Genomic DNA, 115,343 nt, shown 5'->3' on the forward strand with positions numbered 1-115,343 from the left:
GGTTCATCCGAATCCACCAAACCTGCATCGCGCATCAGCTTATGGAAGAAGCGGAAGTACATCAAATGCATGATGGCGTGTTCGATGCCGCCCACATACTGATCGACCGGCAGCCAGTAGTTAGCCGCAGCCGGGTCCAGCATGCCGTCATCATATTGCGGGCAAGTGTAACGCGCGTAGTACCAGGATGATTCCATAAAGGTATCAAAAGTATCGGTTTCACGCAGACCCGGCAATCCGTTAACAGTGGTTTTTGCCCACTCGGCGTCGGCTTTGATTGGGCTGGTAATGCCGTCCATAACCACGTCTTCAGGCAGGATCACCGGCAGTTGATCTTCTGGTGTTGGAACCACGGTACCGTCTTCCAGCGTGATCATCGGGATTGGCGCGCCCCAATAGCGTTGACGGGAGACACCCCAGTCACGCAGGCGGTAGTTCACTTTGCGTTGACCCACGCCAAGCGCGACCAGTTTATCGGCGATAGCATCGAAAGCAGCTTGATAATCCAGACCGTCGAATTCCCCTGAATTGAACAAAGTGCCTTTTTCGGGCAGTGGCGCAGCGCTCAAATCAGGCGCGGTGCCTTCGGCGGTCAGAATTACCGGCTGAATTGGCAGGTTGTATTTGGTCGCAAACTCCCAGTCGCGCTGATCGTGACCCGGAACGGCCATCACTGCGCCAGTGCCGTAATCCATCAATACAAAGTTAGCGACCCAGATCGCCACTTCTTCGCCAGTCAACGGATGGATAGCAGACAGGCCGGTGGCCATGCCTTTTTTCTCCATGGTTGCCATTTCGGCTTCGGCCACTTTGGTGTTACGGCATTCGTCAACGAACTCGGCCAGCGCCGGGTTGGTTTTGGCTGCTTCTAGCGCCAGCGGGTGACCGGCAGCAACGGCAACGTAGGTGACGCCAAAGAAGGTATCCGGGCGGGTGGTGTAAACAGTCAGTTTTTCCGCACTGTTAGCCACGTCAAAGGTGATTTCCACCCCTTCAGAACGGCCAATCCAGTTGCGCTGCATGGTTTTCACCTGCTCTGGCCAGCTTTCCAGCTTGTCCAGATCGTTCAGCAACTGATCGGCATAATCGGTGATTTTGATAAACCACTGCGGAATTTCTTTACGTTCGACTTTGGTATCGCAACGCCAGCAGCAGCCGTCGATAACCTGTTCGTTAGCCAGAACCGTCAGATCGTGAGGACACCAGTTCACCGCGGAGGTCTTTTTGTAGACCATGCCTTTTTCATACAGCTTGGTGAAGAACCACTGTTCCCAACGGTAATAGTCAGGTTTACAGGTGGCGATTTCGCGATCCCAGTCATAGCCGAAGCCCAGCAGTTTCAACTGGTTCTTCATATATTCGATATTGTCGTAAGTCCACGGAGCTGGCGCGGTGTTGTTTTTAACCGCTGCGCCTTCAGCTGGCAGACCAAATGCATCCCAGCCGATAGGCTGCAGGACGTTTTTACCCAGCATACGCTGGTAGCGCGAAATCACGTCACCAATGGTGTAGTTACGAACGTGACCCATATGTAGGCGGCCAGACGGATATGGCAGCATAGAGAGACAATAGTATTTCTCTTTGCTCGCGTCTTCAGTCACTTTGAAAGTTTGCTTCTTTTGCCAATGAAGCTGAACGTGCGATTCGATATCTTCCGGGCGGTATTGCTCTTGCATGGCAGCCAATGGTCCTATAGTGAAAACAGCTACACCTGTAGCATCATCTGTTTAATATCATAAAGTGAGATCCGCATAGCATAGCTGATAAGCGGCAGCCGCAACAACACTCTACGGGTCACTGTCGCGTTTTTCTGCGCGACCTATAGCATTTACGGGCAGAGTGAGGACGGTCACACCCTAATGATCGCGTGACATCAGGTATTTACGGCTAAAATAAATAGAGATACCTTTAATTATCAGGCGAAAGATAAGCTTTATCACAGGTTACTCGAGGAGACTGTATGAACAAGGTGGCTCAATATTACCGTGAATTAGTGGCATCGCTGACCGAGCGCTTGAAAAATGGAGAACGGGATATCGATCAACTGGTCGCCAGTGCGGAACAGCGGCTGAACACGGTAGAAGATTTAACGCGCAGCGAAGTCGATCAGATTACTCAGGCCGTTCGTCGGGATCTGGAGGAGTTTGCTCGTAGTTACGAAGAAAGTAAGGAAGAGTTTACCGATAGCGTTTTCATGCGGGTTATCAAAGAGAGTCTGTGGCAAGAATTAGCCGATATTACCGATAAAACCCAGCTTGAATGGCGCGAAGTGTTTAAGGATGTCAGCCACCACGGGGTTTATCACAGTGGGGAAGTGGTCGGGTTAGGTAATCTGGTTTGCGAAAAATGCCACCACCACTTAGCGTTCTATACTCCGGAAGTATTACCTCTTTGCCCAAAATGCGGTCACGATCAGTTCCACCGTCGCCCATTCCAGCCATAACCTTCACTTCTAGACACTCCGCCTGCGCGGAGTGTCATAAAACCATTATTTTCCGTAGCGAGACACGCGCTCAACCAGTAAATCAATAAAACCCTGCCGATCAATATCCATCAATATTTGCGTATTGGCCGGTTTTCCCGTCAATTGATAGAAATCCGTTACCGTCATGCCTTGCGTGTATTTGCCCTGAGTCTCTATTCCAACCCAACGGTCAACGCTTTGGAACAGCTCGGGAGCCAAGAGCCAGGCAATGGTGCAAGGATCGTGCAGTGGCGCACCTTTAAAGCCCCAGCGTTCCTGGCGATGATAAAGCATAAAGAAATCTAATAGACCGGCAACCACGTCGGCCACCGGATTGCCAAGCTGACGGAAACGTTCAATATCCTCGCTCATTACCTGCGCTTTATGGGTGACATCCAACCCGGCCATGGTCAGAGGAATGCCGGATTGGAATACCCGTTCGGCGGCCTCCGGGTCGACATAAATATTAAACTCTGCCGCTGGCGTCCAATTGCCCAACATCACCGAGCCGCCCATGATCACGATGCGTTCGATTTTTGGCGTCAGTTCGGTGTGACTGGCGAGGAATAAAGCGATATTGGTCAAAGGACCCGTGGCTACCAGCGTGACGGGACGCGGGCTGGCGCGCAGAACTCTGGCTATCAGTTCCACCGCATTTTCCGCTTGCGGCGCAAAATCTGGCTCAGGCAAAACCGGGCCATCCAGCCCACTTTCTCCGTGTACGTTATCGGCGATGATAAGTTCGCGAAGCAAAGGTTTTTGCGCCCCACCGGCCACGGGAATATCTCGACGTTTCAGCAAAGTCAAAATGCGCAGTGCATTACGCAGCGTTTTTTCCGGTGTTTGATTACCGGCGCTGGTGGTCACAGCTGCGATTTTCAGTTCGGGGGAGGCGAGAGCCAGAATCAGTGCCATGGCATCGTCATGGCCGGGATCACAATCGATAATAATAGAGCGGGACATAGGGTTTCCTCTTGTTGTTTCTATTTGTTGTCGACAATGGACAAAATAGTCAAAAGAGGCAATAAACGGCACTGAAAAACAAGAGGGGATATCCGAATCCTCCCCCGAAAGGGAGGATAATTATTGGCTAGGCCTTAGTGCAGAATCTTGGCGAGGAAGTCTTTCGCTCGCTCAGATTTAGGATTGTTGAAGAAATCGTCCTTATTACTGTCTTCGACAATTTTCCCTTCATCCATAAAGATCACCCGATGCGCCACTTTACGGGCAAAGCCCATTTCGTGAGTGACTACCATCATCGTCATGCCTTCGTGAGCCAGTTTGACCATGACGTCCAACACTTCATTGATCATTTCCGGATCGAGCGCCGAGGTCGGTTCGTCAAACAGCATGGCGATAGGGTCCATGCACAGCGCACGGGCGATGGCGACGCGTTGTTGCTGACCGCCGGAAAGTTGAGATGGGAATTTGTCGGCGTGAGTCGTTAACCCGACACGTTCCAGCAGTTTTAGCCCTTTTTCCCGCGAGGCGGCTTTATCGCGTTTCAATACTTTTACCTGCGCCAGCGTCAGGTTTTCGATGATCGATAAATGAGGAAACAGTTCGAAATGTTGGAAAACCATGCCGACTTTGGAACGCAGCTGAGCCAGATTGGTGCCTTTATCATTCACGGCGATACCGTTAACTAAAATATTGCCTTGCTGAATAGGTTCCAGCCCGTTGACGGTTTTAATCAGGGTGGACTTGCCTGAGCCTGAAGGACCGCAGACTACCACGACCTCACCTTTTTTAACTTCGGTGGAGCAGTCGCTCAAAACCTGAAAGTGACCATACCACTTAGAAACATTTTTCAGGGAAATCATCAAACAGTCCTTTTCTTCAAATAGTTAACCAGCATCGACGCCGCAATACTGATAACAAAATAAACCAAACCGGCGAACAGAACCATTTCGACCTGAGTACCGTCACGCTCACCGATGGTGGTCGCGGTGCGGAAGAAATCGGCCAGACTAAGCACATACACCAGCGATGTATCCTGGAATAGCACGATGCCCTGAGTGAGCAAGAGCGGAACCATCGCCCTAAATGCCTGAGGTAAAATAACCAGACGCATCGATTGGCCTTGGGTCATCCCTAAAGCCAGGGCGGCGGATGATTGTCCGCGGGAAATGCTTTGAATTCCCGCTCGGATAATTTCCGAGTAATACGCCGCTTCAAACAGGGAAAAGGCTACCATGGCTGAGATCAGCCGAATATCGGTTTTTGGCGATAGCCCAAGCACATTTTGTAATAAGCTTGGAACCACTAGATAGAACCACAGCAATACCATGACTAAAGGCACTGAACGGAATAGATTGACGTAAAGGGTGGCAAACCAGCTGATCGCTTTGATCGACGACAAACGCATCACCGCCAGTATGGTGCCCCACAGAATGCCGAAAACGATAGCAATAACGGTAATTTTGGCCGTAACGGCCAGCCCTTGTAGCAAATAAGGCATGCTGGGCGCGATGGAACTCCAGTCAAATTCGTACATTATTTACTCCCCAAATTGCCGGGTAACTGCACTTTCTTTTCCACCAATCGCATAATCAGCATGATAACGGCGTTAATTAAGACATAAGCCAACGTGATAGCCGTGAAGGATTCATAGGCATGCGCGGAATAATCCAGCAGTTTACCGGCCTGCGCCGCCATATCCACCAGACCTATAGTTGATGCAATCGCCGAGTTTTTTACCAGATTCAGCATTTCGGAAGTCATCGGCGGAATGATGACGCGATAGGCATTGGGCAATAATACATAGCGATAGGTTTGCGGCAGAGTCAGGCCCATCGCCAGCCCGGCGGCCTTTTGGCCTCGCGGCAGGGATTGAATACCGGCTCTAACCTGCTCACAGACGCGAGCCGCGGTGAACAGCCCAAGGCATAGCATGGAAGAAAGGAAAAACTGTATATTCGGGTCTAGCTCAGTTTTAAACCACATGCCGATATGGGTCGGCAGCAGTTCGGGAACCACCAGATACCAGGTAAAGAATTGCACAATGAGCGGGACGTTACGGAATAACTCCACGTAACAGGTACCGATTGATGACAGAAGCCGATTGGGGACGGTTCGTAAAATACCGAACAGGGAACCGACGAAAAAGGCAATAACCCATGCGCTCAACGACAGCGCAACCGTGACCTGAAAACCAGACCAGATCCAGCCTAGGTAGGTGGTGTTACCGAATGGGGCGGGTTGAAGGAAAATCCCCCAATTCCAGTCTATAGACATAGCTAACTCCCTTAAAAGGGTGGAGAAACCACCCTGAAGACTGATGATGAATAGCCGCACCGCGCTGACCAAAAGGAAACAAAAAAATGCGGAGTGGGGAACGGCCACCCCGCATCCTGTCTACCAAGCGGTCATCATCAATCACCAGGACAGCGTACTGCCCCGGATATTATTTTTAGTTCAATGCCTTGTCGTTAGGTTCTTTGAACAGCTTTTTCATGTCATCAGACAGAGAGAAATTCAGGTTCAGATTTTTCGGCGGGATAGGCTGCGTGAACCAGCGCTCAAAGGATTTGGTTGCTACGCCAGAAGTTTGCGCGTTGGCAATGGTTTCATCCATTAACGCTTTAAACTGCGGGTCATCTTTACGCAACATACACCCGTAGGCTTCCTGAGATTGCGGTGTACCTACAATCTCCCAATCCCCTGATTTCTTGGCTTTGGCGCGTTCACCGGCCAGCAGAGCGTCATCCATCATAAAGGCGACGGCGCGGCCGCTTTCCAGCGTACGGAAGGAATCACCGTGATCTTTGGCGCTGATAATGCGCATGTTCATTTTGTTTTCTTCGTTTAATTTGTTCAGCAGCACTTCAGAAGTGGTACCGGAAGTCACTACCACGGCTTTACCAGCCAAGTCTTTGAAATCTTTAACACCAGAGTCTTTTTTGGTCAGCAAACGGGTGCCAACCACGAAGATGGTATTGGAGAATGCGGCCTGTTTCTGGCGCTCGACATTATTGGTGGTGGAACCACACTCAAAATCAAAGGTGCCATTTTGCAGCAATGGAATACGATTTTGTGACGTCACGGGAATCAGCTTGACCTGTAAATCCGGCAGATTCAGTTTTTTCTTCACCGCATCGACGATCAGGTTGGAGTAGTCCTGTGAATAACCGACCACTTTCTGCTGATTATCGTAATAAGAGAAGGGAACGGAAGACTCACGATGGCCAACGACGATCACGCCGTTATCTTTGATTTTCTTCAGCGTGCCAGCCAGTTCTTCCGCATGGGCTACGCTACTTGCCATTCCAACTAACAGTAGCGATAACGCCAGTTTACGCATTTGCATGGTCCAACTCCTGTGATGTTATGGTGCTGCTTGATGTTGTGATGCTGAAATCGTCTTATCTGAATTGGGTATATGACGAAAAAATCATTACCGCTTTATTAACGAGCGATCTCTTCACTTACTTGTAACAGATTATCGCGATAAAAACGTATCTTGTTATATAAATGATATTAAAATGTTTGCTTTTTGAGACGGAAATCGCACCAAATAAAGGCAATTAAACAAAGATGCACCAAGTTCGTGCTGTAAATGCGCTAAATTTGTGCAATAAAACGGCCAGCCTTGGCTGAGAATAAGAAAACCGAGGAATAACGACCAGAATCACAAGGAATATTGCAAGGCGTGTGCCAATTGTGGCTCTCCCGCGGGAAACGGGAGAGAAAATGCGGGAAAAGGCGACTATTCGGTTGGAGTGATCTGTTGGGTAATAGCTAAATGGGCTTTAAACACCTCCAGCGCCGATGGAAGCTGTTCTTTTTTGAGCTGTTTTTCCGGGTTCCACAGCTCGGCAAAAGTAATGGCTCGGCCACAGTGAATAAAGACTTCGGTAACCTCGATCACCAGAACGCTGCGCGCGGGCTGCCCATTTTGTGCAAAGCGGTTGCACAGTTCTGGATCAACGCTGATCTTAGCGCGGCCATTTACTCGAAAACCTTCATTCCAGCCGGGAATCAGGAACAAAATACCGAGGAATGGGTTTTGCAGCAGATTACGGATGCCGTCCAGACGGTTATTTCCTGGGCGGTCCGGAAATAATAAGGTTTTATCGTCTTCAACATGCATAAAACCGGGTTCTCCTCCCTTAGGTGAACAGTCAACGCCGTTGGCACCAAAGGTACCTAAAATGGCGAAGGGAGAAGCAGCGATCAGCTTTCGGGCATAGCTATCGAGATGATCAATCTGCTTTTGCACCACGTTTTTATTAGGCGACGCATAGTGCTGACTCAACTGATCTTCAGTTGTCAGGATAAATTCTGGATTCAGTTGCATACAGTCTCAGTTAATGATTATGCTAATTATTCGTATTGATGAGAACGATAACAGCCGCCATGCCAATGCGCAATATTAACGCAATACGGGTAATAAGGCCGCAATCCGCTTAAACAGCGCTATTTTGATACAAATTTAGCAAACATCTCGTGCCGTAATGGCGTTAGCTTGATGAAATTTTTGATGTTTGACGGGGAAATGAATCGCCGCAACGCAGAGATGCTGCGGCGATTTTTTACGTTGAATGAACCAAGGATGCGTTCGGATCGATTAATTCTTACCTGAACGCGCGACGAAACCCAGTGTGATCACACCGAAAATCAGCGTAATCACCCAGAGTGGCCAGCCGCCAAAACGGGCATAAGGCGTCAGACCGGTGGTTGGTGTCACTTTCACTTCCAGCACCTCGCGCGTGAACTGCGGGATCTGAGCCAATACGTTACCGTCAGCTCCCACCGCAGCGGTGACGCCGTTGTTGGTGCTACGCAGCAGAGGACGACCCAGCTCCAGCGCTCTCATGCGCGCCATCTGGAAATGCTGCCATGGGCCGATGGAATGGCCAAACCAGGCGTCATTGGAAATGGTTAGCAGGAAATCCGAATTCGCTTTGAAATTATCTCTCACCTGTTGGCCCAGAATAATTTCGTAACAAATCGCCGCCGTCATATCAAAACCGGCTACGGTGACCTGTGGTTGCACATAGCTACCGCGGCTAAATGAAGACATTGGCAGGTTGAATAAGGGTGCCAGTGGCCGCAGCAGGGCTTCCAGCGGGACATATTCACCGAAAGGCACCAGATGATGTTTGCTGTAGCGATTTAGCGTCGGATATTGGTAGGGCTCTTTATCGCCGAGCACAATCAGGCTGTTAAAGAAACGGTAGCCATCCGGCGTATTGCGAGCGTCAACAATACCGGTAATCAGGCTACTGTGATTGGCGCGCATCAAGCTGTCCATCATGGTCAGGAAGGCAGTTTGATCGGTTTCAATATCGGGAATAGCGGATTCAGGCCAGATAATAATCGGCGCTTTGCCCATATAAGGTTGGCTGGCATTCAAATACACTTGCAGGGTATCGATCAGTGCCTTCGGGTCCCACTTTAACGATTGAGCAATATTACCTTGCACCATCGCCACATTCACAGCGCGTTCCGGCTGAGGGGTAAACCAGTGCCATTGGCGCAGCGGCCAGGGCAGCAGCAGTAATGCCGTAGCAATAACCGCTGGCAGCCAGCGTCGCTGGTGGATCGCATAAGCCAGTAATCCACTGATGGCGACCAGAATAAAGGTAACGCCATCGACGCCTAAAATCGGCGCAATGCCCTTCAGCGGCCCGTTAATCTGGGTATAACCGAACTGTAGCCAAGGGAAACCGGTCAGCACCCAGCCGCGTAAAAACTCGCTCAGTTGCCATAAGACAGGCGCGGCAATGGCTAAGCGCCACCAGGTAGGTTTCGGGCACAGGCGGGTTAGCGCACCGGCAAACAGCATGGTGTAGAGCGACAAATAGGCCGCCAGTAACACTACCAGGAATAGGTTGACCATCGTCGGCATACCGCCAAATTCGGCGATAGTGACATAAACCCAGTTTACGCCAGTGCCAAATAGCCCCATTCCCCAGATAAAACCGATAAAGGCAGACTGTCGAGTACTGCGATTTAAAGTCAGACTGAGTAAACCAAACAGGGATACCAGCGAGGCTGGCCAGAAATCGAAGGGGGAAAATGCCAGCGTACCGCTGGCACCAAAAAACAGCGCCAGTAGGGCGCGAACCCACTGGCGATTGAATAACGAAGCGTTAGCCATCGAGAATTTATTCTTCCAATTTCGGTTGTGGTGCATCATCCGGGATTTTAACGTGAACCTGAATAATACGTCGGCTATCAGCCATGGCAACTTTGAATAAATAACCTTCAATTTCAATGGTTTCACCGCGCGCAGGCAGATGACCAAAGGCTTGCATGACTAAACCACCGATCGTGTCCACTTCATCATCGTTAAAATGGGTATTGAACACTTCGTTAAAATCTTCGATTTGAGTCAATGCCCTGATGGTGTAGGTATGACGACTGAGCTGACGAACGTCGCGATCTTCTTCGTCATCGTACTCATCTTCAATTTCGCCAACGATCAGTTCCAGAATGTCTTCAATGGTAACCAGCCCAGAAACACCGCCAAACTCATCAATGACAATCGCCATATGATAACGTTGGGAGCGGAATTCCTTTAGCATCCGGTCGACACGCTTGCTCTCCGGCACGACAACTGCCGTCCGTAACACTTTGTCGATGCTGAACGGTTCGGAATCTGTGCGCATAAACGGCAGCAAATCCTTGGCCATCAGGATGCCTTCAATGTGATCTTTATCTTCACTGATCACCGGGAAGCGGGAGTGGGCGGATTCAATAATCACATCCAGGCACTCATCCAGCGTTTGGTTACGCTTGAGTGTGACCATTTGAGAGCGAGGGATCATAATATCCCGCACGCGCTGCTCGGCAATGTCCATGACGCCTTCCAGCATGTCACGGGTATCGGGATCGATCAGATCGTTCTGTTCTGAGTCACGGATAAGCTCGACCAGATCGCCACGGTTTTTAGGTTCGCCGTGGAACAATTGGTTAAGGATAAGAGTAAAGAACCCTTTCTTGGGACTGGGGCTATCATTGTTTTGTGAATGGTCGTCGCTCATGGCGTTTTAGTTAAGTTTACTCATGTTAAGTATTGTCATTATCAGCAGCGTAAATAGCACGCTGCCAACGCATTATTCGGGGTCTTTTTCTGAAAGATACGGGTCCGGATAACCCAGACTTTGCATGATTTCAGTTTCAATCGACTCCATTTCTTCGGCTTCGTCATCGACGATGTGGTCATACCCTAGCAGATGAAGACTGCCGTGAACAACCATATGCGCCCAATGGGCCAATACGGCTTTATTCTGTTCAACGGCTTCCTGTTCAACCACTTGGCGGCAAATGATCAAATCGCCCAACAGCGGCAATTCTATTTCAGGCGGTGCTTCGAAGGGAAAGGATAGTACGTTGGTTGACTTATCTTTACCACGATAGGTCAAATTCAGTTCATGACTTTCCGCATCGTCAACCACTCGAATAGTGACTTCAGACTCTTCCTGAAACTGAGGCAATACGGCTTCCAGCCAGCGTTGGAAGTCGGCTTCAGTTGGCAAACCCTGACTGTTTTCACAGGCAATCTGTAAATCTAATATAACCTGGCTCACTGAGCCTCCTGCTCTGACGGGGTGTGGTTTTCACGCTTGCGTTGCTCGGCGCTGGCGTCTTTACGTTTTTGTTCTGCTGCTTCCCAGGCTTCATAGGCGATAACTACCCGAGCCACCACAGGATGCCGCACTACGTCTTCACTGTGGAAGAAGTTGAAGCTGAGTTCCTCTACGTCCGACAGTACTTCTATGGCATGGCGCAAACCCGATTTCTGATGGCGAGGTAAATCGATTTGGGTGATATCGCCAGTGATGACCGCTTTGGAGTTAAAACCTATTCGGGTGAGAAACATCTTCATCTGTTCGATAGTGGTGTTCTGGCTTTCATCCAGAATGATAAACGCATCATTGAGCGTTCGGCCGCGCATATAGGCCAGCGGCGCAACTTCAATCACATTGCGTTCAATCAGTTTTTCTACGCGCTCGAAACCCAGCATTTCAAACAGGGCGTCGTAAAGCGGCCGCAGATAGGGATCGACTTTCTGGCTGAGATCGCCGGGCAGAAAGCCCAGTTTTTCTCCGGCCTCAACCGCCGGACGAGTCAGCAGAATACGGCGCACGTTCTGTCGTTCCAGCGCATCTACCGCCGCCGCAACCGCCAAATAGGTTTTACCCGTACCGGCAGGGCCGATACCGAAAGTAATATCGTGGTCGAGAATATTGGCAATGTATTGCGCCTGATTTGGTGTACGAGGCTTCACCATGCCGCGCTTGGTGCGGATATTTACCGCTTTACCGTAATCGGGGACGCTTTCTGCCGTTTGCTCCAGCACCCGGCTTTCTTTCACTGCCAGGTGGATGTGTTCTGGATCGATATCAGGAACGACGCCGCGAATCGGTGCGGTGTCTACGTAGAGGTGGCGCAGGATTTCTGCTGCCGCATTGACGCAGATGTTCTTACCGACCAGCTTAAAACGGTTATCGCGGCGATTGATTTCAATGCCCAACCGGCGTTCAAGCTGTTTGATGTTGTCATCAAAAGGGCCGCACAGGCTCAGCAAACGCTGATTGTCGGTGGGCTCAAGCAGGATTTCTTGTGTCGTTACGTGCAAATTGTTTCTCTGAGTCACTGAGTTTCTCTAGGTCACGTCGGGCCGGTTGATATTGATTCACATAAGGCGAGTATTTCTTTTCCGTTATGCCTGATATCAATAATACATGTCATTCCGGAATTATTCATGGTGAGCGCAGTGGACGCAAGCCCACTGCTTGTCTATCTGTGCGATGGTGCGCAAAAATCACGCGTCCCACGGGCTGATGGCCTTCAATGATTCAGTTTGTGAATTTTTGAAAGAAAATCATCAAAAGTCATTGGGTCAGACTAAGGGTGGTATTGCACTACGCCAAGGTCATTTTCCTTGCGGGTACGGGCAATCACCGACTGCGGCGATTCTACGCTGCGTAAATCCATTTGATCTTCGGTCCGTACCACCACGCCGCGCAGAGAGTTGGTGTAGACATCAACAATGTCGACATCGACGAATTTACCGATCATCTCCGGCGAGCCTGCGAAATTCACAATGCGGTTATTCTCAGTGCGGCCAGCCAGTTCCATTACGTCTTTGCGTGAGGTGCCTTCCACCAATACCCGCTGGACGGTGCCAATCATCGCCTGGCTGAAATTCATAGCCTGCTGAGTAATACGATCTTGCAAAATATGCAGCCGCTGCTTTTTCTCTTCGTCGGAAACATCATCCGGCAAATCTGCCGCCGGCGTTCCGGGACGTGAAGAGTAGATAAAGCTGTAGCTCATATCAAAATTCACTTCCGCAACCAGCTTCATGGTTTGCTCAAAATCGGCCTGAGTTTCACCGGGGAAACCCACGATAAAATCGGAGCTGATATGAATATCCGGGCGAGCCTTGCGTAATTTCCGAATGATAGATTTGTATTCCAACGCGGTATGGGCGCGTTTCATCATGGTTAGAATACGATCCGAACCGCTTTGTACCGGCAAATGCAGGAAGCTAACCAATTCAGGCGTATCTTCATACACTGCGATAATATCATCGGTAAATTCGATAGGATGGCTGGTGGTGAAACGAATGCGATCTATACCATCAATCGCAGCTACCAGACGTAACAGTTCGGCAAAACTACAGATATTGCCGTCATAGGTAGCCCCGCGGTAGGCATTAACGTTCTGACCGAGCAGATTGACTTCCCGCACGCCTTGAGCCGCTAACTGAGCGATTTCAAACAGCACGTCATCACTTGGCCGGCTGACCTCTTCCCCTCGGGTGTAAGGTACTACGCAGAAGGTGCAGTACTTATTGCAGCCTTCCATGATGGAAACAAAGGCGGTAGGACCTTCGGCGCGAGGTTCCGGTAAACGGTCAAATTTTTCTATTTCAGGGAAACTGATATCAACAATCGGACTTCGGGTTCCCTGAACGTGGTTGAGCATTTCCGGCAGGCGATGCAAAGTTTGCGGCCCGAAAATAACGTCTACGCAAGGCGCACGCTGGCGAATATGTTCACCTTCCTGAGAGGCCACACAGCCACCCACGCCAATGATTAACTGCGGATTGGTTTCTTTCAACTGCTTCCAACGCCCCAGCAGCGCGAAGACTTTCTCCTGCGCCTTTTCGCGAATGGAGCAGGTATTGAGCAACAGTAAATCAGCTTCTTCAGGCACATCGGTTAACTCATAACCGTGCGTGCTGGCCAGGAGGTCTACCATTTTAGACGAATCATATTCGTTCATTTGGCAGCCCCAGGTTTTGATATGGAGTTTTTTTGTCATTGGGTTTTATTTTGCTCCGAGCGGTGTGAATAGCGCAAAGACTGAGTTCTTGTGGGGTATTGTAGTCATTTGGCCGGAGTGAAACCAGTGCGGGAAGTCTGAGTTAACCTGCAGTGTTAAGGAAAAATCCGGTACACTGACGTCAGAAAAAATGCCCAAAATGGTGGGCGTAACCTCAATTTTTTGAAGCGTAGCCGAAATGAAAAAATCTCAACAAAGTTACGATGTTGTCGTGGTAGGGGGCGGAATGGTCGGTGCAGCAGCGGCATTAGGGCTGGCGCAACGCGGCTGGTCGGTGGCGCTACTGGAGCATGAAGCACCGCCGGTATTTGATAGCCAAAGCGCGCCGGATCTGCGGATTTCCGCCATTGGCTGTACCTCGGTAGGCTTGCTAAAGCAGCTGGGGGCCTGGCAACGAGTGCAGGAAATGCGTTATGCCCCTTATCGTCGCCTGGAAACTTGGGAAATGCCCGGCTCTAAAGTGGTATTCGATGCGGCATCTTTGTCACTGCCCGAACTGGGTTTTATGGTGGAAAATCGGGTTTTACAGTTGGCGCTGTGGCAACAGATCGATGAGTGCACAAATTTAACGCTACTGTGCCCGTCACGCTTACAAAGCATGGTAAGAGTGGAACAACATTGGCAGCTCACGTTAGACACACAGGAGCAGCTACAGGCGCGTTTGGTGGTAGGTGCCGATGGGGCGAATTCTCTGGTTCGCCGTTTAGCCGGTATTGGCACCAGCGGCTGGCAATATCGTCAGTCTTGTATGTTGATTACCGTAGATACCGGCGCGCCGGCGCAGGATGTAACCTGGCAGCAATTTTTTCCTTCCGGGCCGCGAGCGTTTTTGCCGTTGTTTGATAATTGGGCTTCGCTGGTGTGGTACGACAGTCCGCAACGCATCCGCCAGTTGCAAAGTCTGCCTCTGGCACAGTTGAATCAGGAAATTGCAGCCGCATTTCCTGAGCGTCTGGGGCGAGTGAATGCGATTGCCGCCGGTTCCTTCCCGTTAACCCGTCGTCATGCGCAACGCTATGTGCAATCAGGATTAGTGTTGTTGGGGGATGCGGCTCATACCATCAACCCGCTGGCCGGGCAGGGGGTTAATTTGGGCTATCGCGACGTGGATGCATTGCTGGATGTGATGAATGAGGCGCGAGAGTTGGCCGAGCCTTGGGATAGCGAAACCGTATTGCTGCGTTATCAACGTAAACGGCGTACCGACAATCTGATGATGCAAAGCGGAATGGATTTATTCTACACCGCGTTCAGCAATGATTTACCGCCGGTGAAAATGGTCCGTAATCTGGCATTGATTGCCGCCCAGCGAGCAGGAAAATTAAAAGAACATGCGTTGAAATACGCCCTGGGATTATAACAATCTCTTTCCGAGCGGCTTATCAACAACAGATAGGCCGCTGAACCCTCGAATATTTCCCGCTGGTTTCTCTAACTTGTTCGTTCTGCGAACCATCCAGTTTGGATAATTTATCAAAAACAGAAAAGCAAAAAGCCCGCCGAAGCGAGCTTTTCTAAATATGGCTGGGGTACCAGGATTCGAACCTGGGATGCTGGAATCAGAATCCAGTGCCTTACCGCTTGGCGATACCCCAAAAGATGGTGGCTACGACGGGAATCGAACCTGTGACCCCAGCATTATGAGTGCTGTGCTCTAACCAGCTGAGCTACGTAGCCATCTTTAAATCTTTTAAAACAAGAAATTGTATGGCTGGGATACCAGGATTCGAACCTGGGAATGCCAGGATCAAAACCTGGTGCCTTACCGCTTGGCGATATCCCAACTGATATACAATTCTTTTTAATCACAACTTAAGTTTGACAGTATTCCATTTCAGAGAAATGGCTGGGATACCAGGATTCGAACCTGGGAATGCCAGGATCAAAACCTGGTGCCTTACCGCTTGGCGATATCCCATCTACTGTGACAACCGATGAAAATGGTGCGGGAGGCGAGACTTGAACTCGCACACCTTGCGGCGCTAGAACCTAAATCTAGTGCGTCTACCAATTTCGCCACTCCCGCATACATGAAAAAAGATGGTGGCTACGACGGGAATCGAACCTGTGACCCCAGCATTATGAGTGCTGTGCTCTAACCAGCTGAGCTACGTAGCCATCTTTTTTCTGCACAACCTTCATCGGCGTTGCGGGGCGCATTATGCGTATATGGCCGATTTGCGTCAACTAGTTTTTTCCCTAAAAAGCGCTGAAAGGGTTCGTTTGTTTGGCTTGTGAACAGTCTGGCGATAAATTAGGCAATTATAGAGATTCATTGTTGAATTTTACGACAAAATAAAAGGTTAAAAGCGGCAGGTCTATTGACTTGCGGGGGAATTAAGTAAGCGAATTTTCGGTGAAAGAAACAGGACGACCCAAAGGCCGCCCTGTTGAACGCTATTGACGAGGTTCGCTGCGCTGAATGAGGCAACAGAAACCGCAAACTATGACTTATATGCATCCTGATGCACGCCTACGGCACGGCCGGATGGGTCATCCATATTTTTAAAGGATTCATCCCACTCAATGGCTTTTGCTGATGAACAGGCCACTGATGGTCCGCCCGGCACGCATTCCGCTGCGCTTGGCAGTGGGAATAACTCTTCAAAGATCACGCGATACAAATAAGCTTCTTTCGAATTTGGCGTGTTGTAAGGGAAACGGAAATGAGCGGTTTCCAGTTGTTGATCGGTAACTTGCTCTGCCGCCATTGCTTTTAACGAGTCGATCCAGCTATAGCCGACTCCGTCGGAGAATTGCTCTTTCTGACGCCAGGCCACGCTGTGAGGCAGATCCGCAGAGAAACATTCGCGCAGAATATGTTTCTCCATTTTTCCATTTCCGCACATTTTATCCTGCGGATTAATACGCATCGCCACGTCGAGGAAGTTTTTATCCAGGAAGGGCACGCGAGCTTCTACGCCCCAGGCGGACATAGCTTTGTTGGCGCGAGCGCAGTCATACATATGCAGAGCCAGCAATTTACGTACGGTTTCTTCGTGCAACTCTTTGGCATTTGGCGCTTTATGGAAATAGAGATAGCCGCCGAAGACCTCATCGGAACCCTCGCCGGATAGAACCATCTTAATGCCCATTGCTTTGATTTTACGTGACATCAAATACATTGGCGTTGAGGCGCGAATGGTCGTTACGTCATAGGTTTCAATGTGATAAATCACATCGCGAATCGCATCCAGCCCTTCCTGCACGGTGAAATGAATTTCGTGATGCACGGTGCCTAAATGGTTCGCTACTTCCTGCGCGGCTTTCAGATCCGGCGATCCCACCAGACCGACGGCGAAGGAATGCAGCTGCGGCCACCAGGCTTCGCTACGCTCATCGTCTTCTACCCGACGGGCGGCAAATTTCTTGGTAATTGCCGAAATTACTGAGGAATCCAGCCCACCAGAAAGCAGAACGCCGTAAGGCACATCTGACATCAGGTGAGTTTTCACCGCTTCTTCCAGCGCGTTGGCCAACTGATTTTTATCGGTAACGTTGTCTTTTACATTTTCGTAATCGAACCAGTCACGGTGGTAATACTCGCGAATTTCTCCGTCCTGACTCCATAAATAGCTACCGGCAGGGAATTCTTTAATCGTGCGGCATACCGGAACCAGCGCTTTCATTTCAGAAGCCACGAACATATTGCCGTGCTCATCATGGCCCATATACAGCGGAATAATCCCCATATGATCGCGGCCAATCAGGTACGCGTTTTTCTCGGCGTCATACAGGATAAAGGCAAACATTCCTTGCAGATCGTCAAGGAAATCAGGGCCTTTTTCCTGATACAGCGCCAGAATGACTTCGCAGTCTGAACCGGTCTGAAACTCAAAGTGGTCGCCATACTGTTGACGCAACGCCTGATGGTTATAAATCTCGCCGTTAACCGCCAGCACATGAGTACGCGCGGTGTTATACAGCGGCTGAGCACCTGCGTTAACGTCCACAATAGACAAACGCTCATGGGCTAAAATAGCGTTATCACCGGCATAAATCCCGGACCAATCCGGCCCGCGGTGGCGCATCAATCGCGACATTTCCAATGCAGTTTTGCGTAATTCGATTGGATCGGTTTTTAGATCGAGCACCCCGAAAATAGAACACATAATTATCTCCCTAACTTCTTTAGCCTGTGGCGGTGATGATGTTGATGTTGTGTTTGTCGTTACGCTTGGGTGGAACGACTCCATCCCCTTAATTTTTCACGCTGCAATATGAAATTTTTCAGGTATGTAACGACGAGTAATAAGAAAAATATGCAAAAAACACGCCAATATAGAAGGTTGTTGTTTTGTGAATTTTGGCGGTGTGGAAAATATGCATTACAAGAAAATGCGCCAAAAGGGGGAGTTAATGCAAGAACTTTGGTGCAACGCACCAAAAAAGGGAATCCCTGGCATTTTTCACGCCGCAGCGGCGTTGGCGCTTTCGCCCCCCTAATCACTTAGTTGGCTAATGGATTCATTTCATTGCCGCCTTGTTGCAACACGAAATCCATGGGGGAGTGGATGAATTTGAACTGTTGATAAAGCTAATGATTAGGGCGAATGTGGTGATGGGATCGTAGTGGCGTGAGCCACCGGAGCCCCCTTGTTGCGGTAGGCCCGGGTAACTCGAACGGTTACATTGTTCAGATCACCGTGGCATTGAGTGCTTTCTTCAACCCGTCCTTGAACTGGAGTGAGCGTTCAGGAATTGAGAGTGATAGGCGATTAACGGGGCTGGTTTCTAGGCAAAATATGGCAATGGACTGTATTGCAATAACGAATAAAAGAAGTGGCGGCTGCTTTGCCGCCATCATCTTTAGGAATGCTTAGATAATATCTATATCTTCTACTGATGGATAAACGTAGCTTGGACGGAAAGGCATAGCCTCAATGTCGTCCAGCGTTGAAACACCGGACAAAACCAAAATCGTTTCCAAACCGGCCTGGAAGCCAGCCAGAATATCGGTACGCAGATTATCACCAATAATCACGGTATTTTCCGAATGACCCTGCATCTTATTCAGCGCAGCCCGGATAATCCACGGGCTAGGCTTGCCGACGTAAAACGGCTTACGGCCAGATATTTTCTCAATCGGCGCGCAAAGAGCGCCGCAGGCCGGTGCAAAGCCGCGCGCGTGGGTATCCGGATTGGTCGCGATAAAACGTGCGCCGTTGGCCACGAAGAACGCCGCCTTATGCATCATTTCCCAGTTGTAGGAGCGGGTTTCACCCACAATCACAAAGTCAGGATTGATATCGGTGATGGTAAATCCTGCTTTATATAGCTCGTGAATTAATGCGCCTTCGCCCACCACATAGGCTTTTTTACCTTCCTGACGTCGCAGAAAATCTGCAGTAGCCATTGCCGAGGTATAAAACGCGCTTTCCGGCACTTCCAGCCCTGCAGCCGCAAAGCGGTTAGCCAGATCCTGAGCGGTTTGCGAAGGGTAGTTAGTGAGGATCACCAGCGGCATTCCCTCATGCTGAATTCGAGCCAGAAAAGCGTCAGCACCGGGAACGGCGGTGTTGTCATGCAACAACACGCCGTCGATATCACAGATAACGTTTTTAATTGTCATTGTTTTCATTACTCATTAGCACGGCAAGGTGCCACTATAACATGCAGGCTAAAGGAATGAGCAGGCAGATAAACGGAAACTTAATGCCGTTCAGCTGCCGAAAAAGTGAGGAATCAGTTTTCGAGTAAACGCTGTAATAGAACGCCGTTCAGCATGGCGCGTTTGGCCAAGGCGAAAGCGCCGATAGCAGAGCCATGGTCTAACTGGGAAGTCACCACCGGCAGATTTTTGCGGAAATCTTTTAGCACCTGATTGTTGATGCAGCTTTGAATCGCCGGTAGCAACACTTTTTCGGCTTCGATTATCTCGCCGGCAATCACCACTTTCTGCGGATTAAACAGGTTGATCACCATAGAAATGGCTTTGCCGAGGTAACGACCTACGTGCTCCAGTACCTCACAGGCCAACAGATCACCGCGATTGCTCGCCTTACAAATGGCGCTGATATTGCAGTCTTCCAGCGTAAGTTTGCTCGCATAGCCTTGAGTCAATAAGTGACGCACCCGATTTTCGATGGCGGCGTTGGACGCCACGGTTTCCAGACAGCCAAAATTACCGCAGTAGCAGCGTTCGCCTAAAGGATCGATTTGAATATGGCCGATTTCACCGACGTTTCCGTTGCTGCCGAGGAAAATCTGGCTGTTAACAATAATACCGGCACCGGTTCCGCGATGCAGACGCACCAATACGGAGTCTTCGCAGTCTTTGGTTGCGCCAAAGTAGTGTTCCGCCAAGGCCAAACTGCGGATATCGTGACCGACAAAACTGGGCACGTTGAAACGTTCTTGTAAATTGTCCACCAACGGCCAGTTATCAACACTGATATGCGGCATATAGCGCACCACGCCTGTATCAGGATCGACCAGACCCGGCAGAATGACCGCAATAGCAATCAGTTCACGCAGCTTGCGCTGAAATTGCTCAATAAACTGGCTGATGATATTAAACAGCGCGTGTTCCAGCGTTTCTTGGGTACGTTCCGGCAGTGGGTAATGTTCTTCACCGAGAGATTTTCCGCTCATATCATACAACGTGATAGTTGCGTCATGGCGGCCTAAACGGACGGCAATAGTATGGAACTGGCGGTTTTCCGTTACGATAGAAATTGCGCGGCGACCGCCGGTGGAGGCTTGCTGATCGACTTCTTTGATCAGCCCACGCTCCAACAGCTGGCGAGTAATTTTAGTGACGCTGGCAGGGGCGAGATGGCTGAGATCGGCTATTTGAATGCGCGATATCGGGCCTTGCTGGTCAATGAGCCGATAAACCACGGCGCCATTGAGTTGCTTCACAAGATCCACGTTGCCAATTTGTGCCTGTCCGCCGGTGCTCATCAATAAATTTACTCGCTTTGTGTCAAACTTCGTTGCCGTTAACGATAGTTTTGGTGATTTTATAATCGCGGGTAAAGGCAGTCAGGTTGGCCACTTTGCCGATTTCAATGCTCCCTAACTGCTTCTCCACGCCGATAGCGCGGGCCGCATACAGTGTTGCCATGCGCAGTGCTTCATCCAGTGGAATGCCTACATGCTCGACGCTATTTTGCACAGCTTCAATCATCGTTAGCGCGGAGCCACTCAGGGTTCCGTTTTCATCCACGCATAGTCCATCGCGATAGTATATTGTTTTGCCCGCAAAAATGAACTCTTCAATGTCAGCACCGGCTGGCGCTGTGGCGTCGGTCACTAGCACCAACTTCTCGCCTTTCAGCCGTTTCGCGTTGCGAATACTGGCCCAGGCAACGTGATGACCATCGGCGATCACGCCGGTATACACTTCTGGCGTGTCGAAGATCGCACCCATCAGACCCGGTTCGCGGCCAGTGATATATGGCATGGCATTATACAAGTGGGTCGCAAAACTGATACCCGCGCCAAAACCGACTCGCGCCTGCTGATAAGTGGCATTCGAGTGACCGGCAGAAACTATAATGCCAGCGTCTGCCAACTGACGGATATATTTGGCTTCCACCATTTCTGGCGCCAGCGTGACCTTGGTAATGACGTCCGCATTGGCACACAGATAATCGATCATTGCCGCATCAGGTTTACGAATAAATGCTGGGTTATGCGTTCCCTTTTTTAACGGGCTTAAATAAGGTCCTTCCAGATGCAGGCCGAGAGCCTGATTCTGATGTTTTTCCAGATAGGCACGCATCACATTGACGGCGTGCTTCATATAATCGTCGCTGCAGGTAATCAGCGTTGGCAGATAGCTGGTACAGCCGGATTTCTCATTGGCACGCTGCATGATTTCCAGCGTCTGTTCGGAGATAGCTTCAAGAGAATCGTTAAACTGCACGCCACCGCAACCATTCAATTGAACATCGATAAAACCGGGGGCTAGGATGGCGCCACCCAGATCGCGCTGTTCGATATCGGCAGGCACTTCAGCCAGCGGACAAATGCGTTCAATCAAACCGTCAGCCACGACTACAGCGTGATTATCCAGTATTTCATGGCCGGTATAAATGCGACCGTGTGTTAAAGCATACATCGGAGCCCCCTGAGACTATTAAAGATCTTTAACGTTTTCTGCTTCTAATTCAGTGAAGTATTTTACGGTTTTTACTTTCAATTCCATAGTAGAAGCTTCGTCGCACACCATCACGGCTTTGGCATGCAGTTGCAGGCAGCTAATGGTCCACATATGGTTGATATTGCCTTCTACCGCCGCTTGCAACGCCAGCGCTTTAGCGTGACCTGTCACCAGAATCATCACTTCTTCCGCGTCCAGCAAAGTTCCCACACCGACGGTCAGTGCGTATTTAGGCACGAGGCTTGCATCGCCACCGAAGAAGCGGGAATTCGCGATGCGAGTTTCCTGCGTCAGGGTTTTGATTCGGGTGCGGGAGGCCAGTGAAGAAGCCGGTTCGTTAAACGCGATATGACCGTCGTTACCTACGCCACCCATGAACAGGTTAATTTTACCGTAGGACTTAATTTTCTCTTCGTAACGACGACATTCTTCATCCACATCAGGGGCGTTGCCGTTAAGCAAGTTGATGTTTTCCTGTGGGATATCCACATGGTCAAAGAAATTCTGATACATGAAGGTGTGATAGCTTTCCGGATGATCGGTTGGCAAACCTACGTATTCATCCATGTTGAAAGTCACGACATGCTTGAAACTAACTTCACCAGCTTTATGCATTGCAATCAAATGCTTGTACGCTTCCAGCGGAGTGCCGCCGGTAGGCAGACCCAGCACAAAAGGACGCTCCGCGGTCGGTTTGAACGCATTGATGCGGCTAACGATATGTCGTGCTGCCCATTTGCCGACTTCTGCGGGAGTTTTCAGTGGGATAAGTCTCATCATGCACCTCATGGTTTAGTCAAAAATGTCTATACTGTACGCGGTTTGAATCGGTGATCTAAGGGTAACTCAGATTTTGATTCGCGCTTTGGTACAATGCTATGTTGATTTTTCGGATGATAAAATAAGTTTTGTGTCGTGGCTAGCAGATTGGTGTTTTTTGACTGGTTTTTGGTGACTGTTATCACAAAAAAGGAGGTTTTAATTTGCGATACGAAATAATTTTTTTACACTCCGCAATGAGTAATACGTGCCATGCGTTTTTTCTAAAAGGTAGTGAACAAAACAAATAAACTACTTAAAGGGTCCGATATCGGACGAATAGGGGGAAAGGTGAATATTCTTAGTTACTTGCAAAAAGTGGGGCGGGCTTTGATGGTCCCTGTGGCCACACTGCCCGCAGCCGCGATACTCATGGGTGTGGGTTACTGGATTGACCCAGTAGGCTGGGGGGGGGATAACGCATTAGCGGCGTTATTTATCAAATCCGGTTCTGCGATCATCGATAACATGTCTGTGCTGTTCGCCATTGGTGTGGCTTACGGTATGTCTAAAGACAAAGACGGTGCTGCTGCGCTGACCGGTTTTGTCGGCTTCCTGGTTCTGACTACTCTGTGTTCCCCGGCCGCTGTGTCGATGATTCAAAAGATTCCTGTGGATCAGGTTCCGGCTGCGTTCGGTAAAATCAACAACCAGTTCGTGGGTATCCTGGTGGGTATCATCTCGGCCGAGTTGTACAACCGCTTTAGCCATGTAGAGCTGCCAAAAGCGCTGTCCTTCTTCAGCGGCCGTCGTCTGGTGCCAATCCTGACTTCCTTCCTGATGATTGCCGTTGCCTTTGTTCTGATGTATCTCTGGCCGTTGATTTACAACGCGTTGGTGACTTTCGGTGAATACATCAAAGATATGGGCTCCGTTGGCGCAGGTATCTATGCCTTCTTCAACCGTTTACTGATTCCGGTCGGTTTGCATCACGCCCTGAACTCCGTGTTCTGGTTTGACGTTGCCGGTATTAACGATATTCCTAACTTCCTGGGTGGCCAACAGTCTATTGACGCCGGTAAAGCGGTTGTAGGTATCACCGGTCGTTATCAGGCGGGCTTCTTCCCAATCATGATGTTCGGTTTACCTGGCGCGGCGTTGGCGATTTATCACTGCGCACGTCCAGAAAACAAAGCCAAAGTGGCGGGTATCATGATGGCGGGTGCCTTTGCCGCCTTCTTCACCGGTATCACCGAACCTCTTGAATTCTCCTTCATGTTTGTTGCTCCGGTGCTGTACTTCATTCACGCCGTGCTGACCGGTATTTCCGTATTCATCGCTGCCAGCATGCATTGGATAGCTGGCTTCGGTTTCAGCGCCGGTCTGGTGGATATGGTGCTGTCTTCACGTAACCCGTTGGCCACTCATTGGTATATGCTGATTCCGCAGGGCCTGGTGTTCTTCGCCATCTACTATGTGGTATTCCGTTTCACTATCAACAAATTCAACCTGCTGACCCCGGGTCGTGAACTGGCGACTGCCGGTGACGAAACCGACGGCTACGATGTTGACGTGGATAATGCTAATCCAAATAACGAGAGCGAAATCAACGCACTGGCTCGCCGTTATGTGGGTGCCATCGGTGGTTCAGATAACCTGACCAACATTGATGCCTGTATTACTCGTCTGCGTTTGAACGTGAAAGATTCTGCGTTGGTTAACGATAGTCTGGCTAAACGCCTGGGCGCGTCGGGTATCATTCGCCTGAATAAACAAAGCGTACAAATCATCGTTGGTACTCGTGCAGAACTGATCGCTGGCGCAATGCGTACCGTACTGGCCAGTGGCCAGATTCCTGCGGCCAGCGCTTCAGCTGCGGCAGAAATTAAGCCTCAGGCGGTGATCAATACGCCTAAAGCCCCATCTTTGGTGCTGGTGGCACCGGTAACCGGTGACGTGGTTGCGTTGGAGCAGGTTCCAGACGAAGCCTTTGCCAGCAAAGCAGTCGGTGATGGCGTAGCCATTCGCCCAACGGATAAAACCGTGGTTTCGCCTGCTAGCGGCACTATTGTTAAGATCTTTAATACTGACCATGCTTTCTGTCTAGAAACCGACACTGGCGCTGAAATCGTTGTCCACATGGGCATAGATACGGTGAAACTGAACGGTCAGGGCTTTGCTCGTCTGGTGGAAGAGGGGGCAGTGGTAGAAGCGGGTCAACCGATTCTGGAACTGGATCTGGCCTACCTGAACGCCAACGCGCGCTCTATGATTAGCCCGGTAGTTGTTAGTAATATCGATGATTACGCCGGTATTACTCTGCTGGCTGGCGACACCGTGGTGGCAGGTCAGACCAAACTGTTTGAAATTCGCGGTAAATAAGGCGTTAACGCGCTAATTATCTGTTCCGAATAGCAAACATATCAACGGGAAGGGAGCGATCTCTTCCCGTTTTTTTATGCCAAAACGCCAATCCCCCCTTTTTACTGTAACAAACGGTTGTTTCCGGGCCGGGCTTGTTGGATTATAGGCGGTTATGTGTTTGCGCTTTGCATTGAGGAATAAAGCAATGAGTGAGGCAGAAGCCCGCCCAAGTAATTTTATCCGTCAAATTATCGACGAAGATTTAGCCACCGGTAAGCATACATCGGTACATACTCGTTTTCCGCCTGAGCCAAATGGTTATCTGCACATTGGCCATGCGAAGTCTATTTGCCTGAACTTTGGTATTGCACAAGATTATCAGGGCCAGTGTAACCTGCGCTTTGATGACACCAATCCGGTAAAAGAAGACGTCGAATTTGTTGAGTCAATCAAGCAAGACGTGGAGTGGCTGGGCTTCGAATGGAGCGGTAAAATCCGCTATTCATCCGATTACTTCGATCAACTGCATCAGTATGCGATTGAGCTGATTAACAAAGGTCTGGCCTATGTTGATGAGTTGAGCGCAGAGCAGATGCGTGAATATCGTGGCACCCTGACAACTCCGGGTAAAAACAGCCCGTATCGCGATCGCAGCGTGGAAGAAAACCTGGCGCTGTTTGAAAAAATGCGTGCCGGTGAATTTGCCGAAGGCGCTGCCTGCCTGCGTGCCAAAATCGATATGGCTTCGCCATTTATCGTGATGCGCGATCCGGTGCTGTACCGCATTAAATTTGCGGAACATCATCAGTCTGGCAATAAGTGGTGCATCTACCCGATGTATGACTTTACCCACTGCATTTCCGATGCGTTGGAAGGGATTACCCATTCGCTCTGTACTTTGGAGTTCCAGGATAACCGCCGTCTGTACGATTGGGTGCTGGATAACATTTCTATCGATTGCCATCCACGTCAGTACGAGTTCTCTCGTCTGAATCTTGAGTACGCCATCATGTCTAAGCGCAAGCTGAACCTGTTGGTGACCGAGAAGCTGGTGGAAGGTTGGGATGACCCACGTATGCCTACTATCTCCGGCCTGCGTCGTCGTGGCTATACTGCAGCGTCTATCCGCGAGTTCTGCCGTCGTATCGGCGTAACCAAGCAGGATAACAACGTCGAAATGATGTCGCTGGAATCCTGTATCCGTGATGATCTGAATGAAAACGCACCGCGCGCCATGGCCGTGCTGGACCCAATCAAGGTCATTATTGAGAACCGCAAAGCGGGTGAAGAATGGCTGACAATGCCAAATCATCCGAATAAGCCGGAAATGGGAACCCGCCAAGTTCCGTTCGATAGCGAAATTTATATCGATCGCGCTGATTTCCGCGAAGAAGCCAATAAACAGTACAAACGTTTGGTATTGGGCAAAGAAGTTCGCCTGCGTAATGCCTATGTGATTAAAGCCGAGCGCGTTGAAAAAGACGCCGAAGGTAATGTCACTACGGTTTACTGTAGCTATGACGCGGAAACCCTGAACAAAGATCCGGCCGATGGCCGTAAAGTGAAAGGCGTTATTCACTGGGTTTCAGTTGCTCATGCGTTGCCTGCGGAAATTCGTTTGTACGATCGTTTGTTTAGTGTACCAAACCCCGCGGCGGCAGAAGACTTCCTGTCAACGGTGAACCCAGAGTCTCTGGTTATCCGTCAGGGCTTTGTTGAGCCAAGCCTGGTTGACGCTAAGCCGGAAAAAACCTACCAGTTCGAACGCGAAGGGTATTTCTGCGCTGATAGCCGTTACTCTAGCGCCGAGCATTTGGTATTTAACCGTACCGTTGGCCTGCGTGATACCTGGGCTGCTAAAGCAACTGCCTGATTAGGCTAGTGATTAGTCATATTGAAAAGCGTAGCTTCGGCTGCGCTTTTTTTTGTCTGTTTTCTGTGTTGTGCTGAATATTCGTTACTATGACTCAACCACTCAACCACTCAACCACTCAACCACTCAACCACTCAACCACTCAACCACTCAACCACTCAACCACTCAACCACTCAACCACTCAACCACTCAACCACTCAACCACTCAACCACTCAACCACTCAACCACTCAACCACTCAACCACTCAACCACTCAACCACTCAACCACTCAACCACTCAACCACTTAACCACTTAACCACTCAACGACTTAACCACTCAACGACTTAGTCATTCAGCCAACCATCTGTCGCTCGATTATTATGGGCCGCGTTGCGGTTTAATTTATTAAACCTGAACATCAGGTTGCTCCAATTGATAATGTCCCATTCTTTGCTTTTAGGGCTGTAAAGTTAACGCTCGAGTTAATACTGAATTTTGAGTGGAATAACGGCATCAAGAATATTCGCATTGCGAATTAATGGCGTTGATAAATGTTCATTAGAACAGATTTTTAATAGTTTGATTCGTCGCTGAAACCTTTCAATCATCCCTCGTTGACTTTTTATCGTTGTATTAATTAGGTTTTTAACCAGAAATTCAGATTTTGTGAAGTCAGTAATATTTTTTCATAGTTATGTGCACATTGTCATATTTTGGCTAAATACCTTTTTTTTCAATTGATAATTCGCGTCGCGAAAAATAGTCTGTGTTTAGCAAATAATGCTAACGAGGATTATCCCTCACTATTTCTTTACCCAGATGGGTTTTATTTCAGCGGAACCTGTGAGCAGTGGTGAACACAAGGCAACGCTATTTACTTGTGATGTCAAAGAGGAATTTTTTCATATGGTTACGCACTGTGCTAAACGTAAAACGTTAGCGCTCGCAGTCGCGGGCGCGGTGTTAGGGACTGGGTTCATGATAGCGCCGGAGGCGCAAGCTGAAGGTTTTATCGATGATTCATCACTTACTGGTGGTGTTTACTATTGGCAGCGCCAACGTGATCGTAAGGACCTAACGCCTGACAGTGCGGACTACGGCAAATATGTCGCCAACCTGCATCACTCGACTTTTAACGCCAATCTGGATTTCTCTTCTGGCTACGCCGCTGACATGTTCGGTATCGACCTGGCGGCCTTCGGTGCCGTAGAGATGACCAACAGCGGCCCGGCGGCACCAAACGAAATCGGCTTCAGTGATGCGAAAAGCCGTTGGGATGAAAAATGGACCGGTGACACCAGCGGTGTGAGCCTGTATAAAGCCGCCGCGAAATTCAAGTTTGGCGATTACTGGGCGCAGGGCGGTTACATTCAACCAAAAGGTCAAAGCTTACTGGCTCCGCACTGGAGCTTTATGCCGGGCACCTACCGTGGTGCTGAAGGTGGCGCGAAGTTTGATTTCGACACCGCCGGTGCGCTCTCCATGTCTTACATGTGGACCGACGAATACAAAGCGCCTTGGTATCGCAATATGTACAACTTCCGTCAGGCTGATGGCTTGACCGGCGTGAGCTACCTACACTCCTTCGGTGCTAAATACGACTTCAAAAACAAACTGGTTATGGAAGCGGCGTTTGGTCAAGCAAAAGACTACATGGATCAGTATTTTGCTAAAGCCTCTTATGCCTTCCCGGTTGCAGGTAACGATCTGCGAACGTCTTACCAGTTCTACGGGGCTAAAGACAAAGTTGACGGCGGCGCAAGCAACCCTAACGACGTTTACGACGGTCTGGCATGGTTGCAGGCGCTGACCTTCGGTTATACCACCGGGCCATTTGACCTGCGTCTGGAAGGTACCTGGGCCAAGGCTGAAGGCAATCAGGGCTACTTCCTGCAACGTATGACTCCGGGCTATGCCAGCTCCAATGGTCGTTTGGACGTGTGGTGGGATTCCCGCTCCGACTTTAACGCCAACGGCGAAAAAGCAGTATTTGCTGGCGTAATGTATGACCTGGTTAATTGGAATATGGCTGGTTGGTCTGTCGGTACCTCCTATGCTTACGGCTGGGATGCAAAACCAAGCTCTAATCCAGTGTTCGATCAGAATACTCGTTTAAAAGAGTCTGCATGGAACTTCGACGTGCTGTACACCTTGCAGGAAGGCCGAGCCAAAGGGACATTATTCAAACTGCATTACACCATGTATGACAACCACACCAATATCCCGAGCTACGGCGGTGGTTTTGGCAACATCTTCCAGGATGAGAAAGACATTAAATTTATCGTGATCGCGCCGTTCACCATCTTCTAACTGTCGGCCCCGGCGGAGTCGTCGGGGCGCATAACGGAGTCTGTGTCATGAAAAAACTGATAGGTGTGGTTGCCGTTGTTCTGGGATTGAGCGCCTGTGTTCAGCAAGCGCCGGTACAGCCGGAAGATTCGAAACTGAAACAAGCTTACAGTGCTTGTATCAATGCCAGTGAAGGGTCGCCAGAAAGGCTGATTCCTTGCAAAGCGGTGTTAAACGTATTGAAGCAGGAAAAAGCCCACCAGACCTTTGCTGAGAAAGAAAACGTTCGCGTATTGGATTACCAACGTTGTCTGGATGCCGAACAGACGGGCAACGGTCAGGCTTATGCCGCTCAGTGCGGAAAGCTGTGGCAGGAAATACGTAACAATAATTAAGGATGGATGAGGTGAGTCATGAATAAATTCAAACTAAGTGCTTTGGCTGCGTTAACAGCAACTTTTGGTTTGATGGGGGCGGCGCAAGCCAGCCCCGCCGACCAACAGGTTGTCGACCAACTAAGCCAGCTTAAGGTTAATTTCAAAATAAAAGATAACCGAGCCGCAGATAATGGAACGGATTGTGCCGCGTTGGGAGCTGACTGGGCCTCTTGTAACAAAACACTGATTACTCTGACCAACGCCGGGGATGAGATTCAGGGTAAAGATTGGGCGCTGTATTTCCATAATGTGCGTCAGGTGCTGGCGGTGGGTAACGATCAGTTCAAAATTACCCATTTGACCGGCGATCTGCATAAAATCGAGCCAACCGATAAGTTCAGCGGTTTTCCGGCCAATAAAGCAGTGGAAATCCCGATCACAGGTGAATACTGGCAGCTATTCGAAACCGACTTTATGCCGCGCTGGTACGCCACTTCTGGCGATGTGCAGCCAAAAGTTCTGGCTAGTACTGACACCGAAGATATCGATCAATTCCTGACGCGCTTCACTGGGGATCAATGGAAGCGTACCAAGGACGATAATAACGTTCTGATGACGCCTGAATCCCGTTTTGTTAAGAACGAAAGTCTGAAAACCCTGCCGGCAGAAAGCCTGCGTGGGCAGATTATTCCAACGCCGATGAGCGTCAAAGTTCATAACGCTGATGTCGATCTGAGCAAAGGCGTGGCGCTGGAGTTGAGTGCTTTACCAAAACCTGCGGCAGACGCAGCGCAGAAACGCTTTGAAATGCTGGGTGTGAATGTTAATGCGGCGGGCTACCCGATAACGACTATGATTCAGCCGAGTGATTTTAAAGGCGATCTGGCCGTTGCTGGTGCTTATGAACTGAAGATTGGCGAGCAGGGCGCGCAGGTAATTGGTTTCGATCAAACCGGCGTGTTTTACGGTTTACAGTCAATCCTGTCGCTGATTCCGTCCGATGGCAGTAAGAAAATTGCTACTCTGGATGCCAAAGATGCACCGCGCTTTGAATATCGCGCGCTGTTCCTTGATGTCGGCCGTAACTTTAAAACCAAGGATGCGGTACTGCGTTTGTTGGACCAAATGTCCGCTTACAAGCTAAACAAATTCCACTTCCATCTTAGCGATGATGAAGGCTGGCGCATAGAAATTCCGGGCTTACCGGAGCTGACCGAAGTGGGAAGCAAGCGTTGCCACGATCTCAGCGAAAATGCCTGTTTATTGCCACAGTTAGGTTCAGGCCCGGATAGCAATAATCTGGGAAGCGGGCACTTTAGCCGTCAGGATTACATCGATATCCTGAAATATGCCAAAGCGCGCCAGATTGAAGTGATTCCCGAAATCGATATGCCGGCTCACGCCCGTGCTGCGGTCGTTTCGATGGAAGCTCGCTATAACAATCTGATGAAGCAGGGTAAAGAAGCAGAAGCCAATGAATTCCGCCTGCTGGACCCGACGGATGATTCCAATACGACTTCAGTTCAGTTCTATGAGCGTAAAAGCTACCTGAATCCCTGCCTGGATTCTTCCAAACGCTTTGTGGATAAAGTGATTGGCGAAATGGCTCAGATGCATAAAGAAGCGGGTATGCCGCTGCAAACCTGGCACTTTGGCGGAGATGAGGCGAAAAATATCCGTTTGGGCGCGGGTTTCCAGGATAAAAACGGCAAGATTGAGCCGGGCAAGGGCATTATCGATCAGAGCATCGAAGATAAACCTTGGGCGAAGTCTCAGGTTTGTCAGGACATGGTTAAGCAAGGAAAAATTGAGGACGTGGAACACCTCGCTAGCCACTTTGCGATAGAAGTGAGCAAGTTGGTTAATGCGCACGGTATTGAGAAAATGCAGGCCTGGCAGGATGGTTTGAAAAACGCCAAAGATGCCAAAGCTTTCGCTACCAAACGCGTAGGTGTGAACTTCTGGGATACCCTGTATTGGGGCGGAGCCGATTCGGTGAACGATTGGGCGAATAAAGGCTATGAAGTCATCGCTTCTAACCCAGACTATGTTTACTTCGATATGCCTTATGAAGTGAACCCGCGTGAGCGGGGCTATTACTGGGCAACTCGTTTTACCGATGAAGCTAAGGTATTCAGTTTTGCGCCAAATAACATGCCGCAGAACGCTGAAACTTCCGTTGACCGCGATGGTAACCATTTCAGCGCCAAGAGTGATAAGCCTTGGCCGGGTGTTCACGGTATTTCAGGTCAGTCGTGGAATGAAACTGTACGTACGGACGATCAAATGGAATACATGATGTTCCCACGAGCGCTGCCGTTGGCAGAACGTGCTTGGCATCGCGCACCTTGGGAGCAGGATTATAAAGCGGGCCGCGAGTACAAAGGTGGAGAAACCCATCATGTGGATACTCAGGCGTTAAGTGCCGATTGGCAGCGTTTTGCCAATATTATGGGTCAGCGCGAGTTGGCAAAACTGGATAAGGCCGGTATCTCGTATCGCCTGCCAGTGCCGGGAGCGCGTGTTCAGGGCGGCTTATTGGAGGCTAACGTTAGCCTGCCGGGGCTGACCATAGAATACTCCGTTGACGGTGGTCAGCAATGGCAGAAATACGATATCAAAAACCAGCCGAAGGTCAGTGGCGAAGTGATGATTCGTTCTGCCAGTCCGGACGGTAAGCGCAACAGTCGTGCTGAAGTCGTTAGCGCAACTTTGTAATTATCCGTCTAGTTGTAGTATCGGCCCTGAGCAATTGGGGCCAAATTAACCTGTTGTTAAACTGAGTGTTATTAAGCTGTGTCTAGTTATCTCCTGTTTAAGTTGAGTTGATGGTAATTTCCCCGGTGCCCCCGGGGTTTTTTTTTGCCTGTTATTTAGTGTAATTATTTGCGAACGTTTTTAGTCGCTGAGCCTTATTTTAGATAAAGATGACTTAGGCCCAAAATAATTGAAATTTAATCTGTTTATTTGAACGCTAAATAACAATAGGCGGAGAAGGAAAATAGATTTATGAGGAGTAAAAAAAAGACCACGCATTTTCCAAGTGTATTTTACGACTTAGAGAAGGGTGGTCTGATACTCGGATCTGATGAATCAGATCTTATTTTTTGTCGTGCAAAGTCTCATCTTCACGGCAATCGCCGCCTTCACAGTGACCGTATAAATACAGGCTGTGATTCGTCAGCTTGATACCGTGCTGAGTTGCGATTTCACGTTGGCGGACTTCAATGGATTCATCGCTGAACTCGATCACTTTGCCACAATCCAGGCAAATCAGGTGATCGTGATGATGCTGTTGGGTCAGTTCAAAGACAGACTTGCCACCTTCGAAATTATGGCGGGTGACAATACCGGCGTCGTCAAACTGGTTAAGTACGCGGTAAACCGTGGCCAGACCAATCTCTTCACCCATATCGATCAGCTTTTTATAAAGATCTTCCGCACTGACGTGATGGCAATCTGGCTTTTGCAGCACTTCCAAAATCTTCAGGCGCGGAAGCGTTACCTTAAGGCCAGCGTTCTTTAATGCTCTGTTGTTGTCAGTCATGCGGATTCAGTCCTGTTACTTTGTTATTCAAATTGAGGCTGTTCAGCCTATGACATCGGTAGGCACAAAAATATAATTGCGTCTCATTATAGAACCGGTAGCTCAAAATGAAAACCGTAGGTTATTAACAAAGATATAATTGCACACTTTGCAAGATTAATCATGCAGCGTATTGATGAACGGGGAGAACAGATAGCCCTAGTGTACAGTGATGGCGACGGAACTTACAAATTTAAAACTGTTTAGTTTCGTTAACGCCTTATTATCATCTATTTTTGTGGGGTTTTTGCCGCACATTTACGCACCAGAATGGAGAACCATGCCCTGATCGCAAACCAGGCAATTCAGGGCATGTTAGGCAGATTAACCCACGATATCTGACAGACTCAGTTCTTCGCTGATTTGTTTTACCCAAGCTTCAACGCGTTCGTTGGTCAGCTCTGGTTGACGGTCTTCATCGATAGCCAAGCCGATAAAGTGATCGTCATCCGCCAGACCTTTTGACGCTTCGAAATGGTAGCCTGCGGTTGGCCAATGACCGACAATGGCTGCGCCACGCGGTTCGATGATGTCACGTACTGTGCCCATGGCATCACAGAAATATTCCGCATAGTCTTCCTGATCGCCACAGCCAAACAGGGCAACCAGCTTGCCATTGAAATCGATCTCTTCCAGCGTTGGGAAGAAATCATCCCAATCACACTGTGCTTCGCCGTAGTACCAGGTTGGGATCCCGATCAGCAAAATATCGAATTGCTCTAAATCTTCTTTGCTGCTTTTGGCAATGTCGTGAACCTCTGCAACGTCTTTGCCCAGTAGCTTTTGGATCATCTTGGCAATGTTTTCGGTATTGCCTGTGTCGCTGCCAAAGAAAATGCCTACAGTTGCCATATGAAATTTATACCTTTGAATTCAATTAGTTACGTTAGTTGTGGAGCCTGCTGCTCCACAATATAACACATTTTTCATCGTGCTTGTGGAAAGCGCCTTTTTGCTGAGGCTGACTCATCTGATTTTATTAACAGGCTGATTGCTAAGCCATTGTTTCAAAAAAGAGTCATCAGGGACTACGCAGGTGACTAAATCCTTAATAGAAATAAGGAATTAAGTCCTCAGACTGACTATTTCCAATAGGCCGTCATCATGCCAGAAAACATCTCTCTGCTTATATCAAGTTTATGCGATATAAAATTTTCATCTACCGCTCAACCTTGGCAGACGATTGCCGATAACCGAATTGAAACCCGCGGGTTTCGATTGCGGTGCCAAGGAGGGCCTTGTCAAATCGATTTTTGATGAGGAAGGAGAAGTCGTTGGCTGTATGGAACGTCCTAAATCGCTTTTCGGTCATCAAACTCCACCAGAATTTTGTGGCAACAATCCGACAATAAATAGAAAAGGAACGAACATGCAGTTTTTGAAAAATATCACCATCAGGGCAGCGTTACTTTGGGTTCTCGGGGCATTTAGCTTGCTCTGGGGCGGAGTTTCAGCTTACACATTATTATCACTCAATGAGTTAACTCAAGCCTCAAACGCGAATAGCGTTTTGGTCGATAACATCAGCTTGGTCAATCAGGGAACCGATCAGTATTTCCGTATGGTGACCCGATTGAGTCGTTCAGTGGATTATCGTCTGGCAGGGAATAGCGCAGATGCCGATCGTGAGCTGAAATCCTCCAATCTGGCCTTGGATAGCCTGAAAAAGAACTTGGCACAGTTTAAATCTATCGATCATGCGCAGCTCAGCCCGGTATTGGTTGAGGATGTTATTTCTAACTGGAATGCCCTGATTGCCCAAGGGGTGGAACCACTGTATCAAGCGGCTATGGCCGGTGATAATACTGCTTACCAGCTGTTGTCCAAGCAAACGGTACCAGCCTTAAGCCGTCAGTATGGCGCGTCATCCGAGGCATTCAGTAAAACTGCATCGGCAGAAATCGGCGTGGTGAAGGAGCAATTTGCTCATCTTACCAAGGTAAGCAGCGTTACGCTGGTTTCGGCGCTGGTGATTGGTCTGTTGATATTACTGGCGACGGATCGCTTTTTGGTGGCAAATCTGGTGCGTCCGCTCAATATGATGCGCGACCATTTCAAAGTGATTGCCTCCGGTCAGCTGGGACAACCCATTGTCGATTTTGGGCGCAACTGTGTCGGCCAGTTATTCCCACTATTGCGGGATGTGCAGACCAGTTTGGCCAACACCGTTAGCGCAATCCGCGACAGCACCGACAGTATTTATCATGGTGCATCTGAGATTTCTGCGGGTAATACCGATTTGTCTTCCCGTACCGAACAGCAGGCCGCGGCATTAGAAGAAACCGCAGCCAGCATGGAGCAGCTCACGGCGACGGTGAAACACAACGCAGATAATGCTCATCACGCCAGCCAATTGGCGGCGACGGCATCATCTACGGCGAAAAAGGGTGGCTCTCTGGTTTCTGACGTAGTGCATACTATGGCCGATATCTCTGCCAGTTCGAAGAAAATCGCCGAAATTACCACAGTGATTAACAGTATTGCTTTTCAAACCAATATTCTGGCTCTGAATGCGGCGGTTGAAGCGGCCAGAGCCGGTGAGCAAGGGCGCGGCTTTGCCGTGGTTGCCAGCGAAGTGCGCAATTTGGCACAGCGCAGTGCTCAGGCGGCGAAGGAAATCGAAGGGTTAATCACCGAATCGGTCAATCGTGTCACCAGCGGCTCTGCGCAGGTTGAAAGCGCTGGCAATACCATGGACGAAATTGTGCGCTCTATTACTAACGTTACGGATCTGATGGGCGAAATCGCGTCGGCTTCTGATGAGCAAAGTAAAGGAATCAGTCAGGTCGGTCAGGCCGTGGCCGAAATGGATAGCGTGACACAACAAAACGCCGCGTTGGTGCAGGAAGCATCACGGGCTGCCGCTTCACTGGAAGATCAGGCTGCTAAGTTGAATCAAGCGGTGGCGGTATTTAAATTGAAGGATGACAAGGTAACACCGGCGGCTAAAACCAGGGTAAACCCGGTGAAAGCGCCGACGACCCAGCGCGTGGACAATAACGCGAATTGGGAAACCTTTTAACTAACCAGTGCCATAACATTGAAAGAGTAAATATGGAGTGGCGTAATGAAACACGCCACTCCAGCGTAGTCACCGACGGCATTATAGCCCTGCCTGATCCTTAGCCAACTGGGCAAGCAGCATTTGCTCAATCAGTTCGCTACGGCTGATGTTACGTTGCTCTGCAAGGCTATTGAGAGCATCGACCGCATCTGCATTAATCTTCAGTTCCACGCGCCGTAAGCCACGTACTTTATCGCGCCGTAGTTGATTTCGCTTATTAATTCTAAGCTGTTCATCACGGGATAATGGGTTTGTTTTCGGGCGCCCCGGACGGCGTTCATCTGCGAACAGATCCAGCGTCGTGCGATCCGTTTGTTCTTTTGCCATAGGTAGCGGTACTACAAGGGATTCACATCAGAAAGCGTTTTAGCTTTTCCAGATGATTTGGTTAACACGTTTCAGACCAAAATAACCGGGCTGAATTTGCATTTGTCCCCCGGCACGGCCTGAGTATTACGGCTGAACGCGGCGGCAAAATTATAGCGCGCCATAATACCCTAGCCAATGAAGTGCCGACAATGACTAACTGCAATTAGATCAGGCTAATTCGTTATTTTTTGCACAATTTTTCCACAGGAAATACATTTCTTTTCCCCAGGGTACAAATTTTAAACAACAGTATTAGCCTCGCACTTTATTCCGCGTCGAGAAAACGGTGGATAGCACGTAATACCGCCTGGGGTTTTTCCGCATGGACCCAATGCCCGCAGCCGGAAATAACATGAGCGCGAGCCTGCGGGAACTGACGGGCAATTTCATCTCGGTAACTGTCCTGAATATAAGGCGACAATTCGCCACGAATAAACAGAATAGGATGCGACCAAGGCGGAACAGGCTGCCAGCCGACAATATTTTCATATTGATTCCACAGCGCCTGTACGTCAAAACGCCATTCTCCAGCCTGAAATGATTTCAGCAGGAATTGAATCACACCTTCTTCTTTTATGATTTCCCGCATGATTTTTGCCGCATCCTGACGTTGGGTCACGCCGGCTTCGGTCACGGCGTTGAGCGCAGCGAAAATCTGATCGTGGCGTCGGGTTTGATAATCGATCGGTGCAATATCAATGGCGACCAGTTTATCAATGCGATCCGGCGCAAGAGCCGTTAGCGCCATTGCCACTTTTCCGCCCATGGAATGGCCGATAATAATGGCTTTTTCTATGGTTAAATGATCGAGTAATTCCAGAACGTCCTGCGCCATCGCCGGGTAGTTCATTTGCGGGGAACGAGGAGATAAACCGTGATCCCGCAGATCGATTTGCACTACGGTATGGGTCTGTTGCAGGTCGCGAGCCAGCACGCCGAGGTTATCAAGGTTGCCAAACAAGCCGTGGATCAGCAGGATAGGGAGATTATTAGTCGGAGAATGTGCGCTTTGTAAGCGAAAGTTCAATTTCATGGCGAAGTTCATACAGAGAGATATTGTGGTTAGGGTATCATGACTGGATGATGGTGTGCTGCTCCGGAATGACGCGGATTATCAGAACAAAGTTGAATAACGATCTATTCAGGCTTTTCATCGCCAGATCCGTTATGGCGCTATTCGCCAGCCAGCTTTGACTTTATAATCCTTGGATATGAATAAAGAAAGTAGAAAAACAGTACTGGATAAAGATGAAAACTATTGAAGTCGACGAAGAGCTTTATCGTTATATTGCCAGCCATACGCAGCATATCGGCGAGAGTGCGTCCGATATTTTACGGCGCATGTTGAAATTTACCGCTGGGCAACCGGTACGTACTGTTCCTGCGGGCGAAGTCGCCAAGACGCCGGTGGCGGTAGTGCCTGGTCCGCGAGATCGCGTGCGCGCGCTGCGAGAACTGCTGCTTTCCGATGAATATGCCGAGCAAAACAAAGCGGTTAACCGTTTTATGCTGGTGTTATCTACACTTTATACCTTGGATGCAGCGGAATTTGCGGCGGCAACGGAGTCACTGCACGGCCGGACCCGCACCTATTTTGCCGGTGATCAACAAACGCTGCTGCAAAATGGCACTCATACCAAGCCAAAACACGTTCCTGGAACGCCATATTGGGTGATTACCAATACCAATACCGAGCGTAAGCGCAGCATGGTTCAGCATATTATGCTGGCGATGCAGTTCCCGCCGGATTTGACCGAAAAAGTGTGTGGGACTATCTAATTCACATCTATTGCCTCTTTCCGTTGGCTACAGGCTGCGCGGAAGGAGTTTTTTAGCTAATTAGGAGTAGTGACAGTGGCTTATCATCCTCGTGCCGGGCAACCTACCCGCCAAAGCGATTTGATTAACGTTGCTCAACTGACGTCGCAATATTATGTGCTGCGCCCAGATGCTGAAAATCCGGCTCACGGGGTAAAATTTGGTACCTCTGGGCACCGTGGCAGTTCTTTGCGTCACAGTTTCAACGAAGACCATATTCTGGCTATTGCTCAGGCGATTGCCGAAGTGCGCCATCAACACGGCATTACCGGCCCGTGCTACGTAGGTAAAGATACCCACGCACTGTCAGAACCGGCAATTATTTCGGTGTTGGAAGTGCTAACCGCCAACGGCGTTGACGTGGTGGTTCAGACAGACAATGGCTTTACGCCGACTCCGGCTATTTCCCACGCCATTTTGACCTATAACCGTCAGAATAAAACGCTGGCAGACGGCATTGTCATTACGCCTTCTCATAATCCGCCGGAAGACGGTGGTATTAAATACAATCCGCCTAACGGTGGGCCTGCGGATACCAATCTGACTTCGGTGATTGAAAAGCGTGCCAACCAGTTACTGGCCGAAAAGCTGGCTGGAGTGAAGCGTCAATCGTTGGATAAAGCCTGGCGTGGCAATCGTCTGCGTCAGCAGGATTTGATTCAGCCTTACGTCGAAGGTTTGGTTGACGTGGTTGATATGCCAGCTATTCAGCGTGCCGGTTTGAAACTGGGCGTCGATCCGCTAGGCGGTTCAGGTATTGCTTACTGGCAGCGAATTGGCGAGCACTACAAGCTGGATTTAACGCTGGTTAATGATTCTATCGATCAGACTTTCCGCTTTATGCATTTGGATCACGATGGCGTAATTCGCATGGATTGTTCGTCAGAGTGCGCTATGGCAGGCTTGCTGGCGCTGCGCGACAAGTTCGATTTAGCCTTTGCCAACGACCCGGATTACGACCGTCACGGGATTGTCACTCCGTCAGGTTTGATGAATCCGAACCATTATCTGGCGGTGGCCATTAACTACCTGTTCCAGCATCGTCCGCGCTGGGGGGCAGAGGTCGCGGTAGGTAAAACGCTGGTTTCCAGCGCGATGATTGACCGCGTAGTGGCTGATTTAGGCCGCAAACTGGTGGAAGTGCCGGTGGGCTTTAAATGGTTCGTCGAAGGTTTGCATAACGGTAGCTTTGGTTTCGGTGGCGAAGAAAGCGCCGGTGCCTCTTTCCTGCGTTTCGATGGCACGCCGTGGTCTACGGACAAAGACGGTATTATCATGTGTCTGCTTGCTGCTGAAATTACCGCCGTGACCGGTGAGAACCCGCAGCACCATTATAACGATCTGGCTAAACGTTTCGGCGCGCCAAGTTACAATCGCATTCAGGCACCGGCGACTCAGGCAGAAAAAAATGCTTTATCCAAACTGTCGCCGGAAATGGTCACGGCCAGCACGCTGGCGGGTGATCCAATCACCGCACGTCTGACCGCAGCGCCGGGCAATGGGGCGTCTATCGGTGGCCTGAAAGTGATGACCGACAACGGCTGGTTTGCCGCTCGTCCATCTGGCACCGAAGAAGCTTACAAAATCTATTGTGAAAGTTTCCTGGGCGCAGAGCATCGCGAAAAAATTGAGAAAGAAGCCGTTGATATTGTGAGTGAAGTATTGGCTGGCGCGAAGAAATAGCTTTTAAGTTTCTCGCAAACTCATGAAATAACATGGCAGCTCCGCAAGGGACTGCCTTTTTTTCGCGATTAGCCCAAGGCAACCAGCAGCGCGCCTATGCTAATCAGGGCAACGCCAATACCGGCGATAAACGAAATCTTCTCGCCAAATAAAATCACAGCCAAAATCACCGCAAACACTACGCTGAGTTTATCAATGGGCGCAACCTGCGAAACGGTGCCGTTTTTGATAGCCATAAAGTAAAACAACCAGGACAGCGCCCCGGCCACGCCGCTTAGTACGATAAACAGCAAGGCTTTTTTATCGGTGAGTACGGTACCCACCAGATGATATTTCCCCTGAACCACCACTACGCCGACTAAAAACAGCGCCATCACCACGGCCCTCACGGCGGTGGCGGTATTGGCATCCAGATGTTGAAGACCGATTTTGCCAAATATGGCGACCAGCGAAGCGGTAAAGGCAGAGAGTAAAGCGTAGATTAACCAGGTACTCATAGCGAATAAGACCTATTTGCAACGAAAACTCCGATGCTACGCCTGCAAACTTTCCTTGCCTACCCTTAAAGGTAAATCTTAGCGCGGTAATGTATCAGCAATAAAACGATAGCCGACGCCAGTTTCGGTAATCAGATGTTTAGGGCGTGCGGGATCGGCCTCCAGCTTTTGCCGTAGGTGACCCATATAAATTCGCAGATAGTGATTGTGCTCGACGTAGTTTGGTCCCCACACCTGATTCAGCAGTTGGCGCTGGGTGATGACTTTTCCAGGGTTGGCCAGCAGGGCGGTTAGCAGGCGAAATTCCAACGGCGTTAGGTGGAGGTCTTCATCGCCGCGTTTGACCTGACGGTTGATCAGATCAACGCTCACATCGGCAAAACTGACGATGGGGCTTTCCTGCGCTCCAGATCCGTGACGACGTAGTGCCACTCGGACTCTGGCCAGTAATTCGCTGATACCAAAAGGTTTGCTCAGATAATCGTCTGCGCCGGCATCCAGCGCGGCCACTTTGTCTTCTTCGCTATTCCGGGCGGAGAGCACAATCACTGGGATAGCGCTCCATTGGCGCAAATCCTGAATATAATCCAGACCGTCGCCGTCCGGTAACCCGAGATCGAGGATGATTAAATCCGGTTTGCGGGTGCCAGCCTCGATCAAACCTCGCTGTAGGGTGTCGCTGTCAAATACCCGGCAGCCTTCGTTCTCCAACGCGGTACGGACAAAGCGGCGGATCTCTTTTTCATCTTCAACAATTAAAACGGTAGCTGGAGAGATAATCACATGTCCTCAGGATTAACGTTATCCATATCTGGTGGAACCTCCAATGGCAGGACAAAATGGAAAACAGCACCGCCGTTTTGGCCTTTCTCTGCCCAGATTCTCCCACCGTGAACATCAATAATGGCACGGCAAATGGCTAACCCCAAGCCCACGCCGGGAATGGCCGACTCTTTATTGCCACGGGAGAATTTATCAAAAATAAGCTGCTCTTGCCCACCGGTAATACCAGGCCCGTTATCCCAGACTTCCACATTCAGCCATTCTTCCTGAACTTTGGCGCGAATGCCTAGGGTTGCGCTCGGTCCGGCATATTTATGAGCATTTTCCAATAGGTTGATAAAGACCCGCTCCAGCAGACTGCCATCACAATTAATCAGTACCATTTCACTGGGTAAATCCAGCTCGATAAGATGAGAACTGAGCGTTGTTTCCAGCATGTGCAGCGCGCTGCCGACGATTTCTTCCAACGATTGCCATTCTTTCCGCAGGTTAAAACCGCCGGATTGAATCCGCGCCATATCCAGCAAATTATTAACCAATCGAGTGGTGCTAAGCACCTGTTGACGAATCTGGCTGGCCTGCGGCGCGTGGCGGGAACCTTCAGCCGCTAAGTCCAAGGTCAGGATTTCGGCCTGCCCGAATAATACGGTTAACGGAGTGCGTAAATCGTGGGAAAGCGCCGCCAGCAGGGAATTTCGCAGTTGTTCGCGCTCTGCGTCCAGTTTGGCGACTTCGGCGGTACGGGCCAGATGCAGACGCTCCAGCGCGTTGGCTATCAGGCTGGTAAAGGTTTGTAGCAAACGCTGCTGCTCTGGCACCATCAATTGCCGTAGGTTGGCCGGTTCAATCGCCAGCACGCCGAAGGTTTGTTTTGAGGTGGTCAGTGGCAACAGTTGATAAGGTACGCCGGGCAGGGTATCGGTACCTGCGCCTGCGGGAGCACCGTGATCGAAACTCCAGCGGGCAATGGCTTCATCCACCGAAAAAATATTGCCGTCTTCGGTGCCAATTTGGTGTAATCGCCCGTCTTCCTGCGGCAGCAACAGGCCAGTTTTGGCCTGAAAACTGCTGGAAAGAAAGTGGCGGCTGGTTTTGGCAATGTCAACGCAGCTTAATGCGCGGCTCAGGCCGCGGGACATCTCATACAAATGTCTGGCTCGTTGCTCGCGATAACGGGCGATGCGCGCCTGATAGCGTACGCCGGCGGTTAGATTCCCCACGACGATGCCGACAATCAACATCACGCCAAAAGTGACCAGATATTGCACATCAGTCACCGCCAGCGACCAGTGGGGTTGGACAAAGAACAGATCGAAACTGGCGACGTTTAGTACGGCAGCCAGCACAGACGGCCAGCGCCCGTAAAACAGCGCAATGATCACCACGCCGAGCAGATAAACCATCACCAGATTCGCCTGATCAAATCCGGGGATCAGCCACTGAGATAAAATAGTGATCAGTGCACACAGCCCGATCGCGGCCGCGCAGCCTTGTAGCTGCATGCGCCATTTTTCGCTAAAACTGCGTGTATCATTTTCTTTGGCCGCCGCAGGTTGATGGTCATTTTCCAATGCGACAATCACCAAATCCAGATCCGGCCCCAGCTTGCCCAGTCGATCGCCAAAACTGCCGCGCAGTTTCCAGCGTTGCTCGCTGCGGCGACCAATAATGATTTTCCCCAGATTGTGATCGCGAGCGTAACGTAGAATCGCCCGTTCTTCACAAGGATCGGAAAGGGTAGCGGTTTCCGCGCCTAATTCTTGCGCCAGCTTCAAGGCGCGTAGGATGGCTCGGCGTTTCGCTTCCGGCAATGCGTGGAGACGTGGCGTCTCTACGTAGACCGCGTGCCAGATACAGCCGAGACGAGCCGCCAAACGCGCTGCGGTGCGCACCAGCTTCTCATTACCGACATTGTGGCCGATACACAGCAAAATCGCATCGCGGGTGTGCCAAACGCGCTCGCGGCCTTGGGTATCCCGAAAGGCGCGCATTTGGTCGTCCACCCGATCGGCGGTACGACGTAGCGCCAGCTCGCGCAGAGCGATCAGATTACCTTTGCGGAAAAAATGTTCGATGGCACGTTCGGCCTGACCGGAAATATACACTTTGCCTTCGTTCAGGCGGCGGCGTAGGTCATCCGGTGGCAGATCCACCAGTACGACTTCCGTGGCTTCATCGAACATATGATCGGGAATCGTTTCCCGCACGCGAATACCGGTCACGCCGCCTACGACGTCATTCAGGCTTTCCAGATGCTGTACATTGACGGTAGTCAGCACATCAATGCCTGAATCCAGCAATTCTTCCACATCCTGCCAGCGTTTGGGATGGCGCGAACCGTTGGCGTTACTGTGCGCCAGTTCATCCATCAGAATCAGCGCCGGATGACGCGCCAGCGCCGCATCCAGATCAAATTCGCGTACCTGGCGATTGCGATGAGCAATACGCTTGAGCGGTAGCTGATCTAACCCTTCCAGCAGCGCGGCGGTTTCACTGCGACCATGGGTTTCTACCACGCCAACCAGCACATCCAGCCCTTGAGCACGCAGGCGCTGCGCCTCTTGCAGCATGGCGTAGGTTTTCCCTACTCCGGCGCAGGCACCAAAGAAGACCTTGAGCTTGCCGCGTGGTTTTTCGTTCGCCACTGCCAGCAGACTATCGGGATCTGGACGGATTGGTTCGGCATCCACGGTGATTTTTCCTTATTGTTTTAGCGGTTTAACGTTATCCAGTGCCATATTCAGTATCAGCACGTTCACCACGCTTTCTCCGAGGAAGTTCGGAACCGATTTCTGCTCATTTTTTGCGATGAGATCCTGCACTTCGGATAATGTTAACTGGCGGGCTTTAGCCACGCGATTAGCCTGATAATAGGCGGCTTCCAGCGATATTTGCGGATCGAGACCGCTACCGGAGGCGGTAACCAAATCCACCGGAACCGGGCCGGTTTGATCTGGGTTAGCCAAACGCAGTGCTTTAATCCGTTCGTTAATCTCGGCATCCAGTGCTGGGTTGCTAATAGCTAAATTACTGCCGCCGGATGACAGAGCATTATAAGGTATATCCGATGTGGCCGATGGGCGACCACTAAAATATCCCGGTTGAGTAAACTGCTGACCAATCAGTGTCGAACCGACCGCTTCGCCGCCCAGCGTTGCCAGAGAACCATGGGCTTTATCGCTAAAAATAACCTGAGCCAAACCGGTAGTCAGTAATGGATAGGCGATACCGGTGATCAGGGTTAATAAAATCACTAAAATCAGTGACGGACGCAGATAAGACATCATAAAAACCTCGTTATTCACGCAGGCCGGACGCAGTGTCCGGCAGCCATTAAGCGCTCGTTCAACCCATATTCAGCGCGGTTAACACCAAATCGATCAGTTTGATCCCGACAAAAGGCACTAATAAACCGCCTAAGCCGTAGATCCATAAATTTCGACGCAACAAAGCCGCAGCGCTCATCGCTTTATAACTGACGCCTTTTAACGCCAGTGGAATCAGAAACACAATCACTAAGGCGTTGAAAATTACCGCCGATAGAATGGCGGAAGACGGGGAGTGCAATTGCATCACGTTTAACGCATTCAACTGCGGGTAAGTGGCAGCGAAAGCGGCCGGAATAATGGCAAAATATTTCGCTACATCGTTGGCAATACTAAAGGTCGTCAGGGAACCGCGAGTCATCAGCATTTGTTTACCGATGTGTACAACCTCAATCAGTTTGGTCGGATTGGAGTCTAAATCCACCATATTGCCCGCTTCTTTCGCTGCCTGCGTCCCTGAGTTCATCGCCACCGCGACATCGGCCTGTGCCAGCGCCGGCGCGTCATTGGTACCGTCGCCGGTCATCGCGACCAGACGACCTTCTCCCTGATATTGACGAATCAGCGCCAGCTTGGCTTCCGGCGTGGCTTCGGCCAGAAAATCATCTACCCCGGCTTCGGCGGCAATGGCTGCGGCGGTCAGACGGTTATCGCCGGTAATCATCACGGTTTTGATGCCCATTTTGCGTAATTCGGCAAAACGCTCTTTAATCCCGCCTTTGACGATATCTTTCAACGCGACGACACCCAAAACCCGAGCGCCCTCTGCGACGACCAACGGCGTGCCGCCGGTTTTCGCTACGCTTTCAACCAAATCGTCCACGGCGCGTGGGAAATGGCCATTATTCGACTCCACGTGGCGACGAATGGCATCTACCGCGCCTTTGCGAATCATTCTATCCTGCACGTTTACGCCGCTCATGCGGGTTTGGGCAGAGAAGGGGACAAAGGTTGCATTCAAGGCATGAATATCACGCTCCCGCAAATTAAAGCGCTGTTTCGCCAGCACGACGATACTGCGGCCTTCTGGCGTTTCATCGGCTAAAGAAGATAGCTGGGCGGCGTCTGCCAATTGCTGTTCGGTAACGCCGGGTGCAGGCAGGAATTCCGAAGCCTGACGGTTGCCCAATGTGATGGTGCCGGTTTTATCCAGCAACAGCACATCGACATCGCCAGCGGCTTCCACCGCGCGCCCGCTGGTGGCTATCACGTTGGCACCCAGCATCCGGCTCATGCCGGCTACCCCAATGGCTGATAACAGGCCGCCGATGGTGGTTGGAATCAAACACACCAGCAACGCTACCAGAACGGTAATGGTTACCGGACTGCCAGCCTGATTAGCTTCCACACTAAATAATGAGAAGGGAAACAGCGTAGCCGTTGCCAGCAAAAACACGATGGTTAAGGCCACCAGTAAAATGGTCAAAGCCACTTCATTTGGTGTTTTACGCCGTTTTGCTCCTTCCACCATCGCTATCATGCGATCGAGGAAAGTCTCGCCGGGATTGACGCTGCACTCGACTACCAACCAATCGGACAGCACGCGAGTCCCGCCGGTAACGGAGGAGAAATCGCCGCCGGATTCGCGAATAACCGGAGCAGATTCGCCGGTAATGGCGCTTTCATCCACCGATGCGCCACCTTCCAGCACTTCGCCATCGCAGGGGACGGTATCTCCGGCTTGTACTAGCACCAAATCGCCTTTTCGCAGGCTATCGGCGGATACTTTCTCCTGCGGCGCATCCGCGTGAGGAGCGCTAAGTTTTTTAGCCCAACTGGTTTTTTTTACCCCTCTCAGGCTTTCGGCCTGAGCCTTACTGCGGCCTTCTGCCAGCGCTTCGGCAAAGTTGGCAAACAGCACGGTAAACCAAAGCCAAAGGGCTACGTTACCGGTAAACATGGCGTTGCCGTCGGCTTGCCCGCTGAGAATCGCCAGCCAGATAGCGGTTGTCAACCAACTGCCTAGGTACACCACGAACATTACCGGGTTACGCCATTGGGTACGCGGGTCCAATTTTTTCACTGCATCAATCAGTGCGGTGCGAACCAGTGCGGGCTCAAAGAGTGCGCGTTGTTTGCGAGTCATATGTGTTCTCTCTCTACAACCGAATCGTTGTTAACATTATTTATTAATAATCAGCGTGTTAACCAAACTTTCAGATGTTCAGCGACCGGCCCTAATGCCAGTGCAGGAATAAAGGTCAGAGCGCCAACCAACATCACGGTACCGACCAACAGACCAACAAACAGCGGACCTGAAGTTGGTAACGTGCCGTTCCCCGCCGGTTGACGTTTTTTCGCCGCCAGCGATCCCGCGATAGCCAGAACCGGTAAAATGACGCCAAAGCGGCCGATGAACATCGCCAGCGCCAATAACAGGTTATAGAACGGGGTATTGACGCTCAGGCCAGCGAAGGCGCTGCCATTGTTGTTAGCCGCCGATGACAGGGCGTACAGCACTTCACTGAAACCATGAGCGCCCGGATTAAGAATTCCTGCTCGCCCGGCGTCGGTGTTCAGTGCCAGCGCGGTGCCTAGCAGTACCACGGTCGGCGTGACCAGAATGGCCAGTGCGGTCATTTTCATATCGAACACATCGATTTTTTTACCCAGATATTCCGGCGTGCGGCCAATCATCAGCCCGGCGATAAACACCGTCAGCAGCACAAACAGCAGCATCCCGTATAAGCCAGAGCCAACGCCGCCGAACACCACTTCGCCAATTTGCATCAGCCACATCGGCACCATGCCGCCCAGCGCGGTAAAGGAGTCATGCATAGCGTTAACCGCCCCACACGACGCGGCTGTGGTTACTACGGCGTACATACTGGACGACAGAATCCCGAAGCGGCTTTCTTTACCTTCCATATTGATATTGCTGTCAGCGCCGAGCAGGGTAAGGTGCGGGTTGCCTGTCAGTTCGGCGTACATCACTACAGCGACAGCAGTGATGAAAATCAGTGACATAGCCCAAATCAGCGCATGACCCTGGCGGTTATCTCCCACTACCTGACCAAAAGCAAAACACAGGGCACAGGGAATAAGGAAAATTGCCAGCATTTGCACAAAATTGCTGAAAGCGGTTGGGTTTTCAAACGGATGAGCGGAGTTGGCGCCAAAGAAACCGCCGCCGTTGGTGCCGAGCATTTTAATCGCTTCCTGTGAAGCCACTGGCCCCATCGGTAGGATCTGTTTTGCTCCCTCTAGCGTTGTAACGTGTTGGTAAGCATCAAAATTCTGTAAAACGCCTTGGCTGACAAAAATCAGCGCGATAATCAGAGAAAGGGGCAATAGCACGTATAGAGTAATGCGCAGAATATCAACCCAGGCATTACCTAGTGTGTTGGAAGAATGGCGGGCGAAGGCGCGAATCAACGCAAAAGCCACGGTGATACCCGTTGCGGCAGACAGGAAGTTTTGCACCGTCAAACCGGCCATTTGGCTGAGATAACTGAGCGTATTCTCTCCGCTGTAGGCCTGCCAGTTGGTATTCGTGACAAAACTGACGGTGGTATTTAACGCTAACTGCCAGGACATCCCCGGTAAATGTTGAGGATTTAGAGGCAGAGCGCCCTGAGACATTAATAATGTGAATAAAAATATTCCACCAATCAGATTAAAGAATAAAATAGCCAGCGCGTATTGCCAGGCATTCATTTCTTCATTTTTTACGCCGCTACAGCGCCAGATAGCGGCTTCCATACGCTGTAATCGCGGGAATGGTTCGCCTTCGATTAGCCGCGCCAAAAAACCACCCAGCGGGCGTGAAAGAACCAGTAGCACCAATAAGAAACTGGCGATAAGCAGGAAAGCTGACGCAGCCATTTAAAAGTCCTCCGCATTAAATAAGGCGTATACCAAATAGCCCAGAAGCAACAGGACCAGCAACGCACCAACAACGATGCTGAAACTCACGGGACACCTCCACAGGTGATGTTTTTTGATAACAGCAGGTTACGGAGTCATAAATATAGTTACTGATAAAAAATCCGCATTGTGTGTAAAAAAAACGTAAAAATGGTCAAAAAAGGTTCATAAAGTGACGTTAATTTAGGCGGTGAGTTTGTGGTAGAGATACTTTGAGTTCGAAGAAAACAGGAATGCTAATTTCATGCTCATAACGTTATCAATCTCGCAACTAAAATAGCCACAAGATAACTAAAGGTTAGTTTTAAATTAACCTTAATGTAACAAAATTACGGAAGATGACGATAATTTGTGTTTTTCGTGCCTTTTAGTGGTCGGATGAGTGGTAAACTTTCATTCAATGCGGTAAAATTTTGTTCAGTTTCCAAATTCACTTGTTTATTTCTAGCGCCAAGCTGTAAAACTGACCCAGAGTTGATAGTGGTCTGCCTAACAGAACGGCGCTTTTAAGGAGGATCGCTATGTCTATGTACAATGTATATCCATTGCATCAGGTTCTCCTGCGCCGCTGCGCAGTAATCCTGATGGGTGTTTTGGCTTTGCCAGTGATGTTATTCCGCCGTGACCGTGCTCGTTTTTACAGCTATTTGCACCGCGTTTGGGCGAAAACCAGCGATAAACCAGTATGGTTAGCGCAGTCTGAATTAGCCGCTCGGGATTTCTACTGAGTTAATTAGAATCCCGGTGTGAAATCGAATGCCAGTCAGTGCACGCTGACTGGCATTTGTTTTTTTGGCTTCCCAATAATACGGTTCACGAGTGCCCGGCGGCGCTGGCTTTACTCACACACTCTCCCCTCATCAAGCCGATATTTACCTCGCCTTAGGGTTATTTCACGCAATAACAGTTATGCTTAAAATTCATAAGATTAAAAATTCTGATGCCAATGTGTATCATCGGGCCAGATAGCGTGATTTAACCAAACGTTTCTTGAATTTATTGAATGTCGGGAGTGAACTATGAGCGAAAAAATCCCCGTAGGTATCAGCGCCTGCCTGCTCGGCAGCAAGGTACGTTTTGACGGTGGGCATAAACGGCTGGACTTCGCTACAGAAGAACTGGCTCCCTACGTCGAATTTGAACCCATTTGCCCAGAAATGGCCATTGGTTTGCCTTCTCCGCGTCCCGCTCTACGCTTGGTTCGCAAGCAGGATGACGTCCTGATCCGTACCAGCAATGACGCCAATCAGGATGTTACCGCCGCCATGCGTCGTTTTGCCGAGGAAAAGGTATCTCATCTCAGCCATTTGTGCGGCTATATTTTGTGCGCAAAATCTCCCAGCTGCGGAATGGAGCGGGTGAGGGTATACAGCGAGAAAGGCGATTTTTCCAAGAAGGAGGGTACCGGAATTTTCGCTCAGGAATTGCTAAAACAGTTGCCCTGGCTACCGGTTGAGGAAGATGGTCGCCTGCACGATCCGCAACTGCGAGAGAATTTTGTCGAGCGTATCTACGCGCTGGCTGAGTTTAATTCTCTATGGAAGAAAGGGTTAACGCGCGGCAGCCTAATGGCATTTCATAGTCGTTATAAACTTTCACTGCTCGCGCATTCTCAGCCTGAATATCGCCAGATCGGTCCTTTTGTCGCCGCAATGGATCAATGGGAATCACTGGAAGATTTTGCTATTGAATATCGTAACCGTTTGATGCATTTGCTGGCACATAAAGCGACCCGCCGTAATCACACTAATGTCTTAATGCATGTACAAGGTTACTTCCGTCGACATTTAAATGCTGCTCAACGGCAAGAGTTGGCCCAGTTAATCGACCGCTACCGACAGGGTATGCAACCCTTATTAGCGCCAATAACTCTGTTAAAACATTATATGGCTGAGTACCCGGATGCCTATCTGGCGCAACAGCGGTATTTTGAACCGTATCCGGAGGCGTTGAGGTTGCGCTACGGACATTAAGCGGTTGGTGATCGGCTGCTGTGTCTGTCTATTTGATTTTTAGATAATTTTATAAAAAGGAATGCCATGACTACCCATTTGGTCTGGTTTCGCCACGATTTGCGCGTTACCGATAATTTGGCCCTGCACGCGGCCTGTGAAGACCCGCAGGCGCAGGTGCAGGCCGTATTTATCGCTACGCCGGGGCAGTGGGCATCTCACGATATGGCGCCGCGGCAGGCCGCATTTATTCATCAAAACCTACAATTACTTCGACAGCAACTCGCGCTGCGTGGTATCCCATTGCATTACCATCAATGCCATGATTTCGACGCTTCAGTAGACTGGTTAGCCAATCTTTGTATTGAACAACGCATTGATAAACTGCTTTATAATCATCAATATGAACTGAACGAACGACTGCGGGATACGCAGCTGGAAGAAAAGCTTCGTGGGCAAGTCATCTGTCAGGGTTTCCATGACAGCCTGTTATTGCCGCCGGGAAGCGTTCTGACCGGCAACGGCGAAATGTATAAGGTTTACACCCCATTTCGCCGTGCTTTTATCCAGCGCTTGTTGATGACTGACTGCAACTGCGTGCCAGCCCCACAACCGCGGCAGTCGCCAATGGATGACTCATCTGCGCTCGCACCTTTTAATTATCCTGCAGCAGAAGTGGACGCTGAGCTCTTTCCCGCGGGAGAAGAGGCCGCTTTACGCCGCCTTCGCCAATTTTGTCGCGAAACTGTGCAGGATTATCAGAAACAGCGAGATTTGCCGGCAGTTGACGGAACCAGCCAATTATCGCCTTATCTGGCTCTTGGCGTGCTGTCTCCGCGCCAATGTTTCAATCGACTGCGAGCAGAATGCCCCAACGTGCTGGACATGCCGGACGGTGGCGCATTCAATTGGCTTAATGAATTGATCTGGCGAGAATTTTATCGCCATCTATTGGTGGCTTATCCGCGATTATGCCGAAATCGTCCGTTTATTGACTGGACGGATGAGGTACGATGGAACCCTGCTGACGATAAGTTGCAAGCGTGGCAACAAGGCCTGACCGGCTATCCGATTGTGGATGCGGCGATGCGACAGCTAAATGCTACCGGGTGGATGCATAATCGCTTGCGTATGATTACCGCCAGCTTTTTGGTCAAAGACCTGCTGCTGGATTGGCGTTTAGGCGAGCGGTATTTTATGTCTCAGTTGTTGGATGGCGATCTGGCTGCCAATAACGGGGGCTGGCAATGGGCCGCGTCAACGGGGACAGATTCTGCCCCGTATTTTCGTATTTTCAACCCCACGACTCAAGGGGAACGGTTTGATAAACAAGGCACTTTTATCCGCCGTTGGCTACCGGAGTTAGCGGCGGTGCCGGAAAGTGATATTCACCAGCCTTGGCGTTGGGCGCAGTGGCAACAGCCGCTTGATTACCCGCAGCCGATCGTCGATCACAAACAAGCCAGATTGGACACGTTGGCCGCATTTGAGGCCGCCAGACGGGAACATTCCCGCACAACATAACAACAAGGAGCCAGTATGTTTAAAAAAGGGTTAGTCCTGATCTTCAGCCTCTATTCTTCATTGAGCTGGGGTGGATTTGAGGTGGTTGCCCTTGGCGTGGATGGTGGCGTCAGCGATGGCAATTTAACCTCGTATTTAATTCGCAGCGATACTAACCCTCTGTATCTTGGTCTGGACGCAGGATCTGTGCTTCCCGGTATAGCCAAAGGCTTGGACAAAGGGAACTTTGCCGATGTAACCGAGCAAAACGCGGCGCCTTTCACCCGTCAGGGCTATATTTTCCGTCAACGCATTAACAGCTACTTTATTAGTCACGCTCATCTGGATCACGTTGCAGGGCTGATTATTGGCTCTCCCGAAGACAGTAAGAAAACCATCTATGGCACCGCCGCTACGGTGGAAACCTTGAGAAACCACTATTTTAACTGGCGCGTGTGGCCGAACTTTACCGATTCTGGCAGTGGCACGCGCTTGGGCACTTATCGCCTGCAGGCTCCGCGTCCCGCTCAACGTTTCACTATAGGTTTAACCCGATTGATCGGTGAAATCTATCCTCTGAGCCATGACCAGTCTCCTTCTTCGATGTTATTGATCGGTCAGGGCGATGAGTTCTTCGCCTATTTTGGTGATACCGGGCCTGACGCGGTGGAAAAATCAAAAAATCTGGATCAGATTTGGCGCATTTTGGGTGAAAAGGTCAAACAGAAGCAGCTAAAAGGCATGATTATCGAGGTGTCTTACCCAAACAGCGTGGCTGACGGCAAACTTTATGGTCATATGACACCCAAATGGTTGCTGGCAGAGCTGAAAAATCTGGCGAAATACAGCGGTGAAGGCGAGCAACCGCTGAAAGATTTACCGGTGGTGATTAGCCATATCAAGCCGTCGTTACAGCAGGGGCCAGATCCCCGGAAAGTCATTGTGGATGAACTGCAGCAGGCTAACGATCTGGGCGTTAAATTTATTCTGATGGAGCAGGGCGACAGTCAGCAATTCTGAGTGTCGCGGGTTTGCTTTCGCTAAAATCGGCGGGTATGTTAGCCCCAAAATCGCTAAAACGAGATGAAGATCATGCGTAACACCGAACTGGAAACCCTGATAAATACCGAATTGAATACCGCTGCTTTTCAGGATTATGCGCCGAATGGCCTACAGGTCGAAGGTCGCCCTGAGGTGCAACGAATTGTTACCGGCGTGACGGCCAGTCAGGCGTTGCTGGATGCGGCAGTGGAGCATCGGGCCGACGCGATTCTGGTTCACCACGGTTATTTTTGGAAGAATGAACCGGTGGTAGTTCGCGGTATGAAACGTAATCGCCTGAAAACCTTACTTACTGAAGATATCAATCTCTATGGATACCATCTGCCGCTGGATGCGCATCCAACGTTGGGCAATAACGCGCAGCTAGCCAGGCTACTTGATATTCATGTTATCGGTGAAATCGAGTCGTTGTTGCCTTATGGCGAGTTTGAAAAACCGATCAATAACCAGATACTGAAAGAGCGTCTGGAAAAACAGCTAGGCCGCCCGGTTCTGCACTGTGGCGATCACGCGCCTACGGATATTCGTCGCATTGCCTGGTGCACGGGCGGTGGGCAAGGTTATATTCAGCAGGCGGCTGATTTCGGGGTTGATGCCTTTGTTACCGGTGAGGTTTCCGAGCAGACGATTCATATTGCTCGTGAGATGGGGGTGAATTTTTATGCGGCGGGTCACCACGCGACCGAACGCGGCGGCATTAAGGCGCTGGGGGAGTGGCTGGCGAACCAACACGGGTTTGACGTGACTTTCATTGATATTCCTAACCCTGCTTAATGCTCTCTCAATCACGCCGCTCAATCAATTGGTGGCGTGAATTCTCTGCTCTAATCCTGACCAGAAAAGCACTATTCCTCGTAAAAACTGAGGGTTATTAGTTTACTCATCCTAATAAAACCCTATCTGACGAATATTAAGCGATAAAGGTTATATTTATCATAACTTTTAGGTATTCAATGCTGATTTTTAATAAGAAATAAATTAGTTAATTGCCAACATAGTGGTTTAAAACACGTTAAATATTGCTTTCATAGCGATTAATAATGGTGTTATCCGCTTATGTGGCAGTTAATCGCCTATCTCCCGTTGTTAAGCCCCTATTGACAGTTGCAATGCGCTAAAGCATAACTATGTGCTTATGGCTAATAATTATTAAGTTATAGAAACAGTCAAAGTCTTATAAAGAGCAGGGAGATAAGGATTGCAACGAGCACGATGTTACCTATTGGGAGAAAGCGCGGTGGTTCTGGAATTGGAGCCGCCGGTGACTCTGGCAAGCCAACAACGTATTTGGGGTCTGGCGGATCGCCTGATTCATCATCCTGATGTTCGCGAAGCCATTCCGGGCATGAATAACCTGACGCTGTTGCTGGAGAACCCGCAGCAAACGGCGTTGGATGCCATTGAGCGTTTACAGCGCTGGTGGGAAGAAAGTGAGTCCTTGGTACTCGAATCCCGAAACATTGATATTCCGGTGATCTACGGCGGAGAGTTCGGGCCGGATCTGGAAGACGTGGCTCGTCACACCGGTTTGTCACCGCGTCAGGTGGTGGAATGTCATTCTTCTGCGAGTTATATCGTCTATTTCCTCGGTTTTCAGCCGGGTTTCTCCTATTTAGGCGGTCTGCCGGAACAACTGGCAACGCCGCGTCGCGGGGAGCCTCGTCTGTCTGTTGCACCGGGTTCCGTTGGGATCGGCGGCAGCCAAACGGGTATTTATCCGTTAGCTACCCCCGGTGGTTGGCAATTGATAGGGCGTACTTCTCTGGCATTGTTTAACCCGTTGGAAATGCCGCCTACCTTGCTTCGCCCCGGTGATAATGTGCGCTTTGTACCACTCAAGGAGGGCGTATGTTAAAAATTATTCGCGCCGGTATTTACACCACTATTCAGGATGAAGGCCGTCCCGGTTTTCGCCGTTTGGGTATCAGTCAGGGCGGGGCACTGGATTTACCCGCGCTGAAAATGGCTAATATGTTGGTGGGGAATGCCCCCGCTGCCGCAGGATTGGAAATTACGCTGGGGCAGTTTTGTGCCGAATTTACTCAGACAGGCTGGATCGCACTAACTGGCGCGGGCTGTGATGCCAGGCTCGACGACCAATTACTGTGGACCGGCTGGCGTTATCCGGTGAAAGCGGGCCAGCGTATTCAACTTAATGTCCCATTGCGGGGAATGCGCAGTTATCTGGCGATCTCCGGCGGTATTGACGTGCCTGAAATGCTTGGCTCGCGCAGCACTGATCTGAAAGCCGGATTTGGCGGTCATCAAGGGCGGTTGATTAAAGAGGGCGACGAATTGCCGTTGGGCAAAGCGAGCCGTTTACCTAAGGAATCCGTTGGCATTAAACAATTACTGTTTGGTAATCGAGTGCGGGCGGTGCCGGGGCCGGAATATCACGAGTTTTCGTCCAGTGCGCAAGAGGCGTTTTGGCGCAGTGCGTGGCAGCTGAGCCCGCAAAGTAATCGGATGGGCTACCGTCTGACCGGCGGCGAGTTATCCCGCAATACCGCGCGGGAAATGTTATCCCACGGTTTACTGCCCGGAGTGGTGCAGGTGCCGCATAACGGCCAGCCAATTGTATTAATGGCAGATGCGCAAACTACGGGCGGTTATCCGCGAATTGCCTGCGTGATCGAAGCCGATCTCTTCCATTTGGCGCAAATTCGTTTGGGAGAACCGGTGCATTTTGTCAAATGTACGCTGGAGGACGCTTTGAAAGCCAAAGCCGAACAACAGCTGTATTTGCAACAGATTGAACGGGGTTTAGCCGCGGGTTTCCACCCGGTGGAGGCCAAATGAAAGTAGATTTAAACGCAGATTTGGGTGAAGGCTGCGCCAACGATCGTGAATTATTGCAGTTAGTCAGTTCCGCTAATATCGCCTGCGGTTTCCATGCGGGAGACGCTGAAATTATGCGCCAGTCGGTTCGTTGGGCGTTGGAGTTTCGCGTGGCTATTGGCGCTCATCCCAGCTTTCCCGATCGGGAGAACTTTGGCCGCACCGCGATGCAACTGCCGCCAGAAACCGTCTATGCGCAGGTGATTTATCAGCTCGGCGCGTTGGCGGCTATCGTGAGGGCGGAGGGCGGGCGTATGCAGCACGTAAAGCCCCACGGCATGCTGTATAACCAGGCGGCGAAAGATCCGCAGTTGGCAGACGCCATTGCTCAGGCGGTGAAAGCCGTCGATTCCAATTTGCGTTTGGTTGGATTGGCGGGTAGCGAATTAATTCTTGCTGGGCAGCGCGCGGGTTTATCTACCCGACAGGAAGTTTTTGCCGATCGTCGTTATCAGGCCGATGGTTCGCTGGTTCCGCGCAACGAGCCGGATGCGTTGATTGAAAGCGATGAACTGGCATTATCTCAAACGCTGGAAATGGTACAGCAGCGGCGGGTTCAGTCCCGTGACGGCATTTGGGTGCCGGTACAGGCAGATACCGTTTGTGTTCACGGTGATGGCGCGCACGCATTGGCTTTTGCTCGTCGCCTCTATGACAGTTTTATACAGAAAAATATCAGCATCAGTGCGAGTTGATAGGGCGTCAATAATCATAACCGCCTAGCCCGGGCGGAATAATAGTGAACACTTGATCAGAACCCAGGATAGGAGAATACATTTGGAACAGACCGTAAATTTCTGGCCGCTTATTGGTATTGCGGCAATTATCATCGGATTTTTAATGCGTATTAATGCCGTATTGGTGGTGATTACCGCTGGCATTATTACCGGCGTAGCGGCTTTGATGCCTATTGCCACCATATTAGAGAAACTGGGTGAAGGTTTTTTGAATACACGAAACCTGCCGCTGATTTTATTACTGCCGCTGGCGGTAATAGGTTTATTGGAGCGCCACGGCCTGAAAGAACGGGCGCAGGCGTGGATTTCAAAAATAAAAAGCGCCACCTCCGGTCGGCTGCTGATCGTGTACCTGTTTGTGCGTGAAGCCACAGCAGCGCTGGGGTTAACCAGTCTGGGCGGACATCCGCAAATGGTCCGTCCATTATTGGCTCCGATGGCCGAAGGTGCGGCGGAAACACGTTATGGCGAGTTACCGGAGAAAGTTCGCTACCGTTTGCGCGCTATGTCGGCGGCCACGGATAACGTGGGATTATTTTTTGGGGAAGATATATTCGTCGCTTTCGGTGCGATTATCTTTATGCATAACTTTATGTTGGAATCTGGCGGTATTCAAACCGAACCGCTGCATATTGCCCTGTGGGGTATTCCGACTGCGATTTGTGCATTTATCATTCACGCATATCGCTTGCAGCGTTTAGATAAACAATTGGCGGCAGAACTGACGGCGCTGAATCAGTCGGCATTAGCTGAGAAAGGGGCGTCGAAATGATTTTCCAACAACAATATCTCTATTGGCTGGCGGGCGTAGTGCTGCTGATTGTCGCCTTGATGTCATTTCGCGATAAAGCTAACCCGCGTCGAATTACCACCGGTTTGTTTTGGGGATTGTACGGACTGTTTTTTCTGGTAGGAGACTGGACGTACCGTTTGGCCAATTCGCTGGGCGGCGACGGTCCGGATGAAAAACGCATTCTGAATATCACCGTGGGCGTGGTGGTGGTCATTATGGCGCTGATCGCCGGTTTTGGTGGCGTTCGATTGGGTAGCTATCATCAGCGCACGCCGGTGGAACGCGAAGTGAGCGCTAAGAAACTGGGGAACCGCCTGTTTATTCCAGCGCTGGCAATTCCAGTCGTGACGGTTATTGGCGTACTGTTATTCAACAACATTCCAGCGTTAGATTTGTGGGTGTTTGGTAGCGGTAACCATGCCACTTTGGTGACGCTGTTCTCTATGACTCTAGGCTGTGTGCTCGGCCTGATTATTGCCGTGGTGATGACGAAAGAAACCGCCGCGCAGCCGGTTCAGGAAGCGCGGCGTTTACTGGATTCCATCGGTTGGGCCTTTATTCTGCCGCAGATATTAGCCACTTTAGGCCTGTTATTCACCACCGCAGGCGTGGGAACGGCGATTGCTCATTTGACGCAAGAATATCTGGCTGTCGATCATCGCTTTATCGCCGTAGCCGTCTATGCTATCGGCATGGCGGTGCTCACCATGATTATGGGGAATGCGTTTGCGGCATTCCCCATTGTCACCGCTGGGATCGGGATCCCAATTCTGGTATCACAGCACGGCGGTAATCCGGCAGTTATGGCGGCTATCGGGATGTTTTCCGGCTATTGCGGCACGCTAATGACGCCAATGGCAGCTAACTTTAATATCGTTCCGGCAGCGTTACTGGAGTTGCCTGACAAGAATGCGGTGATTAAGGCGCAGATTCCAACCGGCGTAACTTTATTGATTGTTAACGTATTCTTACTGTATTTCCTGATGTTCCTGTAGGAGAAGTGATGAAAAACGTATTAATTACCGGTTTTGAGCCTTTTGGCGGCGAGCGGGTCAATCCGTCGTGGGAAGTGGTCAAGCAATTGAATGATTTGCAGCTTTCCGGCGTTCGGGTGGTGGCTCATCAGCTGCCCTGCGCTTTTGGCGAAGCCTTAACATCGCTGAATGCGGCCATTGATGCCACTCAGCCGGTATTGGTTCTGGCTATTGGACAGGCCGGTGGTCGTGCAGATATCACCATTGAACGCGTCGCGATCAATGTGGATGATGCGCGTATTGCGGATAATCTGGGACAACAGCCGGTAGACCAGCCGATTGTGCCTGATGGCCCGGTGGCGTACTTTACCCGTTTGCCCATCAAAGCCATGGTGCAGGGAATCCGCGAGGCGGGAATACCGGCGTCGGTTTCCCAAACGGCTGGAACCTACGTGTGTAACCATGTGATGTACGGTCTACTGCATCGTTTACATCAACAGGACAACGAGGTGAAAGGGGGATTTATTCATATCCCTTATTTGCCGGAGCAGGCGGTAAACCACCCCGGTTCGCCAAGTATGTCGGCTCAGTCCGTCCTGATCGCGCTGGAAGTTGCTATTTCTGTGGCGTTGCAAATTGAACATGATTTGCACATATCCGGCGGCGCGACACACTGATCCCTATTGGAATAATCAATAAAAAAGCGGAGGGCGACTTCCGCTTTGTCGTTTTAAGGAGGAGCAGAATGCCGGAAGGCCCGGAAATTCGTCGCGCTGCGGATAAACTTGCCGAGGCGGTGATAGGCAAGCCGTTGAAACAGGTGTGGTTTGCTTTTCCTCAGCTCAAGCCTTATCAATCTTTGCTGCTTAATCAGCAGGTCAATGAAATACAAACTCGGGGCAAAGCATTGTTGACGCATTTCTCCGATGGATTGACGCTGTATAGCCATAATCAGCTGTACGGAGTCTGGCGAGTGGTTAAAGCGGGAGAAACGCCACAGACTAAGCGAGATCTGCGAATACGACTGGAAACGGCCGACCAGGCCATTTTGCTCTACAGCGCCTCTGATATAGAGATTGGGCCGCGTGAAGTGATTGAACAACATCCCTTTTTGCAGCGTATTGGCCCAGATGTGCTGGATATGGCGCTCACGGAAAATGACGTGATTGCGCGGTTATTGTCGCCGCAGTTTTGCCGTCGGCAATTGGGCGGAATGCTATTGGATCAGGCATTTTTGGCGGGATTAGGCAATTATTTACGCGCAGAAATTCTGTGGCTGGCGGCGTTGGCACCAACGCATAAACCGCAGGATCTCCCCCCAGAGGCATTGCAGGCGTTGGCTTCGGCGTTATTGGCGGTGCCACGCCTTTCCTACGCGACGCGCGGCGTAGTGGATGAAAATCATCATCACGGCGCATTATTCCGTTTCAAGGTCTTCAATCGTACCGGCCAGCCTTGCGCGCGCTGCGGTGAGCCGATTGAAAAAATTGCTATTTCTTCGCGTCCTTTCTATTGGTGTCCGGCCTGTCAGCATTAATTATCAATGATAAAACGCGTTTTTCAGCCATAAAAAACGCCACTGAAAAGTGGCGTTTGATGATCGGGTCGCGCCTAGATTCAGTGCGCGACGGGAGTCAATTTACTTCTTGATTTGGCTAGTGAAATCGCGTTCTGCGTAGCCGGTGTACAGCTGGCGAGGACGAGCGATTTTCAGGCCTTCATCATGCATTTCGTTCCAGTGAGCAATCCAGCCTATGGTACGGGCGATAGCAAAGATCACGGTAAACATGGAGGAAGGAATACCCAGCGCTTTCAGGATGATACCTGAGTAGAAATCTACGTTCGGGTACAGTTTCTTCTCGATGAAGTACGGGTCATTCAGGGCGATACGTTCCAGCTCCATCGCCACTTCCAGCAGGTTGTCATTCAGGTTGAGTTCTTTCAACACTTCATGGCAAGTCTCACGCATCACGGTAGCGCGTGGATCGTGGTTTTTATACACCCGATGACCGAAGCCCATCAGACGGAAGGAGTCATTTTTGTCTTTGGCGCGACGGATAAATTCAGGAATGTGCTCAACGGTTTTGATTTCTTCCAGCATCTTCAGGCAGGCTTCGTTCGCGCCACCGTGAGCCGGTCCCCACAGGGACGCAATCCCGGCAGCAATACAGGCAAACGGGTTAGCGCCGGAAGAACCGGCGGTACGCACGGTAGATGTGGAGGCGTTTTGTTCATGGTCAGCGTGCAGGATGAAGATGCGATCCATTGCGCGTTCCAATACCGGATTCACTTTGTATTCTTCACATGGAGTAGAGAACATCATGTGCAGGAAGTTACCGGCGTAGGACAGATCGTTACGTGGATAAACGAAAGGCTGGCCTAGGGAATATTTGTAACACATTGCGGCAACCGTTGGCATTTTGGACAGCAAACGGAAAGCGGTAATTTCGCGGTGACGCTCGTTGTTAACATCCAGTGCATCGTGGTAGAAGGCAGCCAGTGCGCCTGTCACGCCGCAAAGTACGGCCATTGGATGAGAGTCACGGCGGAAGCCTTGCAGCAGTCGGGTAATCTGCTCATGGATCATGGTGTGACGGGTCACGGTAGTTTTAAACGTGGCGTATTCTTCCGGCGTTGGCGTTTCACCGTACAGCAAGATATAGCACACTTCCAGATAGGTAGATTCTTTCGCTAACTGATCGATTGGGAAGCCACGGTGCAGCAAAATACCGTTATCACCGTCGATGTAGGTGATTTTTGATTCGCAGGACGCAGTGGAGGTAAAACCGGGATCAAAGGTGAAATAGCCTTTGGAACCTAAGGTTCGTACGTCGATAACATCGGTACCCAAAGTCGGGGATAGTACGCCCAGTTCAATCGTAGCTTCGCCAGTCAAAGTTAGCGTCGCTTTCTTGTCAGCCATTTACAGTCTCCTTAGCGCTATATTTTAAAATCCTTAACAACCGTAATGTCTTTTGTGCCTGCGGCATGCCTTATCGGTTATCAGCAGCACCCTGTTTTATTCATCGTTCAAGTCGCGATTTAGGGTACAGAGCATGTTGCTAATAGAACCAACAATCCGGCACGTTGGAGTGTCAGGCGACGTTACGTGATTGTTAACGATTTGTCGGATACTTATATTTTTCTAATCATTGCCTACGAGATTATTAGGGGTATTTACTTACACACTGTTGCACAACTTATGTCCATAAGGAAGTGTATCCGTAGACCTTTCGTGCATCATAGGGCTTATTTATCCCTTAGTTGTAATGGAAATGTTTATTCTTTGTCAAATCAGATAATTAATTTTATTTAAATTGTGTAAATCGTGATCCTAATCACTGTTCAAGGCAAATGTTATCAATCAGTTTGTGTGGGAATTGTAATAAGAATGTGAACCCCCTATACTGCCGCCAGGTCTCCGGATTACCCTGAAGTAGGAGCACCCAGCGTTATACAGAGCACACATTTTTTGACACTCAGGACGTAATGTGAAATTTGTGATGTGAAGGGTTACGACTCATAACGCTGTCTGATCCCCGCCCAGGCCGGAGGAAGGAAAATAATAAGAGCTGTGTGGGCAAAACCGTGAAAAAACAAAGACCTGTTAACTTGGATCTGCAAACCATCCGATTTCCTGTTACTGCGATAGCGTCCATCTTACATCGAGTCTCTGGCGTCATTACCTTCGTTGCTGTGGGTATCCTCCTCTGGCTACTGGGTCTGTCTCTCTCGTCCTACGAGGGATTCCTGCAGGCCTCCGCCATCATGAATAGCTTTATTGTTAAATTCATCTTCTGGGGAATTCTCACTGCGCTGGCCTATCACATTGTCGTGGGCATCCGCCACGTATTAATGGATTTTGGCTATCTCGAAGAAAGTTTAGCGGCGGGTACCCGTTCTGCCCAAGTGGCGATGGGCATCACCCTGGTGCTGTCAGTTCTGGCTGGAGTCCTGGTATGGTAAGCAATGCTTCTGCGTTAGGGCGTAATGGTGTACACGACTGGCTGCTTCTGCGCGCGTCTGCGATCGTCATTACCCTATATGTACTCTACATCCTGGGCTTTGTTGCCATTGCCCCGGACATCACCTACGAAATCTGGCGTGGCTTCTTCGCCTCTTCCATCACCAAAGTCTTTACCTTGCTGACGCTGCTGTCGATTCTTGCTCACGCGTGGATCGGGCTGTGGCAGGTATTAACGGACTATATAAAGCCATTAGCGTTGCGTCTGGTCTTACAGCTGGTCGTGGTGATTACGTTATTGGTTTACTTACTGTACGGAACTATTGTGGTGTGGGGAGCTTAAATGAAACTGCCAGTCAGAGAGTTTGACGCTGTTGTTATTGGTGCAGGTGGCGCAGGTATGCGCGCAGCCTTGCAGATTTCTCAAATGGGGTTGTCTTGCGCCCTGATTTCCAAAGTTTTCCCAACCCGTTCTCATACGGTATCTGCGCAGGGCGGTATTACCGTTGCGCTGGGTAACACCCACGAAGATAACTGGGAATGGCATATGTACGACACGGTGAAAGGCTCCGATTATATCGGTGACCAGGACGCCATTGAATATATGTGTAAAACCGGCCCGGAAGCGGTGCTGGAACTCGAACACATGGGGCTGCCGTTCTCTCGTCTGGAAGATGGCTCCATTTATCAGCGCCCGTTTGGTGGCCAATCACTGAACTTCGGCGGCGGTCAGGCGGCACGTACCGCTGCGGCGGCTGACCGTACCGGCCATGCGCTGTTGCACACCCTTTATCAACAAAACCTGAAAAACCATACCACTATCTTCTCCGAGTGGTATGCGCTGGATTTGGTGAAGAATCAGGATGGCGCCTTTGTCGGCTGTACCGCAATCTGTATCGAAACCGGCGAAGTGGTTTATTTCAAAGCTCGCGCGACGGTATTGGCTACCGGCGGAGCAGGGCGTATTTACCAGTCCACAACCAATGCTCACATTAATACCGGCGACGGCGTCGGCATGGCTCTGCGTGCCGGCGTTCCGGTGCAGGACATGGAAATGTGGCAATTCCACCCTACGGGCATCGCGGGTGCTGGCGTACTGGTGACCGAAGGCTGTCGTGGTGAAGGCGGTTATCTGCTGAACAAACACGGTGAACGCTTTATGGAACGCTATGCGCCAAACGCTAAAGATTTGGCCGGTCGCGACGTAGTAGCCCGTTCCATCATGATCGAAATTCGTGAAGGTCGTGGCTGTGACGGTCCTTGGGGCCCACACGCCAAGCTGAAACTGGATCATTTGGGTAAAGATGTTCTGGAGTCCCGTCTGCCGGGCATTCTGGAATTATCCCGCACCTTTGCTCACGTTGATCCGGTTAAAGAGCCGATTCCGGTTATTCCTACCTGCCACTATATGATGGGCGGTATTCCGACCAAAGTGACCGGTCAGGCGATTACCGTGAATGAAAAAGGCGAAGACGTCGTGATTCCGGGTCTGTTTGCCGTCGGTGAGATTGCCTGCGTATCCGTCCATGGTGCAAACCGTCTGGGCGGCAACTCGCTGCTGGATCTGGTGGTATTTGGTCGAGCAGCCGGAATGCACTTGCAGGAATCCTTAATGGAGCAAGGGCCAAGCCGTGATGCCAGCGATTCGGATATTGAAGCCTCGTTGGATCGTATGAACCGTTGGAATAACACGCCAAGCGGTGAAGATCCGGTGGAAATCCGTAAAGCCTTACAATCTTGTATGCAGCATAACTTCTCGGTATTCCGTGAAGGTGATGCCATGGCAAAAGGGTTGGAAGAACTGAAAGTGATTCGTGAACGCCTGAAAAATGCGCGTCTGGACGACACTTCCAGCGAATTTAACACCCAGCGTATCGAATGTCTGGAACTGGAAAACTTGATGGAAACAGCGTTTTCCACAGCGGTGTCCGCAAACTTCCGAACCGAAAGTCGCGGTGCTCATAGCCGTTTCGACTTCCCGGAGCGTGACGATGCGAACTGGCTGTGCCACTCGTTGTATCTACCGCAAACCGAGAGCATGACCCGCCGTGAGGTGAACATGCAGCCGAAGCTACGCGCGGCGTTCCCGCCGAAAGTGCGTTCTTACTAACGCGTTTGCCGAGTTAACCCGTTGCGGAGGAGTGAGTCATGAAACTCGAATTTTCGATTTATCGTTATAACCCGGACGTTGATGATGCGCCGCATATGCAGGATTACAGCCTGGAAGCGGAAGAAGGCCGGGATATGATGCTGCTGGATGCGCTAATTCAGCTGAAAGAACAAGATCCTACCCTGTCTTTCCGTCGCTCCTGTCGTGAGGGCGTGTGCGGCTCAGACGGATTGAACATGAACGGTAAAAACGGCCTGGCCTGTATTACGCCGGTTTCGGCGTTAACCAATGGTCGTAAGAAGATTGTTATTCGCCCGTTGCCGGGTTTGCCTGTGGTGCGTGATTTAGTGGTCGATATGGGCCAGTTCTACACCCAATACGAAAAAATTAAGCCTTACCTGCTTAATGACGGCAAAAACCCACCGGCGCGTGAGCATCTGCAATCTCCGGAAGAGAGGGCAAAACTGGATGGTCTGTACGAATGTATCCTGTGCGCCTGCTGCTCAACCTCTTGCCCGTCGTTCTGGTGGAACCCGGATAAGTTCGTTGGACCTGCTGGTTTACTCGCTGCTTATCGCTTCCTGATCGACAGCCGTGATACTGAAACGCAGTCGCGTTTAGACGACCTTAACGATGCTTTCAGTGTCTTCCGTTGTCACAGTATTATGAATTGTGTGAGTGTTTGCCCAAAAGGCCTTAATCCTACTCGCGCAATAGGCCATATTAAGTCTATGTTGTTGCAACGAAGTGCATGATGTGAGTTTATAAACCCGGGGAATAATTTTCCCGGGTGATAATAAAGGTAGGGAATCTCTAAAAGCCGACGCTGTTGTCTGTTTCTAGAGGTTCCTTGAAAGGGACCGATAAGGTCCATAGCAGAACGTGCATTGAGCACGTCGAGTGAACCGTTTTTACGGCAAACCGTTTACTTCACGGTATATATGTTAACCACGGCGAAAACTGAAGCTTCAAAGCTTAAGGGATCATGATGCAGAACGGCGCAATGAAGGCCTGGCTGGATTCCTCCTATCTGGCGGGCGCGAACCAGTCCTACATAGAGCAGCTCTATGAAGATTATTTGACAGATCCTGGTTCCGTTGATGATAGTTGGCGTTCGATTTTTCAACAACTACCTTCTACGGGTGTAAAACCTGATCAATTCCACTCTCAAACGCGTGAGTACTTCCGTCGACTAGCGAAAGATACCACCCGTTATAACTCCGCGATCAACGATCCTGATACTGATGCCAAGCAAGTTAAGGTGTTGCAGTTAATCAACGCCTTCCGCTTCCGCGGCCATCAGCATGCTAATCTCGATCCCCTCGGTTTATGGAAACAGGAAGAGGTGCCAGATCTCGATCCTGCTTACCACAACCTGACTGAAGCAGACTTCCAGAACACCTTCAACGTGGGTTCTTTTGCCATCGGCAAGGAAACCATGAAGTTGGCCGATCTGTATGCCGCACTGAAACAGACCTATTGCGGGTCTATCGGTGCCGAGTACATGCATATCACCAACACTGAAGAGAAACGCTGGATTCAGCAACGTATCGAATCTGTCGTAGGGAAACCAACGTTCAGTGATGAAGAGAAACGTCGTTTCCTGAGCGAACTGACCGCTGCGGAAGGGTTGGAGCGTTATCTGGGAGCCAAATTCCCTGGTGCCAAACGATTCTCGCTGGAAGGCGGCGATTCGCTGGTGACCATGTTGAAAGAGATGATCCGTCACGCAGGTAAAAACGGGACTCGCGAAGTCGTACTGGGGATGGCGCACCGTGGCCGCCTGAACGTCCTGATTAACGTGCTGGGTAAAAAACCGGAAGATTTGTTCGATGAATTTGCCGGTAAACATAAAGAACATCTGGGTACGGGTGACGTTAAATATCACCAGGGTTTCTCCTCCGATGTAGAAACTGAAGGCGGCCTGGTTCATCTGGCGCTGGCCTTTAACCCGTCTCATTTGGAAATCGTTAGCCCGGTTGTCATCGGTTCCGTTCGCGCCCGCCGCGATCGTCTGGATAAAGCTCGCAGCAATATGGTTCTGCCAATCACCATTCATGGTGATGCGGCGATTACCGGTCAGGGCGTGGTTCAGGAAACTCTGAACATGTCGCAGGCTCGTGGTTATGAAGTTGGCGGCACCGTTCGCATCGTCATCAACAACCAGATTGGTTTCACTACTTCCAATCCGCAAGATGCCCGTTCGACGCAGTACTGTACCGATATCGCGAAAATGGTGCAGGCGCCGATTTTCCACGTCAATGCTGATGATCCGGAAGCCGTGGCGTTTGTAACCCGTCTGGCGTTGGATTTCCGTAACACCTTTAAACGTGACGTGATGATCGATCTGGTCTGCTATCGCCGCCACGGCCATAACGAAGCCGATGAGCCAAGCGCAACTCAGCCAGTGATGTATCAGAAGATCAAAAAACACCCGACGCCGCGCAAAATCTATGCTGACAAGCTGACTGAGCAAAAAATTGCCAGCCTGGAAGATGCCACGGAAATGGTCAACCTGTATCGCGATGCGTTGGATCACGGAGATTGCGTGGTTGAAGAATGGCGTCCGATGAACCTGCAATCCTTCACTTGGTCACCGTATCTGAACCACGAGTGGGATGAAGAATATCCGAGCAAAGTTGAGATGAAACGCCTGCAAGAGCTGGCGCGTCGTATCAGCCAGGCGCCGGACGCTATCGAAATGCAGTCTCGCGTAGCGAAAATCTACGGTGACCGCGCTGAAATGGCCGCAGGCAACAAACCGTTCGATTGGGGCGCTGCTGAAACTCTGGCCTACGCCACGCTGGTAGATGAAGGTATTCCGATTCGTCTTTCCGGTGAAGATGCGGGGCGCGGTACCTTCTTCCACCGTCACGCAGTGATTCATAACCAGAAAAACGGCTCGGTGTATGTGCCTTTGGCAAATATTCACAGCGGTCAGGGTGATTTCACCGTTTGGGATTCCGTTCTATCAGAAGAAGCGGTACTGGCCTTCGAATACGGTTACGCTACCGCAGAACCGCGTACCCTGACTATCTGGGAAGCGCAGTTCGGTGACTTTGCCAACGGTGCTCAGGTGGTTATCGATCAGTTCATCAGTTCCGGCGAGCAGAAATGGGGCCGTATGTGTGGTCTGGTTATGCTGTTGCCGCATGGTTACGAAGGTCAGGGTCCGGAGCACTCCTCCGCCCGTCTGGAACGCTATCTGCAACTGTGTGCCGAACAAAATATGCAGGTGTGCATTCCTTCTACGCCAGCTCAGGTTTACCACATGCTGCGCCGTCAGGCTCTGCGTGGGATGCGCCGTCCGCTGGTCGTCATGTCACCGAAATCCTTACTGCGCCATCCGTTGGCTGTGTCTTCTCTGGATGAACTGGCTAACGGTACTTTCCTGCCGGCAATCGGTGAAATCGACGAATTGGATCCGAAAGCGGTGAAACGCGTAGTGATGTGCTCTGGCAAGGTCTACTACGATCTGCTGGAACAGCGTCGCAAGAACGATCAGAAAGATGTCGCTATTGTACGTATCGAGCAGCTTTATCCATTCCCGCATCAGGCAGTTCAAGCGGTTCTGGAACAGTATGCCCACGTTCATGACTTTGTCTGGTGTCAGGAAGAGCCTCTGAACCAGGGTGCCTGGTATTGCAGCCAACATAACTTCCGTGAAGTGATTCCTTTTGGTTCCTCTTTACGCTATGCCGGCCGTCCGGCCTCTGCCTCTCCGGCGGTAGGTTATATGTCTGTACACCAGAAACAACAGCAAAGTTTGGTTAATGACGCGTTGAACGTCGAATAGCTAATTGTTTAAAACACAAGGGATAGATAATGAGTAGCGTAGATATTCTGGTTCCTGACCTACCTGAATCCGTCGCGGATGCGACAGTGGCCACCTGGCATAAAAAACCGGGCGACAGCGTTCAACGTGACGAAGTCCTGGTAGAAATCGAAACTGACAAAGTTGTGCTTGAAGTTCCCGCCAGCGAAGCAGGGATTCTGGACTCTATTCTGGAAGACGAAGGCGCAACCGTGCTTTCTCGCCAGATTCTGGGTCGAATCCGTCCGGGCGATAGCTCAGGTAAACCGACAGAAGAGAAGATCCAGAGCAAAGAATCCACCCCTGCTCAACGTCAAACCGCCAGTTTGGAAGAAGAGAGCAATGACGCCCTCAGCCCGGCGATTCGCCGCCTGATTGCAGAACATTCTCTTGATGCCAGCGCTATTAAAGGCAGCGGTGTCGGTGGTCGTATTACCCGTGAAGACGTGGAACAACACCTGGCGAACAAACCGGCAGCGCCGAAAGCCGCCGAAGCCAAAGTGGAAGTTGCCGCACCTGCATTGGGCAGCCGCAGTGAAAAACGTGTACCAATGACCCGCTTGCGTAAACGCGTGGCCGAGCGTCTGCTGGAAGCGAAAAACAGCACTGCCATGTTGACGACTTTCAACGAAATCAACATGCAGCCGATCATGGATCTGCGCAAGCAGTACGGTGAGGCTTTCGAAAAACGTCACGGTGTACGTTTGGGCTTTATGTCCTTCTACATCAAAGCGGTAGTTGAAGCCCTGAAACGTTATCCAGAAGTGAACGCTTCTATCGATGGCGAAGACGTGGTTTATCACAACTACTTCGACGTTAGCATCGCTGTTTCTACTCCACGTGGCCTGGTTACACCGGTTCTGCGTGATGTAGACACACTGGGCATGGCTGATATCGAGAAGAAAATCAAAGAACTGGCTGTTAAAGGCCGCGATGGCAAACTGAAAGTGGAAGAACTGACCGGCGGTAACTTCACTATTACCAACGGCGGCGTGTTCGGCTCCTTGATGTCGACTCCGATCATTAACCCACCACAAAGCGCGATCCTTGGTATGCATGCCATTAAAGATCGTCCAATGGCGGTAAATGGTCAGGTAGTGATCTTGCCAATGATGTACCTGGCGCTCTCTTACGATCACCGTTTGATCGATGGCCGTGAATCTGTCGGCTATTTGGTTACGGTGAAAGAGATGCTGGAAGACCCAGCACGCCTGTTGCTCGACGTATAAAAAAGATAACGGTTAAAGGCTGCCTGACGGTTGGGGAATATCCCGATCTGTCAGGCTCCTGACGCCATAAATCTAGTGTTAAAAAACCTATGTGTTAACAAAAACCTATGTGCTAATTGCGGTCGATCCCAGGGTCGGCATTATCCAGACACTGCGGGGCTCGTCCCGTCTACAGACTTAAATGGATAGAACATCATGAATTTACACGAATATCAGGCCAAACAACTGTTTGCTCGGTATGGTCTGCCGGCTCCAACCGGTTACGCCTGTACCACACCCCGTGAAGCAGAAGAAGCCGCATCAAAAATCGGCAGCGCACCTTGGGTGGTAAAATGTCAGGTTCATGCTGGCGGTCGCGGTAAAGCGGGCGGCGTGAAGCTGGTTAATAGCAAAGAAGAAATTCGTGCTTTTGCGGAACACTGGTTAGGCAAGCAGTTGGTCACTTACCAAACTGACGCCCACGGCCAGCCGGTACACCAGATTCTGGTAGAAGCCGCGACCGATATTGATAAAGAACTGTATCTGGGCGCTGTAGTCGATCGCGGTTCTCGTCGTGTGATCTTCATGGCTTCAACCGAAGGCGGTGTTGAAATCGAGAAAGTTGCGGAAGAAACGCCGGAACTGATCCACAAAATTGCTCTGGATCCACTGGCGGGTCCGCAGCCATACCAAGGCCGTGAGTTAGCCTTCAAACTGGGTCTAACCGGTAAACAAGTCAGCCAGTTCACCAAGATCTTTATGGGTCTGGCAGCGCTGTTCCTGGAACGCGATCTGGCGATGGTTGAGATCAACCCGCTGGTGATCACCAAACAAGGTGATTTGGTGTGTCTGGATGGCAAACTGGGTGCGGACGGTAATGCCCTGTTCCGTCAACCAGAGCTGCGCGAAATGCGTGACCAGACTCAGGAAGACGCCCGTGAAGCTCAGGCTGCGCAGTGGGAACTGAACTACGTCGCGCTGGATGGCAACATCGGCTGCATGGTCAACGGCGCAGGTCTGGCGATGGGTACTATGGACATCGTGAAACTGCACGGCGGCGAACCGGCTAACTTCCTCGACGTTGGCGGCGGCGCAACCAAAGAACGCGTAACCGAAGCCTTTAAAATCATTCTGTCCGACGACAAAGTGAAAGCGGTGCTGGTCAATATCTTTGGCGGTATCGTACGTTGCGATCTGATTGCTGACGGCATCATTGGTGCGGTAGCAGAAGTGGGTGTTAACGTACCGGTTGTTGTTCGTCTGGAAGGGAATAACGCTGAGTTGGGTGCCAAAAAGCTGGCAGACAGCGGCTTGAATATTATTGCTGCGACCAGCCTGACAGATGCGGCTCAGCAAGTTGTTGCGGCAGTGGGGAGTAAATAATGTCTATTTTAATCAATAAAAACACCAAAGTTATTTGCCAGGGTTTCACCGGCGGCCAAGGGACTTTCCACTCCGAACAGGCGATTGCTTACGGCACTAAAATGGTTGGTGGTGTAACGCCAGGCAAAGGCGGCACTCAGCATCTGGGTCTGCCGGTATTTAATACCGTGCGTGAAGCCGTGGAAGCAACCGGTGCGACCGCTTCGGTTATCTACGTGCCGGCTCCGTTCTGTAAAGATTCCATCCTGGAGGCGATTGACGCAGGCATTCAGCTGATTATCTGTATCACTGAAGGTATCCCGACGCTGGATATGCTGGTTATCAAAGTGAAACTGGAAGAAAGCGGCGTGCGCATGATCGGTCCTAACTGTCCGGGTGTGATCACCCCGGGTGAATGTAAAATCGGCATCATGCCAGGCCATATTCATCTGCCAGGCAAAGTGGGCATCGTTTCTCGTTCGGGTACCCTGACTTATGAAGCGGTTAAGCAGACGACTGATATTGGCTTCGGTCAATCAAGCTGCGTCGGTATTGGTGGCGATCCGATCCCAGGCTCTAACTTTATCGATATCCTGAAACTGTTCCAGGAAGATCCGCAAACCGAAGTGATTGTGATGATCGGTGAGATCGGCGGGACCGCGGAAGAAGAAGCCGCAGCCTACATCAAAGATCACGTCACCAAACCTGTTGTGGGTTATATCGCCGGTGTGACTGCGCCTAAAGGCAAACGTATGGGCCATGCTGGCGCCATCATTGCCGGTGGTAAAGGTACGGCTGAAGACAAGTTTGCGGCTCTGGAAGCGGCAGGCGTGAAAACAGTTCGTAGCCTGGCCGATATCGGTGACGCGGTGAAAGAAGTTTTACCTCAGTAAGCTGACTTAAGTCATTCGAGCGGCGGCAAGAGGGTAGACAGGTGAACCCGATGAGTTTAGGCGACTAAGTGATTTGGGCGATCGGGTTAAGCCAACGCAGAGGCAGCTTGAGGCATACAGGTCTAGATATAGATAAAAATAACGATTAGCTCGACATATATTGGCCACCTTCCGGTGGCCTTTTTTTTATAAAGAAACCGCGTGAACCTTCCGATATCGCAGAATTCCCCTCCGTTAGAGAGGGGAGGGCATCAGAAATTATTCAGGGCGGTAATCAGTATCATATCCGTTTGTGCCTGCTGCTTAGCTTGCTCGCTTTTAGCGTTGCCAAGCTGCTGCTGAAGTGACGCCAGCGCTGCGTTATAGCTGGCTTTATCGCTAAACAGCTTATCCTTAACGTTAATCGATGCGATATTGGTAAAACGTCCGTCTTCGGTGGTAGGAACCGCTATTTTCCCTTCATTGATTAGCTTTTTCACCACTTCTCGCTGCGGTTCATAACCTTCCAATCCAACCAGCTTCCAACGTTGCTCGGTTTTTCCTTGGTATTGACCGTGTTTGACCTCGGTTAGATAACGGATGGTCAGATTACGAATGGTGCCGTCCTCTTCGCCATATTCTGCCTTAGTATCGGAAAGTACCGGGAACTGCTGACCCGCCAGTACACCACCTTTCTGAGTCAAATGTCCCATTCGATAGCTGTTCATTCCTAAGCGAATTGGCGTGCTATCGGTAACGGCTTCGCCATGGTTAAAACGTAAATTGGTGATACGTGAACCCGCAGGTTGGCGTAGGTCGATGGTGTAGGTGACGCCATCAAAGAAATCATTGGTGGAATATTTAGACGCGCGACGTTGCGGATTAAAACTGTAGGTGACATCGCCCGGTTTAACCTGATTGAAATAATCGGCTGACCACTCCATATATTTTTTCAGTTCTTTACCCGTAAGCTGATAAACCGTTATTTCCCCGCCGGCGTATTGATAGTTAAAAGCAATATCTTTAGCTTTTATCTCACCTAAATCTAATTTAGCTCGGTCATTATCGATCTGTAAGGCAATAACTTGCGCTTTAGGCGCATAGTGGCGTGCGGCTTCCTGGAACAGAGCACTGATACCGGTATCCTGAATATGTACTTGCGGAATGCCTTTTATCTCATCTTTAGGCACTAAGTCTACTCCGCTTAGGGTCGCAATAACCCGATTTGCATTGGCGCGCAAAATACTGTGATAAGGCTGATAAATAGCTTCAAGTTCTTTATCAGAATGAATTCCTTTGATGGGGTAGGTATAACTGTCTTTATTGATTAAATGATATTTTCCATCCCGCTGTTCAAATTGCAAATCGATACGGGAAAGGGCGCGGCCATATTTATCCGGTTCAGTAATAATAACGCCGTTCACTACGGCCTTATCAATTTTGACGTGCATATGGCCCGCGACTATGGCCGCTAGCTCCGGGTTGGCTTTGGCAATGTCCCCCACGCCAGTACCGGGACGCTGGTTCTCGTTATCAATCCCCATATGGGCAACCAGCACGATAGCGTCGACCTGCGGCTGAATTTGTTGAATCACCTTCTTAACTTCTTGCACAGGATCGGTAAAATTCAGCCCCTTGATACGATCGGTACCTTGGGCAAATTCCGCTGTCATTGGCGTATCCATACCGATGATGCCGATTTTGACGCCCTGGCGTTCGATAATCTTATAAGAGGGCAGGTAAGGCTTGCCGCTGTCCCAGAAGATATTCCCCGCCAGAGCGGTACCTTTAAACTGGTTTAAAGAGGTGGATAGAACCTTCAGACCGAAATCGAATTCGTGATTACCTAGCACCCAAGCATCGTAATTCAGGGCGTTGAAACCGAGCATCATCGGGCTGACGGCCTCGTTTTTAAAGGTTTCCACGAAGTTGCCCTGAATGGTATCACCGGCGTCAACCAAAATGATATTGGGCTGTTCGGCGCGGATTTTTTTCACCTGCGTGGCGATTTGGCTCAGGCTGCCGGCCAGATTTTCACTGTCGCTGGCATAGTCCCAGGGAACGAAGGTGCCGTGCAGATCGGAGGTACCTAAAATCGTCAGGTTGACAGTTTCAGCGGCGAAGGAGGAAGAGGTGCTGATACAAAGTAAGGAGGCGAGCGCTATTTTTTTCATTTTAATCTTCTTGAAGGGGCCAATGTTTCATCATGTAACCGAATTTTATGATGCAACAAAATAGCAACACAAGCGAACGCTTCCCCAAGAATCGATTAATATATTCATATAAATTGTTAAGTTGTGATTCAACTCACCATGAAGATTATAAATTAAAAAAGTTAATCTTGATCGCGGAAAAATGAAAAAATAAATCATTACTTAAACCATTAAATCACATTTATTTAACACTGGAGGTTTATATAAAAATATTTGAACGATTAATTAACACCTCCAGAAGAAAATTGTTCTAAATCAAGTTTTCAATATGGCAATAATGTTCATATGAGCTTAAATTGTTCTGGATCAATTTGTCCTGCTATCGATAATTAGTTGGTTTGTTGACCTGTATCCAGAACTCAAAGCCAGGTCACGTAAAATCCTATTTATTGTATGGGATTAGAAGCGTACTATTATCGCGGTGTAATACTGGGTAGTTGATATTGTTATTTTTGTTGTGTTTTTTTGGGCATTCACTGCTGGTAGTTATGAGACTTCCAATTATAGCGGAGGTCGCGTTGCCGCAAGTCGGAGTCTTCCTGCGAGGAGCAAGGAGTCAAGATGTTTGATATTGTCGAACTGTCACGGTTACAGTTTGCCTTAACGGCTATGTACCATTTCCTATTTGTCCCGCTAACGCTGGGTATGGCGTTTATGCTGGCAATTATGGAAACGGTTTACGTACTGTCTGGCAAACAAATCTATAAAGATATGACCAAATTCTGGGGCAAGTTATTTGCTATTAACTTTGCTCTGGGGGTCGCTACGGGTCTGACTATGGAGTTCCAGTTCGGGACTAACTGGTCATATTTCTCTCATTACGTCGGTGATATCTTCGGTGCCCCTCTGGCAATCGAAGGTCTGATGGCGTTCTTCCTGGAATCTACTTTTGTTGGTCTCTTCTTCTTCGGTTGGGATCGGTTAAGTAAACATCAGCATCTGGCCGTTACTTGGCTGGTTGCATTGGGGTCTAACTTCTCTGCCCTGTGGATTCTGGTTGCCAACGGTTGGATGCAAAACCCAATTGCGGCGGATTTCAACTTCGAAACCATGCGTATGGAAATGCTAAGTTTCTCTGAGCTGGTTCTGAACCCGGTTGCTCAGGTTAAATTCGTGCATACCGTTGCTGCTGGTTATGTTACCGGTGCGATGTTTGTTCTGGGTATCAGCTCGTACTATCTGTTGAAAGGCCGTGATATTCCGTTTGCCAAACGTTCCTTTGCTATCGCTGCCAGCTTTGGTTTAGCCGCGACGCTGTCCGTTATTGTTCTGGGTGATGAATCCGGTTACGAAATGGGTGACGTACAAAAAACCAAACTTGCTGCAATTGAAGCCGAATGGGAAACCCAGCCGCCTCCGGCAGCCTTTACGCTGTTTGCTATTCCTAATCAGGAAAAAATGGAGAACTCGTTCGCCATTCAAATTCCTTATGCATTAGGCTTGATTGCCACTCGTTCATTGGATACTCCGGTGACCGGCCTGCGCGATCTGATGTCACAGCACGAAGTCCGTATCCGTAATGGTATTCAGGCTTATCGTTTGCTGGAAGAACTGCGTGCGGGTAACACCGATCCGGCTGTTCGTGCCGAGTTCAACAAAACCAAGCAAGATCTGGGTTATGGCCTGTTGCTGAAGCGTTACACGCCGAACGTAACTGACGCTACCGAAGCGCAGATTCAACTGGCAGCAAAAGACTCTATTCCTAAAGTTCTGCCGCTGTACTTCGCGTTCCGCATCATGGTGGTCTGTGGCTTCCTGCTGTTGCTGATTATCGGTCTCTCGTTCTACAACGTATGCCGTGGTCGTATCGGTGAGAAAAAATGGCTGCACCGTCTGGCGCTGTGGGGTATTCCATTACCTTGGATCGCGATCGAGTCTGGCTGGTTTGTGGCTGAGTATGGCCGTCAACCTTGGGCAATCGGTGAGGTTCTGCCCACTGCCATTGCCAACTCTTCGGTGACAGCAGGGGATATTCTGTTCTCCATGGCGCTGATTTGCGGTCTGTATACGCTGTTCCTGGTCGCAGAAATGTACCTGATGTTCAAATTTGCGCGCCTTGGGCCTAGTAGCCTGAAAACTGGCCGCTATCACTTTGAACAGCCGACTGCGCCTGCGCAAGAAGCACGGTAAACGGGAGTCCACTTATGTTTGATTATGAAGTATTACGATTTATCTGGTGGCTACTGATTGGTGTGCTACTGATAGGTTTCGCCGTCACCGATGGTTTTGATATGGGCGTAGGTATCCTGCTACGCATTATCGGTAAAACCGATACTGAACGCCGTGTCATGATTAACTCGATTGCTCCCCATTGGGATGGCAACCAGGTTTGGTTGATTACCGCCGGTGGTGCGCTGTTTGCCGCGTGGCCAATGGTGTACGCCGCTGCCTTCTCCGGTTTCTATATTGCGATGATTCTGGTGTTGGCTGCGTTGTTCTTCCGTCCGGTCGGTTTTGACTACCGCTCGAAGTTGGAAAGCAGCCGCTGGCGCAATATGTGGGACTGGGGCATCTTCATCGGTAGCTTCGTTCCTGCTGTAGTGTTCGGCGTCGCCTTTGGTAACCTGCTGCAAGGTGTTCCATTCCATATGGATACCTACATGCGCTTGTTCTACACCGGCAACTTCTTCCAACTGCTGAACCCGTTCGGCCTGTTGGCGGGCGTAGTCAGTCTGGCCATGTTGGTGACTCAGGGTGCTACCTACCTGCAAATGCGTACCCGCGGTGAAATTCATCTACGTTCCCGCGCTGCCGCACAGATTTGTGCGTTAGTGATGGGCGTAGCCTTCCTGCTGGCGGGTATCTGGGTAGTGAAAGGTATCGACGGTTTTGTGATTACTTCAGCGCTGAACACCGCTGCGGAATCCAACCCGATGCGTAAAGAAGTGGCACATCAGGCGGGCGCCTGGTTGATTAACTTCAACAAGTACCCAAGCCTGTGGGCGCTGCCAGCGTTAGGGGTAATCCTGCCGTTGTTCACCATCCTGTTCTCGCGTATGGAAAAATGCGCGTTGGCGTTTATCTCCTCGTCACTGACGATTGCCTGTGTGATTTTGACTGCCGGGGTTACCATGTTCCCGTTCGTTATGCCGTCAAGTACCATGCCGAACGTTAGCCTGACAATGTGGGATGCGACATCAAGCCTGCTGACGCTGAAAGTGATGACCATTGTTGCGATTATCTTTGTGCCGCTCATCCTGCTCTACACCAGCTGGTGTTACTACAAGATGTTCGGTCGTATCGATAAAGAATATATCGAAAACAACAAGCACTCACTTTACTAAGGAGCATAAAGCATGTGGTATTTTGCCTGGATTCTCGGAACACTTCTGGCCTGCTCCTTCGGTATCATTACTGCTCTGGCGCTAGAGCAGAGTGAGGCCAATGCGGCGGAGAAGAAAGCCGCTAAAAACGGCAGCGAAGATGTTGTCCGATAAGTTGTACGCTTTAATGGATAAGGGCCCGCTGCGGGCCCTTTCACTTATTCTCGCCTTCACGCTGGCTTTCTGTATTTTCTGGGACCCGACGCGCTTTGCCGCCGCCACCAGTTCGTTAGAAGTCTGGCAAGAGGTGTTTTTAGTGTGGGCTGTCTGTACTGGGGTCATCCATGGCGTAGGTTTTCGACCGCAGCGGGTATGGCTGAGAGCTTTTTTCTCGCCTCTTCCTGCAATTGTGATCTTAGGCGCGGGAATTTTCCATTTTTTCGCCTAATCTTGCAGCTAATCATCCCTATGGGCCGTTCGGCCCATAATTATTTTCGTTCTCACCTTGCAAGTCATTCCAAACCGAATCGCTCTTCAGTATAGTGTGTCCGTTAATTGCATTACTGGGAAGTAGAGTGAGTAATACGTTATTTCGATGGCCGGTTCGTGTCTACTATGAAGACACCGACGCTGGTGGCGTGGTTTACCATGCGCGCTACGTAGCCTTTTACGAAAGGGCGCGCACAGAAATGCTGCGCCAACGCAATTTTCACCAGCAGCAATTGTTCAGTGAGCATATTGCTTTCGCTGTCCGACGCATGACGGTAGAGTATCTTTCTCCAGCACGTCTTGATGATATGCTAGAGGTGGAGAGCGAAATTACTGAAATGCGGGGGGCCTCTCTCTCGTTTGCTCAACGAATTTTCGATTCCCATGGCAATCTTCTGAGTAGTGCAGAAGTATTGGTCGCATGTATCGATCTACACAAAATGAAGCCAAAAGCGCTTCCCAAGTCTATTGTCGCGGAGTTTAAGTAGTGGCTGACATGAACATTCTGGATTTATTCCTGCAGGCGAGCCTATTCGTTAAGCTTATCATGCTGGTACTGATGGGCTTTTCCATTGCGTCTTGGGCAATTATCATTCAGCGAACGCGCGTTCTGAATGCTGCCACACGTGATGCCGAAGCCTTTGAAGACAAGTTCTGGTCCGGCATTGAGCTTTCCCGTTTATATCAGGAAAGTCAGGCGCGCCGCGATAGTCTGGGTGGCTCAGAGCAAATTTTCCACTCTGGTTTTAAAGAGTTTGCTCGTTTGCATCGCGCAAACAGCCATGCGCCGGAAGCCGTTATCGACGGCGCCTCCCGTGCTATGCGCATCTCGATGAACCGCGAGCTGGAAGCGTTGGAAAACCATATCCCGTTCCTGGGCACCGTCGGTTCTATCAGCCCGTATATCGGTCTGTTTGGTACCGTATGGGGGATTATGCACGCCTTTATCTCCTTGGGCGCAGTGAAACAAGCAACTTTGCAAATGGTTGCACCGGGTATTGCTGAGGCACTGATTGCTACGGCGATTGGTCTGTTTGCGGCAATCCCTGCGGTAATGGCGTATAACCGCCTGAATCTGCACGTCAGCAAGCTTGAGCAGAACTATGACAACTTTATGGAAGAGTTCATTGCTATTCTGCATCGCCAGGCTTTCGCCAGCACCGAGAGCAAATAAGTAGGGGGTTGTATGGCGCGAGTACGTGGTCGTAGACGTCGCGAGCTTAAGTCTGAAATTAACATTGTGCCCTTGCTCGACGTATTGCTGGTATTGCTGCTGATCTTTATGGCCACAGCGCCCATCATTACACAAAGCGTTGAGGTTGATTTGCCTGACGCTACGGATTCGAAAACGGTATCCAGCGATGATAATCCGCCGGTGATTGTGGAAGTTTCTGGTGTTGGTCAATATACGGTGGTGGTCGATCATCAACGGATGGAGCAGTTGCCAGAGCAGCAGGTTGTTGCGGAAGCTCAGGCGCGTCTAAAAGCCAATCCGAAAACCGTGTTTTTGATCGGTGGTGCTAAAGAAGTTCCTTATGATGAAATCATCAAGGCGCTGAATATGCTCCATCAGGCTGGCGTTACTTCGGTTGGGCTGATGACTCAGCCGATCTAAGTCTGTGTTGATGTCGATTAAGCGCGAAATATCGCTGTATCGGCATTGACCCTGTTTTTGAATATCGAGTGTGGAAATCGAGCGTGGGAAAGGCAACCGAGCAAAACGATAAGTTGAATCGCGCCGTTATTGTTTCGGTCGTTCTGCACATTATATTAATTGGCCTGCTAATTTGGGGCTCGTTGACGCAGAAGACTGAAATGGGCGGCGGCGGAGCTGGCGGCGAAGTGATTGACGCCGTGATGGTCGATCCCGGTGCGATAACACAGCAATATAATCGCCAGCAGTCACAGCAGGCTGACGCGAAGCGCGCTGAAGAACAGCGCAAGAAAAAAGCCGAACAACAGGCAGAAGAATTACAACAGCAGCAGGCCGCAGAGCAGCAGCGCCTGAAAGAGCTGGAAAAAGAGCGGCTACAGGCACAGGAACAGGCCAAGCAGTCGGCGGAAGAACAGAAAAAAGCGGCGGCTGAGCAACAAAAACAGGCCGCCGAACAGCAAAAACAAGCGGCAGAGGCAGCAGCCAAAGCCAAAGAAGAACAGAAGCAGGCCGAAGCTGCGGCTGCTAAAGCGAAAGCTGAAGCCGAGCAGGTAGTGAAAGCCGCCGCCGACGCGAAGAAAAAAGCCGAAGCAGATGCGAAGAAAGAGGCTGCCGTAGCGGCGGCAGCGAAGAAGCAGGCAGAGGCTGACGCCAAGAAAGCGGCAGAAGATGCGAAGAAGGCCGCAGAAAAAGCCGCTACAGAAGCTAAACAGCAGGCCGCTGAAGCCGCAGAGAAGAAAGCTGCCGCCGACGCTGAGAAAAAGGCTGCTGCTGATGCCAAGAAAGCCGCAGCAGATGCGAAAAAAGCGGCTGACGCCAAGAAGAAGGCGGCAGCAGAAGCAGCGAGTGCTACGGATGTTGACGATCTCTTTGGTGGCCTGGCGTCATCCAAGAATGCGCCAAAAAGTGGTACTGGCGCAGGTGAAGCCGCAGCAGGTAAAGGCGGTGGCAAGAAAAGCGGTGCGTCGGGTGCAGAAATCAGCGGCTATTTAGGCCAGATTACTGCGGCGATTCAGAGTAAGTTTTATGATGCAGACTTGTACAAAGGCCGCACGTGCGATCTCCGGATTAAACTGGCACCGGACGGTCTGTTGATAGACGTAAAAGCGGAAGGTGGCGACCCTGCATTGTGTCAGGCCGCGATAGCCGCAGCGAAACAGGCTAAGATTCCTAAACCACCGAGTAAAGATGTTTACGAAGTATTTAAGAATGCGCCGGTTTCCTTTAAGCCACAATAAGTGTTGATTAACGGGGTATAAGTTTGTTAATCAACCACGGATTATGTAGTTTTGTTTGCGTTGGTTTGTTAAAATTCTGCTAATTATCGCGGGCATTCCGCTCGGATAAGGGAGACAAGATGAAGCAGGCATTTCGAGTAGCACTAGGCTTTTTAGTTTTATGGGCATCTGTGTTACACGCAGAGGTTCGCATTGAGATAACCCAAGGGGTGGACTCTGCTCGTCCGATCGGCGTAGTTCCGTTCAAATGGATGGGGCCGGGTACGCCTCCTGAAGATATCGGCGCTATCGTGGGTGCAGACTTACGCAACAGCGGCAAATTCAACCCGATTGACGTGGCGCGTATGCCGCAGCAGCCGTCTACCGCAGCGGAAGTGACGCCTGCGGCATGGACTGCATTAGGCATTGATGCCGTGGTTGTGGGTCAGGTACAGCCGGGCGCTGATGGCAGCTATTTGGTTTCTTACCAATTAGTTGATACAGCAGGTGCAGCGGGAAGTATTTTGGCGCAGAATCAGTATAAAATAACCAAGCAATGGTTACGTTATTCTGCCCATACCGCCAGTGATGAAGTATTTGAAAAACTGACCGGTATTAAAGGGGCGTTCCGTACGCGTATTGCCTATGTAGTGCAAACTAACGGTGGCAAATTCCCGCATGAATTACGTGTTTCAGACTACGATGGCTACAATCAGTTTGTAGTACACCGTTCTCCTGAGCCACTGATGTCACCGGCCTGGTCGGCGGATGGCAGCAAAATTGCTTATGTAACATTTGAGAGTGGCAAGTCTGCACTGGTTATTCAAACGTTGGCGAACGGCGCAATCAAACAGGTTGCTTCTTTCCCTCGTCATAACGGTGCACCAGCATTCTCACCTGACGGTACCAAACTGGCGTTCGCTTTGTCTAAAAGCGGTAGCCTGAATCTCTACGTGATGAACCTGGCGTCTGGCCAGATCAGTCAGGTAACGGATGGCCGTAGCAACAATACGGAGCCAAGTTGGTTCCCGGACAGCCAGAATCTGGCTTACACCTCAGATCAGGGTGGCCGTCCGCAGGTGTATAAAGTGAATATAAACGGCGGTGCGCCGCAGCGTATCACGTGGGAAGGTTCTCAGAACCAGAACGCGGACGTTAGCGCTGATGGTAAGTTCCTGGCACTGGTTAGCTCCAGCAGTGGAACCCAGCACATCGCCAAACAGGATCTAGAAACGGGAGCCGTTCAAGTGTTAACGGACACGTTCCTGGATGAAACGCCTAGTATCGCGCCTAACGGCACCATGGTTATCTATAGCTCGACTCAAGGGCTAGGTTCCGTGTTACAGCTGGTCTCGACTGATGGGCGTTTCAAAGCGCGTCTTCCGGCAACTGATGGACAGGTAAAATTCCCTGCCTGGTCGCCGTATCTGTGATGCATGTGTAAATACGTATGTATGGCAAACTATAAAAAAGGATCAAAGAGATGCAACTGAACAAAGTGCTGAAAGGGCTGATGTTGGCATTGCCAGTTCTGGCTATCGCTGCTTGTAGTTCTAACAAAAGCGCAAACAATGACCAATCTGGCATGGGCGCTGGCACTGGTACAGAAAGCAGCAACCTGTCTTCAGAAGAGCAAGCTCGTCTGCAGATGCAGGAACTGCAAAAGAACAATATCGTTTACTTCGGCTTCGATAAATACGATATCGCTTCTGACTTCGCTCAAATGCTGGATGCACATGCTGCATTCCTGCGTAGCAACCCGTCTTACAAAGTTGTTGTTGAAGGCCACGCGGATGAACGCGGCACGCCAGAATACAACATCGCTTTGGGCGAGCGTCGTGCTAACGCAGTGAAAATGTATCTGCAAGGCAAAGGCGTTTCTGCTGACCAAATCTCTATCGTATCTTACGGTAAAGAAAAACCAGCGGTACTGGGCCACGACGAAGCAGCATTCGCTAAAAACCGTCGTGCAGTTCTGGTTTACTAAGAGAATCGCATGAACAGTAACTTCAGACGTCACCTGTTGAGTCTGTCGTTACTGGTTGGCGTAGCGGTCCCATGGGCCGCTACTGCCCAAGCGCCAATCAGTAATGTCGGCTCCGGCTCGGTAGAAGATCGAGTCACATCTTTAGAGCGTATTTCTAACGCTCACAGCCAGCTATTGACTCAACTCCAACAACAACTGTCCGATTCGCAGCGCGATATCGATAGTTTGCGTGGTCAGATCCAAGAAAACCAATATCAGCTAAATCAAATTGTCGAACGGCAAAAACAGATCTACCAGCAAATGGATAGTCTGGGCGGGCAGGGTGCGCAAAATTCTGCGTCTGCTGCAGCTGGCGCGTCGACAGAGAGTGCGGCGACAGGTGGTGGTTCTGATTCTGCGGCGGGTGCAGCGGCTAATACAGCCGCACCGGCAAGCAGTGGTGATGAGAACAGCGACTACAACACGGCAGTTTCACTGGCTCTTGAGAAGAAGCAGTACGATCAGGCGATCGTTGCTTTTCAAAACTTTGTGAAACAGTACCCAAAATCGACTTACCAGCCTAACGCCAACTACTGGTTAGGGCAGTTGTATTACAACAAGGGTAAGAAAGATGATGCTGCGTATTACTACGCTGTTGTTGTAAAAAATTATCCAAAGTCTCCGAAAAGTGCAGATGCAATGTATAAAGTTGGGGTGATCATGCAGGAAAAAGGCCAGGGCGATAAAGCCAAGGCGGTTTACCAGCAAGTGATCAAGCAATTCCCTAACACTGATACGGCGAAACAAGCGCAGAAGCGTTTATCTGCTCTTTAGTCTTTTTAAGCCCAGTAATTGGTCTGATCGGCTAATTTCTGGGCTTGATCGTGTGAAGAACAAGCAGTTAAACGATTGATTCGAAATTTAAGTTGCGCTGCGAAGAAAAATTAGTAATATATGCCGCCGTTGCCAAGACAACTTGCAAAACGTTAAAGCGACGAAAAAATAGCTTCATATAATGGGTCGTTAGCTCAGTTGGTAGAGCAGTTGACTTTTAATCAATTGGTCGCAGGTTCGAATCCCGCACGACCCACCATGATGAAGTGATGTACTGTTTCAAATCGTAGGGATGAGAACCGTGAAGGTTCGAGCCGAACGAAGTGAGACAGCAACGCGAAGGCGTTGCCCCGTAAGGGTGAGTCCGCAGGACGAATCATCCCGCACTTTCACCATTATGAAGTGTTAAAAGTAAAGTAGTTGAGTAGTACCGCATCACAGCGGGTCGTTAGCTCAGTTGGTAGAGCAGTTGACTTTTAATCAATTGGTCGCAGGTTCGAATCCCGCACGACCCACCATTCTTTCCTAATTGGCTGGAATGAAAAGAAGTTGAAGTTATCGCAGCGATATTCCTCTTCCTGTTTTGTCTGGTTTTATTCTCTAAGTGTTGTAATGCAATAATACATAATGGGTCGTTAGCTCAGTTGGTAGAGCAGTTGACTTTTAATCAATTGGTCGCAGGTTCGAATCCCGCACGACCCACCATGATGAAGTGATGTACTGTTTCAAATCGTAGGGATGAGAACCGTAAAGGTTCGAGCCGAACGAAGTGAGACAGCAACGCGAAAGCGTTGACCCGTAAGGGTGAGTCTGCAGGACGAATCATCCCGCACTTTCACCATTATGAAGTGTTAAGAGTAAAGTGGTTGAGTAGTACCGCATCACAGCGGGTCGTTAGCTCAGTTGGTAGAGCAGTTGACTTTTAATCAATTGGTCGCAGGTTCGAATCCCGCACGACCCACCATGATGAAGTGATGTACTGTTTCAAATCGTAGGGATGAGAACCGTGAAGGTTCGAGCCGAACGAAGTGAGACAGCAACGCGAAAGCGTTGACCCGTAAGGGTGAGTCCGCAGGACGAATCATCCCGCACGACCCACCATGATGAAGTGATGTACTGTTTCAAATCGTAGGGATGAGAACCGTGAAGGTTCGAGCCGAACGAAGTGAGACAGCAACGCGAAAGCGTTGACCCGTAAGGGTGAATCCGCTTGACGAATCATCCCGCACGACCCAGCATTCCCTTCTAGTTCAGTCAACTCCCCAAAGAAAGAACAATCTCATACTGTACGATTTGTGTGGTGCGATAACACTTCATGCCAGTTTTGAACAACGCTTGCGTTGGCCCGAAGGGCGAGTATCAGGATGATACGAGTCACCTGCGTTCAGATTCGATCCGTGAGTTGTGAGTCTGTGAAAATAGTCAGGCTTAAACCTTTTATCTCAGCTCTGTTATTAATAGCCTCCAAATCGTCTCTCTATGGCGCTGTCAGCGATCAAATACTTCCTTTGCCACCTAAGTCTTTTTCATAGACTGCGCCAGATACGGGCTGCTGTGGCTCTTTCCATTGGATCTAAACCTGGTTGACTCGTCGATCATAATTCTAAGCTCGGTAAAACCATAAATAGAAACGATTCATCTACTATTTTTAACTCTATTAAACATATTTCGCATATATCAACAAATTCGGGCGACTTTCACTCATGTTTTGGGTATTTTGTTTAGGATAAAAAACAAAATCCCTTATTTTATGTATAACAGCGTGAGTAACCGGTGTTTTTCCATATACCTTGCGATGAGATGTGAGCGATGAGCGAAATTTTTGATATAAATGCGGCGATTTATCCCTTCCCGGCGAAGCCGGCGCCCTTAAATCTCGATGAGAAGGCTTTTTATCGTCAGAAGATCAAGATGTTGCTGAAGCAGCAGGATGCTGTATTGGTCGCTCATTACTATACCGATCCTGAGATCCAATCGCTGGCGGAAGAAACCGGTGGTTGTGTGGCCGACTCTTTGGAGATGGCTCGCTTCGGCAACACGCATCCGGCTTCTACGCTGCTGGTTGCCGGGGTGCGTTTTATGGGTGAAACGGCAAAAATTCTTAACCCTGAGAAGCGGGTATTAATGCCTACTCTCAACGCCGAGTGCTCTCTGGATTTAGGCTGTCCGGCCGATGAATTTGCTGCGTTTTGCGATAGCCATCCTGATCGTACCGTTGTGGTGTACGCCAACACTTCCGCAGCGGTTAAGGCGCGGGCAGACTGGGTTGTGACATCCAGTATCGCCGTTGAGCTGATTGAACATCTGGACAGCTTAGGTGAGAAAATTATCTGGGCTCCGGATCGTCATTTAGGCCATTACGTGCAGAAGAAAACCGGTGCGGACGTACTCTGCTGGCAGGGGGCCTGTATCGTCCATGACGAGTTTAAAACTCAGGCGTTGATGCAGATGAAGGCGCTACACCCGGATGCTGCCATTTTGGTGCATCCGGAGTCTCCTCAGGCCATCGTCGATATGGCCGATGCTGTGGGTTCCACCAGCCAGCTAATTCAGGCGGCTAAAACGTTACCGCAGCAAAAACTCATCGTTGCCACCGATCGCGGTATCTTTTACAAAATGCAGCAAGTTTGCCCAGAGAAAGAATTATTCGAAGCCCCGACAGCCGGTGAAGGCGCTACCTGCCGAACCTGCGCCCATTGCCCGTGGATGGCGATGAATGGCCTGCAGGCGATTGCTGAAGGACTTGAGCGGGGCGGGGCACTGCACGAGATACATGTGGATGAAGAATTACGTCAGCAGTCGCTGATTCCGCTTAATCGCATGCTGGATTTCGCCAATCAGCTAAAATTGCAGACACAGAGTAATGCCTGAATTCCTTAATCCTTATTATTGGCGAGAGCTATGGGTTTTCGGAAATGGTTCGTTAAAGCAACGGATTGATAAATATAAAGTTTGGCAAGTCTAAAGAGGCCGCTTCGGCGGTTAACTAAAAGGATTATCGGATGGACTTTTTCAGTACGGGTAACATATTGGTGCATATCCCGCTGGGCGTACAGGGATACGATTTATCGTGGATTGAAGCCATTGGCACTTTATTTGGTTTGCTGTGTATTTGGTTCGCCAGCAAAGAGAAAATTATTAACTATCTGTTTGGCCTGATTAACGTGACGTTATTTGCCGTCATTTTCTTCCAGATTCAGCTGTACGCCAGCCTGTTGCTTCAAGTGTTCTTCTTTGGTGCCAATATTTACGGTTGGTATGCGTGGAGTCGTCAGACCACCGATAATCAGATCGAGCTGAAAATTCGCTGGCTTTCACTGCCAAAAGCGTTGGGATGGGGCGCTGTGTGCGTCATCGGTATTGCACTGATGACATTCAATATTGATCGCGTCTTTGCCTGGCTGACAGGAATAACCGTCGCCATTATGCAGGCATTCGGAGCCAACGTTCAGGTGCCGCATTTGGAACCGGATTCTTTCCCGTTCTGGGACTCAACCATGATGGTGTTATCCATTGTGGCAATGATTCTGATGACGCGAAAATACGTGGAAAACTGGCTGGTTTGGGTGGTTATCGATCTGATTAGCGTGGTGATTTTTACCTATCAAGGCGTTTACGTGATGGCGCTGGAATACGTCATCCTGACGTTGATTGCCCTGAATGGCTCGTGGCTGTGGATTAAAGCCGCCAGAGAGAATCATTCGCAACCATTAGCCGTTCAGAGTTAAGTCAGTATTTACTTTTGATATAAAGGCCTGACAGCGGCATTGCGGCTGCTGTCAGGCACGGATACTAACGATTTAGTGGTGATGATGGTGAGCGCTAGCGGAAGTCGCGGCTTGATTAATATCGCAGTCTGGTTCTTCACAGTGCTGATATTCCATCTGAATCGTGGCGTGCCCAATCTGATAGTGATGCAGTAAATAATGCTGAATGCGTTGCAGCAACTCATCGTGATCGCGCGGCGGAATCACCTGCACATGCAAGGTCATCACCCGTTGTTCACCGACTTTCCATAGATGCACATGATGAACGTTACGGACTTCACTAATATTCAGGCAGAGCGATTTGCGTAATTTATCGATATCCACATCCTGCGGTGCGCCTTCCAGCAATTCATGAAAACTCTCTTTCAGCAGGCCCCACGCGCTGCGTAAAACCAGCATTGAAACCAGCACGGACAAGATCGGGTCGATAGGCATCCAGCCGGTGGTTAAAATCACAATTGCCGCCACAATTGCCCCGACAGAGCCTAAAAAGTCACCGATAACGTGCAGCATGGCAGCGCGGACGTTGATATTTTGCTCCTCGCCATCGCCGCGCAAAATCCACAGAGAAAATAAGTTGGCTAACAGACCAGCAACGGCGACGATCAGCATTGGCGTGCCCATCACCTCATGCGGCGTAAAGAAACGGCTAGCGGCTTCCCATAAAATAAATACCACGATCAGTAATAACGCGGCTGCATTGACAAAGGCGGCTACCGTCGTTAAGCGCAGATAGCCAAAGGTATGGTTGGCGTCAGGTTTACGGCGAGAAAAGCGAACCGCCATCAGTGCGATAAATAGCGCGGCTGAATCAGTCAGCATATGGCCGGCGTCTGCCAACAGAGCCAGTGAACCAGATAGCCAGCCACCTATCGCTTCCGCAACCATAAATACGGTCGTCACGATAAAGGCGATAAGTAGGCGCTTACTGTTACTGTTTTTCGGGGAGTTTGGAGTTGTTGTCATCATTCATCCTGGATTTTGACAAAGCAATTTACGACAAAACCTAGCTGATACTTTGGGTTATCAAAACCATCTGCTGATGGTTTGCTAAGTGAGTATTGAAGATATCTTATTCAACTTATCAATTGTTTCATCTAGTATCTTCAATAACTGAGTATAGGTTTCCTCGGTAATTTTTCCTTGCTGGCATTGAATAACTACCTGCTGACACAATTCAGCCTCTGGCGCGTGCTGTAAAATCAGGAAGCTGCCTTTAGTTCTATGGGCGGCTTTCTCTATAGTGGAAAGAGAAGCATCTGGCTGGCTAAGTAGCTGTTTATCCTGGATGAGGGAATCGAGCAGCGTGCTAGTCAGTTTGTGCATCATCTCACTATTTTGATGCGCCAATGATTGGAGAGTTTTCTCCAGATCGCTGAAATCGGTCGGTGCAGCAAGAGTGGTCGCTTCCACACGTAAAATATTTTCAATGGCAGCCAGAGATATGGGTTTGGTCAGCCAGTGATCAATCGCCACTTTTCCCGGCAGAATTCGGGTGAATTCTTGCACATCGGCAGAACAAAGAATGATTTTTGCCGGAGCTTGATCTTGCTGACGTTCGATATAGCGGATGATTTTTGCCAGCGTAAAACCGTCCGGATGCGGCATATTGTAATCAATAAACAATAAATCAAAGGGTTGCTGGCGGTGGGCTTTAAGGAAATCTCGACCATTCTCAAACAATTCTGACGACATACCTAAGTGGTTTAGCTGTTGCTGCATAAGCAGTAAATTGGTTGGATGGTCGTCCACAACCGCGATTCTTAACGGTTGTAGCGCCGTCAATGGCACCTGCGATTGCTGTGACGGCAGGCTAACCGCCGGTTCTTCCTCTGTTAGGGTGGCGGGCAGGCTGATGTCTACCTGCGTACCCTGACCGTATACCGAGGTCAAGTTAATCTCGCCTCCCATACGTTCAATGATTTCTTTGCAAATGGATAAACCTAAACCGCTGCCTTGTACCGACAAGCTTTTGCTATTTCCAGCGCGATAAAATGGCTGGAACAGGTGAGGCAGGTCTTTGGCGGCGATACCGCAGCCGCTGTCTTTAACCTGCAATAATAGTTTGCCGTGGGTATCTGTTTGAGGCTGCCACTGAATATTGACGTTAATTTCTCCGCTTTGGGTGAATTTAATCGCATTGGTAATCAGATTATTGATCACCTGAAGCAGTCGGCCTCCATCCACCAAAATCGCCCCCGGTAAGGACTCACTCTGGCTGACAGCGAAGCTAATTGGGCGCATTCCCAAAAGCGGTTGATAAACGGCGCGGATATGCCCGATCCACGGTTCCAGTGGCGTCGGTTTAGGATTCAGTTGCAGGCTGCCGGTTTCGAGCTTGGCGTAATCCTGTAAGTCATTGAGCAAGCTCAATAAGGATGAGGCCGAACTGTATATCACCGGTAAGTTATCCTTCTGATGATTAGCCTGCTTTAACTCCAGCTCCAGCAACCCCAGAATAGCGTGCATCGGCGTGCGTAATTCGTGGCTAATCATCGCCAGAAAACGACTTTTCTTACTATTGGCGGCCTCTGCCTCGCGGCGCGCCTGTTCCAACCAATTCCGCTCCCGTTGCTCTTTTCGCTGCTGAATGAAACGTCGTAGCAATACAAAGAGTAACCCGGCAATAATCAGCCCCAGTAAGGTTAGCAACCAACCGGTTTGCGGTATCATGCGATTATCATTCACCGCATCTATCAAACTGCTGCGATCCGAGGTCCAGCCTTCGCGCAGCGATTGCAGAGTGGCTGGCGGAATTTGCAGCAGATTTTTATTGAGAATAGACAGCAATAGTGGCGTGTCACGGCGCACGCCAAACGCAATGGGATAAGCGATGTTGTTAGCGGCAAAGGCCAGTTTTATCGCGCCGGCATAGCGAGATAGGACAATAAAGTTGGCGGAAATTACGTTATCAATCAATGCATCGACCTGACCATTCGCCAGAGCATTGTAAAGGGCTTTACTGTTCTCAAAACTGACTACGCTAAAACCGTCGGGAATCAGGTGTTGCCCCAGATTTCCATTCACTACGCCAATACTCTTCCCCTCTAAATCCTTCCAGGTAGAAATATTGTTAGCGTATTCGCTTACATAAACGCCCCACAAAGCCCGATGAATGGGAGTGGTGCTGTCGTATTGTTCTTTAAAACCCCGGGTTAATGGCAATACGGCTCGGAATAATGCCTGTTTATCGCTGACCTGCTGGTCTGCCTGTTGCGGGTTGCTGCTCCAGACCGGAGCGAATTCCAGCCCGGTATTTTGAGCTATGATATTAATAATATCAACGATATAACCATGAGGCTCGTCGTCAGAACCTCGATAGCTGAAAGGGTAGTCATTTTCGATTGCGGCATAGTAAATCCGCGGATTTTTCTTCACCCATTCCTGTTCCAACTGCGAAAGGTCGGCGTTGCCGGTATCCAGATAGCTGGGAATTTTTTTGCTCCAGCGATTCTGAATAACATTGGCCATCGACATGGGCAAATTGCTGATAACCTGATCGAGCATCTCAATTAACGGTTTATCGGTAGAGGCAAAAACAAAGGATAAATTGCCTAATTTAATCGCGCTTTCAACCTGATAGATCTGCCCGAGCTGTAGCTGATCGATAATAAAACTGGCGCTGGTTTCATCGGCAATAAAGTAATCATTGGTGCCATTTAATAATGAGTAAACCGCCTGTAAATTACTGTCGAATAAGCGTACGTTGGCCGTCTGGCTATTTATTTCGTCATAAGCCTGCATACCGGTAATTTTGCTGATGGCAATTCGGGCATTTTCCGAGTTCAGCATAATGGAACGGTTATTTTGCCGGTTGCGCAGTACGCGTAAATTACTGACGTAATAAGGGGCAGAAGAGAACAGGTTAGGCGTAAAGGCATTTTGCGGTATGCCAAATAGCAGGTCGATCTGTTTGTTTTTAATTGCCAGATTGAGCTGCGCCAGATCGGTAAAGCCGTAAATGGCAATATGGGCACCGGTGGCTTGATGAATATAGTTTAGATAGTCGGCGTTCAGGCCATAGAGATCGTCATCAACGATAATATTGTAGGGGCTGAGGTTATCGCTCAAAATCCCCACACGCAGGGTTTTGCCGTGCCAGTCATTCTTCAGCGTAGCAAAGGTCTGATCGGTGGGGACGTTGATGCTACTAACCAGATTATAGCGTACCGGTTCGGCGGCAATCGCTCCCGTAGGCAGGCAGAACTGAATAAGGGTCAGGAGCAACCAAATGAATTTCATGGCTGTAGATCGTTAAATACGGCAATTAATTCAAGAAGATTCGCCGCCCCAGTTTTATTCAAAATATTCTTTTTATGCGTACTGACGGTTTTATTACTGATGTTTAACATTTGCGCAATATGCAAATTGGAGTTCCCTTTCGCTAATAGGCCCAATATCTGGATTTCTTTTGGCGTGAGATTATGTTTTTCATAATTATCTGCCGAGGTAACAAAAGAAATTTCTTCCGGGAAAGCGGTATTACCTGCGAGTACCTGGCCTATGGCATCTAACAGGTGAGTCATCTGGCTACCTTTGTGCACAAATCCTTGAGCACCGGCGCTGTGAGCCATTTTAGCGTATACCTCTGTCTCTTGCGAGGTATAGACGATCACCGGAAGCTCGGGGTAATGGCGTCGAATTCTGCGCAGGAATTGCAGGCCGTCTACTTGCGGTAAGCCGATGTCGAGGATCAGCAATTCAAAAGGCTGTTCGGCTAGACGCTGGACTGCCTGCTGGTCGTCGGAGACACTTTGCAATTGATAAGGAATGGCCGATTGAAGCAGCGCGGCTTCAAGGGCGACGTGTACAACGGGATGGTCATCAACTAAGAGCAGCCTTGGCATAGTGTCCTTTTATCCTCTGATATATATATCATCCCAAATAATAACTTTGCTAAATTCATTATGAGTGAGATAAGTACAGACGAATAGGGAAATATTTATAATTGTTAATAAAATAACTAATTAAAATAAGTATATTTCCTATAGATAGCAAACAAATAAGTATCAATGTTTCTGATCGGTAGATACAGGTTATTTTTAGCCGCATATGCGCCTGGCGGAGGGCTGGATTTAGGGACTGAACCTAAGTGGTATACCTAAAGCGATAAAGTAGATTTACAGCGTTCCATTGACAGGCTAGATTGGTTGAAACCTCAAATATGCAATGATTGTCATAAGACTGAATGGAAGAGCTATGAATTACCAGAATGATGATTTACGGATTAATGAAATTAAGGAACTCCTGCCCCCTGTTGCGCTGTTAGAAAAGTTCCCAGCCAGCACTCGCGCGGCAGAAACCGTCGCTCAGGCCCGCAATGCGATTCATCACATTCTGCGTGGTGCGGACGATCGTCTGCTGGTGGTTATCGGCCCTTGTTCAATTCATGACACTGAAGCAGCAAAAGAATATGCTGCGCGCTTGCTGAAACTGCGGGAAGAACTGAGCGGTGAGTTGGAAGTGGTTATGCGCGTGTATTTTGAAAAACCGCGTACCACCGTGGGCTGGAAAGGCCTGATTAACGATCCGCACATGGATAACAGCTACGATATCAATGAAGGCCTGCGTCTGGCGCGTAAACTGCTGTTGGATATCAATGACAGTGGATTACCAGCTGCCGGTGAGTTTCTGGATATGATTACGCCGCAGTATCTGGCTGATTTGATGAGCTGGGGCGCTATAGGCGCGCGAACTACCGAATCTCAGGTGCATCGCGAGCTGGCTTCTGGCCTGTCTTGTCCGGTTGGTTTCAAAAATGGCACCGATGGCACCATTAAAGTGGCGATTGATGCGATCAATGCCGCGGGTGCACCTCACTGCTTCCTGTCTGTGACGAAATGGGGCCACTCCGCAATCGTTAACACTGCCGGTAACAGCGATTGCCATATCATCCTGCGCGGTGGTAAAGAGCCAAATTACAGCGCTGCGCACGTGAGTGCGGTGAAAGAAGGGCTGAATAAGGCCAATCTGGCAGCGCAAATCATGATTGATTTTAGCCATGCCAACAGCAGCAAACAATTCAAGAAACAAATGGAAGTTGGCACCGACGTATGTCGTCAGGTAGCTGAGGGCGAAAAAGCGATTATGGGCGTGATGATCGAAAGCCATTTGGTGGAAGGTAATCAGAGTCTGGAAAGCGGTGAGCCGCTGGTCTATGGCAAAAGTATCACCGATGCCTGTATTGGTTGGGAAGATACTGAAGTTCTGCTAAAACAGTTGGCAAACGCGGTGAAAGCCCGTCGCGACTAACAAATTGACGTAGAAATAGTGGGTATCAGTGAGTACCGAGAATAAAAACCCCGCCGGAGCGGGGTTTTTTATGGATGAAATTCATCCGGCGAATTACTTCGCTTTACCTTGGTTAGCCACGGCAGCTGCTTTCGCTGCGATTTCGTCGGCATTGCCCAGATAGTAACGTTTGATTGGCTTCAGATTTTCGTCAAATTCATAAACCAACGGCACGCCAGTTGGGATATTCAGCTCAAGAATTTCATCTTCGCTCAAATCGTCCAGATATTTAACCAGCGCACGTAGAGAGTTACCGTGAGCAGCAACAATAACGCGCTCACCGCTAGCGATGCGCGGTTTGATTTCTTCGTTCCAATAAGGAATAACGCGTTCGATGGTCAGTGCCAGACTCTCGGTCGTTGGCAGCTCTTTGTCAGACAGTTTTGCGTAACGCGGATCGTGTCCTGGGAAACGTTCGTCTTCTTTGCTCAACTCTGGCGGAGTGATGGCAAAGCCACGACGCCATTGTTTAACCTGCTCGTCACCGTATTTTGCAGCGGTTTCAGCTTTGTTCAGGCCTTGCAGCGCGCCGTAATGACGTTCATTCAGTTTCCAGGATTTTTCGGTAGGCAACCAAGCCTGGTCCAGTTCATCCAGAATGCTCCACAGGGTGTGGATAGCGCGTTTCAGTACGGAGGTGTAAGCGAAGTCAAACGTGAAGCCTTCGTCTTTTAACAGCTTACCTGCCGCTTTTGCTTCGGTACGGCCTTTTTCTGACAGATCAACGTCATACCAGCCAGTGAAGCGGTTTTCGTTGTTCCACTGACTTTCGCCGTGACGTACCAGAACCAGCTTTGTTACTGCCATAGTTCGAACTCCTCAGATGTCTAACTTATTCAATGATAACTATTATCATTATATTGCGGGATTACTGCGAACAGCAATCGATTGTGTTTAACCATAGCCAATTTTTTGCCGCAAAGTAAGACTCTTTGCCGAATCGATTCGTCTATAAGTCTATGCAGCGAACAAACGGGGTACTAAACATACCCCGCAGCGCCACATCTAGCAATGAAACTGGATTACGCAGCTTTTTTCAGGCAGGTGCTCATGAAGGTTTTGCGACTATCGCCTTTCAGATCTTTGGTTTTGGCTTCGGCGTTACAGGATTTCATTTTTTCCTGCTGCGGTGTCATTGCCGCCGGTGCCACTGGTGCACCGGCTTTCAGGCAGGTGCTCATGAATTTCTTACGGTCGTCACCTTTCAGCGCCTTGCTGGTGGCTTCGTGGTTACAGTCAGTCATTTTTTTCTGCTGTGCCAGTTGAGCCGGAGAAGGCGTTTTTGCCGTATCGGCAGCCATTACGTTTGCGCTGAGCAAAAGCCCCGCGGATAACAACCACAATGTAGTCAGGCGCATAACATTTCCTTTTGGTTCAGTAAGCAGAATGAATATCGATCCGTCGCGAGCCATTAACACAGGCTGATTTCACGATGAGAGATAGCTACCTCAAATCATGGAGTTGCCTGTTATTGGCTTTACGGATGACTCTAAGCGTAGTCGGCGTCGTTGAGGAAGGGTAGGAACGGGCGAAAAATCAGTTATATCTTATGCCAGAAGGCGGGGTGGAAGGAAAGAAAACTCTCCGTAAACAATATGTTACGGAGAATGTGTGGTCGTGAATACTTTATTTTAAAGGTATTACAGCGCCGTAAATTGATAAACCGTGGTCGCGCGGTAGCGTTTGTCCGGAGTGACCCAACAGTCGGGCTGTGGCCATTCCGGATGATTAGGGCTATCGGGTAAAAATCCACTTTCCAGCGCTATACCTGCATAATTAGCGTAAGTTCCGCCGAGTCGAGCCGGTGTTCCATTCAGGAAATTACCGCTATACAGCTGTATTGCCGGTGCGGAGGTAAATACGCTCATTTTGACTTTGCCATCGGCTGACCATACATGAGCCGCAGGGCTGTCGATTGCGCCGCAGGTTCGGTGGAGCAAATAGGCGTGATCGTAGCCTTTAACCCGTTGTTGGCAGGGATCTTTGAGGAAATCCTGTGCTAGCGTTTTTGGCTGGCGAAAATCCATACCGCTGTGTTCTACGCTGGCTAAAGGTTCCGCCGGAAGGCCTGTAGTGTCCACCGGCAGGTAACGATCGGCGAAAAGTTGCAGCCGATGTTGTCGTGCGTCGCGACTTTTACCATCCAGATTGAAATAGGCGTGGTTGGTCAGATTAATTGGGCAAGGCTGGTCGACCGAGGCCTGATAATCAATTTCCAGCCGATTGTCATCGGTTAACCGATAGTGAGTTTCGACGATCAAATTGCCAGGAAAACCCTGATCGCCATCAGGGGAATGCAATTGATAACAAACCTGACGTTTATCCTGATGAATAATCTGCCAGCGCCGGGCGTGGAACCCTTCCGGCCCGCCGTGTAACTGGTTTGGACCACTGTTGGCGACCAGAGGAAAAACCTGTCCGTTACGCTGCAATTGAGCCTGAGCAATGCGGTTGGCGTAGCGGCCCACGGTGGCACCCAAATAGGCACCTTGCCGCGGGTAATCTTCCGGATTCGGGCAGCCTAGCAGCAATTCACGTCGGCCCCCATCGTTAAGCGGAAAAACAGCCGAAAGCCAGGTTGCGCCCCAGTCCATCAGGCTCACCGACATGCCTGATTTGTTGCGTAATTCGGTTAACTGGAACGGCTGGCCGTCCGGCGCTAATGCATTTTTCAGCATATTCCGGCTCCTGCCGAAGCCTGACAAACATAGAATGTTTCCCGCATACCGCCGGTTTTTTGCGGATATTCCAGAGCGACGGTCGCACGTACTTGCTCGACTAAATCCTGAGGCATCAGCGCGACAATGCAGCCGCCGAAGCCGCCTCCGGTCATACGGACACCACCTCGCTCACCAATGACAGATTTCACAATATCGACCAACGTATCAATGGCTGGCACGGTAATTTCGAAATCATCACGCATGGAGATATGAGACTCCTGCATTAGCTGGCCCATTAATGTCAGATCGCCAAGAGCCAGAGCATCGGCGGCAGCCTGCGTGCGCGCATTCTCACTAATAATATGGCGTGCGCGTTTGGCAACTATCGGTTCCATTTCGCTCTGATTGGCCCGGAACTGTGCCGGAGTGACGTCGCGCAGGGCTTTTACACCAAAGAAGCGAGCGGCAGCTTCGCATTGTTGGCGACGAGTGTTGTACTCGCTATCGACCAGACCCCGCTTTACATTGGAATTGATTATGACTACGGCGACGTTTTTTGGCATAGCAACCGGGCGGGTTTCCAGCGAGCGGCAGTCGATCAGCAACGCCTGATCCTGCTTGCCCAATGCCGAGATTAATTGATCCATAATGCCGCAGTTACAACCGACAAACTGGTTTTCTGCTTCCTGACCGTTGAGCGCCAGTTCCACGCCGCTGAGCGGGAGCTGATAGAGTGCCTGGAATGCCTGACCTACCGCGACTTCCAACGATGCAGAGGAACTTAAACCGGCACCTTGAGGCACATTGCCGCTGATCGCCAGATCGGCACCGCCAAAATCACGGTTTCGCAGCAACAGATGTTTCACCACGCCGCGCACGTAGTTGGCCCAGCGCAGTTCAGGGTGGCTAACGATAGGTTCATCGAGAGAAAATATATCTTGCTGGTTATCATAATCTGCGGCAATCACACGAATCTGTCGATCATCACGTTTCGCCATGCTAATAACCGTGGCGTAATCGATCGCGCAGGGCAGCACGAATCCGTCATTGTAATCCGTGTGTTCGCCAATCAAGTTGACCCGACCGGGTGCCTGAATGGTCAGGGCGGGTTCTTTGGTAAAAAATTGGCTAAAAACGGCCTGGGTATGTTGTTTTAAAGACATTATTGAACTCCAGCTTCTCGATAATGAACATCACTGACTGCCCGCAGGTGCTCAGCCGCCTGTTCAGCCGTAAGATCGCGCTGGCTTTCCGCCAACATTTCGTAACCCACCATAAATTTTCGCACCGTAGCTGAACGCAGCAGCGGCGGATAAAAATGTGCATGTAATTGCCAGTGGCGATTGTCTGTATCGTTGTAGGGCGCCCCGTGCCAACCCATGGAATAGGGAAAGGAGCAGGAGAATAAATTATCGTAGCGGCTGGTCAGTTTTTTCAGCGCCAGTGCCAAGTCGGTCTGCTGTTCCGAGGTGAGCTCATCGATCCGCATGACCTGGGCTTTAGGTAGCAGTAAAGTTTCATAAGGCCAGGCGGCCCAATAAGGCACGACGGCCAGCCAGTGCTCGGTTTCTACCACGGTTCGGCTGCCGTCGGCGGCTTCCCGACGGACGTAATCCAGTAACAGTGGCGATGAATGCTGTTCAAAATAGTTTTTTTGCAGCCGATCTTCTCGTTCGGCCTCGTTGGGCAGGAAACTGTTGGCCCAGATTTGACCATGGGGGTGCGGGTTAGAGCAGCCCATCGCCGCGCCTTTATTCTCAAAAACCTGGACCCACGGATAGGATTGGCCTAATTCCGCGCTTTGCTCCTGCCAGCTTTTCACCACGCCGGCCAGTTCAGGCAGAGAAAGTAACGGCAGGGATTTACTGTGATCGGGGGAGAAACAAACCACCCGACTGGTACCGCGCGCGCTTTGGCAGCGAATCAGAGGATCGGCGGTTTCCGGCGCATCGGGTGTATCCGGCATCAATGCGGCGAAATCATTGGTAAATACATAAGTGCCGGAATAATTCGGGTTCGCATCACCGGTCACCCGTAAATTACCCGGACACAAAAAACAATCAGGATCGTGAGCGGGCTGTTCTCCCGTGGTCAATGGTTCTTGCTGCCCTTGCCACGGGCGCTTGGCCCGATGGGGAGAAACGAGAATCCATTGATCGCTCAATGGATTATAGCGACGGTGTGGATGATCCACGGGATTAAAGCCAGTCATTTTTCTTCCTTAATCAGGATAACCTTGAGGATTTTGTGATTGCCAGCGCCAGGTATCGATAGCCATTTCGTCCAGTGAGCGCTGTACGCGCCAATCCAGATCCTCGGCAGCTTTGGTTGGGTCTGCCCAATAAGCGGCAAGGTCGCCTTCGCGACGTGGAGCAAAATGGTACGTCAGCTGTCTACCGCAGGCTTTGCTGAAGGCATTCACCACGTCCAGCACGCTGTGGCCGCGACCGCCACCGAGGTTATAAATATGTACTCCAGCTCGGTTGTGGCATTTTTTCAGTGCTGCAACGTGACCATCGGCTAAATCTACAACGTGAATATAATCTCGCACAGCGGTGCCATCGGCGGTGGGATAGTCATTGCCGAAAACGGCCAGAGAATCGCGTCGGCCGACGGCGACCTGCGCAATAAACGGCATTAGATTATTGGGTACACCCTGCGGATCTTCGCCCATCAGCCCGGACGGATGGGCGCCAACCGGATTGAAATAGCGCAAAATAGTCATGTTCCATGCGGCATCGGCACGCTGGAGGTCTTGCAGAATATTTTCGACCATCAGTTTGCTTTTGCCGTAGGGACTAGAGGGAATGCCCGTGGGGAAGCTTTCGACATAAGGGATCTTGGGTTGATCGCCGTAAACCGTGGCGGAGGAGCTGAAAATAAAGTTTTTAACCCCGGCTGCAGCCATAGCTTCCAGCAATACCAGCGTGCCGCAGACGTTATTATCGTAGTAGGCCAAGGGTTTATTTACCGATTCGCCGACGGCTTTTAAACCGGCAAAGTGAATCACTGAACCGATAGTATGCTGGCTAAAGATATGATCCAGTAGTGCGCGGTCGCGAAGGTCACCCTGATAAAACAGTGGCGATTGCCCCGTTAATTGATGGATGCGTTTTAATACGCTGGATTTGCTGTTGCATAGGTTGTCGATAACGATTGGCGTATAGCCCGCTTCAATTAGCTGCACACAAGTGTGGCTGCCTATGTAACCGCTACCACCTGTCACTAAAACATACATACAAAGCTCCTGAATCGTACTTATGAGATGAAGATACCACGCCAATAACGGTAAAAAAGTGATCTAACATCAAAAATGGAATCGTTTACACTCATATTCAATAAGGCATTGAACAGCAGGCATACAGTCAGTCTGAAGGGCATAAGAGGGGAGGAATAAGTGTAGCATTATGGTAACGCTTTCATCCACCTAACCGACAGGAATGTCCTGCCGGTTGATGAATTCAGTGTGGCAGATCTGCCTAGTGATGCAGTGCCAACGGGTAGGTAAAGAACAGCAGATGAGTCAGATTCAGCGCGAAATGGAAGGCAACGGCGATCCACAGGCGGCCACTCCACATCCATGCCAGACCGTAAATCACGCCGGCTAGCGCTGCGAAGACCATCAACAGGGGGCCTCCGGGATAATGCGCTGCACCAAATAGTAATGAAGCAATAATCAGAGCGGGAAATGCACCAAGCCACTGGCTTAAACGCTGTTGCAGGTAGCAGCGGAACAGCGCTTCTTCAACCAGACAGACAAAGAACAGGTTGCCGATAACAAAAGTACCGAGCCATTCTGGCGTGTGCAGTTCGATTTTCAGGCCGCCTAAACCCACTGCCAGCAGCAACAGTGCTGGAACAGCCAGCACCAATACAGCCCAACCGACTTTCCCTACGGAAGGATGTTTTTTAGCAACAAATAAGCCCGGCAAGCAGCTTAACAGAACAAAGGGAATCAGAGCTTTGTCCAGATTGTAATACATTGAGAACGGGGCGCTGAGTGGCCCGATCTGCACTTTATCCAGTACTTTCAGATTGTTGAAACCCGGAATGTAATGGAAGAACAGCGCCACAGAAGCCGCTACCAATAGCAACTCTAATCCGCCAGCCAGCCAGGTTATCTGGCGGTATTTTTGCAATGCTAACGAGGCGAGCAGAATTAACAACAGTGCGGTGATGGCCGGTAAGGTCAGTACGCCGGTCGCAGTGGCAATACCTAAAGTAATAGCCAAAAGTAACAGGGCGATGATCCGGTTAAATGGCAAAAAGAGTAACGAAGCAGCAAGAACGCCCCACATAGACTAGTCCCTTTATGTGTTGAATTTAGTGATAGATTCAGCGCCGATAGCCCTGGCACTGAATGTAAATCCGATCGATGTCTATCGATCGGCATAAATAATAACATAATGAAATGGATTAAAAGGTCGGGTCAGTTGTCGACAAGCCGATTTGCCAGTCCGAACTGCGCCAATTGCCCTTAAGGTAACGCTCTAATCAGGTAGTTGGCTAAACTGGTAGCGATAAATATCGCCGTCGGCAATAAAACTTAAACGATGAGTTATGCACTCTGGCGCGTCTTCAGCGTGATGAGAGACAAATAACAGCTGGGTTTCTCCTTCGCCAATCATGACATCAATAAAACGCCGCACTAACAAACGGTTCAGCGGATCCAGCCCTTGCAACGGTTCATCTAATATCAACAGTGCCGGATGTTTTACCAAAGATCTGGCAATCAGCGCCAGCCGTTGCTGTCCCCATGACAGACTGTGAAACGGCTGGTCAGCTGCCGCGCCGGACAAACCGAGCAACGCCAACCATTTATCTGCCAACTGCCGCTGTCGATCGGAAACTGTCTGATAAATACCAATGGAATCAAAGAAACCGGAAATAATCACATTACGCAGGCTGGCGCTGACGCGATAATCCAAATGCAGGCTGCTGCTGACATAACCGATATGGCGTTTGATATCCCAGATGGTTTCCCCGCTGCCGCGACGACGACCAAATAGCGTCAGATCATTACTGTAGCCCTGCGGATGGTCGCCGGTAATCAGGCTCAGTAGCGTGGATTTTCCCGCTCCGTTTGGGCCAATAATCTGCCAGTGCTCGCCGCGATTTACCTGCCAGCTCAGATTGTGCAAAATGGGACGGTCGTTGTACTCCACCACGCCATTTCGCAGAATAATTAACGGATTATCTACTGCTAATGAAGGTTGTTGCTGCGGGTCTTCTGCTTCCGGCAGGGATAGTCCATCCAAGTTTTCACTGTGAGCCAGTTGGGCGACTAGGGCTTCGGCTAAAACCTGCTTACGTTCACCTAAACTGACTAAATGGCAATCGGCCAATACTCCCACTTTTTGAATAAAATCAGGAATATCATCGAATCGGTTGAGCACTAATATCAGCGTCACGCCTTCAGCGGACAGTTCCGCCAGATGTCGCGCCAGCTGTTCTCTAGCGGCGACATCCAATCCGTCAAAAGGCTCATCCAGCACTAACATATCAGGCTGCGGCATCAGAGCCTGACAGAGCAGGGCTTTGCGGGTTTCTCCGGTAGAAAGGTATTTAAAGCGGCGAGATAACAAATGACCGATACCAAACTGCTGCGCTAACCGCTGGCAGCGCTGCGGGTTGGTGACCTGATCCTGAATAATTTCCGCGGTGGTACGGCCGGTATCGTCTTCATCCTGACTGAGCATATCGGTATTGTTGCGTTGCCATTCTTCGCTGACTAACTGCTGAAGTTGCTCGAACGATAAACGCACAATATGCCGAAAATCGCTGCTGCGACTGCCGGTCAGGAGAATTAACTCATCGGAGAGCGCTCTGGCTAACGCTGATTTACCGCTGCCGTTAGCGCCGACAAAGGCCCAGCTATCACCAGAGTGAATATGCAGATCTGGAAGATTCAGCGTTCGGATATCGCTTAAACGAAAACAACCTTGCGCTATATGCAACTCTGACATCATTCCTCCCATTTTCCGCAACGTATTTACGTTAAGGGATAAGCGGATTAGTGGGGAAAGTCAAATGACAAATCTGCACGACTGCGCCGGTAACGCAGCGTACAGATAAGGAAACTGTGCTAACAAAGCGTGGCGATAATGACTCGATCGGCGTTGAACTGGGCGATAACTTGCGCGCCATTATGTAGATTCAGTTTATGTAACTCTTGATTGGATAAGGTGGCGCACAAACTGGCTCCGCCGTGAAGGGTAACAATCACTTCACTGTAGTCGCTTCCTGGCTCTATGCTGGCGACGATGCCGGGCAATGAGTTGTCTGCTGCTCCTGCCAGCGCTGGATCGGTGGCTAATTTCACCCAAGGGGCCTTAATCAGCGCCAGCACCTCTTTGCCTGTTGCCAGTTGCAGGCGATCGGCGCTTTGTTGAGTGACAGCGGCGGAAAGACGAGTTTTTCCATCTGCCAGGAGAATATTGATGTGTTGCTGAACCTGATGATGATCCCGCTCAGTGACCGTGCCAAAGAACTGATTGCGGGCGCTGGTTTGTAAGGAGAAGCGGGAGATTGCTGCTAGCAGGCTGTCCAGCGGCAGTGAATCATCTTTCAAGGTATCGAAAGCTTTTTGCTGAATTTGCTCGAGTAATTCGTAAAGTTGAATCAAGCGTTCGCCATAGCGGGTTAAACGCGCGCCGCCACCGCCTTTCCCTCCGGTTGCGCGATCCACCAGCGTTTCTTCGGCCAGAGTATTCATTTCATTGATGGCATCCCAGGCACTTTTATAGCTAATGCCCGCCAGCTTGGCTCCTTGACTGATGGAACCTGTCAACCTGACCTGCTTGAGTAGGGCGATGCGGCGCGGGTCAGCAAAAAGACGCTGCTGAAGCTTTAGCGTAAGAAGAATTTCGGCTTGCATGGTCATTTTGGCTCCGGCAGTAAAAGCGCCATTGTGACCGATTGGCGTGCGGGGGCGCAAATCGCACTTTTGGCTGGTTACATTTTTTTGTCAGTTGCTAAAATAATAGGGCTTATTCACTTCAAATATGGTTTAAAGTGAATTATTGAAAGTGGTGTAGTATACCGCTCAACGAGCAGTTAAATGAGGCTACCATCGTGGAATTATTGAAAAGTTTGGTCTTTGCCGTGGTTATGGTACCGGTGGTAATGGCCGTTATCCTGGGGCTGATTTATGGTTTAGGTGAGGTGTTTAACGTCATCTCCAAAACAGGCCACGGTAAAGAACGGGGCTAATGACATGCTCCTTCTGCGTTGAGTTTTTCTTCGCAGCGACCTGAAATTCAAGAATGCCCGGTTGATTTCCCCAATTGGTTTAGCTGTTGCACAAGTTGCGGCCGTTAAACGAAAGGGTTTCAACCGGGCGTTTTCGTTTCTGTTATCCCACGTTATTTCTGCCATTATTTCTGTCCTATCGCTAACAACTCAAGATCTGTCACAGCTTGCCGATAAACTGCATGACCCTGTTATTTGCTTACGTTATATTGTTCATTACATAACGATATATTCACTCGGAGCAGAAAATGAAAAAACAATGGGGTAAATGGGCACTAGGCGCGGTTGTGGCTGCAACTTTATCTGGGCAAGCCGCGGCGGCTGAAAATATCACCGTCTTCGCTGCCGCTTCTCTGACCAATGCGCTACAGGACATTTCCAGTCAGTATCATAAAGAGAAAGATGTCGACGTGGTGGCTTCTTATGCCTCTTCATCTACGTTGGCCCGCCAGATTGAGCAGGGCGCGCCCGCCGATCTGTTTATCTCTGCCGATCAGCAGTGGATGGATTATGCCATTGATAAAAAGCAAATTGTTGATAATACCCGCTACACTTTGCTCGGTAATAAATTGGTGCTGATTGCGCCAAAAGACAGCAAAATTGATAAAGTCTCCATCGATAAACAAACCGAATGGAAAAAACTGTTAGACGGCGGTCGTCTGGCCGTGGGCGATCCGGATCATGTACCCGCTGGGATTTATGCAAAAGAAGCATTGGAATATTTAGGTGCCTGGACAACTCTCTCTCCGGAAATGGCTCGTGCTAACAACGTGCGTAGCGCGATGGCACTGGTTGAGCGCGCAGAAGCGCCTTTGGGTATTGTTTACGGCTCTGACGCCATAGCCAGTAACAAAGTGAAAGTTGTGGGTGTATTCCCGGAGCAAAGTCATAAGCCGGTTGAATACCCAATGGCAATTGTCAAAGGCCATGAGAACGCCACGGTTAGCGCTTTTTATGATTATCTGAAAGGCCCAGAAGCGGCGGCTGTTTTCAAACGTTATGGATTTACCCCACGCTAATGATATTGAGTGAGTATGAATGGCAGGCGATAGTGCTTAGCCTGAAAGTTTCGGGCGTCGCGGTCGCCTGTAGTCTGCCGTTAGGCATTCTGATGGCATGGATTCTAGTCCGCTGCCGTTTCCCCGGTAAATCATTGTTAGACAGTATTATTCATTTGCCACTGGTGCTGCCGCCGGTGGTCATTGGCTATTTATTGCTGATCAGTATGGGGCGACGCGGTGTAATAGGCGAATGGCTATATAGCTGGTTTGGGATTAATTTCAGCTTTAGCTGGCGCGGAGCGGCACTGGCCTCGGCGGTGGTTGCCTTCCCGCTGATGGTGCGAGCCATTCGGCTGGCGTTGGAAGCGGTGGATACCCGATTGGAGCTGGCCGCCCGTACGTTAGGTGCCAATCCGTGGCGGGTGTTTTTCACTATAACTCTGCCACTTTCCCTACCCGGTGTGATTGCCGGTACGGTGCTGGCATTTGCTCGTTCACTGGGGGAATTCGGCGCCACTATCACCTTTGTATCCAATATTCCAGGGCAAACCCGAACTATCCCGCTGGCCATGTATACCTTGATCGAAACACCGGGTGCCGAAGCGGCTGCGGCGCGGCTGTGCGTGATCGCTATTTTGCTGTCGCTGGTTTCGCTGTTGCTCTCCGAATGGTTAGCGCGTTGGGGTAAAAAACGCATGGGGGCCGCATGTTAGTACTGGATTTTAGCCAGCAACTGGGCGACCTGAATCTGCAGGTCAACGCCGAACTGCCTGCGCAGGGCATTACGGCCATTTTTGGGCTGTCCGGCGCGGGGAAAACCTCGCTGATTAACGTGGTGGGTGGGTTAAGCAAGCCGCAGCAAGGCCGGGTTGTGCTGAACGGTCGGGTGTTGGTGGATGCGGAAAAACAGATCTATTTACCACCAGAGAAACGTAAAGTCGGTTATGTGTTTCAGGATGCACGCCTATTCCCGCATTATCGGGTACGCGGTAATTTGCAATACGGCATGGCGGCATCGATGCGTTCCCAGTTCGACACCATCGTGAATCTATTGGGAATCGCGCCGTTATTATCCCGCTTTCCCATGACGTTATCCGGCGGTGAAAAACAGCGGGTAGCGATTGGCCGCGCTTTGCTGACTGCGCCGGAGTTGCTGTTGATGGATGAGCCTTTAGCCTCGCTGGATTTACCGCGCAAGCGCGAGTTACTGCCTTATCTGGAGCGTTTGGCTCATGACGTCAATATTCCCATTCTGTACGTCAGCCATAGCATGGATGAGATTTTGCGGCTGGCGGATCGGGTGGTGGTCATGGATGCAGGAAAAGTGCGCGCAGTCGGCGGTTTAGAGGAAGTCTGGGCCAGTAGCGCTTTGCGCCCTTGGCTACAGCGAGAAGAACCGAGCAGCATTCTGCGAGTGGCGGTGATTGGCCATCATGAACGTTACGCTATGACCGCGCTGGCGTTGGGCGATCAGCGTTTGTGGGTAGGTCATGTGGACGCCGAGCTGGACAGTATGCTGCGGATTAAAATCAACGCTGCCGATGTGTCTTTGGTGTTACAACCGTCGCATAACAGCAGTATTCGCAATATTATTCCGGCGAAAGTGGCGGAATGTCTGGACGTAGACGGTCAGGTTGACGTGAAGCTAGCGATCGGGGAACAGTGGCTATGGGCGCGAATTACTCCGTGGGCGCGCGATGAACTGGCGCTAAAACCGGGTCAATGGGTGTACGCTCAGATCAAAAGCGTTTCGTTTAACCGCAAAGGGGAATGACGGGAAGTTTGTTGCCCGCGCGCGATTTTCCTCAGGTCTTTATCAGCGAAAAGGCTCCATAAGTGGAGCCTTTTGATGAATCAATTCTGGATTTCCGAACTCATCACGCTAATACATGCTGACGAATGGCGGCGGCGATACCCGGCTGCTCGTTATCCGCGATCACCAGATCGGCACGCTGTTTAATGGCATCGGCGCTGTTACCCATTGCCACGCCCAAACCGGCGGCTTCCAGCATACTCAAATCGTTAAAGTTATCGCCGAAGGCAATGACTTCCTTCATGCTCATTCCTTGAGATTCAACCCACTGCTGCAGACGCTTGCCTTTACTATTGCCTGCCTGTGCAACATCCACCTGATCGTGCCACGACCATTCGCAAGCCAGACCCAATTCGTCTTCCACCATAGTGGCGAAGGCTTGCAGTTTGTTGGTATCGGCGTGGGATGTGGCGAATTTCCAGATGGAACTGGCGCTGCGAGCCGCGTCGTGCAGGCTATTCACATGTACGATCGCCGGACGCTGATGTTCAGGTAAATTTCCGGCCCAGTTAATCGAGCGGCTAACGTGGCCGTTAAGATGTTGATACAGCATGGCGTCATCCACGTACATCAGGCCATGAATCTCGGCGTGATCCAGTAGCTGAATTACCTGAACCGCCTGTTGAGCTGATAGCGGATCGGAAGCTAATACCTGCTTCGCCTGATAATCGTAGAGATAGGTTCCGTTGCAGCAAATGGCTGGCGTATCTAGCGCTAAAGCCTGATAAAACGGGTGAATCGCCACGTGATGACGGCCGGTCACCACCACCACTTTCACTCCGGCGGCGCGGGCTTCAGCCAATGCTGACAGCGATTCTGGCAGGATACGTTTCTGGTGATCTAATAGGGTGCCGTCCAAATCCAGAGCAATTACGCGATAGGTCATAGCGGTCTCATCATTTATTCGATTATTAATACACATTGAACCGATGTTACACCGGATAGGTGAGGGATTAAACTGAACAGATTGATTCCCTGACCATTATGGCGAGAGCGCGCGCAGGTGCCGCAGCAGGGCAGGTAAGCCGTGGTATTGGCAGACAATCGTTAGTTGGCCTGAGTGATTATTCTGCTAAAACGAGAGCTATTTTGCCCAAAACGTTGTTCTGCTGCTGAAAGTTGTTATGCCAGCCCAGTCAGGTAAGCTAGGATTCAGTTAGCCGCGTCACGGCAATAATTTGACTAGCATGCATGATTAAGGAGTAGCGATGAATCAAGTGGTTTATGTGGCAAGCCCAGACAGCCAGCAGATCCACGTCTGGCAATTGGATACGGCAGGGGCTTTAACGCTGCTGCAAACCGTTGACGTACCGGGGCAGGTACAGCCAATGGCGATAAGCCCCGACCAGCGCCATTTGTACGTGGGTGTGCGGCCTGATTTTGGCATTGTCACTTATCGCATTGCTGCTGATGGTCAATTGCAGGAAGTGAGTATGGCACCGTTACCCGGTAGCCCGACGCATATTTTAACCGACTTACAAGGTCGTTTTCTGTTCTCGGCGTCCTACAGTTTCAACTGCGTTAGCGTCAGCCCTATTGATGAACACGGCCATGTGCAAGCACCGATTCAACAAATCGATGGCTTGACCGCGCCGCATTCAGCCAATATCGATCCTACTAACCAAATTCTGTTAGTCCCTTGCCTGAAAGAAGACCGCATCCGTCTGTTCGATCTGAGCTTAAACGGTAAATTGACCCCACACGATCAGGTGGGCGTTTCCACTGCAGCGGGCGCTGGCCCACGTCATATGGCATTCCACCCTAACCATAAAGTGGCTTACTGTGTAAATGAGCTAAACGGTACGGTTGATGTGTTCCAGATCGAAGATAACGGTCAGCAATACCGAATAGTTCAGACGCTGGATGCGATGCCAGCCGATTTTGCTGAGACTCGCTGGGCGGCAGATATTCATATCACGCCGGATGGCCGTTATTTATATATCAGCGACCGCACCGCCAGCCTGCTGGGTATTTTCAGCGTTTCTGAAAGTGGCAACGTGATTTCTCTGGTAGGTCATCATCTGACGGAAGCGCAGCCTCGCGGCTTTAATATCGATAATAGTGGCCAGTTCCTGATTGCGTCCGGTCAAAAATCCGATCATATCGAAGTGTATCGGATTGACCCGGCAACGGGTCAGTTGACGACGCAGGGGCGCTATCCGGTGGGTAAAGGTCCGATGTGGGTGAGTATTCTGGCTCCTAAACATGGATAATCCATTTTTAGATTTCAGTCTGTTATCAGTGAGATAACGGGTTGAGGAACAAATAATAAAGCAGCGCTCTGTAAACCGGTCGCTGCTTTTTTAATGCCAATAAACCGGCTTATTCTGCGACGGCCGCGGTAATCGCCTGGGTCAGACGGGTGAGCTGTTCCGGCTGAATAATATACGGCGGCATCAGGTAAATCAGTTTGCCAAAGGGCCGAATCCATACGCCCCGTTCGACAAAGCCGCGCTGCAAAGATGCCACATTTACCGCGTTTTCCATTTCGACCACGCCTATCGCTCCTAGCACTCGTACATCGGCAACGCCAGGCATCGCGGCCAGCGGCACTAATTCACGCTGTAATTGTGTTTCGATGCTTTGCACCTGCTGTTGCCAGTGGTTGCCCGCCAACAAAGCCAGATTCGCCACCGCCACGGCGCAGGCCAGCGGATTACCCATAAAGGTTGGCCCATGCATAAAGCAACCGGCATCACCATTACTGATGGTTTCAGCGACTTGACGGGTGGTTAACGTAGCGGAAAGCGTCATATAGCCACCGGTGAGGGCTTTGCCGAGACAAAGAATATCCGGCACGATTTCCGCGTGTTCGCAGGCAAAGAGCTTGCCGGTGCGCCCAAAGCCGGTGGCGATTTCGTCAGCAATCAGCAGAATATTGTATCGATCGCACAACGCTCTAACTTCACGCAAATAAGCTGGATGATAAATCCGCATTCCGCCGGCGCCCTGCACGATGGGTTCGAGAATAACGGCGGCAATTTCGCCGTGATGCTGCTCGATTTTTTCGGCAAAATCGTGAATATCGTCTGGATTCCACTCTTCATCAAAACGGCACTGCGGTGCGTCGGCAAACAGATGATTAGCCAGATAACCCTCATATAGGCTATGCATTGAGTTTTGCGGATCGCACACTGACATCGCGCCAAAAGTATCGCCGTGATAACTGTGGCGCAGCGTCAAAATGCGCTGACGCTTCTCTCCTTTGGCCTGCCAATATTGCAACGCCATCTTCAAGGCCACTTCTACTGCCACCGAGCCTGAATCGGCTAAAAATACGCATTCCAGCGTATTGGGAGTCATGGCGACCAATTGTCTGCACAGCGCAACGGCCGCCGGATGAGTAATGCCGCCGAACATCACATGAGACATTTTCCCCAGTTGCTCAGTAACCGCCTGATTTAACACGGGATGGTTATAACCCTGTATGGCAGCCCACCACGACGACATGCCATCAATAAGCAGTCGGCCATCGGATAGTTGTAGCTCGACGCCGCTGGCAGAAACTACCGGATAACACGGCAGCGGCTGAGTCATTGAGGTGTAAGGATGCCAGATGTGGCGCTGGTCAAAGGCAAGGTCAGAAGGTGTCATAAGGATCTGTTGTAAACTAAATTAACCATGGAATGGTTGACAGTATATCGAGTTTACATAAACTGACGAGACTTTTCTCATTCTTTGGAGATGCCAATATGGCAGATCGCATTCACTGGACAGTAGGGCAAGCCCAGGCCCTGTTTGATAAACCGCTGTTAGAGTTATTGTTTGAAGCTCAACAAATTCATCGTCAGCATTTTGATCCGCGTCAGATTCAGGTCAGCACTTTGTTGTCGATTAAAACCGGTGCCTGTCCGGAGGACTGTAAATATTGCCCGCAAAGCTCCCGTTATAAAACCGGTTTGGAAAGTGAGCGTTTAATGCAGGTTGAGCAAGTGCTGGAATCGGCAAAGAAAGCCAAAGCCGCCGGTTCAACGCGCTTTTGTATGGGGGCCGCGTGGAAAAATCCCCATGAGAGGGACATGCCGTATCTCGAGCAAATGGTGCAGGGCGTGAAGGCGATGGGAATGGAAACCTGTATGACCTTGGGAACGCTGGATAAAAGTCAGGCGCACCGTCTGGCGGATGCGGGGCTGGATTACTACAACCACAATCTGGATACCTCGCCGGAGTTTTACGGCAGCATCATCACTACCCGTAGCTATCAAGAACGTTTGGATACGCTGGGGGAAGTGCGTGACGCGGGGATTAAAGTCTGTTCCGGCGGCATTGTCGGTCTGGGTGAAAGCATTAAAGATCGAGCCGGATTATTGGTGCAGTTGGCAAACTTGCCTAAGCCGCCGGAAAGCGTGCCGATCAATATGCTGGTGAAAGTCAAAGGCACGCCGATGGAAAATAACGAAGACGTGGATGCTTTTGATTTTATTCGCACTATTGCCGTTGCACGTATCATGATGCCGTCCTCTTACGTGCGCCTGTCCGCAGGTCGTGAACAAATGAGCGAGCAAACCCAGGCGATGTGCTTTATGGCCGGAGCCAACTCGATTTTCTACGGTTGCAAGCTGTTAACTACGCCAAATCCGGATGAAGACAAAGACTTACAGCTATTCCGCAAGCTGGGCTTGAATCCGCAGCAAACGTCTACTGAGCACGGCGATCGTCAGCAACAGCAGGTGCTGACTGACCGCATCAAATACAGCGATACGCCACAGTTTTATAATGCGGCGGTCTGATGAGTTGGCAGCATAAGATCGATCAAAGCTTGCAGCAGCGGTTAGCGCAGGCCGCCTACCGGCGCCGTCAGGTGAATCAGGGTTCCACTGGGCGCTTTCTGCGGGTGGAAAATCGCCAATATTTGAATTTTTCCGGGAATGATTATCTGGGATTAAGTCAGGATGCGACGGTGATTGCCGCTTGGCAGCAGGGCGCCGCTCGCTATGGCGTCGGCAGTGGCGGTTCCGGGCATGTCACGGGCTACACGCAGGCGCACGCCGATCTGGAACAACAACTTGCCGATTGGCTGGGGTGTCCTCGCGCGTTGTTATTTATTTCCGGTTATGCCGCCAATCAGGCGCTGCTAGCGGCTTTAACCGCCGCAGATGATCGGGTATTGGCCGATCGCCTTAGCCACGCTTCCTTACTGGAAGCGGCGGCGAGTTCACCGGCTCAGCTTCGCCGCTTTCAGCATAATCAGCCAGAATCCCTGCAAAATCTGCTGAATAAACCTTGCTCCGGCCAAACGTTGGTGGTGACCGAAGGGGTATTTAGTATGGATGGCGACAGTGCACCGCTGGCGGATTTGCACCAACGCGCGTCGGCGGCGGGAGCCTGGCTATTGGTAGATGACGCCCACGGCATTGGTGTCAGAGGTGATGAAGGACGCGGCAGTTGCTGGCAGCAAGGGGTAAAACCTGAGTTGCAGGTCGTGACTTTTGGTAAAGCTTTTGGGCTGAGCGGTGCCGCTGTGTTGTGTTCGCAGCCGGTCGCCGAGTATTTGCTGCAATTTGCCCGCCATCTGATTTACAGCACTTCCATGCCGCCTGCGCAGGCTTATGCCTTGCAGACGGCGCTAAAACGCATTCAACATGGTGATGATTTACGCCAGCGTCTACAGCAGAATCTACGGCAGTTCCGTCAGGGCGCGGCCAGCTTGCCATTGCAGTTAACTGCGTCAGATACCGCCATTCAGCCGTTAATTGTCGGTGATAATCAGCAAACCCTCTCTTTGGCGCAGCGCTTGCGGGATGAAGGGCTTTGGGTGACCGCCATTCGTCCACCGACCGTTCCTCCCGGCGGCGCTCGTCTGCGTATTACCTTGACCGCCGCTCATCAGCCGGCTGATATCGAAAGATTACTGGAGGTGCTACATGCCACTTGCCATTGATACTGTGAATAAACAGGCGATAGCCAGCGCCTTTAGCCGTGCGGCAGGTAGCTACGATGGTGCGGCCGCTTTACAGCGCGAAACCGGTGAAATTCTGCTGGCATTGGGTCAACGGCACCCGGGTACTCAGGTGCTGGACGCGGGCTGTGGCACCGGTTATTTCAGCCGTCGTTGGCGGGATCTGGGCAAAAAAGTGGCCGCATTAGACCTGGCTCCCGGCATGCTGGAGTTTGCCAGACAGCAGCAGGCCGCCGATGAATACTTGTTAGGCGACATTGAACATATTCCTTTGTCGAATGAGTCGGTGGATATTTGTTTCAGCAATCTGGCGGTGCAATGGTGCGGCAATTTGCGCGCCGCGCTAAACGAGCTGTATCGGGTCACTCAGCCCGGCGGCATAATTTTATTTTCGACTTTGGCCGCGAGTTCTCTTGATGAATTAGGGCAAGCCTGGCAGCAGGTTGATGGCCAGCGCCATGTGAACGAATTTCTGCCGTTGGATGATATAACGGCCGCCTGCGGTGGTTTTCGTTATCAAATAACGCAACGTATTCATCATCAGTATTTCAACGATCTTATCGAGCTAATGCGCTCCTTGCAGGGAATTGGCGCCACCCATTTGCATCAGGGGCGAGCTAATGGGTTGACCGGGCGACGTCGACTGGCGGCGCTACAGGCGGCTTATCCTCAGCAAAATGGTATTTATCCGCTGAGTTACCAATTGGTTTATGGAGTGATTTATCGTGATTAAACGCTGGTTTGTAACCGGAACTGATACTGATGTAGGGAAAACCCTGGCTAGCTGCGCACTGTTACAGGCCGCCAATATTCAGGGTTATCGCACCGCGGGTTATAAGCCGGTGGCTTCCGGTAGCGAAATGACCGCTGAAGGGCTACGCAACGGCGATGCCCTCGCTTTGCAGGCCAGTAGTAACCAACCTCTCAGTTATCAACAGGTGAATCCACTGACTTTTCTGGAGCCAACCTCACCGCATATTGTGAGCGCGGAAGAAGGGCGTCCTATCGATTTTTCCGTTTTATCCAGAGGCTTGCGCGAGCTAGAACAGCAGGCTGATTGGGTGCTGGTGGAGGGGGCCGGCGGCTGGTTTACTCCATTGTCTGAGCAGCTTACTTTCGCCGATTGGGTTATACAGGAGAAATTACCGGTCATTTTGGTGGTTGGCGTGAAGCTGGGTTGCATCAATCATGCTTTGCTTACCGCTCAGGCGATTGCGTTTGCCGGGTTGCCGCTGGCAGGCTGGATAGCGAATGATGTCGTGCCCGCCGGGAAGCGACAGGAAGAGTATATGGCCAGCCTGACGACGATGATTGCTGCGCCGTTGCTGGGTGTGATTCCACATTTGCCCGAAGTGGCGGGACATCCGTTAGGTGAGTATCTGAATATTAGTCGGTTAAACGATTAAGAGCAGATATGATTCAGGGGCGGCATATCTGTAGGTTAGTCAGATAATTGGCTATTTTTTCTTAAATAATCGCGAGTATGGTATCGTTCTTTCAATAATTCTGCGATCGTAAATAGATTCTGAAAACTAATTCACAACATCTATTTATGGTCGTTATTTGAAAGAAAATAAAACTGGTTGTGATAATGTAAATCCACTTAATAAGGCTGATTAACGCTAGATTAGTTAGTCCTATGTCATCAATTTATCTTTGTATCACCCCCAGTGTTATTCAGGTATTGGATTGATAATTAATGCCACTTGGGTTTCTGGCTCATTATTCATAACGCAGTTTCAGTGGTTAAAACAAGACCGATCAATATTCGATTAATATTAGGAATGATATTAAGCATTATTTAAAAAGCCAATGCACGTCATCTGGTTTATTTCTCATCTGTTTTTAATTTACACCAGAGGTAATGGCATGACCTTTCCAGAACTATTAAAATTACTTTCTACTGGAACGAATCTGGATCTCGGTACTGCGGCAAAAAGCGGCGGATGCACGATTCAATTTGATAAAAACATTGATGTTACTTTTGAGAATCACGATAACAACCTATATTTATTTTCTCCGGTAATGAATATTACCTCGGTGTTGTCGGAAGATTTTTTTGCTTCACTATTACAAATTCAATTATTTGGCATTGCGACAAACCGCTGCTGGTTTGGCTATGATGCGGGTGGTCAGCGGGTGCTGTTATTCTGTTTATTCGATTTAAATAAAGTGACGCCAGAAGATGCAATTGAACGTATTGAGGTTTTAGTCGATCAGGTTCAGTACTGGCAGCAGAATTTACCGCAGATTGCCAAATTATCTGACACCCATTCGGGAGCATATCGGGTTAATGACAGCTTTCAACGGCCGAGGTAAACATGAATAATATTTCTTTACCAAGATTCGGTATGCAGATTTTGGCCTACACGGCGCTTGATCGAAGTCATTTATTAAACAGTCTGGTGAGCCGTATTTCTGGTAGTTCGGATAAACGTGACGAGCTGGCCAATAAAATAATTTCAAACACGGTAACCCTTGGGCAGAATGCGCTTATTTCCAATAAGACGCTTGGGAAGCGTAGCGCCGAGATTGTAAATCAAGGGCGAAGCGTATTCTTTGGCAATACGCTGCAGCAGGTTGATAAAGGCGTCGGCCCGTTGGTCGAGCTTATTTTGCAATCTAAAGGTCAAGGCGGATTGGCGCAAAATATCGCTTCAGGTATTGCCCAGTGTCTTGGCCCGGTCTTATTACAAGATCATGCGGTAGAAAGAGTTCTGGTGGCCTTAACCGAGCAGAAAGGGGGAGAAAACGTCCTCAAATTGGCATTAGAGAATACCTTGTCTGGCTATACTGGCGGAAAAATAATTTCGGCCACGTTTATGTCGGCATTAAAACGCGCCATATTGGACAGGCCAGAATATAAACCAACGTCACCATTACATCATATGGCGGCCTGGAAATTACACCAATCCTTAACTTCTGATCCGGCATCACTGCCGCCAGCCCCGTTTGGTTTACCCACCATAGAAGCCATCGCGGGAACTGTCCCTAGTTTGGTCAGCACGGTTTGTAAGCAATTAGATAATATTCAGAATTTATTGCAGCTTCCTCTTAGCGAAAAAGAGCTATCGAGCGTATTTTCAGAATGCTGGCCAAGTGATTTGGCGGTTACAAAGGATATGACGAGCAAAAATTTCGCCAGTATTGTCATGATGGCTCATGCCACAAAACAAGAAAGTATTCTCGACGAGAAAATCGCGGAATTGCCGGATGGAATACGTCAATCATTCCAGCAGCAATGCAAAGAGATAAGAATATTTTTATCCAGAATACCTGATGCGCAAATCAAACTTGCCCAAAATTGGTCTGGGGGGACTG

99 protein-coding genes, 10 tRNA genes and 4 other RNA genes (2 of these 113 running past the window's edge) are annotated in these 115,343 nt (G+C 50.1%); 63 read left to right on the forward strand and 50 right to left on the reverse strand.

The features are described from left to right. Positions 1–1,676 carry the 5' portion of a leucine--tRNA ligase gene (gene leuS, locus PL78_RS01160; RefSeq protein WP_064512440.1) on the reverse strand. Its footprint begins 907 nt before the window's first position, so 1,676 of the gene's 2,583 nt are visible here — the first part of the coding sequence; the start codon lies at positions 1,674–1,676; the stop codon falls past the left edge of the window. Positions 1,677–1,960: 284 nt separating this feature from the next. Between leuS and PL78_RS01165 the strand changes: the two genes are divergently transcribed. Then, on the forward strand, positions 1,961–2,443 hold the full coding sequence (locus PL78_RS01165) for a zinc ribbon-containing protein (protein ID WP_064512441.1): 483 nt from the start codon (positions 1,961–1,963) through the stop codon (positions 2,441–2,443). 45 nt (positions 2,444–2,488) lie between these two features. On the opposite strand, the gene rihA is transcribed toward PL78_RS01165, so the two are convergent. The 11 genes from rihA to miaB form a co-directional block, all read right to left on the reverse strand. Then, the gene (gene rihA, locus PL78_RS01170; RefSeq protein ID WP_064512444.1) at positions 2,489–3,427 is read right to left on the reverse strand and encodes a pyrimidine-specific ribonucleoside hydrolase RihA; all 939 of its coding nucleotides are present in this window, start codon (positions 3,425–3,427) and stop codon (positions 2,489–2,491) included. 134 nt (positions 3,428–3,561) lie between these two features. Then, on the reverse strand, positions 3,562–4,287 hold the full coding sequence (locus tag PL78_RS01175; RefSeq protein ID WP_064512446.1) for an amino acid ABC transporter ATP-binding protein: 726 nt from the start codon (positions 4,285–4,287) through the stop codon (positions 3,562–3,564). Continuing rightward, the gene (gltK, locus tag PL78_RS01180) at positions 4,287–4,961 is read right to left on the reverse strand and encodes a glutamate/aspartate ABC transporter permease GltK (protein ID WP_064512449.1); all 675 of its coding nucleotides are present in this window, start codon (positions 4,959–4,961) and stop codon (positions 4,287–4,289) included. The genes PL78_RS01175 and gltK overlap by 1 nt, the downstream gene beginning before the upstream one ends. Continuing rightward, positions 4,961–5,701 carry an amino acid ABC transporter permease gene (locus PL78_RS01185; protein ID WP_049596778.1) on the reverse strand — a complete coding sequence of 247 codons (741 nt, stop codon included), beginning with the start codon at positions 5,699–5,701 and terminating at the stop codon, positions 4,961–4,963. The genes gltK and PL78_RS01185 overlap by 1 nt, the downstream gene beginning before the upstream one ends. Before the next feature lie 175 nt (positions 5,702–5,876). After that, positions 5,877–6,773 (reverse strand): amino acid ABC transporter substrate-binding protein, encoded by an 897-nt coding sequence (locus PL78_RS01190; RefSeq protein ID WP_064512450.1) that lies wholly within the window; start codon positions 6,771–6,773, stop codon positions 5,877–5,879. Between the two features lie 399 nt (positions 6,774–7,172). Beyond that, entirely contained in the window at positions 7,173–7,763 is a 591-nt protein-coding gene (locus PL78_RS01195; protein ID WP_064512451.1) for an MSMEG_1061 family FMN-dependent PPOX-type flavoprotein, read from the reverse strand. A gap of 270 nt (positions 7,764–8,033) precedes the next feature. Beyond that, complete coding sequence (lnt, locus tag PL78_RS01200; RefSeq protein WP_064512452.1) at positions 8,034–9,569, reverse strand: apolipoprotein N-acyltransferase; 1,536 nt, start codon at positions 9,567–9,569, stop codon at positions 8,034–8,036. Between the two features lie 7 nt (positions 9,570–9,576). After that, positions 9,577–10,455, reverse strand: a complete 879-nt coding sequence (gene corC, locus PL78_RS01205) for a CNNM family magnesium/cobalt transport protein CorC (RefSeq protein WP_049596774.1) — start codon at positions 10,453–10,455, stop codon at positions 9,577–9,579. Between the two features lie 72 nt (positions 10,456–10,527). After that, positions 10,528–11,001, reverse strand: coding sequence for an rRNA maturation RNase YbeY (gene ybeY / locus PL78_RS01210; RefSeq protein ID WP_049596773.1), 474 nt, complete (start codon positions 10,999–11,001; stop codon positions 10,528–10,530). Next, positions 10,998–12,071 carry a PhoH family protein gene (locus PL78_RS01215; RefSeq protein WP_179207957.1) on the reverse strand — a complete coding sequence of 358 codons (1,074 nt, stop codon included), beginning with the start codon at positions 12,069–12,071 and terminating at the stop codon, positions 10,998–11,000. Before PL78_RS01215 ends, ybeY begins: the two co-directional genes overlap by 4 nt. Positions 12,072–12,322: 251 nt before the next feature. After that, complete coding sequence (miaB, locus tag PL78_RS01220) at positions 12,323–13,747, reverse strand: tRNA (N6-isopentenyl adenosine(37)-C2)-methylthiotransferase MiaB (protein ID WP_064512456.1); 1,425 nt, start codon at positions 13,745–13,747, stop codon at positions 12,323–12,325. Between the two features lie 199 nt (positions 13,748–13,946). Between miaB and ubiF the strand changes: the two genes are divergently transcribed. Further along, positions 13,947–15,128, forward strand: coding sequence for a 3-demethoxyubiquinol 3-hydroxylase (ubiF, locus tag PL78_RS01225; RefSeq protein WP_064512458.1), 1,182 nt, complete (start codon positions 13,947–13,949; stop codon positions 15,126–15,128). A gap of 161 nt (positions 15,129–15,289) precedes the next feature. On the opposite strand, the gene PL78_RS01230 is transcribed toward ubiF, so the two are convergent. From PL78_RS01230 to nagB, 11 genes are all read right to left on the reverse strand, one after another. Further along, positions 15,290–15,363: transfer RNA gene (locus tag PL78_RS01230), tRNA-Gln, on the reverse strand. Positions 15,364–15,368: 5 nt separating this feature from the next. Continuing rightward, positions 15,369–15,445 (reverse strand) — tRNA-Met (locus PL78_RS01235). A 31-nt stretch (positions 15,446–15,476) separates the two neighbouring features. Beyond that, a tRNA-Gln gene (locus PL78_RS01240) sits at positions 15,477–15,551 on the reverse strand. A 60-nt stretch (positions 15,552–15,611) separates the two neighbouring features. Then, positions 15,612–15,686: transfer RNA gene (locus PL78_RS01245), tRNA-Gln, on the reverse strand. Between the two features lie 23 nt (positions 15,687–15,709). Continuing rightward, positions 15,710–15,794: transfer RNA gene (locus PL78_RS01250), tRNA-Leu, on the reverse strand. Positions 15,795–15,809: 15 nt separating this feature from the next. Further along, positions 15,810–15,886: transfer RNA gene (locus PL78_RS01255), tRNA-Met, on the reverse strand. 326 nt (positions 15,887–16,212) lie between these two features. Continuing rightward, the gene (asnB, locus tag PL78_RS01260) at positions 16,213–17,880 is read right to left on the reverse strand and encodes an asparagine synthase B (protein ID WP_064512460.1); all 1,668 of its coding nucleotides are present in this window, start codon (positions 17,878–17,880) and stop codon (positions 16,213–16,215) included. Positions 17,881–18,587: 707 nt separating this feature from the next. Then, positions 18,588–19,340, reverse strand: a complete 753-nt coding sequence (locus PL78_RS01265; RefSeq protein WP_064512462.1) for an HAD-IIA family hydrolase — start codon at positions 19,338–19,340, stop codon at positions 18,588–18,590. 113 nt (positions 19,341–19,453) lie between these two features. Further along, entirely contained in the window at positions 19,454–20,674 is a 1,221-nt protein-coding gene (gene nagC, locus PL78_RS01270) for a DNA-binding transcriptional regulator NagC (RefSeq protein ID WP_064512464.1), read from the reverse strand. Positions 20,675–20,696: 22 nt separating this feature from the next. Beyond that, a complete protein-coding gene (gene nagA, locus PL78_RS01275; RefSeq protein ID WP_064512465.1) occupies positions 20,697–21,836 on the reverse strand; it encodes an N-acetylglucosamine-6-phosphate deacetylase in 1,140 nt (379 codons plus the stop codon). Positions 21,837–21,854: 18 nt separating this feature from the next. Continuing rightward, positions 21,855–22,655 carry a glucosamine-6-phosphate deaminase gene (gene nagB / locus PL78_RS01280; RefSeq protein ID WP_064512466.1) on the reverse strand — a complete coding sequence of 267 codons (801 nt, stop codon included), beginning with the start codon at positions 22,653–22,655 and terminating at the stop codon, positions 21,855–21,857. 333 nt (positions 22,656–22,988) lie between these two features. Between nagB and nagE the strand changes: the two genes are divergently transcribed. The 5 genes from nagE to PL78_RS01305 all read left to right on the forward strand — a co-directional run bounded on the left by nagE (position 22,989) and on the right by PL78_RS01305 (position 32,240). Then, positions 22,989–25,019, forward strand: a complete 2,031-nt coding sequence (nagE, locus tag PL78_RS01285; protein WP_064512471.1) for an N-acetylglucosamine-specific PTS transporter subunit IIBC — start codon at positions 22,989–22,991, stop codon at positions 25,017–25,019. A gap of 187 nt (positions 25,020–25,206) precedes the next feature. Then, the gene (gene glnS, locus PL78_RS01290; RefSeq protein WP_064512472.1) at positions 25,207–26,874 is read left to right on the forward strand and encodes a glutamine--tRNA ligase; all 1,668 of its coding nucleotides are present in this window, start codon (positions 25,207–25,209) and stop codon (positions 26,872–26,874) included. Between the two features lie 888 nt (positions 26,875–27,762). Then, a complete protein-coding gene (chiP, locus tag PL78_RS01295; RefSeq protein ID WP_064518193.1) occupies positions 27,763–29,166 on the forward strand; it encodes a chitoporin ChiP in 1,404 nt (467 codons plus the stop codon). Positions 29,167–29,213: 47 nt separating this feature from the next. After that, positions 29,214–29,540 (forward strand): ChiQ/YbfN family lipoprotein, encoded by a 327-nt coding sequence (chiQ, locus tag PL78_RS01300; protein WP_064512473.1) that lies wholly within the window; start codon positions 29,214–29,216, stop codon positions 29,538–29,540. An 18-nt stretch (positions 29,541–29,558) separates the two neighbouring features. Beyond that, on the forward strand, positions 29,559–32,240 hold the full coding sequence (locus PL78_RS01305) for a beta-N-acetylhexosaminidase (protein WP_064512475.1): 2,682 nt from the start codon (positions 29,559–29,561) through the stop codon (positions 32,238–32,240). 382 nt (positions 32,241–32,622) lie between these two features. Here PL78_RS01305 and fur read toward each other — a convergent pair whose 3' ends face one another. Further along, positions 32,623–33,069 (reverse strand): ferric iron uptake transcriptional regulator, encoded by a 447-nt coding sequence (fur, locus tag PL78_RS01310; protein ID WP_049596760.1) that lies wholly within the window; start codon positions 33,067–33,069, stop codon positions 32,623–32,625. Positions 33,070–33,432: 363 nt separating this feature from the next. Next, positions 33,433–33,960 carry a flavodoxin FldA gene (gene fldA / locus PL78_RS01315; RefSeq protein ID WP_064512477.1) on the reverse strand — a complete coding sequence of 176 codons (528 nt, stop codon included), beginning with the start codon at positions 33,958–33,960 and terminating at the stop codon, positions 33,433–33,435. A gap of 517 nt (positions 33,961–34,477) precedes the next feature. Between fldA and PL78_RS01320 the strand changes: the two genes are divergently transcribed. Continuing rightward, positions 34,478–36,130, forward strand: coding sequence for a methyl-accepting chemotaxis protein (locus PL78_RS01320; RefSeq protein ID WP_064512479.1), 1,653 nt, complete (start codon positions 34,478–34,480; stop codon positions 36,128–36,130). 81 nt (positions 36,131–36,211) lie between these two features. On the opposite strand, the gene ybfE is transcribed toward PL78_RS01320, so the two are convergent. Both ybfE and ybfF read right to left on the reverse strand, forming a co-directional pair. Further along, positions 36,212–36,499: a LexA regulated protein gene (gene ybfE / locus PL78_RS01325; protein ID WP_049596757.1), complete on the reverse strand. Its 288-nt coding sequence runs from the start codon at positions 36,497–36,499 to the stop codon at positions 36,212–36,214. A gap of 307 nt (positions 36,500–36,806) precedes the next feature. Then, positions 36,807–37,574, reverse strand: a complete 768-nt coding sequence (ybfF, locus tag PL78_RS01330; RefSeq protein WP_064512481.1) for an esterase — start codon at positions 37,572–37,574, stop codon at positions 36,807–36,809. A 215-nt stretch (positions 37,575–37,789) separates the two neighbouring features. Here ybfF and seqA point away from each other — a divergent pair, with 215 nt between their 5' ends. Together seqA and pgm are read left to right on the forward strand one after the other, a co-directional pair. After that, the gene (gene seqA, locus PL78_RS01335) at positions 37,790–38,320 is read left to right on the forward strand and encodes a replication initiation negative regulator SeqA (RefSeq protein WP_064512482.1); all 531 of its coding nucleotides are present in this window, start codon (positions 37,790–37,792) and stop codon (positions 38,318–38,320) included. Positions 38,321–38,395: 75 nt separating this feature from the next. After that, positions 38,396–40,042, forward strand: coding sequence for a phosphoglucomutase (alpha-D-glucose-1,6-bisphosphate-dependent) (gene pgm, locus PL78_RS01340; RefSeq protein WP_064512483.1), 1,647 nt, complete (start codon positions 38,396–38,398; stop codon positions 40,040–40,042). Positions 40,043–40,110: 68 nt separating this feature from the next. On the opposite strand, the gene PL78_RS01345 is transcribed toward pgm, so the two are convergent. The 7 genes from PL78_RS01345 to PL78_RS21015 form a co-directional block, all read right to left on the reverse strand. Beyond that, positions 40,111–40,539 carry an EamA family transporter gene (locus PL78_RS01345; protein WP_064512485.1) on the reverse strand — a complete coding sequence of 143 codons (429 nt, stop codon included), beginning with the start codon at positions 40,537–40,539 and terminating at the stop codon, positions 40,111–40,113. A 78-nt stretch (positions 40,540–40,617) separates the two neighbouring features. Further along, positions 40,618–41,322 (reverse strand): two-component system response regulator KdpE, encoded by a 705-nt coding sequence (kdpE, locus tag PL78_RS01350; RefSeq protein WP_064512487.1) that lies wholly within the window; start codon positions 41,320–41,322, stop codon positions 40,618–40,620. Further along, positions 41,319–44,012 (reverse strand): two-component system sensor histidine kinase KdpD, encoded by a 2,694-nt coding sequence (gene kdpD, locus PL78_RS01355; RefSeq protein ID WP_064512489.1) that lies wholly within the window; start codon positions 44,010–44,012, stop codon positions 41,319–41,321. Before kdpD ends, kdpE begins: the two co-directional genes overlap by 4 nt. Positions 44,013–44,024: 12 nt before the next feature. Further along, entirely contained in the window at positions 44,025–44,606 is a 582-nt protein-coding gene (kdpC, locus tag PL78_RS01360; RefSeq protein WP_064518195.1) for a potassium-transporting ATPase subunit KdpC, read from the reverse strand. Positions 44,607–44,667: 61 nt separating this feature from the next. Beyond that, the gene (gene kdpB / locus PL78_RS01365) at positions 44,668–46,734 is read right to left on the reverse strand and encodes a potassium-transporting ATPase subunit KdpB (protein ID WP_064512490.1); all 2,067 of its coding nucleotides are present in this window, start codon (positions 46,732–46,734) and stop codon (positions 44,668–44,670) included. Positions 46,735–46,784: 50 nt separating this feature from the next. Next, positions 46,785–48,473 carry a potassium-transporting ATPase subunit KdpA gene (gene kdpA, locus PL78_RS01370; RefSeq protein ID WP_064512493.1) on the reverse strand — a complete coding sequence of 563 codons (1,689 nt, stop codon included), beginning with the start codon at positions 48,471–48,473 and terminating at the stop codon, positions 46,785–46,787. Next, positions 48,474–48,563 carry a K(+)-transporting ATPase subunit F gene (locus PL78_RS21015; RefSeq protein WP_049596748.1) on the reverse strand — a complete coding sequence of 30 codons (90 nt, stop codon included), beginning with the start codon at positions 48,561–48,563 and terminating at the stop codon, positions 48,474–48,476. It abuts the gene before it with no gap. Positions 48,564–49,036: 473 nt separating this feature from the next. Between PL78_RS21015 and PL78_RS01380 the strand changes: the two genes are divergently transcribed. The 12 genes from PL78_RS01380 (at position 49,037) to nei (ending at position 59,911) form a co-directional block, all read left to right on the forward strand. Continuing rightward, entirely contained in the window at positions 49,037–49,243 is a 207-nt protein-coding gene (locus PL78_RS01380) for a YbfA family protein (RefSeq protein WP_049596747.1), read from the forward strand. Between the two features lie 291 nt (positions 49,244–49,534). Next, on the forward strand, positions 49,535–50,488 hold the full coding sequence (locus PL78_RS01385) for a YbgA family protein (protein WP_064512495.1): 954 nt from the start codon (positions 49,535–49,537) through the stop codon (positions 50,486–50,488). Between the two features lie 66 nt (positions 50,489–50,554). Continuing rightward, positions 50,555–51,991 carry a deoxyribodipyrimidine photo-lyase gene (gene phrB, locus PL78_RS01390; RefSeq protein WP_064512497.1) on the forward strand — a complete coding sequence of 479 codons (1,437 nt, stop codon included), beginning with the start codon at positions 50,555–50,557 and terminating at the stop codon, positions 51,989–51,991. Positions 51,992–52,006: 15 nt separating this feature from the next. Beyond that, positions 52,007–52,990 carry an MBL fold metallo-hydrolase gene (locus tag PL78_RS01395; RefSeq protein ID WP_064512499.1) on the forward strand — a complete coding sequence of 328 codons (984 nt, stop codon included), beginning with the start codon at positions 52,007–52,009 and terminating at the stop codon, positions 52,988–52,990. Positions 52,991–53,062: 72 nt separating this feature from the next. Then, positions 53,063–53,806, forward strand: a complete 744-nt coding sequence (locus PL78_RS01400; protein WP_064512500.1) for a type 2 GTP cyclohydrolase I — start codon at positions 53,063–53,065, stop codon at positions 53,804–53,806. 424 nt (positions 53,807–54,230) lie between these two features. Next, positions 54,231–54,887 (forward strand): 5-oxoprolinase subunit PxpB, encoded by a 657-nt coding sequence (gene pxpB / locus PL78_RS01405; RefSeq protein WP_064512502.1) that lies wholly within the window; start codon positions 54,231–54,233, stop codon positions 54,885–54,887. After that, complete coding sequence (gene pxpC, locus PL78_RS01410; RefSeq protein ID WP_064512504.1) at positions 54,881–55,831, forward strand: 5-oxoprolinase subunit PxpC; 951 nt, start codon at positions 54,881–54,883, stop codon at positions 55,829–55,831. Before pxpB ends, pxpC begins: the two co-directional genes overlap by 7 nt. Then, positions 55,828–56,565, forward strand: coding sequence for a 5-oxoprolinase subunit PxpA (gene pxpA / locus PL78_RS01415; RefSeq protein ID WP_064512505.1), 738 nt, complete (start codon positions 55,828–55,830; stop codon positions 56,563–56,565). Before pxpC ends, pxpA begins: the two co-directional genes overlap by 4 nt. An 82-nt stretch (positions 56,566–56,647) precedes the next feature. Further along, a complete protein-coding gene (locus tag PL78_RS01420; RefSeq protein WP_064512506.1) occupies positions 56,648–57,379 on the forward strand; it encodes a DUF969 domain-containing protein in 732 nt (243 codons plus the stop codon). Further along, positions 57,376–58,395: a DUF979 domain-containing protein gene (locus tag PL78_RS01425; protein ID WP_064512508.1), complete on the forward strand. Its 1,020-nt coding sequence runs from the start codon at positions 57,376–57,378 to the stop codon at positions 58,393–58,395. The genes PL78_RS01420 and PL78_RS01425 overlap by 4 nt, the downstream gene beginning before the upstream one ends. 8 nt (positions 58,396–58,403) lie before the next feature. Continuing rightward, positions 58,404–59,051, forward strand: a complete 648-nt coding sequence (gene pcp / locus PL78_RS01430) for a pyroglutamyl-peptidase I (protein WP_064512509.1) — start codon at positions 58,404–58,406, stop codon at positions 59,049–59,051. A gap of 68 nt (positions 59,052–59,119) precedes the next feature. Further along, positions 59,120–59,911, forward strand: coding sequence for an endonuclease VIII (gene nei / locus PL78_RS01435; RefSeq protein WP_064512511.1), 792 nt, complete (start codon positions 59,120–59,122; stop codon positions 59,909–59,911). Positions 59,912–60,013: 102 nt separating this feature from the next. Here the strand turns inward: nei and PL78_RS01440 are convergent, their stop codons facing one another. Further along, positions 60,014–61,297, reverse strand: coding sequence for a citrate synthase (locus PL78_RS01440; RefSeq protein ID WP_064512513.1), 1,284 nt, complete (start codon positions 61,295–61,297; stop codon positions 60,014–60,016). Positions 61,298–61,950: 653 nt separating this feature from the next. Here PL78_RS01440 and sdhC point away from each other — a divergent pair. From sdhC to sucD, 8 genes are all read left to right on the forward strand, one after another. Next, positions 61,951–62,340, forward strand: a complete 390-nt coding sequence (gene sdhC / locus PL78_RS01445; protein ID WP_064512515.1) for a succinate dehydrogenase cytochrome b556 subunit — start codon at positions 61,951–61,953, stop codon at positions 62,338–62,340. Next, positions 62,334–62,681 (forward strand): succinate dehydrogenase membrane anchor subunit, encoded by a 348-nt coding sequence (gene sdhD, locus PL78_RS01450; RefSeq protein ID WP_064512517.1) that lies wholly within the window; start codon positions 62,334–62,336, stop codon positions 62,679–62,681. Before sdhC ends, sdhD begins: the two co-directional genes overlap by 7 nt. Continuing rightward, positions 62,682–64,448: a succinate dehydrogenase flavoprotein subunit gene (gene sdhA / locus PL78_RS01455; protein WP_064512519.1), complete on the forward strand. Its 1,767-nt coding sequence runs from the start codon at positions 62,682–62,684 to the stop codon at positions 64,446–64,448. Between the two features lie 38 nt (positions 64,449–64,486). Beyond that, positions 64,487–65,203 carry a succinate dehydrogenase iron-sulfur subunit gene (locus tag PL78_RS01460; protein ID WP_049596731.1) on the forward strand — a complete coding sequence of 239 codons (717 nt, stop codon included), beginning with the start codon at positions 64,487–64,489 and terminating at the stop codon, positions 65,201–65,203. Positions 65,204–65,436: 233 nt separating this feature from the next. Then, positions 65,437–68,244, forward strand: coding sequence for a 2-oxoglutarate dehydrogenase E1 component (gene sucA / locus PL78_RS01465; RefSeq protein ID WP_064512521.1), 2,808 nt, complete (start codon positions 65,437–65,439; stop codon positions 68,242–68,244). A 29-nt stretch (positions 68,245–68,273) separates the two neighbouring features. Then, a complete protein-coding gene (odhB, locus tag PL78_RS01470; RefSeq protein ID WP_064512523.1) occupies positions 68,274–69,491 on the forward strand; it encodes a 2-oxoglutarate dehydrogenase complex dihydrolipoyllysine-residue succinyltransferase in 1,218 nt (405 codons plus the stop codon). A gap of 195 nt (positions 69,492–69,686) precedes the next feature. Then, the gene (gene sucC / locus PL78_RS01475; RefSeq protein ID WP_064512525.1) at positions 69,687–70,853 is read left to right on the forward strand and encodes an ADP-forming succinate--CoA ligase subunit beta; all 1,167 of its coding nucleotides are present in this window, start codon (positions 69,687–69,689) and stop codon (positions 70,851–70,853) included. Next, positions 70,853–71,725: a succinate--CoA ligase subunit alpha gene (gene sucD, locus PL78_RS01480; protein ID WP_064512527.1), complete on the forward strand. Its 873-nt coding sequence runs from the start codon at positions 70,853–70,855 to the stop codon at positions 71,723–71,725. Before sucC ends, sucD begins: the two co-directional genes overlap by 1 nt. A 251-nt stretch (positions 71,726–71,976) precedes the next feature. On the opposite strand, the gene PL78_RS01485 is transcribed toward sucD, so the two are convergent. Then, positions 71,977–73,878, reverse strand: coding sequence for a 5'-nucleotidase C-terminal domain-containing protein (locus tag PL78_RS01485; protein WP_064512530.1), 1,902 nt, complete (start codon positions 73,876–73,878; stop codon positions 71,977–71,979). Between the two features lie 600 nt (positions 73,879–74,478). Here PL78_RS01485 and cydA point away from each other — a divergent pair. The 21 genes from cydA (at position 74,479) to pnuC (ending at position 87,068) form a co-directional block, all read left to right on the forward strand. Further along, complete coding sequence (cydA, locus tag PL78_RS01490) at positions 74,479–76,047, forward strand: cytochrome ubiquinol oxidase subunit I (protein WP_049596725.1); 1,569 nt, start codon at positions 74,479–74,481, stop codon at positions 76,045–76,047. Between the two features lie 14 nt (positions 76,048–76,061). Then, positions 76,062–77,201 carry a cytochrome d ubiquinol oxidase subunit II gene (cydB, locus tag PL78_RS01495; protein ID WP_064512532.1) on the forward strand — a complete coding sequence of 380 codons (1,140 nt, stop codon included), beginning with the start codon at positions 76,062–76,064 and terminating at the stop codon, positions 77,199–77,201. 12 nt (positions 77,202–77,213) lie between these two features. After that, entirely contained in the window at positions 77,214–77,354 is a 141-nt protein-coding gene (gene cydX, locus PL78_RS01500) for a cytochrome bd-I oxidase subunit CydX (RefSeq protein WP_049596723.1), read from the forward strand. Next, positions 77,341–77,628 carry a cyd operon protein YbgE gene (gene ybgE / locus PL78_RS01505; RefSeq protein ID WP_049596722.1) on the forward strand — a complete coding sequence of 96 codons (288 nt, stop codon included), beginning with the start codon at positions 77,341–77,343 and terminating at the stop codon, positions 77,626–77,628. Before cydX ends, ybgE begins: the two co-directional genes overlap by 14 nt. A gap of 127 nt (positions 77,629–77,755) precedes the next feature. Then, positions 77,756–78,157: a tol-pal system-associated acyl-CoA thioesterase gene (gene ybgC / locus PL78_RS01510; protein ID WP_064512534.1), complete on the forward strand. Its 402-nt coding sequence runs from the start codon at positions 77,756–77,758 to the stop codon at positions 78,155–78,157. Further along, positions 78,157–78,843, forward strand: a complete 687-nt coding sequence (tolQ, locus tag PL78_RS01515; protein ID WP_049596720.1) for a Tol-Pal system protein TolQ — start codon at positions 78,157–78,159, stop codon at positions 78,841–78,843. Before ybgC ends, tolQ begins: the two co-directional genes overlap by 1 nt. 12 nt (positions 78,844–78,855) lie before the next feature. After that, positions 78,856–79,284 (forward strand): colicin uptake protein TolR, encoded by a 429-nt coding sequence (gene tolR, locus PL78_RS01520; RefSeq protein WP_049596719.1) that lies wholly within the window; start codon positions 78,856–78,858, stop codon positions 79,282–79,284. Between the two features lie 83 nt (positions 79,285–79,367). After that, on the forward strand, positions 79,368–80,561 hold the full coding sequence (gene tolA, locus PL78_RS01525; RefSeq protein ID WP_064512535.1) for a cell envelope integrity protein TolA: 1,194 nt from the start codon (positions 79,368–79,370) through the stop codon (positions 80,559–80,561). Positions 80,562–80,680: 119 nt separating this feature from the next. Continuing rightward, positions 80,681–81,973 carry a Tol-Pal system beta propeller repeat protein TolB gene (gene tolB, locus PL78_RS01530; RefSeq protein ID WP_049596717.1) on the forward strand — a complete coding sequence of 431 codons (1,293 nt, stop codon included), beginning with the start codon at positions 80,681–80,683 and terminating at the stop codon, positions 81,971–81,973. A gap of 50 nt (positions 81,974–82,023) precedes the next feature. Beyond that, entirely contained in the window at positions 82,024–82,527 is a 504-nt protein-coding gene (gene pal, locus PL78_RS01535; protein WP_004722151.1) for a peptidoglycan-associated lipoprotein Pal, read from the forward strand. A gap of 9 nt (positions 82,528–82,536) precedes the next feature. Beyond that, entirely contained in the window at positions 82,537–83,340 is an 804-nt protein-coding gene (gene cpoB, locus PL78_RS01540) for a cell division protein CpoB (protein WP_064512537.1), read from the forward strand. A 183-nt stretch (positions 83,341–83,523) separates the two neighbouring features. Beyond that, positions 83,524–83,599 (forward strand) — tRNA-Lys (locus tag PL78_RS01545). 13 nt (positions 83,600–83,612) lie between these two features. Next, positions 83,613–83,735: non-coding RNA, RtT sRNA (locus tag PL78_RS01550), on the forward strand. Positions 83,736–83,782: 47 nt separating this feature from the next. Further along, positions 83,783–83,858, forward strand: a tRNA-Lys gene (locus PL78_RS01555). A 111-nt stretch (positions 83,859–83,969) separates the two neighbouring features. Further along, positions 83,970–84,045 (forward strand) — tRNA-Lys (locus PL78_RS01560). 13 nt (positions 84,046–84,058) lie between these two features. Next, positions 84,059–84,181, forward strand: a non-coding RNA gene (locus PL78_RS01565) — RtT sRNA. Positions 84,182–84,228: 47 nt separating this feature from the next. Next, positions 84,229–84,304 (forward strand) — tRNA-Lys (locus PL78_RS01570). Between the two features lie 13 nt (positions 84,305–84,317). Continuing rightward, a non-coding RNA gene (locus PL78_RS01575) (RtT sRNA) lies at positions 84,318–84,441 on the forward strand. 13 nt (positions 84,442–84,454) lie between these two features. After that, positions 84,455–84,578, forward strand: a non-coding RNA gene (locus PL78_RS01580) — RtT sRNA. 571 nt (positions 84,579–85,149) lie between these two features. Beyond that, positions 85,150–86,211, forward strand: a complete 1,062-nt coding sequence (nadA, locus tag PL78_RS01585; protein ID WP_064512538.1) for a quinolinate synthase NadA — start codon at positions 85,150–85,152, stop codon at positions 86,209–86,211. Between the two features lie 131 nt (positions 86,212–86,342). Continuing rightward, positions 86,343–87,068, forward strand: a complete 726-nt coding sequence (pnuC, locus tag PL78_RS01590; protein ID WP_064512541.1) for a nicotinamide riboside transporter PnuC — start codon at positions 86,343–86,345, stop codon at positions 87,066–87,068. 72 nt (positions 87,069–87,140) lie between these two features. On the opposite strand, the gene zitB is transcribed toward pnuC, so the two are convergent. The 3 genes from zitB to PL78_RS01605 all read right to left on the reverse strand — a co-directional run bounded on the left by zitB (position 87,141) and on the right by PL78_RS01605 (position 91,954). Further along, complete coding sequence (gene zitB / locus PL78_RS01595; protein ID WP_064512543.1) at positions 87,141–88,073, reverse strand: CDF family zinc transporter ZitB; 933 nt, start codon at positions 88,071–88,073, stop codon at positions 87,141–87,143. A gap of 84 nt (positions 88,074–88,157) precedes the next feature. Further along, the gene (locus PL78_RS01600) at positions 88,158–91,349 is read right to left on the reverse strand and encodes an ATP-binding protein (RefSeq protein ID WP_064512546.1); all 3,192 of its coding nucleotides are present in this window, start codon (positions 91,347–91,349) and stop codon (positions 88,158–88,160) included. After that, entirely contained in the window at positions 91,346–91,954 is a 609-nt protein-coding gene (locus PL78_RS01605) for a response regulator (RefSeq protein WP_064512548.1), read from the reverse strand. Before PL78_RS01605 ends, PL78_RS01600 begins: the two co-directional genes overlap by 4 nt. Before the next feature lie 352 nt (positions 91,955–92,306). Between PL78_RS01605 and aroG the strand changes: the two genes are divergently transcribed. After that, positions 92,307–93,359 carry a 3-deoxy-7-phosphoheptulonate synthase AroG gene (gene aroG / locus PL78_RS01610; RefSeq protein WP_064512554.1) on the forward strand — a complete coding sequence of 351 codons (1,053 nt, stop codon included), beginning with the start codon at positions 92,307–92,309 and terminating at the stop codon, positions 93,357–93,359. 93 nt (positions 93,360–93,452) lie between these two features. Here aroG and gpmA read toward each other — a convergent pair whose 3' ends face one another. The 9 genes from gpmA to modE form a co-directional block, all read right to left on the reverse strand. After that, positions 93,453–94,205, reverse strand: coding sequence for a 2,3-diphosphoglycerate-dependent phosphoglycerate mutase (gpmA, locus tag PL78_RS01615; protein ID WP_049596709.1), 753 nt, complete (start codon positions 94,203–94,205; stop codon positions 93,453–93,455). 215 nt (positions 94,206–94,420) lie between these two features. Further along, on the reverse strand, positions 94,421–94,756 hold the full coding sequence (locus PL78_RS01620) for a PsiF family protein (protein WP_064512556.1): 336 nt from the start codon (positions 94,754–94,756) through the stop codon (positions 94,421–94,423). 282 nt (positions 94,757–95,038) lie between these two features. Next, complete coding sequence (galM, locus tag PL78_RS01625; RefSeq protein WP_064512558.1) at positions 95,039–96,076, reverse strand: galactose-1-epimerase; 1,038 nt, start codon at positions 96,074–96,076, stop codon at positions 95,039–95,041. Next, a complete protein-coding gene (gene galK / locus PL78_RS01630) occupies positions 96,070–97,221 on the reverse strand; it encodes a galactokinase (protein WP_064512561.1) in 1,152 nt (383 codons plus the stop codon). The genes galM and galK overlap by 7 nt, the downstream gene beginning before the upstream one ends. After that, complete coding sequence (gene galT, locus PL78_RS01635) at positions 97,221–98,270, reverse strand: galactose-1-phosphate uridylyltransferase (RefSeq protein WP_064512563.1); 1,050 nt, start codon at positions 98,268–98,270, stop codon at positions 97,221–97,223. The genes galK and galT overlap by 1 nt, the downstream gene beginning before the upstream one ends. A 9-nt stretch (positions 98,271–98,279) precedes the next feature. After that, positions 98,280–99,296 (reverse strand): UDP-glucose 4-epimerase GalE, encoded by a 1,017-nt coding sequence (gene galE, locus PL78_RS01640; RefSeq protein ID WP_064512565.1) that lies wholly within the window; start codon positions 99,294–99,296, stop codon positions 98,280–98,282. A 241-nt stretch (positions 99,297–99,537) separates the two neighbouring features. After that, the gene (locus tag PL78_RS01645) at positions 99,538–100,356 is read right to left on the reverse strand and encodes a CPBP family intramembrane glutamic endopeptidase (RefSeq protein WP_064512567.1); all 819 of its coding nucleotides are present in this window, start codon (positions 100,354–100,356) and stop codon (positions 99,538–99,540) included. 192 nt (positions 100,357–100,548) lie between these two features. Next, positions 100,549–102,024 carry a molybdate ABC transporter ATP-binding protein ModF gene (gene modF, locus PL78_RS01650; protein WP_064512569.1) on the reverse strand — a complete coding sequence of 492 codons (1,476 nt, stop codon included), beginning with the start codon at positions 102,022–102,024 and terminating at the stop codon, positions 100,549–100,551. Positions 102,025–102,143: 119 nt separating this feature from the next. Continuing rightward, the gene (modE, locus tag PL78_RS01655; RefSeq protein WP_064518197.1) at positions 102,144–102,935 is read right to left on the reverse strand and encodes a molybdenum-dependent transcriptional regulator; all 792 of its coding nucleotides are present in this window, start codon (positions 102,933–102,935) and stop codon (positions 102,144–102,146) included. Between the two features lie 194 nt (positions 102,936–103,129). Between modE and PL78_RS01660 the strand changes: the two genes are divergently transcribed. The 4 genes from PL78_RS01660 to modC all read left to right on the forward strand — a co-directional run bounded on the left by PL78_RS01660 (position 103,130) and on the right by modC (position 106,084). Beyond that, positions 103,130–103,270, forward strand: a complete 141-nt coding sequence (locus tag PL78_RS01660; RefSeq protein ID WP_064512572.1) for an AcrZ family multidrug efflux pump-associated protein — start codon at positions 103,130–103,132, stop codon at positions 103,268–103,270. A 287-nt stretch (positions 103,271–103,557) separates the two neighbouring features. After that, positions 103,558–104,328, forward strand: coding sequence for a molybdate ABC transporter substrate-binding protein (gene modA / locus PL78_RS01665; protein WP_064512574.1), 771 nt, complete (start codon positions 103,558–103,560; stop codon positions 104,326–104,328). Next, positions 104,328–105,023 carry a molybdate ABC transporter permease subunit gene (gene modB / locus PL78_RS01670; RefSeq protein WP_049596699.1) on the forward strand — a complete coding sequence of 232 codons (696 nt, stop codon included), beginning with the start codon at positions 104,328–104,330 and terminating at the stop codon, positions 105,021–105,023. The genes modA and modB overlap by 1 nt, the downstream gene beginning before the upstream one ends. Next, on the forward strand, positions 105,017–106,084 hold the full coding sequence (gene modC, locus PL78_RS01675; protein WP_064512576.1) for a molybdenum ABC transporter ATP-binding protein ModC: 1,068 nt from the start codon (positions 105,017–105,019) through the stop codon (positions 106,082–106,084). The genes modB and modC overlap by 7 nt, the downstream gene beginning before the upstream one ends. 103 nt (positions 106,085–106,187) lie before the next feature. On the opposite strand, the gene PL78_RS01680 is transcribed toward modC, so the two are convergent. Beyond that, positions 106,188–107,009 carry a pyridoxal phosphatase gene (locus PL78_RS01680; RefSeq protein ID WP_064512578.1) on the reverse strand — a complete coding sequence of 274 codons (822 nt, stop codon included), beginning with the start codon at positions 107,007–107,009 and terminating at the stop codon, positions 106,188–106,190. Positions 107,010–107,331: 322 nt separating this feature from the next. Here PL78_RS01680 and pgl point away from each other — a divergent pair, with 322 nt between their 5' ends. Continuing rightward, positions 107,332–108,336 (forward strand): 6-phosphogluconolactonase, encoded by a 1,005-nt coding sequence (gene pgl, locus PL78_RS01685; protein ID WP_064512580.1) that lies wholly within the window; start codon positions 107,332–107,334, stop codon positions 108,334–108,336. A gap of 109 nt (positions 108,337–108,445) precedes the next feature. On the opposite strand, the gene bioA is transcribed toward pgl, so the two are convergent. Beyond that, positions 108,446–109,717, reverse strand: coding sequence for an adenosylmethionine--8-amino-7-oxononanoate transaminase (gene bioA, locus PL78_RS01690; protein WP_064512582.1), 1,272 nt, complete (start codon positions 109,715–109,717; stop codon positions 108,446–108,448). A 98-nt stretch (positions 109,718–109,815) separates the two neighbouring features. On the opposite strand from bioA, the gene bioB reads away from it, so the two are divergent. The 6 genes from bioB to PL78_RS01720 form a co-directional block, all read left to right on the forward strand. Beyond that, on the forward strand, positions 109,816–110,853 hold the full coding sequence (bioB, locus tag PL78_RS01695) for a biotin synthase BioB (protein ID WP_064512584.1): 1,038 nt from the start codon (positions 109,816–109,818) through the stop codon (positions 110,851–110,853). Further along, complete coding sequence (gene bioF / locus PL78_RS01700; protein ID WP_064512587.1) at positions 110,853–112,004, forward strand: 8-amino-7-oxononanoate synthase; 1,152 nt, start codon at positions 110,853–110,855, stop codon at positions 112,002–112,004. The genes bioB and bioF overlap by 1 nt, the downstream gene beginning before the upstream one ends. Beyond that, positions 111,988–112,755 carry a malonyl-ACP O-methyltransferase BioC gene (gene bioC, locus PL78_RS01705; RefSeq protein WP_064512589.1) on the forward strand — a complete coding sequence of 256 codons (768 nt, stop codon included), beginning with the start codon at positions 111,988–111,990 and terminating at the stop codon, positions 112,753–112,755. Before bioF ends, bioC begins: the two co-directional genes overlap by 17 nt. After that, a complete protein-coding gene (gene bioD / locus PL78_RS01710) occupies positions 112,748–113,428 on the forward strand; it encodes a dethiobiotin synthase (RefSeq protein ID WP_064512591.1) in 681 nt (226 codons plus the stop codon). Before bioC ends, bioD begins: the two co-directional genes overlap by 8 nt. A gap of 463 nt (positions 113,429–113,891) precedes the next feature. Next, positions 113,892–114,341 (forward strand): type III secretion system chaperone, encoded by a 450-nt coding sequence (locus PL78_RS01715; RefSeq protein WP_158513756.1) that lies wholly within the window; start codon positions 113,892–113,894, stop codon positions 114,339–114,341. Between the two features lie 2 nt (positions 114,342–114,343). Continuing rightward, positions 114,344–115,343, forward strand: partial view of a hypothetical protein gene (locus tag PL78_RS01720; RefSeq protein ID WP_064512595.1) — the 5' portion only. The gene runs 788 nt beyond the window's last position; only the first 1,000 of its 1,788 coding nucleotides appear in the window; its start codon is at positions 114,344–114,346; the stop codon falls past the right edge of the window.

The sequence above is a fragment of the Yersinia entomophaga genome (genome assembly GCF_001656035.1).
GTDB classification, from domain to species: domain Bacteria; phylum Pseudomonadota; class Gammaproteobacteria; order Enterobacterales; family Enterobacteriaceae; genus Yersinia; species Yersinia entomophaga.

Excerpts from the sequence above, each read along its gene's own strand:
- PL78_RS01620 (WP_064512556.1), bottom strand. The coding sequence starts at position 94,756 with ATGCGCCTGACTACATTGTGGTTGTTATCCGCGGGGCTTTTGCTCAGC.
- aroG (WP_064512554.1), top strand. The coding sequence starts at position 92,307 with ATGAATTACCAGAATGATGATTTACGGATTAATGAAATTAAGGAACTC.
- cydB (WP_064512532.1), top strand. The coding sequence starts at position 76,062 with ATGTTTGATTATGAAGTATTACGATTTATCTGGTGGCTACTGATTGGT.
- PL78_RS01715 (WP_158513756.1), top strand. The coding sequence starts at position 113,892 with ATGACCTTTCCAGAACTATTAAAATTACTTTCTACTGGAACGAATCTG.
- modB (WP_049596699.1), top strand. The coding sequence starts at position 104,328 with ATGATATTGAGTGAGTATGAATGGCAGGCGATAGTGCTTAGCCTGAAA.
- bioF (WP_064512587.1), top strand. The coding sequence starts at position 110,853 with ATGAGTTGGCAGCATAAGATCGATCAAAGCTTGCAGCAGCGGTTAGCG.
- nagC (WP_064512464.1), bottom strand. The coding sequence starts at position 20,674 with ATGAGCACCGGCGGACAGGCACAAATTGGCAACGTGGATCTTGTGAAG.
- cydX (WP_049596723.1), top strand. The coding sequence starts at position 77,214 with ATGTGGTATTTTGCCTGGATTCTCGGAACACTTCTGGCCTGCTCCTTC.
- fldA (WP_064512477.1), bottom strand. The coding sequence starts at position 33,960 with ATGGCAACTGTAGGCATTTTCTTTGGCAGCGACACAGGCAATACCGAA.
- rihA (WP_064512444.1), bottom strand. The coding sequence starts at position 3,427 with ATGTCCCGCTCTATTATTATCGATTGTGATCCCGGCCATGACGATGCC.
- PL78_RS01190 (WP_064512450.1), bottom strand. The coding sequence starts at position 6,773 with ATGCAAATGCGTAAACTGGCGTTATCGCTACTGTTAGTTGGAATGGCA.
- PL78_RS01605 (WP_064512548.1), bottom strand. The coding sequence starts at position 91,954 with ATGCCAAGGCTGCTCTTAGTTGATGACCATCCCGTTGTACACGTCGCC.
- sucA (WP_064512521.1), top strand. The coding sequence starts at position 65,437 with ATGCAGAACGGCGCAATGAAGGCCTGGCTGGATTCCTCCTATCTGGCG.
- sdhD (WP_064512517.1), top strand. The coding sequence starts at position 62,334 with ATGGTAAGCAATGCTTCTGCGTTAGGGCGTAATGGTGTACACGACTGG.
- cpoB (WP_064512537.1), top strand. The coding sequence starts at position 82,537 with ATGAACAGTAACTTCAGACGTCACCTGTTGAGTCTGTCGTTACTGGTT.
- sdhA (WP_064512519.1), top strand. The coding sequence starts at position 62,682 with ATGAAACTGCCAGTCAGAGAGTTTGACGCTGTTGTTATTGGTGCAGGT.
- PL78_RS01400 (WP_064512500.1), top strand. The coding sequence starts at position 53,063 with ATGCGTAACACCGAACTGGAAACCCTGATAAATACCGAATTGAATACC.
- PL78_RS01345 (WP_064512485.1), bottom strand. The coding sequence starts at position 40,539 with ATGAGTACCTGGTTAATCTACGCTTTACTCTCTGCCTTTACCGCTTCG.
- PL78_RS01460 (WP_049596731.1), top strand. The coding sequence starts at position 64,487 with ATGAAACTCGAATTTTCGATTTATCGTTATAACCCGGACGTTGATGAT.
- glnS (WP_064512472.1), top strand. The coding sequence starts at position 25,207 with ATGAGTGAGGCAGAAGCCCGCCCAAGTAATTTTATCCGTCAAATTATC.
- galK (WP_064512561.1), bottom strand. The coding sequence starts at position 97,221 with ATGTCTTTAAAACAACATACCCAGGCCGTTTTTAGCCAATTTTTTACC.
- pal (WP_004722151.1), top strand. The coding sequence starts at position 82,024 with ATGCAACTGAACAAAGTGCTGAAAGGGCTGATGTTGGCATTGCCAGTT.
- ybfF (WP_064512481.1), bottom strand. The coding sequence starts at position 37,574 with ATGAAATTGAACTTTCGCTTACAAAGCGCACATTCTCCGACTAATAAT.
- galM (WP_064512558.1), bottom strand. The coding sequence starts at position 96,076 with ATGCTGAAAAATGCATTAGCGCCGGACGGCCAGCCGTTCCAGTTAACC.
- bioC (WP_064512589.1), top strand. The coding sequence starts at position 111,988 with ATGCCACTTGCCATTGATACTGTGAATAAACAGGCGATAGCCAGCGCC.
- corC (WP_049596774.1), bottom strand. The coding sequence starts at position 10,455 with ATGAGCGACGACCATTCACAAAACAATGATAGCCCCAGTCCCAAGAAA.
- ybfE (WP_049596757.1), bottom strand. The coding sequence starts at position 36,499 with ATGGCAAAAGAACAAACGGATCGCACGACGCTGGATCTGTTCGCAGAT.
- pgl (WP_064512580.1), top strand. The coding sequence starts at position 107,332 with ATGAATCAAGTGGTTTATGTGGCAAGCCCAGACAGCCAGCAGATCCAC.
- PL78_RS01645 (WP_064512567.1), bottom strand. The coding sequence starts at position 100,356 with ATGTGGGGCGTTCTTGCTGCTTCGTTACTCTTTTTGCCATTTAACCGG.
- cydA (WP_049596725.1), top strand. The coding sequence starts at position 74,479 with ATGTTTGATATTGTCGAACTGTCACGGTTACAGTTTGCCTTAACGGCT.
- nagB (WP_064512466.1), bottom strand. The coding sequence starts at position 22,655 with ATGAGACTTATCCCACTGAAAACTCCCGCAGAAGTCGGCAAATGGGCA.
- pxpA (WP_064512505.1), top strand. The coding sequence starts at position 55,828 with ATGAAAGTAGATTTAAACGCAGATTTGGGTGAAGGCTGCGCCAACGAT.
- galE (WP_064512565.1), bottom strand. The coding sequence starts at position 99,296 with ATGTATGTTTTAGTGACAGGTGGTAGCGGTTACATAGGCAGCCACACT.
- PL78_RS01425 (WP_064512508.1), top strand. The coding sequence starts at position 57,376 with ATGATTTTCCAACAACAATATCTCTATTGGCTGGCGGGCGTAGTGCTG.
- PL78_RS01305 (WP_064512475.1), top strand. The coding sequence starts at position 29,559 with ATGAATAAATTCAAACTAAGTGCTTTGGCTGCGTTAACAGCAACTTTT.
- bioB (WP_064512584.1), top strand. The coding sequence starts at position 109,816 with ATGGCAGATCGCATTCACTGGACAGTAGGGCAAGCCCAGGCCCTGTTT.
- pnuC (WP_064512541.1), top strand. The coding sequence starts at position 86,343 with ATGGACTTTTTCAGTACGGGTAACATATTGGTGCATATCCCGCTGGGC.
- fur (WP_049596760.1), bottom strand. The coding sequence starts at position 33,069 with ATGACTGACAACAACAGAGCATTAAAGAACGCTGGCCTTAAGGTAACG.
- PL78_RS01380 (WP_049596747.1), top strand. The coding sequence starts at position 49,037 with ATGTCTATGTACAATGTATATCCATTGCATCAGGTTCTCCTGCGCCGC.
- sucD (WP_064512527.1), top strand. The coding sequence starts at position 70,853 with ATGTCTATTTTAATCAATAAAAACACCAAAGTTATTTGCCAGGGTTTC.
- nadA (WP_064512538.1), top strand. The coding sequence starts at position 85,150 with ATGAGCGAAATTTTTGATATAAATGCGGCGATTTATCCCTTCCCGGCG.
- PL78_RS01680 (WP_064512578.1), bottom strand. The coding sequence starts at position 107,009 with ATGACCTATCGCGTAATTGCTCTGGATTTGGACGGCACCCTATTAGAT.
- kdpC (WP_064518195.1), bottom strand. The coding sequence starts at position 44,606 with ATGTCTTATCTGCGTCCGTCACTGATTTTAGTGATTTTATTAACCCTG.
- bioA (WP_064512582.1), bottom strand. The coding sequence starts at position 109,717 with ATGACACCTTCTGACCTTGCCTTTGACCAGCGCCACATCTGGCATCCT.
- modA (WP_064512574.1), top strand. The coding sequence starts at position 103,558 with ATGAAAAAACAATGGGGTAAATGGGCACTAGGCGCGGTTGTGGCTGCA.
- miaB (WP_064512456.1), bottom strand. The coding sequence starts at position 13,747 with ATGACAAAAAAACTCCATATCAAAACCTGGGGCTGCCAAATGAACGAA.
- ubiF (WP_064512458.1), top strand. The coding sequence starts at position 13,947 with ATGAAAAAATCTCAACAAAGTTACGATGTTGTCGTGGTAGGGGGCGGA.
- PL78_RS01485 (WP_064512530.1), bottom strand. The coding sequence starts at position 73,878 with ATGAAAAAAATAGCGCTCGCCTCCTTACTTTGTATCAGCACCTCTTCC.
- PL78_RS01320 (WP_064512479.1), top strand. The coding sequence starts at position 34,478 with ATGCAGTTTTTGAAAAATATCACCATCAGGGCAGCGTTACTTTGGGTT.
- sucC (WP_064512525.1), top strand. The coding sequence starts at position 69,687 with ATGAATTTACACGAATATCAGGCCAAACAACTGTTTGCTCGGTATGGT.
- PL78_RS01600 (WP_064512546.1), bottom strand. The coding sequence starts at position 91,349 with ATGAAATTCATTTGGTTGCTCCTGACCCTTATTCAGTTCTGCCTGCCT.
- chiP (WP_064518193.1), top strand. The coding sequence starts at position 27,763 with ATGGTTACGCACTGTGCTAAACGTAAAACGTTAGCGCTCGCAGTCGCG.
- odhB (WP_064512523.1), top strand. The coding sequence starts at position 68,274 with ATGAGTAGCGTAGATATTCTGGTTCCTGACCTACCTGAATCCGTCGCG.
- modE (WP_064518197.1), bottom strand. The coding sequence starts at position 102,935 with ATGCAAGCCGAAATTCTTCTTACGCTAAAGCTTCAGCAGCGTCTTTTT.
- seqA (WP_064512482.1), top strand. The coding sequence starts at position 37,790 with ATGAAAACTATTGAAGTCGACGAAGAGCTTTATCGTTATATTGCCAGC.
- modC (WP_064512576.1), top strand. The coding sequence starts at position 105,017 with ATGTTAGTACTGGATTTTAGCCAGCAACTGGGCGACCTGAATCTGCAG.
- lnt (WP_064512452.1), bottom strand. The coding sequence starts at position 9,569 with ATGGCTAACGCTTCGTTATTCAATCGCCAGTGGGTTCGCGCCCTACTG.
- PL78_RS01440 (WP_064512513.1), bottom strand. The coding sequence starts at position 61,297 with ATGGCTGACAAGAAAGCGACGCTAACTTTGACTGGCGAAGCTACGATT.
- pxpC (WP_064512504.1), top strand. The coding sequence starts at position 54,881 with ATGTTAAAAATTATTCGCGCCGGTATTTACACCACTATTCAGGATGAA.
- zitB (WP_064512543.1), bottom strand. The coding sequence starts at position 88,073 with ATGACAACAACTCCAAACTCCCCGAAAAACAGTAACAGTAAGCGCCTA.
- PL78_RS01395 (WP_064512499.1), top strand. The coding sequence starts at position 52,007 with ATGTTTAAAAAAGGGTTAGTCCTGATCTTCAGCCTCTATTCTTCATTG.
- tolR (WP_049596719.1), top strand. The coding sequence starts at position 78,856 with ATGGCGCGAGTACGTGGTCGTAGACGTCGCGAGCTTAAGTCTGAAATT.
- PL78_RS01195 (WP_064512451.1), bottom strand. The coding sequence starts at position 7,763 with ATGCAACTGAATCCAGAATTTATCCTGACAACTGAAGATCAGTTGAGT.
- modF (WP_064512569.1), bottom strand. The coding sequence starts at position 102,024 with ATGTCAGAGTTGCATATAGCGCAAGGTTGTTTTCGTTTAAGCGATATC.
- kdpA (WP_064512493.1), bottom strand. The coding sequence starts at position 48,473 with ATGGCTGCGTCAGCTTTCCTGCTTATCGCCAGTTTCTTATTGGTGCTA.
- gltK (WP_064512449.1), bottom strand. The coding sequence starts at position 4,961 with ATGTACGAATTTGACTGGAGTTCCATCGCGCCCAGCATGCCTTATTTG.
- asnB (WP_064512460.1), bottom strand. The coding sequence starts at position 17,880 with ATGTGTTCTATTTTCGGGGTGCTCGATCTAAAAACCGATCCAATCGAA.
- galT (WP_064512563.1), bottom strand. The coding sequence starts at position 98,270 with ATGACTGGCTTTAATCCCGTGGATCATCCACACCGTCGCTATAATCCA.
- ybgE (WP_049596722.1), top strand. The coding sequence starts at position 77,341 with ATGTTGTCCGATAAGTTGTACGCTTTAATGGATAAGGGCCCGCTGCGG.
- kdpB (WP_064512490.1), bottom strand. The coding sequence starts at position 46,734 with ATGACTCGCAAACAACGCGCACTCTTTGAGCCCGCACTGGTTCGCACC.
- PL78_RS01265 (WP_064512462.1), bottom strand. The coding sequence starts at position 19,340 with ATGACAATTAAAAACGTTATCTGTGATATCGACGGCGTGTTGTTGCAT.
- phrB (WP_064512497.1), top strand. The coding sequence starts at position 50,555 with ATGACTACCCATTTGGTCTGGTTTCGCCACGATTTGCGCGTTACCGAT.
- chiQ (WP_064512473.1), top strand. The coding sequence starts at position 29,214 with ATGAAAAAACTGATAGGTGTGGTTGCCGTTGTTCTGGGATTGAGCGCC.
- PL78_RS01165 (WP_064512441.1), top strand. The coding sequence starts at position 1,961 with ATGAACAAGGTGGCTCAATATTACCGTGAATTAGTGGCATCGCTGACC.
- nagA (WP_064512465.1), bottom strand. The coding sequence starts at position 21,836 with ATGTATGCTTTAACACACGGTCGCATTTATACCGGCCATGAAATACTG.
- gpmA (WP_049596709.1), bottom strand. The coding sequence starts at position 94,205 with ATGGCAGTAACAAAGCTGGTTCTGGTACGTCACGGCGAAAGTCAGTGG.
- pcp (WP_064512509.1), top strand. The coding sequence starts at position 58,404 with ATGAAAAACGTATTAATTACCGGTTTTGAGCCTTTTGGCGGCGAGCGG.
- tolB (WP_049596717.1), top strand. The coding sequence starts at position 80,681 with ATGAAGCAGGCATTTCGAGTAGCACTAGGCTTTTTAGTTTTATGGGCA.
- nei (WP_064512511.1), top strand. The coding sequence starts at position 59,120 with ATGCCGGAAGGCCCGGAAATTCGTCGCGCTGCGGATAAACTTGCCGAG.
- PL78_RS01385 (WP_064512495.1), top strand. The coding sequence starts at position 49,535 with ATGAGCGAAAAAATCCCCGTAGGTATCAGCGCCTGCCTGCTCGGCAGC.
- PL78_RS01175 (WP_064512446.1), bottom strand. The coding sequence starts at position 4,287 with ATGATTTCCCTGAAAAATGTTTCTAAGTGGTATGGTCACTTTCAGGTT.
- PL78_RS01185 (WP_049596778.1), bottom strand. The coding sequence starts at position 5,701 with ATGTCTATAGACTGGAATTGGGGGATTTTCCTTCAACCCGCCCCATTC.